The sequence below is a fragment of the Caproicibacter fermentans genome (genome assembly GCF_009746625.1).
Taxonomy (GTDB): domain Bacteria; phylum Bacillota; class Clostridia; order Oscillospirales; family Acutalibacteraceae; genus Caproicibacter; species Caproicibacter fermentans.
In genome coordinates this window covers 1-114977 of record NZ_VWXL01000047.1, presented here as the reverse complement: position 1 = coordinate 114977, position 114977 = coordinate 1, and the positions used below count along the sequence as shown (strand labels likewise).

Here is a 114977-nt window from a genome sequence, read left to right as displayed (position 1 = left end):
TTCCTCGGTTTGACACGGCGCTGCTGTACCCGGGGACCTGTCTGTTTGAGGGTACCTGCCTGTCGGAGGGGCGGGGGACCGCTCTGCCGTTTGAAGCGGTCGGCGCTCCCTTTCTCCGCGCGGAAGAGCTTGCCGGGCGGATGAACCGGAAAGGGCTGCCCGGCGTGTGGTTCCGGCCGGTTCACTTTATCCCGTGCGCGTCAAAATACAGCGGCCGCATGTGCGGCGGCGTTCAGATCCATGTGACGGACAGGAAGAGTGCGCGCCCCGTCGACGTCGGAATACATCTTTTGAGTGATCTGCGGGCGGAATACGAGGAGTTTACGTTTCTTCCGCCGGAAAAGGTGGGCGGAAGGCGCTTTATCGACCTGCTGAGCGGGGATTCCGCGCTTGCGTCGTCGGTTCGCTCGCCGGAGGATATTTTGGAAGAATACCGGCTGGAAAGCCTCCGGTTCAGGGAACAAACGGAGCAATACAGGCTTTATGGATAACCAACCGTGAAAGGAAGCGTTTCTGTGATTGATCTTTTGGTCAGGCTTTATGAGATAGAGGAAAATCTCGAAGAGGAGCTTCGGCTGCAAAAAGAGGGGATCCGGGTATTCAGACTGCTTGCCACGGATATCGGCAAAGCGGTCGAGTTTGCACGTTCGTTCGGCGAGGGCTGGGCAAACGAGTGCATGGCGGCCTGTACGAATCATCCGCCCACCTGCTTTGTAGCGGTGAGGGAAAAGCAAATCGTAGGCTTTGCCTGCTACGACGCAACCGCAAAGGACTTTTTCGGTCCAACCGGCGTTTTAAAGTCGGAGCGCGGAAAGGGCGTCGGAGCGATTCTGCTGAAAAAATGCCTTTGTGCAATGCGCGCTCAGGGGTATGCTTACGCGGTAATCGGCGGAGTCGGCGACGCGTTGCCTTTTTATGAAAAAACGGTCGGCGCGACTTCTATCGAACGCTCCTCGCCGGGAGTTTATTCCACGCTTATAGGATTTTCCTCCTGACCGACGGAGGGATAATGGCTGAGATATGTTGTTATAACGACTAGGAGGGAAGAAAATGAAATCTGCACGAATACGTTCGTCCGCAGCCGCGCTGAAGCAGGCGCCGGATGAAAAAAGCGAAACGGCGGATGAAGCCCTTTGCGGCATGCGGGTCGATGTCCTTGAGGACGGCGGAGAGTGGCTTCGCGTCCGGACCGATTATCTTTACGAGGGCTGGGTGAGCGGGCATGATCTCTGTGTGGGCGACGAGGTTTTGCAGCGGTGGAGCAGCATGCCTCAAAAGCTCGTATGGCAGGCGTGCGCCGATGTGTTGGACGTCCCCAAAGTGCAGGGCCGCATTGTTGCGGGCCTGTACCGCGGGTCGCTGCTTGGCGTCACGGAAGAGTCCCAAAACGGCTACAGAAAAGTAAATCTCTGTGACGGACGCATGGGCTGGATCTGGGAAGGTTTCCTAACCGATCCGCCGTCGGACTGGAAAAGGAAAGAGCCGAAAGAACTGCGCGGAGCGCTGGTTCAGACCGCTTGCCTTTATCTGGGCGTACAGTACCGCTGGGGCGGGAAGACCCCGCTCGGCATCGACTGCAGCGGACTCTGCTCCATGGCCTATCTGCTGAACGGAATCAAGATCTGCCGGGATTCCCATATCCTTTCCGAATTTCCCATGCGGAAAATCAGCCTAGACCGGATTGAAGCCGGCGACCTTCTGTTTTTCCCGGGCCATGTGGCAATGTACATGGGGAACGGGCGTTACATTCATTCAACAGCGGGAGATAACTGCCACGGCGTCGTGGTGAACAGTCTTGACCCGGGCGCGCCGGATTACCGTGGAGATCTGCCGAAAAAGCTGCTTTGCTGCGGCAGCATTTTTGTCTGAAAAGGGCGGAGGACGGCATGGAGCAATATGTAGTTGGAATGGACGGCGGCGGAACCAAGACAGCCGTTTCCGTCTGTGACCTGTCCGCCACAGAGCGGGAGCGTTTTTCTTCCGGAGGCATCAATTACAACGGGACCGACGAGCGGAATGTTGAAAAAAGCATGCGTGAGATTTTCCTGCGGCTTGAGCAGTCCCGCGGGCTGAGTAATTGCCGCGCGGTTTGCCTTGGCGCGGCGGGAATCGGCAATCCGGAGGTTGGGGGCAGGCTGGAAAAGCTGATTCAAAGCTGCGGGTATCACGGCCCGCTCTGCATTACGGGCGATCAGCAGACCGCGCTGTTCGGGGCGATGGGAGAACTTTGCGGCGTGATTCTGATCGCCGGCACGGGCTCTGTCTGCTATGGAAGAAACCTGGAAGGCCGGGGACACCGGACGGGCGGGTGCGGCCATGTGATTGACGACGGCGGCAGCGGGTACGCAATTGGACGGGATATCCTTTCCGCCGTGGTCAGGGCCGGGGACGGGCGGGAAAAACCGACGGTTTTGTCCGGTATGCTCGCTTCCCGGAACGGACTGAAAACATCGGACGAAATCGTGCGGTTTGTCTATGATAAAAATACAGGGAAACGGGAGATTGCCGCGCTTGCCAAATTGCTGCCGGAAGCCTGCGCGCAGGGTGACGGGACGGCTCTGGCCATTGCGGACCGGTGTGTGACGGAACTGTTTCTTCTGGCTGTTCCGGTTTTAGAGCAGCTGGGATTTCAGAAGGGTTCCCTCGCGTTTTCAGGAAGTATTCTGCAGAAAAATCTTTTCATCCGTGAAGGACTTCTGAAAAAGCTGACGGAAGAGTATCCGGGGTTGGAATGCGTAATTCCGGCCAGGGACGCGGCTTACGGCGCCGCGATGATGGCACTGCAAAACAGCGGAGCCTGACGGCCCCGCAAAAAAGAGATCATTGCAGAGGAAGAGCCGCGTATGCAGCCGTGTGAAGGACCCTACGCAGCCTGAGCTGCGCATTGTTGTCGCGGGTGGGGTGTACGCGGTTGGTGAGCAAAATTACATAAAGCCCGGTTTGGGGAGAGACAAGCAGGTGCGTACCGGTAAAACCGGTGTGTCCGAACGCGGTCTGGTCGAAAAAAGCGCCGGAATAGCTTTGAAATCCGTTTGCTAAATGGAAGGCAAGCCCCCGGTTTTCATCCTGTCCGGGCGTGTAATTTCTGATGGCCGCCCTGAGCGTGGACTGCGACAGGTACCTGCCGGTTGGCGTTTCGCCTCCGCACGCGAGCATCCGGGCGAAATGAATGCAGTCGTTGATGCTGGAGAAAACTCCGGCGTTCCCGGAGACTCCCTCCAAAAATCTCGCGTTTTCATCATGGACAATTCCGCACAGCCATTCGCCGGTCTTGGGATCTTTTTCCGTAAACGCCGTGTTTTCCCGCAGGGCAGGGTCGGATAGTCTTCCACATTTCAGCCTGTGATAAGAGGTTGAGGACATTTTGAGCGGGCGAAACACGATTTCTTCCGCCAGTCGATCGAGCCGACCGGATAGAATCCGCTCCAGAATTTTTCCAAGAAGAATAAATCCGGTACAGCTGTAAATCACGGTGCTTCCACAGACAGCGGCCGGAGGAGTGCTTAAAATCAGGCTTACGCAGTCCTCCGGGTCGGAAATCGAATCCTCCAGCAGAATATGGGCGGGAAGGCCGCTGGTGTGTGTCAGCAGATGAAAAATCGTGATCTGTTTCTTGTCTTCCGGGACCCGGTCGCCAAGATATTTTGCGATCGGATCCGCAAGATCGAGTTCTCCGGATTCCAGAAGTTTCAGCGCGATCATGCCGGTGGACATGATTTTTGTCATGGACGCCATATCGTAACGTGTCTGCTCGTTGACGGGCCGCCCCTCCGGAGTAAACGAGGTGACGCCGTAGGATTCCCTGACAAAAAGACGGTCTTTCATTCCAATGGCAAGTTCCGCAGACGGAATAGAACGGTTCCGGACGGCTGCTTCAACCAATTCAGCAGCTCTTTTAAAATGAGGGTCCAACATTCTTTTTCCTTCTTCTTTGATTTTTTCTCATCATAATCGCTCAAATCAAAAAATTCAAGACAAAATAAAAAATAAAATTTCAAAATTTTCAATCAATTTGAAATAAAACTATATTGACAATGCTGTGTAATGTTGCTATGATGTTACCTAAAGATGAGCGATGAGGTTCTGGAATCGTTCATCTTTTTTGATTTTTTACCCTAAAGCCCCGAAAATCTATGCAGTTTAACAAAGATATAGGAAATATCCTGATTGGATTAAAATTACAAGGAGGCATGTGTTATGAAGTCAAAAAGAAAGGGCGCTGCATTTTTACTTGCCTGTGTTATGGTTATTTCCGCCTTGGCGGGATGTTCGGGCGGGGCCGACAAAGCCAAAGATACGTCCGGGGATCAAGTTACGCAGGGTCCCCACGGGATTGAGTATGCGGCCGATCAGACCCTTCGCACGGTTTACAGCAGCGAGGCAACGTCACTGAACCCGTTTGCCGACGGTTCCGCAAACGACTGGGAGGCGCTCTCCAACTGCATCGACGGACTGGTGGAGGTGGACCAGTACAAGAATACAGTGCCCTCTCTGGCGGAAAGCTGGACGGTCAGCGACGACGGAACCGTGTATACGTTTAAAATCCGCAAGGGGCTTCAGTGGGTTGACACGGAAGGCAACCAGATGGGCGAACTGACCGCCAAAGACTTTGTAACCGTTGCAAACTGGATTTGCGACCCGGCAAACGCGTCCGGCTCCACCCTGTATTTCAGCGGGATCGTAAAAGGCGCCAAGGATTTTATCGCCGGTAAAACCAAAGACTTCAGCACCGTTGGTTTTAAAGCCGTGGATGACAATACCCTGCAGATCACTTTGGAAGGTCCGCTCCCGTATTTCCTTTCTTACTGCGGCAGCTACATGCCGGCCTATGCCCCCCTGTTTGAAAAGCTGGGCAGCAAGTACGGCGCGGATAACAACTCCATGTATTACATCGGCGCGTACCGCATGACGACATTTGCGCCGCAGTCGAAACGGGTCTATGAGAAAAACGACAGCTACTGGGATTCGAAAAACGTACATATCAAGAAAATCATCAGCACCTATAACGCCGAGGCAACCACGCTTGCGCCGGAGATGTTCCTGCGCGGCGAGGTTGACAAGGCGCCAATCAGCACGGATATTCTGGACCAGTGGATGAAGGATTCGAAAACGAAGGATATCGTCATCCCAAGCCTGCCGGACACCACCTATATGTTCTATTACGCGTTCAACTATATGCCGAAATTCGACCAGAAGTACGAGCCGGACAACTGGAATAAGGCGATCAGCAACGAGAACTTTCGCCAGTCGCTGTACTGGGGGCTTGACCGTTACAAAGCGCTGCTGACAAAGGACCCGTACAATGCTCAGATGCTTCAGTCAAACAGCGTTACGCCGAAAGACTGGTGCAGTGTGGACGGCAAGGATTACACGGAAATCGGCGACATGGCCGCGATTACCTCAAGGGCAAATTATAGCTTCGATTCTAAGAAAGCATTGGATTATAAGGAAAAGGCCAAGAAAGAACTTGAGGCGGAGGGGGTCACTTTCCCGATTAAAATGCTGATGCCCTATAACCCCACAACCACCTACTGGGCCAAAGAGGTTCAGGTCGTCAAACAGCAGCTCACCGGTTTGCTTGGCTCCGATTATATTGAGCCGATTCTAGAAGCAGGCCCCTCCACCGGATTCCTTTCCTCCGTTCGCCGCACCGGCGATTACGCGTTCATGAAGTGCAACAACGGCGCTACGATCGCGGACCCGGCCGCGTGGCTGCCGGCTTTCGCGAAGGAGAACAACTGGACCTTCCTTGACCAGGCGACGGACCCCGCGGTAAAATCTCTGGCGGATCAGTATTATGCGATGGTGGACGACGCAAACTCCGTCTACACAAAATCGACGGAACGCTATGAGAAATTCGCAAAAGCGGAAGCGTTCCTGCTGAACCACGCGCTTGTTATCCCATACTCCACGGATAACAAGGATTATATGGTAGAGCGCCTGAATCCGTTTGAAGCGGAAGATAGCACGTCCGTACGCTTTAAATATCAGCGCGTGCTGAGCAAGGCGCTGACGAAAGACCAGTGGACGGAACTTTACAGGGATTGGCAGACTGCCAAGGAAAAATCGATTCAAAAGTAGTCACAAGCCGACTTTAAAATATGACTGACAAAATTCCTTGCTGTGGAAGAAAGCGGTGCCCGGCATGGAATTTTGCCATACATTCCGGCAGGAAATATTCTGAATCAAGGGGGGCTGTCGCGCTTATGCTGTGGTATTGTGTCAAACGGTTGCTGCGCTCCCTGGGCAGTCTTTGCATTATAATTGTGATTGTCTTTTGCCTCTTAAGGCTGATGCCGATTGAAGGCTATTTTCCAAATTACGATAAAATGAGTGCCCAGGAAATTCAAAACGGATTGCAGAAAATGGGATTGACCGCTCCGCTGTATCAGCAGCTGTTTCATTTTTTCGGAGAATTGCTTCATGGGGATTTAGGAGTGTCGAATATCTACCGCGTCGATTATCCGATTGTCAGGATTATCGCGCAGAAAGCGCCCGTTTCCATTGAGTTCGGACTGATCGCAATGGCCATCAGTCTGCCGCTTGGTCTGGTCCTCGGCGTGCTGATGGCGAAGAAGAAAGGCGGATTCTGGGACCAGTTCGGCACGGCCTATATCGTATTTATCGAGGCGGTCCCTATTATGCTGATCTATCTGTTTCTTCAGTTGTACGGCACCGGTGTGTTCCATCTTGGAATCCTGTATGATTCCGACAAGCCTGCCACCGCTATTTTGCCCGTTCTTTCGCTTGCTCTGCCCTCTGTTTCCGGGTATGCCATGTGGCTGCGCCGCTTTATGGTCGACGAATCCAACATGGAGTACATTAAATTTGCAAAAGCCAAAGGCGTGCCGAACAACGCCATCTGGTTCAGGCATGTATTCCGGAACGCGATGGTGCCCCTTGTCCAGTTGATTCCGGGTTCTCTGCTGCTGACTATCGCCGGTTCCATCTATGTCGAATCGCTGTATTCCATTCCCGGAATGGGGGGACTGCTGGTAGATGTGATTAAACGGCAGGACAACACCATGGTACAGGCGCTGGTCATCGTTTTTGCCGCGTTAAGTATCTTTGGGCTTTTGCTGGGCGATATCTTAATGGCGATTGTAGATCCGCGCATCAGTCTAACGAAAAAGGCGGTATCCAGATAATGTCGAAGTTTTCAATTACGGAACAATACACCGAAAAGCTGGAAAAGCCTCTGCTGGAAGAGCTGAAACAAAAGGCAAAAAATTTGAAAGACGATCTGACGCCGGAGGAGATTTCCAAGCTGGAGCCAAGGCTGTTCAGCCGGGTGGAATATAATCAGGGCGAGGCCGAAAAGGTCGGATATTCGGATTATTCCTATTGGAGGGGAACCCTTCGGATGTTCCTGAAAGACAAGGTCGCCATTGTTACGCTCTGCATATTGGTGGTCGTCATTCTGTTTACACTGCTTCAGCCGCTGATGCCGGGGCAGATGGATCCCAACCTGATTAACAACGACCCGACGACCGGGATGCAGATCAGCAATCAGAAACCAAATGCTACCTTCTGGTTCGGTACAAACTCCATCGGGCAGGATCTTTGGAGCAGGCTGTGGGCGGGCACCCGGACTTCCCTGTTTATCGGTCTTTCGGTCGCGCTGATTCAGACCGTGGTCGGCATCGGCATGGGGGTCCTGTGGGGTTACATCAGAATGCTCGACTTTTTCTTTACGGAGCTTTATAACGTGGTCAGCAATATCCCGACGACCATTATCCTGATTCTTGCGTCTTACATTATGAGACCGAGCGTCAGCACCATCATTATTGCCATGTGCATTACCGGTTGGCTCGGCATGGCGCGGTTTATAAGAAACCAGGTGCTCATCATCCGCGACCGGGATTTTAATCTGGCGTCACGGTGCCTGGGAACTCCCACCTGGAGGCTGATTCTTAAAAATCTTCTGCCTCAGATGGTGTCGATCATTACGCTGCGCATGTCGCTGGCCATTCCGGGCGCGATCGGCTCCGAAGTGTTTCTGACCTATATCGGCTGGGCCTGCCGGTGGAAACGCCATCCCTCGGCAACCTGGTCGATCAGGGGCGCGTGCTGATGATGTCCCCGGCGCTGCGGTATCAGCTGATTTTCCCCGCCGTTGTTGTTTCAGTGATCACCGTATGCTTTTATTTGTGCGGGAATGCTTTTGCGGACGCGGCGGACCCCAAGAATCATACATAAGGAGAAAATCATGGAACGAGAGGTTGTCTTGTCGGTGCGGGATCTGAACGTAAAATTCCGGATGCGCAAAAAAGCCCTGCATGCGATCCGCGGTATTTCACTGGATCTGTATCAGGGCGAAAGTCTGGCGATCGTTGGGGAATCCGGTTCGGGAAAATCCGTCCTCTCGAAGAACTTCATCGGCCTTTTGGACAAAAACGGTTATGTGGAATCCGGTACGATCCAGTTCGGGGGGAAAGATATTACACACCTGAAGGAGAAAGAGTGGGAGCAAATCCGGGGCGGGCAGATCGCCATGATTATGCAGGACCCGATGACAAGCCTGAATCCGCTGAAAAGCATCGGGTGGCAGATCTGCGAGGCGCTGAAATATCACCGGAAAATTGTCGGGCAGGCGGCTCAGAAAAAAGCGGTCGAGCTTCTGACGGATGTCGGAATCACAGAGCCGGAAACAAGGCTGAAGCAATATCCGCATGAATTTTCGGGAGGAATGAGACAAAGGGTTGCAATCGCAATCGCCGTCGCCTGTAACCCGCAGGTGCTTATTTGTGACGAACCGACTACAGCGTTGGACGTTACGATTCAGGCACAGATTCTGAACCTGCTGAAATCGCTGAAAGACCGCTACGGGCTGACTCTGGTCTTTATTACCCACGACTTGGGCGTCGTGGCAAATATTGCGGACCGCATCGCCGTCATGTACGCGGGCGATATTGTGGAAATCGGTACCTGCGATGAAATTTTCTACGACCCGAAGCACCCCTACACCTGGGCGCTGCTTTCGTCTCTACCGCAGCTTGGCACAAAGGGTGAAAAGCTGTATTCCATTCAGGGAACGCCGCCAAATCTCTATCTGCCCATCCGGGGCGACGCGTTTGCGCCCCGAAACCCGAACGCGCTTGCAATCGATTACCTGCACCGCCCGCCTTATTTTCAGGTCAGTGAAACCCATAAGGCAAAAACCTGGCTTTTAGACAGCCGGGCGCCCAAAATCGCTCCCCCGGAACAAATTCAGTCCATTCGCAGCATTTGTTTTTTGGGAGGAGAAACCGATGGTAGAGAATAAAGAAGTCCTTTTGAGCGTCAAAGACCTGAAAGTTGCGTTTGGTGCGAAAAAACACAGCTTCGAGGCTGTCCGGGGGATCAGTTTTGATATCTACAAAGGGGAGACTTTCGGACTGGTCGGTGAATCCGGGTCCGGAAAAACCACGGTCGGAAGGGCGATTATCAGACTGATTCCCGTCAGCGGCGGGGAGATTATCTTTAACGGGGAGCGCATCAGCGGGAAAATCCCGCGCGCGCTCGACAAAAAGGTGATCCGGAACATCCAGATGATTTTTCAGGACCCTATGGCCTCTCTGAACGAGCGTGCCAAAGTGGATTATATTGTGAAGGAGGGCCTTTTAAATACGGAAAAAGGGCTCTCCGCGCAGGAATATGAAAACCGGGTTCAGAAAGCTCTGATGGATGTGGGCCTGCTGCCGGAGTTTGCGGGGCGGTTTCCCCACGAATTTTCCGGCGGTCAGCGCCAGAGAATCGGAATTGCCAGGGCTCTGATTATGAAGCCGTCGTTTATTATTGCGGACGAACCGATTTCCGCGCTGGATGTTTCCATCCGCGCGCAGGTTTTAAATCTGCTGAGCAATTTGCAGAAAGAACGCGGCCTGACGTATCTTTTTATCGCGCACGACCTGTCCGTCATGCGCTTCATCTCGGACCGCATTGCCGTGATTCATAAAGGGCGGCTTGTGGAGATGGCCGAGACGGAGAAGCTCTTTCAGCATCCGCTGCATCCCTACACGCAGGCGCTGCTTTCCGCCATTCCTTTGCCGAATCCCGAAGCGGAAAAGCAGAAAAAACTAAAGATTTACGACCCCGCCTGCCAGGATTACTCCACCGACCCACCGGTGTGGGCAGAAGCGGCAGAAGGCCATTTTATTCTGGCGAATCAGGCGGAACTGAAGAAATACCGCGAAGTTTTGCAGCATGCGAGGTAAAAGGAAAATGAAAGCATGAGAAGATATCGTTGCGAGCATTGCAGAAATATGAGGGACCTTGGCGGTTACCCCTCTGCTAGGGGCGGCATCACGGCGTGGCGACGGTTTATCAGGAGTGATGCTCCGGTTCTGCTGACGCAGAACGAAACAGCCATGCTGCGAGAGCGGAATATCATGACCGTAATTGACCTGAGATATCCAGATGAAGCCGAAAGAAAGCCCTGTTTCCTTGCCGGGGAAAAGGACTTTTCCTATTACAATTTCAGCATCGGTTCTGGGTTCGTCCCCGCCGAAGAAGAAGAAATCAAACATTCTTATATGACTTTTGTACATCATCAATCCGCGATGAAACAGGTTTTTCAAACCATGGCCAAAGCAGACAACGGCGTCCTCTTCCACTGTTCCGCGGGGAAAGACCGCACCGGCGTTGTGTCCGCCCTGCTGCTTTCTCTTGCTGGCGTGGAAGACTGCGATATTCTGGCGGATTACGAGGTGTCCTATCCTTATATCCGGCCGATTCTGCGGAAACTGAGGGAAAACGACCCCAGCCTTCCGGCTTTTGCCGGCAGATCCAAAACAGAGTATCTGGAGGATTTCCTGAAACTGTTTCGAGCCGAATATGGCTGTACCGAGGACTACCTCATGAGCATCGGATTGGATCGGACGATTCTTCATCGGCTGAAATCCAGACTGCTGGATGAAAGCAGCTTGCCGCAGGAGTAGGGTGCCGGCGGGCTGACGGAGCGGAATGTGCTTTTCGGCGGAAATGATTTGGGAAAGGCCTTTGAGTGAGAGGATGGAATTTTGTATGTACTCGGATTTGGAATATTTGGAGGTACCGCTTCCGGAAGATATTCAAAAGATGAAATGTCACGGGGACTTTGAGACCGTGCGGAGAGTCATCGGCCGCAGGCTTCGCTCGGAGCTTCCCTCTGCCTTGCGGAAACGTCTGGAACTGGAACAGGAAGTCCTTTTGAGGATTCCCGAGCAGTATCCTTATTCCTGGGAGCAGGCCTGCGCAATCCTGAAAGAAAATATTGCCGATTTCAGGGATGAGGAGCTGACCGCTTTCTGGGAAGACAATATGGTCGAGTGGGTTTACGTCGAGGGGAAAGTCCGTTTTCACCGAAAGTTTCTGGATAATCTGATGAAGACAAGGCCGCAGCTTGCGGCGCGGAACCTGCACCCGGAAAATCAGAAGGAACGAAACGCAAATTACGAGCTTTTAGATGCATCCATTGCGGAGATGAAACAAAAGGGAGAACTGAACTACTACTTTCACATCCGCAGCACGATGCAAATTCAGAAAAGTGCCCGAAGAATCGGCGAGACCATTCAGGTGCATCTGCCGATTCCGCTTGAGTACGCGCAGGTCCGCAATTTTAAACTGCTGTCCGTTTCCATGGAACCGATTCGCGTTGCGCCGCCCGACTATCCCCAGCGGACCGTCTGTTTTGAAACCACGTTAGAGGAAAACCAGAAGTTTGCGGTCGAATATGAGTTTGAAAACCATCTGGAATATCAGAACATGGAGCCGTCGCGGGTTCTGGACGCGCAGCCTGCTTTTTACACGGAAGAGCTTCCTCCGCAGATTCATTTCACGCCATATCTTCGTATGCTGGCTGCTGAAATAATCGGCGATGAAAAAAATCCTCTGCTGAAAGCAGAGAAAATTTACGAGTATATTACGACGCACGTTATGTATTCTTTCGTCAGGAGTTACAGCACCATTACAGACCTTACCTCTTATGTTGCTTGCGGGTGGAAAGGCGACTGCGGAATTCAGGCGCTTTTCTTCATCACGCTTTGCCGGATCGCAGGCATTCCGGCAAGATGGCAGGCGGGACTCTATGCGACGCCGTATGAAGTCGGCGAGCATGACTGGGCGCAGTTTTATATCGCCCCGTATGGATGGCTTTTTGCCGACTGTTCTTTCGGCGGCACGGCCAAACGCAACGGTGCGGCGGAACGGTGGGAATACTATTTCGGCCATCTCGACCCGTTCCGGATTCCCCTGAGTTCCGAGTTTCAGCACGAGTTTGCCGTCCCGACCGGGCATTTCCGGAACGACCCCTATGATAACCAGGACGGCGAAGCAGCCTATGCGGACAGAAACCTCACGTCGGCGGAGTTTAAGACAGTGCATGAAGCGCTGGAGCTCAGACAGATCGAGTGAATCGTGCAAAATTTCTTCTCAGCCGCTCTTTTGCCCGGTGAACGAAGCGTCCTGATTCAAAAAGGCTGCGGAAAAGCCCTGCGAAACATGCCCGAATGAAGTTTCCGGATTCTTTTTCAGTGGAATACCGCTCAAAAATGGAATTCGGAAACTCTTTATCTTCCCGCTTTTCATATACCTCAAATTCGGTTAATCCGGGATTGTCTCCCGAAAAATCCGTGATCTGAAACGAAAAGGCTCGGATTCCGGTTTGAGTTTCAAATTCCACGATTGTTCTTTTCCCGGAATTGTCCAAAGGGCCGGTTTCCAGGCAGAAACCGTTGTCGAATCGGATGATTCCGTTTTTGACATGGTCATCCGGGGCGAAATTTTCATAGAGGCAAAAGCAGGAAATGTTTACCGGCTCAGGAAAGGTAAATTCAACTGATTTTACGGGGTCATTCCGGCCAGGCGACCAGACGCAGTTCCCGAATATCCCGATCCCGTCTCGTCCTCCAGCAAGATCCGGGCAGTCAATCAGTTTAAAATCGTTTAGATATTCCGGGTTTCCGGAAGACGCTTTGATTTTCGCCCGATAGGACAGACTCTTCGTACTGCGGAACCAATAGACGAGGTCGGCGCTGCAGATTCGGTCGAACCTCCATTTTGCCGCCTGCGAACGGTGTTCCCGCAAGGCCTGGTAAATCACATTTTGCCACGGAATCAGCGTTCGCGTTTTCGAAGGGACGGAAAGCCGGATTCTTTCGTTCCACGAGTAGGCAGGGACGTCCAGTTCAAAACGGCTGTCGTTCAAAAGCGCTCTGCGCGGGGGCAGGGTCGGCTGCTCCGGCAAATGAAAATAGTCTTTTGGTCCGTTCCACACCCCGGCATAGGCAAACTTTTTCAGGACGAGGGGATGATAGCTGTTCCCGGATTTTAAAATTTCACCCAATACCTCTTCAAGCATCAGGGAGGTACAGCGGTGGTCCGGGTGCCAGTCGAAATCGACCGCGATCAGGACCTGTGCGCGCAGGTCCAGCAGAATATCGCGCAGGTCCTTTTTGTAGTGGTCACGTGTGTAGGTATGGTGAAATCCGGATTTCTGAAACCGGTAATCAGGGTGGTTTTCTAATCCGTAGGTTTTCAGGTGCCCGCCGGCTGATTCCAGCGGCACGCCCCCGTCCGCGTTATAGAGATGCCTGCTCCCTTTCCAGTCGTCCCCGTACCCCATAAACAGGATGTCCTTCTCGTCAACGCCCAGAATTTTCAAAGCACGGATTGCTTCTTTTAATCTTTCCGGGCCCTGACCGGGAAGATAATCGCCGTTTGTGGTGTACAGGACGGTAACGCTGCTTCCATCGTGCGTCAGGCGGTAAATCAGCTGTCCTGCCACATTGATTTCGTCGTCCGGATGCGGAACGATGACCAAATATTTTCTGTATTCCGTCTGCATAATTCCTCTCTTTTCACTCCGGATCGGCTTTTGATTACTCCTGCGCCCCGCGCAGGATTTTTTTGATTCCGGATAAAAAGGTTCGCGGATGAAAGCCGTGAAATTTTGAGGGAGAGGCGTATTGTTCCGCAAGCTCGTAAAACGGGCGCCGGTCGATTTCCTCAAAAAACTTACGGCGGTTTCGTCCGGCCTTCGCAGCGCGTTCCATACACAAATTTTCGGTCCGGATTTCATCCGTCCCGCAATTTGCCCAGACCAGGCGCGGCTTGATTCGTTCAAAGGCCGCCCGGCCCTTTGAAGTGTTGAGAATTACCGCCGAGGTGCCTTTGTCGGTGTCCAGCTCCGGATGGATTTTTTCAATTCCCCAGAAATCCCCCAGAGTAATGTCTCCTTCCTGAAGACAGTGAAAAGGGCATTGATGGCAAGAGGGACGAAGGAAAAGGTTGCGCTCCAGGTACCCGGTCATGAAGGGGTCCTGAAAACGGCCGCCGTAATAAACCCCGCCGTTTTGAAAGGTGATCCGGGTACCGAAGCGGTGCCAGCCCGCGTCCTTGTTTTTAAACTGAACGGATTGGACGGGCGCGCGGTAATCGGATTCGAGCATATCCAGATATTTTCTGAAAACTTTGGGGGAAGCGACTCCGCGGCAGATGAAATCACAGCGAATCAGGTTGTCATATTCTTTTCTTAGGAAACAGCGCAGCGCGGCGTTTTGGCAGGGTGTGCCACAGAAAAGGACCGGAAGCCCTTTCTTCAGCCATTCCTGTACTTGAGCGTAAATACGTTGCGTATCGCTCTGCAAGTACTTGGACTGCCGGAGCAGGGGAATGTCCTCCTCCGAAAATATGGCTGCGTGCTCCACCGCGAAGTTTTCCGTGTACCGGGCGCCGACCGCCGCTCCGCCGTCCGACAGAACCGCTATGGCTAGTTCGGTAAACACTCCGCCGGATGTGCTGTTGAGCTGCGTTTCCCGGTCTCTGCTGTAGCAGGCGAAGGCTTCCGGCTCGGTTCGGTTTTCCGGCTTCGCCTTAGAAAGCGGGCATTTTAACAGGCAAAGGCCGCAGTCGGTGCATTTTTCCCGGTCAATGACAGGGTACAAAAATCCTTCTTGATCCGGTTCCATAGAAATCGCCCGGTGGACGCAGACGCAAACGCACGCGCCGCAGCCGGTGCACTTTTCCTTTTGAATCGCATTTACCGTCATTATGAAACCTACTTCCAGTTAATATTTTCCCGAATCACACGGGCAGGAATGCCCGCGGCGAGGCAGTGCGCCGGAATCTCTCCGGTTACCACGGCGTTTGCGGCGATGACGGAGTGGTCGCCGATCACCGCTCCCTTCAGAATGGTGGCATGAGTGCCGATGAGGACATGGCTTCCGATCCTAATGGGTTTTGTCATATCACTCCCGATTCCGCAAAGCTCATGCGAATCGGAGTCCAGAATGGTGACGTTGTGGGAAATAAAAGTGCGGTCTCCGATTTCAATCAGGCGGGTACATCTGATTTTTACATCCGAATTGCATCCGCAGTCTTTTCCGAAAAACAGTTTTGCATTTTCAAATACAATGATGTCTCCGCCGTAATACAGCGTAAACTCACCGCCGGTTTCCAGTACGGCGTCCCGGTCCACGCGAACGATGGTTGAGCGTCCGTTCCTCTTGATGCAGTTGACGTTGGTTCTAAAATTCCCCCGAATGATCAGCCTTCCGTTTGGCCCGAAGATAAAGACGGAACGGGAGTAGGGAATGATTTTTCCTCCGCTTTTCTGAACGTGTCCGCAGAAAAAATTGTAGCGGATCGCGGAAGAAAGCGACAGTTCGTGAGCCAGGCGCATACGGCATCCTCCTTTTATGATTTGTCCTTTCCCGGCAGGGGAGTTTTTTGCGGTCGCGCAGGATTTTTTACGAATTTTTGAAACGGCTGTAAAATAAGTCCCTTTTCATAGGCGTTCAGGCCGAATTCCCAAACAGAAAAAAAGAACAGCACGGAGTAGAGCAGCCCAACCCCCGAAAACCGAGCAGCGCTGTCAACCGGGAAAAAGCGTGTAACGCAGAATCCAAAAGCTGCCGGTAAAATCAGCGCGGGGAAAGTTTTCAGAATCTGTTTCCAGAAAAAAAGAATGTCCAGTCCGACTCTTGACTGATAATACCAGTTCATCATGAAGCCGGAACCCAACGTGATAGAGGCCGCGGTGGCTGCGGCACAGCCGACGCCGCCGAGGGACGGGCATAGAAGAATGCTGGCGGTGAGATTGACGGCGGCGATGAGCGCGTAAACGACCGAGCGGAATTTGTGCATGTTTTTGGCGATCTGTATTTCAATTCCAAGATTTTGAATTAAAGGAATTGTAACCGGAACCATCAGCAGCAGGGCAATGTGATAAGCCGTCAGGTACGTCCCCGCGTATTCCCGGCCCGCCCATACTTTGATAAAATAGCCGCCGAAAAAAGCAAACCCTGTTAAAATGAAAGATAAAACAAAAAACTGGAATCTTCCGACTTTGGTAAACAGATTTGTTAAAGATTTGATGTCGCCGTGTTCCGCAACCATCCGGTTTACCTTTGGAACAAACACGGACGAAATCGCGGTCGAAAAAGAAAGGTATATGGTGTTGAACTGGGAGCCGATGGAGTAAACTGCCACCTCGGAGCTGCCCTTCATTTTCCCAAGTATGATTTTATCGACGCTCCAGTTTGCCTGCTCCGTTACCATGTTCAAAAAGATATAAGCGGAAAAAATCCAGATTTCCCGAAGCAGCGCAAGATGAAACCGGCTGAAAATAAACTGAGTTTTCAGCTTGCTCAGACAAAACCAGATGTTAATCAGCAGACCCGCCACATTCAAAGCGGTCGTGACGACAACCAGACTGATGGACCGGTACCCCATCAGAAGAAGCGGCAGCGCCAGAAACGGGTTTAAAACAGTTCGCAGCAAATTTACCGTTTTTTGAAAAATATACTGCTCGTGAATCATCACGATGGAATCGAAAACGCTGGTCGGAAATGTAATGGCAATATTAAAAACCATTAGCTTCATCAAAACCGCGGCGATTTTAATCTCTCTGTCCGTCAGCCCGCCGGAAAGAAGAGAGCCCGCGTTTTTAACCAGGACGGAACCGGCCGACAGCGCAAGAATTGAGATCAGGGTGAACAGGGTCAGAAACATCCCGTTCAGGCGAGCCATTCCCGTAACGTCCTTTTTCGCCTGAAGGCGGGAATAGAATCGGATATAGGCACTGTCGAACCCGAAGCTCAATACCCCGAGATAGCTGACCATGGAGTAGACCAGATTATAAACTCCGTATTCGCTTTTTCCCAGAAGGCGCAGCATCACGGGCGTATACGCGATGGCGATGACGCTCTGCGCCGCCATCGTCGCGTAGGAAAGAATGACTCCCGCTTTTCTCTGGCTGACCCTCGCGTTCAATTCCGTTCACCCGCCAGCTTTTCAATTTCTTTTGCCGCGTCCAGAGCCCTGGCGCAATAGTCCGGCATGACATTTTGAAGGCGGGCGCGAATGGAGTTTTCTTTGCTCATCAGCCATTTGAAGGCATGCACAAGGTCGTTGCTTTTGCGCAGCGACTGTACCGGTACGACGTAATGCTCGTCGGTCCCAAAAATATCTTTCGCGATTCCCGAAGATTTGACGGAATATCCGACGACGAGGGTCGGCACGCAGGAAGAATATGCCGCGATGGACGCATGGGTTCGGGCACACAGCATCATGCGGCTGCGGGCGATGCAGCTTTTCAGTTCCATACAGTTATGGTCCTGAACCAGAGCCACACGGCCGGTGTCCCGAAAGGGCTCGTACAGATTTCCCATGACCTTAAGGTCAGCCTCCACTACATGAGGGATAAGGGCAATCTGAAAATCGGTTGAAGTAAGAATGAAACGAATCAGCGAAAGGTAATTCCGAAGCGTGATTCCTTTGCTGCTTTCATATTCCAGAATCAGAGGACTAACGTTAATCCCAATCATATGTGTTTCATCAAATCCGGGGGGAAGGGGATGCTTTCGCGCTTGCAGAAGAAACGCCGGGTCCGGGCAGAGCTTTGTGTTTTTGCAGATCTTTGCGTTCAGCAGCGCGCGGTACGTGATGGATTCACGCGCCGTAATCAATGAATACCGGTTCAGGTCCCTGAGAATGTCAGGGTCCTCCAGCAGCTTTGGTTCAATGGAACAACCCCACAGGACGGTTTGAACGCCCTTCTGATTCAGCCTGCGGTTCAGGGTCCTCAGAATCAATGGGTACCGGTAGCGGGGATAACAGTAATTATCTCCGCCAACGGAGATTGCAATTTTAAAATCCGGTTTTCGAAGCAGGTTTCCGTATACTTTGGCGCATTTCATCCCCGCATTTCCTAGGACTTTCATCAGAATCCCGGCAGGCAGCCGAGCGGGATCGTATTGACAAAACGGTTTTCCTGCGGCGCGGACACGCAGGATGCGGTCGATTCCGTAAGACCGGTCGTCCTCCGGATGATCGGAGAAAAGAATGAAACTGAAATCGGTCAGCATTTGTGCGGTTGAGCGGATGATTGCCTCGCAGCCGTGATTTTTGCTGCTTGCGTGAAAATAAAGAGCTGCCGTTTTTCCAAAGTTATCGACCGATTCCTTTTTGGCAGACCTGTTTAAAAGCGTGCGGTGCTTGATGGAATGGTACAGAATCAGGAGCCAGTCAGCGTTTAGCTTGACGCATAAAATCTGCGGCCGGACATTTCTTCGAAAACTGCTTCGTTTTTTCCAGGCGCTGTGAAGCGCTTCCCGAACAATGGGCAGTTGCTTTAGCTCCCTGCAGTACCGGATGCGCCGGAACAGCCCCAGGGGAGTTCCCTTTTTGCACGTATTCGTGGCCGCAAGAATCAGCGCGTTCGCGGTGCTGGCTCTGATTCCCTCGTCCACACAGGCCCGGCCGTATTTTGCGGAAAGGTTTTTTCGTGACCACTCTAAAACGGCCATCATGTCCGGCCACATGTTTTGTATGTAATTGCGGGTAACGGAGCCGGGGTTATCCCGGTAGAAATAGAGGAATTCACGGTTAACACTGATTCGCTCCGCCGCGTCCACACACTGAAGGACAAAGAGCATATCTTCCGACATTTTGATGGTTTCGCTGAACTGAATCCCGTGTTTTATGAAAAGCTCCCTTGAAATCAGAACCGTGCAGCTGCTTCCCATGATGTTGCGCTCGGAGGGAGACAGAATTCCGGACAGAAGCTTCATCTTGATTTGAGGGTCCTGCTCTTTCATGCCGCGGAACTGGTCGCGGCGGGTTTGGCGGTTCTCTTTCACCATTGCAAAATTACAGAAAACAAGCTGCGACCGGCTGGAAACGGCGTCCTGAGTTAATCTGCGGAATATATCTTTAGAGACCCAGTCGTCCGCGTCCGCAAACGCGATGAATTCTCCCCGCGACGCTTTTATGCCCGCGTTTCTTGCGGCGCCGACTCCCGCGTTTTTCTGCCGGATGAAACGGATTCTCCGGTCCCTTTTCGCATATCGGCGGCAGATTTCCGGACTGCCGTCAGTGGAACCGTCGTCGATCAGAATAATCTCCATTTGATGATAGGTTTGACCGATCAGGGATTCCAGGCATTCTTGCAGTGTTTTTTCCGCGTTATAAACAGGAACGCATACGCTGACGAGACCTTGTTGGAATTCTTCTGATATTTGTATCATCCGTGCATTCTCCCGTCTTGATTTTTATTCGGATTCTGATTTCAGTGAAAAATGGATTGATAGGGCACCGTTTGGCAGCTTCCCATTACAAAATAGTCGTAAATCCACAAAAAAAAGACAAAAGCAAATACTGCAATGCCAATCCATGTTTTTTTTCGCTCTTTTAATTGCCGGCAGTAGGTGGGAACGAGAACAATTTGAGGAATCAGAAAATAGTAAGCGATTCTTTCCGTAAAATAAATGGTCGTATAGGCCATCAGCCGGAAGATGCAGCCCATGATCAAAAGGTTAAACAGCAGAAACATGCGGGAATCCCGTTTCAGTTCCCGTCGGAGCAGAAAACCGGGAAGTAAAAAAGGAACGGTGCGTGCAAAAACGCCGATGCTGAACGAAAAACTCTTGGTTGCCCGCAGATAATCGGAGTAATAGCGCAGGGAACCGATTCCGCCGAGAATCGGATACAGAATCCGATTGTAGTTCAGGACCAGAAAAATCAGGGCGGCATAGGAGATCATGGCCAGCACTTGATATTTCGGCTTTCCGTACAAAAAATGGGCAAAGTAAACGGGGAACAGAATGAGTGCAGAAAGGTGAAAACAACAGGCAAAAGCGGTCAGCGCGGAAAATCGAAACAGCTTTCTGGAAGTAACATATTTTAAAGCGTAAAACTCGATCGACATGGCCGCCGCCTGACGCATGATATCAAACGAAAGCTGGTAATACAGCAGCATGAAAACAAGCATGCCCAACCCCACGCTGAGCTTTTTTCGGTATTGCTTCAAACCGAGGAAAACAAAAAGAATTGTAAGGAATGAAACAAGAAAAAGAAGAACCGGGAAACCGCAGCCCAGCGCGATGACAAATCGGTTCAGCAGTACGAACCCGAGTTCCATGCGGCTGTGATAATGAATATGATTCTGAAGATTCTGAAATTCGGGATAATAAACCAGCAGATAATCCGTACCGATGCCGTACCGAAATCCGGCGGTCAGAGAAGGAATCAAAACCGCGTTGCAGGCAAAAAATCCCTGTGCCCGGATATCCCTGGACCGGACGGAGCATTCGGCATTGAGAGCGGTCAGCAAACTGATGATGCCGTAAAAGATCATGGAGCTGTAAAAATCCATAAGCGCCCCCAAACCGCATTTTTAATCTTTCTTTTTTTCATCCTGTGTCTTTACCCTCAGCTTTAACGTTCCGGTACGCGGACCGCGCGGTTTCGCGTGCGACAAGGTCCCAGTCGTAGTGCTTCAGGACATATTTTCGCGCCTGAACCGCCTTATCGGCGGACGGCCCCTCCTTTAAAATGGAGCAAATTTTCTGCCGGAGATCTTCCGGGTCGCCTTTTCGAAACGTGTATCCGAAGGGTCCCAGCACTTCCGTGTTTTCCGGAATATCGCTTACAAGGCAGGGGCAGCCGCAGCTCATGGCTTCCAGCAGACTGATGGGCATGCCTTCTATATCGCTGGGGAGCAGATAAAGGAACGCGTTGCTGAAGAGTTCGTCCAATTCCGGTCCCCGGACAAATCCCGCCATGACAACTCGTTTATCTTTGGCCGCCATTTTGCGGATAAAGTCCGTGTAGCCGTCGGAATGGCTGCTCATCCCGGCCACGACCAGCTTTTTTTCCGTATCGATCTCCGCAAAGGCGCGCAGCAGATAATGCAGCCCCTTTTCGGGAACGATACGGGCCAGAAACAGCAGATAGCAGCCATGGCGCAAGCCGTACTTTTGGGTAATAAGGTTGGCTTTTCGAATTTCCGGACGGTTCACTCCATTCGGAATCAACAGGGTTTCCCTGCCGTAGGTATCTTTAAAGTACTGCCGGACATTCTGAGAGAGGACAATGAGTTCATCCGCGTATTTGACCGCGCATTTTTCTCCCAGCAGCAGGAAATTTGACGCAAAGTTGCCCCACTTTGAGCGCTGCCAGTCCAGGCCGTGAATGCTCGCAACCGTACGGATTCCAAAGAGATGAGGCAGCCAAAGCATGGCGCAGGGGCCTTCTGCGTGAAAGTGAATCACGTCATATCGCCCGAACAGCGCGTGGACGGCGGCGAAAAAGGAATAGACGGGTGCGTCAAGGCTTTTTCGGTTGATGGTCGGCACGGTAACAATCCGGATTCCGTGATATTCCCGGTTGTGCGGAAAGCCCTTTTTGCCTCGGTTGTAAACGGTTACCTCATGCCCCATTTCAACCAGCCGCAAAGAAAGTTCCTCTACATGAATTTCGACGCCGCCTTCACGGCTGGGGATCCTTTTCTGCCCGATCATTGCAATTTTCATAGCGCCCTCTCGAAGCTTATTCCCGCAGAAGTCCGGCGGTGTCGCTCTGAATCCCGTTTTCATCATCGGGATTTTCCCGAATAAAACCGTTTTCCTTCAGGCTGTACCCGCGCTTCAGCAGTTTGTGCCGGGCGACCCACCCGGCGGGTACGGAAAAATGCTGTTTCATGGCGGGGGAAACGCTGCCGATCATCCAGCAGTTTTTGGGGCAGCATCTCACCGCCCTGCGCACTTTTTCCGCTTCGGCGGAATTCCAGATCTCTTCCCACGATTGGTTCTTCAGGTTGCCCATCGGCATTTTGCAATCCATTCCGTTGCAGGGCAGAACATCGCCGAACGGGTCGAGAAAAAAGCCGTTGCTTCCCATTTCGCAGGGCAAAAGCCGGGGGTTTCCGTAAATGTAATTGATCAGCCCGTGGTTAAAGTAGGCGCGAAACCACTTTTTTGGCGAATTGCTTTTCAACAGCTCGTTGATCAGTTTTTCAAATTGCAGCGCCGTGTGGTATTTGTCAGCGATAGCGTTGTCCGTTTTGCGAAAATAGAAAGAGTTGTGAAGCGCGGCGGTTGCGAATTCCATTTTCATATCACAGGCCAGTTCATAAAGCAGGAGCAGATCGTCCGCGTTGCCGTCCTGAACCGTCATTCCGAATCCCACATCCCTGTGTCCGGCGGCGATAAGCTCCAGCAGACAGCGCAGGCCATGGTCAAAGCCGTCCCGAATGCCGCGAATGGCGTCGTTTGTTTTGGGCATTCCCTCTATGCTGATCCGGATTCCCAGCCGGGGGTATTTGCGGCAGAGAGCTAAAATTTTCTGATGGAAATATCCGTTGGTGGAAATGACGATCCGGTCGGCCTTTCGATCCAGCTCGGAAACGATTTCGTCCAAATCGTCGCGGAGAAACGGTTCTCCCCCGGTAATGTTTGCGAATTTCATCCGGGGAAGTTTCCGGATGAGATCAGGACTGATCTCATCACTTTTTTTGGTCGGGTCGGCATAGCAGCCGCACATGCTGCAGTGGGCGTTGCAGCGGTAAGTGACGATAATCGATCCGTGCAGATGATTCATGATGGTTACCTCCGTGCTGACTCAGACTTTTGTATTCCTGAAAAAATTTTTCAAGATAGCGTTCGGCGCTGAATTCCTTTTTGGCCCGTTCCAGGGCGTTTTTACACATTTCAGCGTATTCCTGATCATCCAGCCGATACAGCTTTGCAATCGCTTCACGAAGCGAGCCGGCGCTGCCGGCTTTAAAAATGTAGCCGGTAACGCCGTCCTCCACCAATTCCGGAAGTCCCCCAAGATTGCTGACAATGCAGGGGCGGCCCTTCGCCATTGCTTCCAGAATGGAATAGGGACAGTTTTCATACCATTCGGACGGCAAAACCACGCATTTGCACTGCTCCAACAGCTTTTGAAGCGCTTGGCCGCTTTGAAAACCGACGAAGCGAACAGATTCCGTCAGTCCGTTCTCCGCCGTGAAGCGCTCAAGCTCCGGGCGCTGCGGCCCGTCCCCCGCAACGGTCAATCCCATAGATGCTCGCGGGTCGGCTTCTTTCAACGCTTTTAATAAGGTCAGGATTCCTTTTTCCGGCGACAGCCGGCCGAAGTAAAGCAAAGAATCGCCGCAGTGTTCGGGCATCCGGTAAATCGTGCCGATCGGCAGAGGGTTTCTCAAAAAGCAGATTGGTTTCCGGGTGAATCCCGCTTCAGTCATCTTGTCCTGCAAAAAAAAGGATGGAGACAGATAGAGGTCAACCCGGTCGTAGAGCTTTTTCCATCTTAGAAAACAGGCCTCCATGGCGGCAAGAACGCTTTTGATCCGGGAATTTTTCACGCACTTTTTCAGGATACACGGCAGGAAGCATCCCCCGGAGCATCTTTCACAGACTGCTCCATGAGAGAGCATGGTGCAGTTCGGGCAGAGAAAAACCAGATCGTGCGCGACAAAAACAACGGGAATTCCGTGCCGCTTGAGCGGTTCAAGAATGGAAAGCGTAATTTGCCTGTGTACCAGATTTAAAACCGCTAAATCGGGCTTTTCCTGTTGAATCAGGCGCTCCATCTTCTTTTTTGCTTCCAATGAATACACAAGGCGGAAGCCGAACCTGATTTTTTGAATTGCGCGCACGTTCTTTTCGTTGTAGTCCACGTTCGAAACAAAGAAAGGTGATTGCCGGCAAGGGATGTTTTTGGGGTTCAGCATGGAAAAATAGACGACCTCATGTCCGCTGTTTTTCAGTGCGTCGGCAAGAGTGAAATAGTAGGTCTCGGCTCCGCCCTTCGGATAATGGAATTTGTTGACCAGCAGTATTTTCATAATTCCTTCTCTTTCCGTGAGCCGCGGTATTTCATTACTTTGGCGGGCACGCCTCCCGCCACCGCCCGGCCGGGCACGTCACGGTTTACCACAGCGCCTGCGGCGATTACCGCGCCGTCTCCGATTCTAACCCCGTCCAGAATGGTTGCCTTTGCGCCGATCCAGCAGTCGGAACCGATCTCTATTCCTTTTCGAACCACGCCCTGAAGGCGGATTGGAACCGCAAGATCTTCATAAACATGGTTTTCCGCGTGAAGGCTGACCATTGGGCCAAAGATGGTATTGTCCCCGATTCGTACGGACCCTCTCACGCCGATAAAACAGCCGGGGGAAAAGCCCACGCAATTCCCGACACTCAGGCTTTCTCCCAGCTGCCGCAGAACGCCGGTGCAGTCAATGACCGTATTTCGCCCGATGGAGACGTTCCTTCCGAAGATAACCCCCTGCCGGCAGAGAGCGTTGATGCATGCGCCGTCTTCAATCAGCAGATTTTTACCGCAGGAAATATTCCCCGCGCATTTGATTTTTACATGCTTTCCGATCAGAACAGCCCCATCCCTGCGGTGAAACGCAAACCCTCGAAGCCATCCTCTTGTAAGTTGGCGGAACCTTTCCCCAAAAACACCGCAAAGGTCTTTCAGCTGAATGCAATCCTGCAGAATGTAAGGCTCGCCTTTCAGCTTCGACAGGAATCTTGAAACCGCTTTTCTCATGTACTTCCGTCCTTTAATAGGCTCCCATTCCGAACAGAACCGCAGGCACTGTTTTCAGAATGGTTTTAAAATCGATCCATAAGCACCGTTCCCGGATATACTGTAAATCCAGGCTGACCCAGCGTTCAAAGCTGACATTGCTTCTTCCGCTGATCTGCCAGTAACAGGTTAAGCCGGGAGTCACCCGCAGACGCTGCATCTGATAGGGCGTGTACTGTTCCACCTCCCTGAATAACGGAGGCCGCGGACCGACGATGCTCATTTCGCCTTTTAGAATGTTGATCAGCTGCGGCAGCTCGTCGATGCTTCCTTTCCGGATAAAACGGCCGACGCGCGTCACCCGTGGGTCGTTTGAAATTTTAAATACGGGTCCGTCCGCTTCATTCAGGTACCGAATGTTTTTCAGCTGTTCTTCGGCGTCCGGACACATGCTGCGGAATTTATAGAGTTTAAAAGGTTTTCCGTTTCTCCCGGCACGCATTTGGGTATAAATAACGGGCCCTCTGGAATCCAGCTTGATGGCGCATGCGGTCAGGAAAAAAAGCGGCAATAAAAAAACAATTCCCATTATGGAAAGAGTGATATCAAAAAACCGTTTGAAAAACTCATAGGCCTGCGTCCGATTTTCAGAAAGCAGGGGATACGCTTGTGCGGGAACCTCGCAGGCTGCGGTTGCCGCCTGAAAAGTCACGTCTCGGTTCATTTTTCACTCCTCCCAAATCAGACACGAGTTTTCCCGGCCGGATCAGCCGGAGATTTGTTTCTGTATTTCTGCGACGTTTTTGGATAAATCGATTTTCAGAACGGACATTCCCCGAACATTCTGGCAGGAAAAGGTTCCGTTGATTGGAATATGACACGATTCCACCTTGTAGTTGGGATAAGAAGGCAGAAGCAGGAGCAGCGAGAGCAATTCTCCCTTGCTTAAATTGGTGGTAATATCCGGTAAAAACGTGTTCAGCAGGCTTGCTGATTCTAAAAGACTTTGTGTTTTCAGCTTTTCCAGTGCTTTTCTCAGAATCGCGCGCTGCCGGTCGGTCCGGTCAAAATCTCCGCTCCCGATGGAGCGGATGCGCGCGTAGCTCAGCGCCTGTTTTCCATTCAGAAGCTGTTTTCCGGCGGAACACAGAACTCCGTCGTTTTCAGCGATTGAGTCCCAGAGGTTTATATTCCGGATATACTCATTGGCCGCTGCGATTTCGTCGTCGGTGACATCGATTTCAACGCCCCCGATCCGGTCGATGAATTTCATAAAAGAGGAGAAATCCACGGAGATGTAATGATCCACCTGTACCTGAAAATTGCGTCGGATGGTCTCAAGAAGAAGGGAAGGCCCGCCGAATGCGTTTGCGGCGTTCAGGCGGTTCTCCTGCCAGATTCCGGGAATCCGCAGGTAAATGTCGCGCAGAAAAGATGTAAAGGTCACTCGCCTGGTCCGGCGGTTGATGGAGACCAGTATCATGGTGTCCGAGCGCCCTTTTTGGCCCGGAACTCTGCTGTCGCTGCCGATCAGAAGAAGGTTGAAAACATTTTGATTCTCCGGAAGAGAGGCAGCGTCCTCGAGAAGCTGCTTTTCCACGAGGCTTTCCGGGGCGCCGGATTGATTCTGGGAAGACTCCGGCGCCGTCCGGCTGTCGGAGTCGGTCCGAATGAAGGGAACAGGGCTTTTTGTTTCCGGGTCATAATGAATCCTGTTCAGAGAATAATTAATGAGGAAGATTCCGGAAAGGAAAAAGAGGAGAAGAACTGCGGCAATCACGGCAGCGGCGGAAAAGGCCGCTTTCTTTCCGGTTACCTTTCTTGTTCCAGGTCTCTTGAAGATGGTCGTCTTTTTCATGGGCAGGGTTCACAGGTTTTGCCGTATCTGTCGTATCGGTATCTGCAATCCCTGGGTTTCGGCTTCATTCCGTTCAAGATGATTCCAAGGATTTTCGCTTCCGCCATTTTCAGCGTTTCAACGGTTTTGGTCAGCTCAGGATAGGTGGAAATTCCGTCCCGGACAACGATGATCACCCCGTCGGATATCTTTGCAAGGGGCAGGGCGTCCACGACGATATTGACGGGCGACGTGTCCATGATGATATAGTCATAGTAAGGCTCCAGGCATGCGAGCAGATTTTTCATCGCGGAACTTGCCAGAAGCTCCGACGGATTGGGTACGGCTACGCCGCTGCAGATTACGGACAGATTGGGCTCTTCCGTAGGCCGGGTTACATCTTTCACCCCGCACATGTTTCCAAGATAATTTGTCAGCCCGACCGTGTTTTCCAAACCGAAGTATTCGTGAATTTTTGGTCTGCGCAGGTCGGAATCGATCAGAAGAACTTTTATATCCACCTGCTGCGCCAGTGATTTTGCAAGATTGACGGAAGTTGTTGATTTTCCTTCCGCATCGAGCGAACTGGTGACGATGACTTTTTTGCATCCCTTTTTCAGCAGAGAAAAAGCAAGGCTTGTTCTTGCCACTTTATACGCTTCGGTAACCTGAAACGTAAGGCTTGGGTCCATGAAAGGTCTTTTCGGGGGGCCTTTTTTAAAGTGTTGGTTTTTCATATTGGATCCACCTTTTTCCCTTTTTAAAGTTTTTCATGAAAAGCAGGAATCGCGGCAAGGATCGGGAGATCTAGGTTTCCGGCAAGGTTGTCGCTTCTGATTTTTATATTGAAAAACGAATGCAAAAACAGGAAAAAAACACAGCCCGCAGCGCCCAGCACAAAACCCAGGGCACTGAGCAGCACGCTGTTTGGAAAAGACGGCTTTTCTGGAATTACCGCCGGGTCGACAACCTCCAGCGTGGAGTTTTTCTTCAGGCTTCCGATGGTGGACGGGGCAAGCGCGGTGATGGAATCGGCGATCTTTTTGGCGTCGCCCGGCGTGTGTGCGGAGACTTTTGCCTGAAAAACTTCCGTTTGGTTCATCGGGGAGAACTCGATCGTTTTTTCAAAATGATCTACAGTATCTTTGATGCCGGACCTTTCCATGACCTTTTGGTAAAAACTTCTGGTCTGCAGCATTTCGATATAGGTGTTTACAATTTTCTGGGCGTAGTCCAGGGCGTTGATGTTCATGGTTGGATCGGGATTGCTTTCCGGAGTATAAACATACAGCTTAACGGTCGAAACATATGTTTTCGGAACAACATATTTTGATATTCCATAGGCGGCGGCCGCGCAGAGTAAGGCGCTGAGAAGAATCGGCAGAAATTTTTTTCGGAAAAGCTTCAACATCTGTACCATTGATATTTCCATAATTCCTCCGTGCATTTTAAAAACAGTACAGCCTCGAACAGGCTTGTTTCATTTTTCTCATTTCATTTATATGTCGCTTTCTTACAGAAATGACCTTCTCTCGGATAAAAATGGAACCGCTGTGAAAGATCGGCCGGAGCCGTGCCAAAAACGCGGGAGCGGCATAAAATGATTAAAAAAGGATATTGACAAAATTTCAATACGCCTTTATAATAAGTCCAATTTCATATGAAAAATCCTGCGAGCAAAAGTAAGTAGCAGACACGGCGGTGTCACAGAGAGCGCGGTAACGGTGAGAGCCGGCACATACGATGGCTGTGAATGGATTTGTGAGGAGCACAGAGAAAGGCTTTGACCCAGTATCTGCCGCCGCGTCCGCGCGTTACAGCGGAAGGGTATTCATGCGTTTTGCGGCGTACCAGTTTGTAAGCGGCGCAGCAATGCAGTGTACCTGTTTTAAGGGGAACAATTTTTGTTCCCGAATAAGGGTGGCACCACGAGTCCATCGTCCCTGGTATATCAGGGACGATGGACTTTTTTTATTTGCTGAAACCCTAAAAACAAAAGGAGAATGGGCCATGTTGTATCCGCCGATTGAAACCGTAACAACCCTGCTGCAAAATTTTCGCACGGTACCCGTCTTTTCCGCGGAACTGATGGACTGCCGCACACCTGTCGGGATTTTCGCCGCGCTGAAGGAAAATTCGGAAAACTGCTTTCTTTTGGAAAGCGTGGAGCAGTCCGAGCGATGGGGACGTTATTCCTTTATCGGCGTGAATCCGAAAGAGGAGCTCGTTCTCCGCGACGGAACCGTAACAATTCGGTCGACGGAAGAGGCTTATGAGGAGCCGGTTACGGATCCGGCGGAATTTTTGGCCGGGTATCTTGAAAAGTACAGATCTCCGCATTTTTCCGGGCTTCCCCGATTTGCGGGCGGCCTTGCGGGATATTTTGGCTATGATCTCCTCCGTTATCTGGAGCCGAAGCTTGGCCGGCCCCCGCGGAATGATCTTGAGATGCCGGACAGTGTTCTTCACCGGTATGACGAGGTGGTAGCGATCGATCATCTGAGCGGAAAAGCCTATGTGATTCTTCATATCGACGGAAACGCGGAGATAAAGCGGCAGTATGACGCCTGTGAAGAACGGGCGAAGGAGCTTTTCCGGCAGATGGGCGGCGAGCCTTGTTTAAACGCCCGGAAAACCTCGAAAGAGCCGCTGATTCGATGCAATATTTCAAAACAGGATTTCATCAGCCGTATTGAGACGGCGAAGCGTTTTATCCGTGCCGGGGATATTTTTCAGGTGGTTCCGTCCCGGCGGTTTGAAGCCGAAAATCCGCCGGACGCGTTTTCGGTCTACCGGATGCTCCGCGCGACGAATCCCTCGCCTTACCTTTACTATTTTCAGGCCCCGGATTATCAGATCGCGGGCGCGTCGCCGGAGATGCTCGTCCGCGTCGAGGACGGAGTCGTCATGAACAAGCCGATTGCGGGGACATCGCCGCGGGGAAGAGATAAAACGGAGGACAGACGGCTGGAACGCGAACTGCTGCGGGATGAAAAGGAATGTGCCGAGCACGCCATGCTGGTCGACCTTGGACGAAACGACGTCGGCCGTGTTTCCAAATTCGGCACGGTGAAGGTTTGTGATTTCATGCATGTGGAGAGGGCCTCCAGAGTCATGCATCTGGTCAGTGAGGTTCAGGGAGAGCTGAGAGAGGATAAAACCGCGGTGGATGCGCTTTTTTCCGTTCTTCCGGCAGGAACGCTTTCCGGGGCGCCGAAAATCCGCGCGATGCAGATCATTGACGAGCTGGAGCCCGTCAAGCGCGGCGTGTACGGCGGGGCGATCGGGTACCTCGGCTTCGACGGAAACGCGGATACCTGCATTGCCATCCGCACGGCGCTGTTTCACAAAGGAAAGGCTTATGTTCAGGCGGGCATGGGCATTGTGGCCGACAGCGACTCGGAAAAAGAATACGAGGAATCCGCGGACAAGGCTCAGGCGGTGCTGGAGGCAATTCGGAGGGCGGCGGAATTATGATCCTTCTTCTCGACAATTACGATAGCTTTACCTACAACCTGCGCGACCGTATCGGCGTATTTTACCCGGATGTCCGTGTCGTGAGAAGCGATACGATCACTCCGGACGAAATCGATGCAATGCAACCTGCGGCAATCCTGATTTCCCCCGGGCCGGGCTACCCGAAGGACGCCGGAGTTTCCGTCGAAGCAGTCCGCAGGTTCAGCGGAAAAATACCCATTCTCGGCGTGTGCCTTGGGCACCAGTCCGTCGGCGAGGCGTTCGACGGCAAAACCGTTCCCGCAGAGCGGCTGATGCACGGAAAGGCGAGCGCTATTTCGATTGACGGCGGCTGCCCGCTGTTTTTCGGCCTGCCGGATGAAATCAGGGCCGCGCGGTATCACTCGTTGATTTTGGAACGCGATTCCCTGCCGGATTGTCTGCAGATCACCGCGGTGGACGCGGACGGCCAGATTATGGGAGTTCGGCACAAGACGGACCCCACGTTTGGAGTACAGTTTCACCCGGAGTCCGTGATGACTCCGGCGGGGGACAGGATTCTGTATAATTTTTTGAAAGAGGTGTGCAACTTGGAAATGAAAACAGCCGCGCCGTCGATCCCGGCGGAAAAGAGAGTCGCGCTCAAGCCGTTCCTTGCAAAGGTGGTTGACGGAGAAAACCTGACGGAAAGGGAAGCCCGCGACGCCATGGACTGCATCATGAGCGATCAAGCGACGGATTCCCAGATTGCGGCGTTTATCACCGCGCTGCGCATGAAGGGCGAAACCATCGATGAAATCACCGGGTTTGCCAGAATTATGCGCCAAAAGGCAAAGCCCGTCCCAATGTCCCCCGCCGCGGTGGACATTGTCGGGACGGGAGGCGATCTTTCGAACAGCTTCAACATTTCCACAACCTCCGCGTTCGTGGCGGCGGGCGCGGGACTCAGGGTGGCAAAGCACGGCAACCGCAGTGTTTCCAGCAAGAGCGGCGCCGCCGATGTGCTGGAAGCGCTTGGCGTCAGGATTTCCATCACGCCGGAGCAGGCCGCCGAATGTATGGAGCGATGCGGCATGACATTTCTCTTTGCGCAGAGGTTCCACGGCTCCATGCGTTTTGCTGCGGGGCCGCGCCGGGAAACGGGAATCCGGACGGTGTTCAACATTCTCGGCCCTCTCTCCAATCCCGCGCACGCGGAGGGAATGCTTCTTGGCGTATACGACGAAGCCCTGCTGGAGCCGCTCGCCGAAGTGCTGCGAAATCTTGGCGTAAAGAGCGCGATGCTGGTACACGGCAACGACGGCCTGGATGAGGTCAGCGTTTCGGACCGGACCGCGGTGTGCGAGATTCGGGACGAAAAGCCGCTGCGCTACGAGCTGAACCCGTGCGACTACGGCATTGGCCTCACGAAGAAAGAACAGATCGTGGGAGGCACGGCGCAGGAAAACGCGAGAATCACACTGGATGTTTTAAGCGGTCAAAAAGGCCCGGCAAGGGACATTGTAATTTTGAACGCGGGATGCGCCCTGTACGTCGGTAAACTGGCGGAAACCATTCAGCGCGGCGTGAATCTTGCGGAGCATTCCATCGACAGCGGCGCGGCCTTGCAGAAGCTGAGGGAACTAAAGGAACTGACCAACCGCTTTCCGGGTGACGCCTCATGATTCTGGATGAAATCGCGGAAAAGAGAAAAGAACAACTGAGACGGGAAAAAAGCGCCGTTCCCTATGAGGAAATTCGAAAAACCGCGGAGCAGGCCGGACCGGCAAGGGACTTTAAAGCAGCTCTGAGAAAGAAAAAGCTTTCGGTGATTGCGGAAGTAAAAAGAGCGTCACCGTCAAAAGGGCTGATCTGCGCCGAGTTTCATCCGGCGGAGATTGCGAACCGTTACGAGGCCGCGGGCGCGGACGCTCTCTCCGTCCTGACGGAGGAGGCCTATTTTCAGGGCTCCTCCCAGGTTCTGCGGGAAGTGAGACGGGAAACTTCCCTTCCGATCCTGCGAAAGGATTTTGTGATTTCTCCGTATCAGATTTACGAGGCGAGAGCGATCGGAGCGGACGCGGTACTGCTGATTGCCGCTTTGTTGGACGCGTCAAGGCTCAGCGAGTATAAAGCGATGGCGGATTCCGTCGGCCTTGCCTGTCTGATGGAGGCCCATAACGAGGAGGAACTGGAAAAAGTCCTGAACGCGGGGGCGAAAATCGTGGGGATTAATAACCGCGACCTGAAAACCTTCCGGGTTGATCTAAGCACGACCGCGCGCCTTTCAAAGCTGGTTCCGGCAGAATGCGTCCTGGTCTCTGAAAGCGGGATTGCCTCCCGTGCGGACATGGAGGCGGCAAAACAGGCGCACGCGGACGCCGTTCTGATCGGGGAGACGCTGATGCGCAGCGCGAACCCTGCCGCCCTGCTGCGCGAATGGAGGGGTGATTCGGGTTGAAAATCAAATTCTGCGGAATCAGGCGGCCGGAAGACGTCGCTTACATGAATGAATTCCGTCCGGATTACGTCGGTTTTGTCTTTGCCGGGACAAAACGCCGCGTTACGCCGGAAAAAGCCGCCGCTTTGGCAAGATTGCTGGACGCCGGCATCCGGAAGGTCGGCGTCTTTGTCGACGAGCCGCCGGAAAACATTGCCCGCGCCGTAAAACTCGCGGGATTGAATGTGGTTCAGCTTCACGGATCGGAAACGGCGCAGGGGATTGAAAGGTTACGAACCCTGCTGCCGGAGGCAGAGATCTGGAAAGCGGTGCGGGTCGAAAACAGCGGAAGTATTCCGCACGCGCTGGGGCTGGGGGCGGATCTGCTGCTTCTGGACAGCTTTTCGGTTACGGAGCAGGGCGGAACCGGAAAAACGGCTGATTTGAATCTGATCCGGAAAGCAAATCTTTCGTCGCCCTTTTTCCTCGCGGGCGGGCTGAACAGCGGTAACATCGGTCCGATCGTGAGGGAATTCTCTCCCTATGGGGTGGATATTTCCAGCGGGATTGAAACCGGCGGCGTGAAAGACCGCCGGAAGATCGAACAAATCATGAGGATTCTACGAAAAGAATCCGGAAAGGCGGTAGGCTGAGATGCAAAAAGTCGGAAGATACGGCGAATTCGGCGGACAATATGTGCCGGAAACGCTGATGAGCGCGGTTCATGAGCTTGAAAGAGCTTACGAATCTTACAGCAAAGACCCTGAATTTGTCTCCGAACTGGAAAGACTGTACCGCGATTATGCCAATCGCCCGTCTCCGCTTTACTACGCGAAGCGGATGACAGGAGACCTTGGCGGGGCGAAAATTTACCTCAAGCGCGAAGATTTGAATCATACCGGAGCCCATAAGATCAACAATGTGCTCGGGCAGATTCTTCTGGCGCAGCGCATGGGCAAAAAAAGAATCATCGCCGAAACCGGCGCGGGCCAGCACGGGGTGGCGACCGCGACGGCGGCGGCGATGTTCGGGATGAAATGCGAAGTGTTTATGGGTGTGAAAGATATGGAGCGCCAGTCTTTGAATGTATACCGCATGGAGCTGCTCGGCGCAAAAGTGACGGGAGTGGAGTCGGGCACCGGCACACTGAAGGACGCGGTGAACGAAGCAATGCGAGACTGGGCGACCCATGTGGAGGATACCTATTATCTGATCGGTTCGACGATGGGGCCTCATCCTTACCCGATGATGGTGCGGGATTTTCAAAAGGTCATCGGAAAGGAAATCAGAGGGCAGCTTTCCGAATGTGAGGGCAGGTTGCCGGACTGCGTGGTTGCATGCGTCGGCGGCGGTTCCAACGCAATGGGCGCGTTTTATGAGTTTATTCCCGAGCGGGGTGTTCGTCTGGTAGGCGCGGAGGCGGCGGGAAGGGGGGTCGATACGGCGCTTCACGCGGCGACGGTTACCAAGGGGTCCGCCGGCATCTTCCATGGGATGAAATCGCTGTTCCTTCAAAACGACGAGGGGCAGATCATGCCGGTCTACTCCATTTCCGCCGGGCTGGATTACCCCGGAATCGGCCCGGAGCACGCCGAGCTTGCCGCAAGCGGGCGCGCGCAATATGTTCCGGTTACGGACGAGGAGGCGGTATGTGCGTTTGAGTATCTTTCCAAAACGGAGGGAATTATCCCGGCGATAGAATCCGCGCATGCTGTCGCAGCCGCAATGCGGATCGCGCCTGAAATGGGGAGGGATCAAATTCTGGTGATCAATCTTTCCGGCCGCGGGGATAAGGATGTTGCCTCAATTGCAAAGTACAGGGGGGTGAAGCTTAATGAACAGGATTGACCGAAAGTTCGCACAGCTAAAAGAAAAAGGGGAAAAAGCGCTGATCCCGTTTGTGACGGCGGGAGACCCAAATTTGGAAACGACCGAAAAACTGGTTCTTGCCATGTTTTCGGCGGGGGCGGATCTTATGGAGATCGGCGTGCCGTTTTCGGACCCTGTGGCGGAAGGGCCGGTGATTCAAAGAGCCAGCAGCAGGGCCCTCAATTCGGGTACGACTTTGATAAAAATTTTTGCGCTTGTGAAAAAACTGCGCAAAAAAACCGACGAGCCGATTCTATTAATGCTGTATCTGAACAGTATTTTTCGGTTTGGAAAAGAGCGATTTTTCGGGCTTTGTTCAGCGAACGGCGTGGACGGCGTCATTGTGCCCGATATGCCGTTTGAAGAGCGGGACGAAATTTTGGGTACGGCGGAAAAATACGGCGTGATTTCCATCAGCATGGTGGCCCCGACTTCCCACGAGCGCATTGCGATGATCGCGTCTTCCGCAAAAGGATTCCTTTACTGCGTCTCATCCACGGGAGTGACCGGGACCCGGAATCGGTTCACGACTGATTTCGACGCCTTTTTCGGAGCGATCCATCGGGCCGCAAAGGTTCCCTGCGCCGTGGGATTCGGAATTTCCGACCCGGAACAGGCAGAGCGGATGGCCTCTTACTGCGACGGCGTGATCGTGGGCAGCGCCCTTGTGAAAATCGTGGAACGCGAGGGGGCAAATTCCGTCATCCCGGCTGCGGATTTTGTAAAGTCCCTTTGCGGGGCGGTCAAGGGCGTAAAGTCGGAATCATAAGAGACGCTGTCTGAAAAACGGAGCCGGCATTGAAAGAAAATGAATTTTCTATCAGACATCCGATGCGACCAGTCCGCTCAAAAACACGCAAATAATCAAAAAACATCCGGATGCGGGTTGCTTTTGCCGCATCCGGATGTTTTGCCGTATAGCAATACGATGGAAGGAAGATTAAAGAAATTGATAACAGATGAATCCGATAAGGCCGGAGCCGAGCATTACGGTAATCGGATTCGCTTTAAACTTTCTGAGTATGATAAATGCCGCGATGAAAAGGATTCCCGCCACGACGTCAAACTGCGACAGATTTGCGCTCAGCCAGGAGGAGGCTTTTCCGTTAAATAAAGCCATCAGCAGGATGGATAATCCGGCCGACGCGATCAGCGATACCACGGACGGCCTCAGGCCCTTCAAGGCGCCCTTGATCACCCAAAGATCCTGGTATTTATAGTAGAAATAAGCGATGGTCAGCACGATGATACAGGAGGGGGCGACGCATCCGATGGTAGCGACGACGGCCCCGGCGACTCCTGCGATCCGCATCCCGACAAAGGTTGAGGAGTTGATGGCGATGGGACCCGGCGTCATCTGGGAGATCGTGATGATGTCGACAAACTCCTTCATGGACATCCAATGGTTTAAGTCGACCACCTGAGCCTGAATAATCGGCATGGCCGCGTAGCCGCCGCCTATGCTGAACAGTCCGATCTGAAAAAAGCTCCAGAATAATTTCAGATAAACCAATCAGCTCATCTCCTTTTTGCTCAGCTTGTGGAAAAGGCCGTTTGCCAGACCAAGCAGGCCGCACACCAGAATAATCAGCTTGACGTCCACGTCAAAAATCGTAACCGCCAAAAAGGAGACAATCATAATCGAAGCGGTGAAAATGCTTTTTTCACGGAAAATATCTTTTCCCATTTTGACCGTCACGTCGGCGATCACCGCCGCCACGCCCGCGCTCATGCCGCGCAGAACATATTTAACGACCGTGCTTTTCTGAAATGAAACATAAAAAAACGATATGACGGAAAGAATGATCAGCGGCGGCAGAACGGTTCCCAAAATGGTAACAAAGGTGCCGGGAAGTCCCGCCAGACGGTAGCCGATCAGAATAGAGGCGTTTACCGCAATGGCCCCCGGTGTGGACTGGGCGATGGCAACCAGATCGAGCATTTCCTTTTCTTCAATCCATTTGTATTCGTCCACAAATTTTTTCTGCATCAGCGGGACAATGACATAGCCTCCGCCGAAGGTGAAGGCGCTTAAATAGAATGTTGAGGAAAATAATTTCCAGTAAAATTTCCATCCTTTGTTCATTCAAAAATCCTTCCATCTATCAATATTAATTTTATTATACAACTTGATAATTTATAAGTAAAATAATATAATATTATCAAAATCATATCTTTTTTCATATTCAGGAGGAAGAACGTTGACCTTACGGCACATGAAGATATTTGCCGCCGTCTGCGACTGCGGCAGCGTTACGGCTGCCGCGCGGAACCTTGGCCTTGCGCAGCCGGCGGTCAGCCTCGCAATCAAAGAGCTGGAAAACTATTATGGAATCAAGCTTTTTGACAGAATCTCCAGAAAACTCTTTGTTACGGAAAAGGGAAAGGCGTTTTTGCAGTATGCCAGACAGATTGTCTCGCTGTTTGATGAAATGGAAAACGGGGTGAAGGACTGGGATTCTTTCGGGATGCTTCGGGTCGGTTCCAGCGTTACAATCGGCACCTGCCTGCTTTCACAATATATCGCGCGGTTCTCTCCCCAATACCCCAACGTCAAGGTTCGCGTCACGATTGACAATTCAAGCGTAATTGAAGATAAAATCCTGCTGGCCCAACTGGATTTTGCGCTGATTGAAGGGCAGATACACTCGGAAAATATTGTTTCCAAAAGTTTTATGGAGGACGAGCTCGTTCTGGTCTGCGGCGCGCATCATCCGCTGGCCGCAGCTCAGGAAATATCTTTGGAGGAACTGATCGGGCAAACCCTGATTCTGCGCGAAAAAGGAAGCGGAACCCGCGAATTGTTCGACAGCACGCTTCTGACGCACGGGCTGACGGCAGCCCCCGCGTGGGAAAGCATCAGTACGGAAGCCATTATCGGCGCGGTGTCCTGCGGAATGGGGGTATCTGTTCTTCCGCACAAGCTGGTAAAGCGGGAGCTGGAGGAGCGCCGGCTGGTTAGAATTTTCATTCCGCATACCAAGTTTCAACGTAGCTTTACCGTAATTCGTCATAAGGATAAGCACCTTTCCCAATCGGCGCAGGCTTTTATCCGTTTGGTAACCGGTTAAAGCGCGGCAATGCGAGCGGCTCCCGGACCCTTCGCTCAATGAAACAGGGGACGTGAGCCGCGTCCCCTGTGTGTGCCGTGCGTCAGTTTTTTTCGTCCTTCGTGGTTTTCATCCGCGTGGCTTTCTCCATCGGCAGACCCGTATCGTAATCCAGCTGCCGTGGCTCGTATTCTTCATTTTCCCGCTGACGGGTAAATCCCGAATTGGCCCAGGCGGCCTTCTTTTCGGGGCGCCAGGAGCGGCACGCCCATTGATAACCGCGGAAGAGATCCCGGGTTTGGTTCATGTGGTCCAGCAGCAAATCGTGCATTTTGCTGCGGATCGCCTGATATGCCGGGTCGTTAATGCGGTTTTCCACCTCCCAGGGGTCCTGCTCCAAATCGTAGAACTCGTCGCTGTCGAGAAGATTGATGACCAGCTTGTATTTTTCATTTACAATGGCGCGTGTCATCTGCAGCCCGCCAAATCCATCGTGATCGACTTCGTAACGGGTAAATTCCGTAAATACATTGTCGTTAATCTTTTTTCCGGAATTTTTTATTTGCGGAAGCATACTTTTTCCCTCCAATAAATGGGGGAGGGGGAGTCCCATATAGTCCATGATTGTGGGGACCAGATCAATGTGAGAAGCCGGGAACCGGATGGTTTTGCCGCGTTCTCCCCCTTTTATGATCAGGGGAATATTGGCGATTTCCTTGTAAGGCGCCGCGTTCTTCATCTGGAGACGGTGAGCCCCGAGCATGTCGCCGTGATCAGAAGTGAAAATGACGAGAGCGTCCGGAATCAGATCCTCGATTTTGTCAAGAAGTTTTCCGATTTCGTAATCGACAAAACTGTTGCAGCCCAGAAACAGAGAAAGCGCGCGGGATGGGTGATTGATCTCCTCTTTTGGCTGGTGGATCGCATCGCCGGCCCAAAGCTGCTGAAAAAACGGCTTTTTTGATAAATCATCCTGAAAGTTTGGGTTATCGTCAAACTGAAAGCCGTCGTACATGGTGTTCCACGGCGCCGGACAGATGCAGGGCCCGTGGGGTTCGTCGAAGGAAACCGTCAGAAAAAAGTTTTCATCCCAATACCGTTCCAGAAAATCCAGGGCCCTGCTCGTACAGCGGCCGGCATAGGTCATTCCTTCGGTCCAATCAGGGTCAAAAGCCGTTTCCATGCGGCGGGAACGGCTTTTGTCCTGATCGGAAAGCTCGTTCAGGTAGCATTTCATGTCGTACCAGTAATCCGGATCCCAACCTTCCGGGCAGGAACCCAGGCCAAAATAGTCCCCCCCGTCCAGATGCCATTTTCCAACATAACCGCAGTGAATTCCATGATCCGTCAGGCGGTGGCCGATTGTTTTCACATTCGCTCCAAACGGAACGCAGTTTGTGACGACGCCGTTGCTGTGAGGGAATGTCCCGGTAAAAATCGCGGAGCGTGCCGGGCCGCATACGGGCTGGCAGGTGTAAGCGTTTTCATATTTTATTCCCTGTTTTGCCATGCGGTCCAGATTTGGGGTTTTCATTTTTTGATTTCCGTAGCAGCCAAGCATATCTTTTCGCGTTGTATCCGTCATAATCAGTACAACTTGTCTTTTTTTCATTGAATTCTTACTCCCTCTTCCGCTTCTTCATTTTTTTGAGACCTTTCTTCCAGAAAGACTTTGTTGTGACGTTTCCGAATATAGACAAACCCGGCGGCGGACAGAACGAGATAAATGAGTGTTATGACCGTGAAGCGCCCGCCGTAATTTTCGCCGTGGAACACGATTCCAAAGCGAGAAAACAGGAAATAGACATAAAGGGTTGTCGTGAGGACCATGAACGAAATCGGTTTTGCATATTTCCAGGAGGTCAGGTCTACCTGGCCGACATCCTTTTGATGGTATTCTTTTTTCATCGGCGCGATCTTACCGGCAATCAGCATGATCGCGATGCAGCACAGGAACAGAATCGCGTAGACATAGAGAAAATGGATCGGGATTGGGAACACAAATTTATATAACGCGTAAGCGGCAATAAAGAACGCGATGGAAATTTTAGCGCCGATGGGCGGAACCTTCTTTGTCGCAAAGCCCATTAACACGACAACCAGCGTCGGAATATTGAAGAAGCCCATCACGCTCTTCATAAACGTGTACAGACCGTTCGGCGCCTTGGCGATTTGCGGCGCCACGAGAATCGAGAAGATTGCAAGAATAATACCAAATACTTTGCCGATGAAAACCAGCTTTTTGTCGGACACGTTTTTGTTGAAAATCGGTTTGTAAACATTAATGCAAAACATGGTGGCGGCTGAGTTCAGCGCGGAATTGAAGCTGCTCAGCACCGCGCCGAACATGACGGCGCCGAAGAAGCCGATGAGCGGCACGGGCAATACATGGTTGACCAGAACGGAATAGGCGGAGTCGATGTTTTTAATTTCGGATCCGTACAGCTGATAGGCGATCACTCCCGGAATGACCAGAATAATGGGGGTGAATATTTTAATGAACCCGGCAAGCAGGACGCCTTTTTGCCCCTCAACCAAATCTTTGGCGGCAAATGTGCGCTGAACAATCTGCTGATTGGTACACCAGTAGAACGTGTTGACCAGAATCATCCCGGTGAATAGAGTGCCAAGAGGAGCGGTGCCGGGGAGTTTTGCCGAACCCAGGGAATCCATCCGCTCCGGACTGTTGACAATCAGACTGCTGAAGCCTGCAATCAAATTGCCGTTCCCAAGAGCCAGCAGCCCCAGGATCGGAATGAGCAAACCGCCGATCAGCAGCCCGATCCCGTTGATCGTGTCCGATACCGCGACGGCCTTCAGCCCCCCGAAAATCGCGTAAATTCCGCCAACGATACCGATCAGCGCGATGACGAAACAGAGCGAGCTTGCAGAATCCATATGTAACAATTCCCCCACGTTAAAAAGGGAATTCAGGGCAATTCCGCCGGCATAGAGCACGATGGGCAGCGTGACGAGCGCAAGGCTCATCAAAAACAATGCCGTCACCAGATTTCTGGTTCCTTCGTCAAAACGTTCCTCCAGAAAATCGGGGACGGTGGTAAAGCCTCCCTTTAAATAACGCGGCAGGAAAATCAGCGCCATAAATACCAAAGTAACGCCGGACGTTGCTTCCCACGACATGCTGGAAAGGCCGGATTGAAAACCGAGGCCGTTTGTTCCGACCAGCTGTTCTGCGGACAGGTTTGTTAAAATAAGGGAACCTGCGATTACAACACCCGTTAAACTGCGGCCTGCCAGAAAATATCCTGTGTTGGTCGATAAGTTGTCGTTGCGTGTCATCCACCAGGAAATCACTGCTACCAAAGCGGTAAAAAAGACGAAAGAACCAAGAGCCCATGCTGTCATTACAACTGCCTCCTTAAATATATAGTTTACCAAGTAAATTATATTACCATTATAATACTTTAATTGATTCACTATGTCAAGTAAATAAAGTTGAAAATTTTTGGCTTTTTTGCTAATATTACTTTGAGGTGAAAATGTATGGCGCATAGCTACGAGATCAAGCAGAAAAATAAAAGGGATATTTTAACCTTGCTGTATCGCAAAAAAGACTTATCCAAAAAGCGTATTGCGCAGGAACTTCACTTGTCCGCGTCGGTCATCACGAAGCTTTGCGGGGAATTGGAGCAGGATCGGCTGATTCAGGAGACAAAAGCGATTGTAACCGGAAAAGCCGGCCGCAGAGAAATCAAGATAGCGATCAATCAGAATGCCGCGTATTGCATCGGCGTCACCATCAACCATCATACGACAGCGATTGTATTGACGGATATGGCGTTAAACCCGATGAAAACCAGCCGCCTTTCGATTGACCCCGACGGGAATCGGCATATCTTAAAGATAATTAATTGCGTTAGTGAACTAATTGCTTCGGCCGGAATTTCTCCTTCTCAACTGATCGGCGTCGGCGTTAGTATCAAGGGGTTGACGGACGGTGAAAAAAGCATTCACGGAATCTGGAACGTTCCGGTGGCAGTCAGAAAGCCTATGGAAGAAGCGCTGCATATTCCCGTGGTCATGGATAACGGAATCCGCTGCAGCGCATTGCTGGAACAGATGACGTCCGACGAAGATAATTTTATTTTTATTAAATACATGCAGCCGGGTATTGGGGCCACCTTTTTGAAAGACGGAGAAATTTACCGCGGAGAATCCTATTTTTCCATGGAAATCGGCCATACGATCATCGACCCGGAGGGTGACTATTGTCCGTTGTGCCGACGCCGCGGCTGTTTGGAAAGCGTCATTTCCATCGACAGGATGACAAAAGAAATCACGGAACAATTCTCGCCCGAATGGTGCCCGGAATTGTATGGCCTTTGTGAAGGCAGCGCAGAAAATATTTCTCTGGAACTGATTCTGAAAGCGGCTGACAACGGTTCCATCGAAATCAACCGATTGCTGAAACGGAATGCCAGATATTTTGCGATTGCCGTCATTAACGCCCATACGCTGATCGACATTCATAAGATCATGATTGTCGGGACTTTGTTTTCTTCCGTCCGCTTTTCCGAATACTTTAAAACATTTATTTATGAGTATCAGTTAACTCCGATTTATGATATGATCCAAATACTTCCGCTCAAAAATATGGAATTATCCCCGGCGGCTTTATGCGTCCATTCGTTTCTGGAGCATATTTGAGTACGGCGGAACGATTCCGCATAAAAAAATCCGAACCCCTGCAAGGCTCGGATTGAAACAGATGAAACGATTCGGGAAATTACTGAAACGGTGCGTTCAGGTTTGCTCCGCCGGATTTTTTAACTCCCGGTTTCTAATGATCAGCAGAAGAAGAGACACCGGAATCAAAAAGATCACCGTTGCGGAAATGCCAAAACCAACCGAAAACTTTTCCGCAAGCAGCCCGATCAAAGGTCCCCCCAGAATTTCTCCCAGCGAGTTGACCTGCTCGTTTGTCGAAAGAACGGTTGCCCGGACGCTTCTGTCAATCTGGTTGGTGAGCAGCGCACTGAGAATCGGCCGGTTCAAGGCCTTTAAGGTATTAATTGTGAGATAAGAGAGAAGCATCAGACTGAAATTTCTTGTAATGCCGAAAAGCAGCATACTCAGAAGATAGAAAAAATTAATCAGCGACAACTGTTCCACAGACCCAAGGGACGACGAAGCTTTCTTTCTTTTTACTGCGAACTGCATGACAAGAGTACTGAGAAGCATGACCAGTATTCCGAAGATCCCGAACCAGGTCACAGGCTTCAAATTTCCCAGGCGGGGGAGAGTGGTATCATTCAGAAAATGATCGGTGTTCAGACGGTCGTAGCCTTCGCTTGCAAGGCCGGTGAACAGAGCCATGCACAGGAGAAGCAGCAGTACTGTTTTTGTCCTTATGATTTTTATTCCCGACCGCAGGGTGAACCCTATTTTTTGAAAGGAATTCAGTTCCTCCGGGGCGGCGGGGTGGAAATGGACCTCCGGCATGGAAAGAGCTAAGAACAGGCACAGTGTCAGCATCAGCCCCCCGCCCATAAGGATGGGAAGAACGAGCGATAGATTGCCGAGAACGGTGCTCAGCAGAATCCCCGCCAGCGCGCCGATTTGTCCAAACTGCGCGCCCCTCAGATAGACCGTATTCAGTCCTTTTGCGCGGTCCTCATCGGCAATCCAGGCCTCAAGAGCTCCATCGATAAAGGTGGAACCGATTCCAAGAAAAACCTGGGAGGCCATGACGGCCGGGTAACTTGGAATGCTTCCCTGAATGAGGAATCCGAGCCCGGTCAGACCGACTCCAAGAATCACGGAGAGTTTTCGGCTGTAAAGGTCCGCCACAATCCCGGTGGGAACCTGGGAAAGAAAACAGGAGGCTTCAAAAGCCGTGCCGGTTAAAACCAGCTGCAACGGACTTAAGTGAAGAATTTCTACCTGATACACCATCGTAACCGTCGAATTTAACGAGTAGAACAGTGCGTACAAGCAGGAGAAGATCAGATACATACGGTATGCTTCAAACTGTTTTCTCAATTTTGCTCCTTGTCTTTTACTCGGGGCGCGCGTTCCGCGTAAAATAGGTATTTGTAATGATCATTACATAATAATATTGTAACGATCATTACAAAAAAGTCAAGGGAAAAGTTATTAAAAAAAAAGAACCCCCGCCGCGAAGATGCGGCGGCGGGGATAAGCGGCTCATTACTTTAAGCGGCGTCAAGTGGCGTCCCGTTTAAAGACCTCCTCCGAATACGTTTGAAGCTCCTTTTTTGCCTCCTTTAAGACGTCCGCCGCCGAAGCTTTCAACTGGGATTGAAAGTAGTTTTTTCTTCCGATTTTTTCGTACCAGCGCTGAAATTTCTTGTATTCTTCTTCGTTCTCGGTAACCTCTGAAAAATTGTAATCCCCGCAGGAATTTTCATGCTTCAGCTCATCGATCAGCGCCTGACAATTTTTGATAAACTCCCGATATTCCTCGTCGATTTGCCCGGTAAATTCGGAAACGATCTCTGCTTCGTCGTCCTCTTCCAAAAACTGAAGCTTTCCCAGAGTTGAGATTCCCCCAAAAGAGATCACCTTTTTTCGAAGGGCTGAAAGGGAGGTGTGCAAATCATCGCGATAGGGGAGCAGCACAACCCCCTGCTGAAGGAATACCGCTCCGAATTCCTTGATCGCCCTCCATACATAGACCCGGCTGTTGGACCGGCTGCCGGGCAGTTTATAAGAAAAAACCAGAAATTCCCTGCTCATGCTTTCCCACCTTTGATACTTTTTCAATTCCGCCTTTTTAACGCAGCAGGCTGGTCCGCTCCGCAGGCCGAAGAGTTGATAAAATTATTATAGCATAATTCCGGAGGATAACATATTAAAATTCATAAAACCGGAACGGGAAAGGCGGGAGAAAATGAAAAGCGCCCGCATTCAGGAAAGCTCAGGAATGCGGGCGCGGGAGTAAGATTAAGATTTCTTTATTTGCTGAGCGGAGCCTCGGGATGCAGGACGGACTCTTTCAGCGGAACCGTCTGATCGCGGCCAAGGTACATACGGTAATACGGCGGATAGGAATTGAGCAGGGCAATCGCCATTTGCCGCAGCTGTTCACCGTCAAGATTTTTTAAAGCCGGGACGTCGTCCTCCGACAGCTTTTCGGCGGCGGTTTTTCCGGCAAACTTTTTCAGGCGCTCGACGGTGTAACGAATGTCGTATTTCGACGGGTAAACTTCCAGCATATCCTTTTCGATGCCTGTGAGCTGATAGACAGCTCCCAATCCGGTGCGGACCGACATTTCAACCGTAAAAACAACATCCTCGGGTACTTCGACATACTGTCCCAGAAAACCGATGTTTGTGCAGCCGTCCGGAACATTCTTCGGGCGGTCCGAAACCTTTCTTGGCATGAACTGGCTGGTGATATACGGCATCATACAGGTGGAGATATAGGAATGGGACAGTACTTCGTCCTTGATGTCGAGCATATTCAAATGATAGAGAAGCTCTGTCATGATTTCCTCGCCGGTGCATTCGCACATGGGCTTTTTCACATAGTTGCCCACGTTTTCACCGTAGCAGCCGTATCCCCACATGACCTGTTCGTCATCCTTCTGGTCAAGGAAGAACGGATTGTGGTGCAGCTCGAAGGACATATCCCAGTTGGAATCCAAAATTGTGATTGCGCCGCCGGTTCCGGCCTTGCTGCCGGTCATTTTCTCGATTCTGCTGACAAGCTCCGGGTAGCCCTTGATGGTGGGCATGAACGAAACCCATTTTGTCTTGTCGATCTGGCCGATGAATTTTTCCGGATGCCCGAATTTCTCATTCTTTTTGGCAAGATTCTGCCAGAGCGTAAAGGCTCCGAGGTCGGCGGTATCGCGGTTGATTGGAGCGACTGTTTTGTTGTCGCCAAAGGCGCTGTTGGTTGTCATTGAGCCGTTTGTGATCAGAACCAGATCCCGATCGTCAAGACGGATGACGGACTCCTCTCCGTTTTGGCGGAGCAATAGGGCTTTTGCAGTGTTGCAGGCGTCGTCCATCTCAAGGTCGTACACCCAGCAGCCGTAAGCCGTTTTCACGCCCTTGTCGCAGAGCCAGGTCATCAGGGGGCGGATCATGGCGTCATATTCGCAGTACTTCGTGTGAATAATTCCCTCAAGGTATTCGTGGCGGACTTCCAGGGCAAAACGCTGAAAATACCGCTGGCATTCCAGCGCGCTGTGGTAGGTCTTAAACGCAAGGCAGCTGTGAAAGTTGATCCAGCAGCTGCTGTGAAAGAAAGATTCGTCAAAGAAGTCTGCAATCTTCTTGTCTTCCAGAGCCGACTCGGGCAGGCTGAGAAAACGCTGCATGTCGGCCATGTCCTTGGGGGAGAAGCGGTAATCATGAACCTTGCTGTACCGTTCGCCCCGGTTCAGAATCACACGGCATTCGGAGTGAATCGGCTCGTCACGGTTGAAATCCACAATGTCGTCCAGCACCGTGCGTCCCTTGTTTTCCAGAGAGGGGATTTTACTGTACAGATACCAGAGGCATTCCATGTACGGTTCCATCTCACGCTCGCCGCGGCACAGGTAACCGAATTCGTTTCGCATGCCGTCCATGCTGCCGCCCACATCGTCGCGTTTTTCCAAGATCGTGATGTTTTCTCCGGGCATGCCGGCGTCGTCAATCAGGAATGCCGCCGCCGCCAGTCCGGCCAGGCCTCCGCCGACGATGTAGGCCTTTTGCTTTTCAATGCCTTCCGGTTTTTTCGGCCGATACATGGTTGAGTAAATGTTCATACATGACAGCTCCTTTTCGTGTAAATTCTGAGGGGTGAACCCTCATTACGATCAAAGTATAACACTGGGACCGCCGGAGAGGAATTGACAGACGGTTTCATGTGTCAAGAGATTTTTACAGATCCTTTCGTCTGTAAAAGGAAAAATTTTTTGTTCATATCAATGTAAAAAAAGTATTATATGGTAAATAAGTTCCTACTCCAACAATCAAAGGCAGATGATAACATGCTGAAAAATGCGAAGGAAGTTTTTGCGGATTCCCTGAAAAAGATGCTTGAAAAAAAGACGCTCGACCATATTACCGTGAAGGATATTGTGGAGGACTGCGGCGTAACCCGCCAAGCGTTTTACTATCATTTTTCGGATATTTACGCCCTTGTGGAATGGATTTTTATTGAAGAAGCTTCCGCGGCTCTTGCCAATAACCGGGATATCGACACCTGGCAGCAGGGTTATTGCAGGGTCCTGCAAAGAATGAAGGAGAACAAAAACCTTGTTTTGAATACCTACCGTTCCATCAGCCGCGAATATCTGGAGACATTTATGTACAAGGTTCTGTATCAGGTGATCTTTCCGGTTGTCGAGGAACAGGCGAAAGGCTTGAATGTTGAAAAGAGACATAAGGAGTTTATCGCGCATTTTTACAGCCTTGCCGTTGTTGCAATGGGAATCGACTGGGTCCGTACGGGAATGAAAGAGGATCCTGAGGAAATAGCCGAGCAGGTTGCCGTCCTGGTAAAAGGGGATTTTCAAAAGGTGCTGAAGCAATACGCCACCTGACGTCTGTCGGCTAGCTTCGGCGGAGGCGGTTTATTTGCGGACGGAACAGGCGCCGATCAAGCATCAGACCTCAAAATTTCGGTCCGATGCATGCGTGTGCCTGCTGCTGCCGAAAATGCCTCTTCAAGTGGCATCGCATACCGGAAGGAACCGAGTGGAACGAAAGCCGGCAGGGAAATTTTAAGGAAAAACAGAATCCCTGCCGTTTGATTCATTAGAATATAGGAGAGAAAAATATGACATACGCGGGAGTTATATACCGGCCGCCAAGCGAGGCGCGAAGCCTGATTGTGCAGGTTACGACCGGCTGTTCCCACAACCGCTGCCGTTTTTGCACGATGTATCGGGACAAGGAATTCAAAATCCGAAGCATGGAAGACATCAGGCGGGACTTTTGCGAAGCCCGTGAGCAATACGGAGATCAAATCGAAAAAGTGTTTTTGGCCGACGGGGACGCTTTGGTGCTGTCCGGCCAAAGGCTGATGGAATTGCTTGCTTTTAGTCGGGGACTGTTTCCCCGACTGAGGTCCGTTACATCCTATGGAACTCCGAAGGATATTCTGAGGCATTCGCCTGCGGAACTGAAAATGCTCCGGCAGGAGGGCCTGTCGATGGTTTATCTTGGGGCGGAGTCGGGGGACGCCCGGGTCCTGCGCCAAATGGAAAAGGGCGCAACCAGAGAGGAAATCATTGAAGCCGGGCAAAGGCTGAAATCCGCGGGAATTCAGTCTTCCGTCACGCTGATTTCAGGTCTGGGAGGGAAGGAGAGGCTGAGCGAACACGCCATAGGATCGGCAGACTTAATCAGCCGGATGAACCCCGACTATGTTGGGTTCCTGACGTTGATGCTGGAGAAGGGCGCGCCGGTTCTGCGGGATATCGAAGAGGGGAAACTGGAACTGTTAACTCCCGAAGAGGTTGTAACCGAAATGGAATTGTTCTTACGGAATGTGAACTCGGAGGGTACTGTTTTCCGGGCAAATCATGCGTCGAATTATGTGATGCTGAAGGGAACGTTAAATCGCGATATTCCCATGATGCTGAACGAGCTTGATGAGGTAAGAAGAGAAAAATTGTTTCGCAGGGAAAACCGGCGCCGACTTTAAGATTGAAAAGGACGGGAATTTCCCAAAGTCCTGTCTGGAGGAAGAAGAGAAAATGGAATTTCTGGACATTGTGGATGAAGACGGGAACCCAACGGGCGAGACGGTATCACGCGAAGCCGCTCACCGGCTTGGCGTTCGCCATCGTACCTCTCACGTGTGGATCCTGAGGATGCGGGAGGGAAAAAGGCAGGTTCTTCTTCAGAAAAGAAGCATTAATAAGGACTCGTATCCCGGGTGCTACGACATTTCGAGCGCAGGGCATATTCCCGCCGGAGACGGTTTTTTGCAGTCGGCGTTGAGAGAATTAAAGGAAGAGCTTGGAGTAAACGCCGATGAAAAGGAACTGATTTATTGCGGATGCCGCCGGTTCGAGTACCGCGGGCTGTTTCACGGCCGTGAATTCCGGGACAATCAGGTCAGTAATGTATATGCGCTCTGGAAAAATCCGGGGGACGGAGAGCTTGTTTTACAGAAATCTGAAGTTGATTCGGTGGTGTGGATGAACTGGGGCGCCTGTGTTGATCTGGTGAAAAACAACAAGGCTCCTCATTGCATTCGGATGGAGGAATTGGAAATGATTCAAAAAGTCTGTTGCACGGAGCCCGGAAAAGAACGCTGAACCCCCTCTTCCCGGCCGCCTGTGCCGAGGGACAGCTGGAAAACCCGGGAGGCAGCCTCTGCTTTTAAGGAGCAGGGCGATGCCAAAGGTACGAAAACCGGAATTTCTCATATGTTTTTATAAAAAGATAACCCATGCGCAAACGGTGCTGTCTGCGCATGGGTTATTGCTTTATTTCAGGGCGGCTCTGTCTGGGGTTGGTCAGACGCGCCCGAGAAGTTCCTTCGGAATTTCACCGTGAGCCTGACCGACAAACTTGTAGATTTCCACGGTCTGCTTGATCTGCGCGTCGGTCAGATGACGAATCGGGCCGACTGCGCGTGCGGCAAGATAGCCTTTGGCGCACTCTTCCAGATAAACCGCGGCGTTGAGCGCCTGCTTCATGGAATCTCCGGTCGTCATGACTCCGTGGTGCGCCAAAATAACCGCGTGGCCGTCGCCCAAAAATTGGACGGTGTCGATGCCCATCTGCTCGCTGCCGGGGGAGCTGTAAGGGGCCACCGAGACGTTGCCGCCGCAGGCGTTGCCCAAAGTTGTAAGGTCGGCGTGGAATTCGTCCTGAATCAGGCCGATTGCCGTAGCGTAAGGCTGATGCGTGTGGATGACCGCGTTCACATCCGGCCTGTGATTAAAAATGTACAGAATGGCGGCTGTGTCCGATGACGGCTTGCGGCCGCCCTCGATGACTGTTCCGTCCGGGTTCATCACGATCACGTCTTCCGCCTTCATGTCCTCATAGATCATTCCGGACGGCGTAACCAGGATTTCGCCGGATGGCTGGCGGAGACTTAAATTGCCTCCCGCGAGAGAAATCAGCCCGTAGCGGTCCAGACTCATGCCGGCCTTGATAATTTCCATTTTTTCTGATTCAAACATAGTAAACCTCCTCAATCTTTTATAAAAAGGGGCAACAGTTCCTCAGGAGAGCGCACAATCCAGTCAGGCTCATACGCGGAAAGGGAGCGCGGGTCCTGGTAACCCCAGGCAACGGCAGCCAAGGGCACGCCCGCAGCCCGCGCTGTCCTCATATCCACGTCGGTGTCGCCGACGAACAGGCACTCCTCCCGACTCAGGCCGAGGAATTGAATCAAATGCAGCAGCGAACGCGGGTCCGGCTTAGAAATCGTGTCGGGTGTCTGGCCCGCGACCGAATTCAGAAGTCCGGGGAAAAAGGAAGAGATGACCTGTTCGGCCAGCGGCGCCGGTTTGTTGGTGAGCACGGCCGTTGCCGTTCCGCGGCGCCGGAGCTCATGGAGCAGCTTCGGAATGCCGGGAAACGGGCGCGTCAGCGCGCAGGGGTCTTTCAGGTAAGTCTGCAAATCATATCGGCGAATCGGCTCCAGCAGTTCCGCAGCCCGGTCGGACGGGCAGCCGCCCAGCAGCAGCAGGCGGGGATAAAATTCCGCGATTGGCAGGCGGCACAGGCCGCGGCACTGTTCGGCGGAAACCGGACTCAGGCCGAAGTGCGCGAGCGAAGCGTTGCAGCAGCGGCACAGGGTCGGGAGAGTGTCCAGCAGGGTTCCGTCAAGGTCGAAAATACAGGCCCTGAACATTCCTTATACCGCGGAGAAATCCTCGAAGCGAATTTCCTCAAGGCCTTTTTCGCTGATTTCGAAGGATTTTCCCATCAGGTTTTCGACCGCGCCGATTAGCGTCATGGCATCCATCTGGTATTTTTTGAGCAGGTACATTTTTGAAGCGCCGTGCGCGTAGGTGTCCTGCAGGCCGACCTTCACCAGCTTTTTGCCGATTCCGTGCTCGGCCATCACGTCTGCGACCGCAGAGCCCAGACCGCCGATCACGGTTCCGTTTTCAATGGTGACGACGCCGTATTTTGCCTTTTGGCACGCTTCCACTACTTGCGGGTCCGTGAAGGGCTTCAGCGTGGAGACATGCAGGTGCCGGATGGAAACTCCTTTTTCCCGGAGCGCGGCGGTCGCGCGCAGAGCTTCCTCCGTGCAGACAGAAGAAGAGAGCAGTGTAATGTCTGTTCCCTCTGAAAGAATGCGGGCGTGGTTGAAGCGGATCGGCTCGTCCGCCGGGAAGAAACGGGGGACTTCCTTGCGGAGCATCCGGATAAACACGGGACCGTTGTAGCTGTAGGCGAGGTCGAGAACCCCCTCGATCTCCGTCGCGTCCCCAATGTCGAAGATGGCGAGGTTTGGAACCGTGCGCAGCACGCCCACATCATTTGTGGACTGATGCGTCACGCCGCCCGGCGTGGTGATTCCCGGGACAAAGCCGACAAAAACCACGGGAAGATTCGGGTAGGCCACGCTCATTTCCAGCTGGTCGAGGATGCGGCGGTACAGAAAGACCGAAAACGTGTGCAGGAACGGACGGAAACCTTCGCGCGCCATACCGGCGGCCCAGGAGCACATGTTCTGCTCCGCGATGCCCATGGAAAAATAGCGGTCTGGGAAAACCTCGTGGAATTCCTTGATTTCACAGGAGGTTCCCAGGTCCGCAGACATCACGACGACCTCCGGGTGCTCTTTGGCAAGACGAATCATGTTTTTGGAATGCGTATTCACTTCAATTTTCATTGCTTTTCACCTCACCCTTTCGTTACATCTGCTCGCAGAAAGAGATGAACTCTTCCCGGCGGTCTTTCGGAATTCTGACAAAATGCTTCGGGACAAGGGATTTCAGCGGAGGAATCCCCTGCGCGGGGTCGGTGTCGCAGAGAACCATCAGCGGCTTTCCCGGATGCGGGGTCTGCGCCGCTTGTTCCAAAGCTTCAATATCGTGGCCGTTAATCTGCACCGCTTCCCAGCCGAACGCCTTCATGCGGTCGGTCAGCGGCTCCGTGTTCATCACGTCCTTGGTCCAGCCTTCCACCTGCTGATGGTTGATGTCCGCGTAAACGATGAAATTGTCCAGATGATAATAGGCGGCGGCCTGGAAGCATTCCCAGTCCTGTCCTTCTTCCAGTTCTCCGTCGGAGAGCATGCAGTAGATTTTTCCGGCGTTTCCCTTCAACTTGTACGCGTGGGCTGTGCCCGCTGCAATGGAAACCGTCTGCCCCAGGGACCCCGCCGTGTTTTCAAAACCCGGGGAGTGTTCCGCTCCGATCATTTCCATATTCCAGCCGTCCGCGTTGAATTTGTCGATGGCGGCTTGTGAAATGCGTCCGCATTCCGCCAGTGCGCAGTAGATGACGGAGGCGTAATGGCAGCAGGAAACGAACAGGCGGTCCCGATCCGGCGTTTGTTCTCCATTGTAGAGAGAACCCTTCGGGTAGTCCATGTTTTGCGCCGAAGGAACTCCCGGAAACGGCTGGGCGTCCGGATTCCCGAGGCTTGGCCCGATGTTCAGGATGTTCATGTAGAGAGTGGTGACGATTTCTGCGGAAGAGCAGGCCTGTGTGAGGTAGCAGCCCCCGCGCTCGATCGCCAGGCTGAGAATGTGCTTGCGCACGTTGGTGGCTGCGCGGGCAATCTCCTCGTTGGAAAATTTTTTGTCCGGCATAATACAGATCTCCTTTCGACTCTAACTCCGTAGGAATGTTTAGACGGAAAAAGCTGGGCAGGGCTTTCTAAGCAAGCCGCTTGTTGCCGTGCTGGCCTGACCGGGTAACGGGACATGACCCAGACGGTATAATAATTATTTCATATAAATGAACATATGTCAATACATAATATTTGATAAATCCCTAAAATATATTTAAATAAAACGATTAAAATGTGCAGAATATCAAAAAACAGTTGACATTTTATCAAAAATTGAGTAAAGTAGAATTGTAAAAAGATTCATTGGTATGAACATAATTTAATTCTTGAGCACGAATGGCGGAAAAAACAGGAGGAATTTCAAGCATGAAAGCAGTTGTAAAAAGCTCGACTGGCTACGATAACATGATTTATGAGGAAATCCCGGAACCGGAGGCGACCGGTGATCTGGTGAAAATCAAGGTTGCCTATTCCGGAATCTGCGGGACGGACCTTCACGCGTTCAAAGGAACTTACTCCAGCACAAAGCCGCCGGTGGTCCTGGGACACGAGTTTTCAGGAATCGTCACCGCGGTGGGGCCGGAGGTGAAAAAAATCAAAGTCGGGAATCGTGTGACAAGCGAGACGACGTTTTCCACCTGCGGCCACTGCTCCTACTGCCTTTCCGGGGATTACAACCTCTGTTCTCACCGCAGGGGCATCGGCACCCAGATCAACGGCAGCATGGCGGAGTATGTGGTCAGCCGCGAAGAGAGCATCCACATCGTGCCGGAAGGTGTCTCCCTGCTTTCGGCGGCGCTGACCGAGCCGCTGGCCTGCGGTGTTCATGCCGGCATTGAAAAGGGAGATGTGCAAAAGGGCGACGTCGTCTGCATTTTCGGTGTCGGCGCCATCGGCCAGATGGTGGCGCAGGTTTGCAAGGCAAGGGGAGCGACGGTTGTCGTGGCCGGGTTGAGCTCGGACCGGGAGCGCTTCCAGATCGCGCTGGACAACGGCGCGGACCGCGCGGTCGACCAGATGAAGGAGGACCTGGCGCAGGTCATCGGCCAGATGACCGGAGGCGAAGGGGCGGATATTTCCTTTGAATGTTCCGGAGCGGTGCCGGCAGCCAACAAGGCGCTGGAAATTACGCGCCGAAAGGGCAAAGTGATTCAGATGGGTGTTTTTCCGCAGTCAAAGGAGCAGATCTGGACGGATTTGATTCTGCACAAGGAGATCAACTATGTCGGTTCCCGCAGTCAGAAGCCGAGTTCCTGGAGAACTTCCATTCAGCTGCTTGCGGCCCACACGGTTGTCCCGGAAAAAATCGTGACGAAAATCGTCACCCTGGAGAATTGGAGGGAGGGGTTCGAGACGTCGATGCGCGGAGAGGGAGTGAAGGCCGTAATTTCCTGCAACGCCGACCTGGAGGACAAATAAAAAGGCAGAGGCAAAAGCCTCTGCGCAACATTTTCTGTTTTGTTTTGGGAACGGCTAATTTCCGCGGGCAAGCTCCAGCATGCGAACGGCAAGCGCTTCGTCTGCGACAAGGACGTTGATGTATTTTCCCCGGATGGCCCCAAGCACCGCCTCCGCCTTAAACGCAGCCGCGCTGATGCCGACGGACCACTCGGCGGCATGCATGGCGTCCAGCGGCGCCCCGATGGTGTAACGGCCCTCCGGCTCCATATCGATCGGGCTTCCGTTCCGGTCATAAGGGCGCGCCAGCAGGTGCCCCACGGCCCCTTTCCCGATGATGTTCATGCGGTCCTGATCGGTGAAATAGCCGGACTGCTGCAGCGTGGTGCCGGAGTCGAACGATCCGATTCCGGTCAGGATGATGTCGACATGGTTGGCCTGGTTCAGGGTTGCCTCGATCTGAGGCTCTTTGATCAAATAGGAGTGTACGGTTTTGCTGCCGACGTAAATCGGGGCGTAAATGTTGGAATAAGTGCCTCCAAGCCGCTTGGAAATCCGGAGAGCCAGCTCGATCCCGTCGATGTTGGGATTCCCGGTGCCGAGGCAGCCGACCATTTGGACCACGTGAACGTTGTAGTAGTCCTTCCGTTCGATCAGATCGCAGAGGTACTGCGGCGCGGCGCCCCAGGAAATGCCGATGACCTTGTTGTTCTCCATAATGGTGTTAAAAAAATGGCTGGCCGCCTCGCAGCACCTGCGCAGTGCCTTGTGGTATTCGTAGGAGCCGTTAACCACAATCGCTTCCCGCAGACCGAACGTGTTCCGCAGGTCGAACGAGAGCTTCGCGTTTTTTCGCACCGGGCTGTGAACAATAATTTCCACGATTCCGGCATCCTTCGCTTCCTCCAGAAGGCGGGATACCGTTGGCCGGGAAGTATTCAAAATTTTCGCAATATCAATTTGATTCAGTTTCTGTTCATAATAAAGTTCGGCGGCACGCACCAGAAGGTCGGTTTTATCTTCCATTGGGAAGAATACACTCCTTTGTTAAAATCGGTAAAGATATTCTGATAGCAGTATACCATAATCTTGACGATCTCAAAAGGACTATTCAATAAATCATTTCGGAATGGAGACGAGAGACATGTATCGGTATGAAACAGCCGTAAAAAATCCAACGGGTCTGCACGCAAGGCCGGCTTCACAAATGACGCAGCTCTGCAAAAAGTTTTCCGATAATATCGCGCTGGTCTGCGGAACGAACCGCGTGAATCCCAAAAGCATCATTTCCATCCTGTCCGCCGGAATCAAACAGGGGACCGCGGTCACCGTTGAAGTGGAGGGGGAAAACGAAGAGGCCGTGTGTATGCAAATCGTTTCGCTGATCGAAAATCTTACTGATTAAGGAGATGACCTGGACATGCGGGCAATTTACGAAGATCTGGTTGTCTGCGGCGTTGATGCCGCGGACGCGGAGGACGCGATCCGTCAGGTTGGGCGTTTTCTTTTCCGGAAGGGATTTGTCAAAGACACCTACGTTGACGCGGTGGCCGCACGTGAAAAGGAGTTTCCGACGGGCTTGCAGCTGAAAAATCTTGCCGTGGCAATGCCGCATACCGCGGGCGTTCACGTCAACACGCCAGCGGTATGCGTGGCCAAGCTGGCACATCCGGTTCAGTTCGCGCACATGGGCGATCCGGAAACGGAAGTTCAGGCGGAGCTTTTGTTCATGATGGCGATTCAAAATCCGGATGCCCAGCTGGAAACCCTGCAAAAGGTGATGAAGGTTTTTACCGACGAAGCGGCCGTCGCCGAATTTAAGGCGGCCGGCGACAGGGAATCCCTTTATCAGGCGGCGAAACGCCATATCGGGTAAAACGAAGAGATGAAATTCAAGGAGGTAAATGCAATGGCAAAACATGTAAAGATTCTTTGCGTCTGCGGTTCGGGGACTGTCAGCTCCGCGATGGTCGCGAACAAGCTGAAGGAAAAGCTTGCCGACTACGGCTATGCTGTTGAGGCGACGGAATGCAGCCCAAACTCCGCCGAAACGGCTTTGGCCTCGGGAGGATTTTCCCTGATGGCCTGTGTCAGCCCCGTCTATCAGGAGTTCGGGGTCCCAAAGGTAAACGCGGTCGGCATGCTGACCGGCCTTTCGGAAGATCAGGTGCTGCAGGACTGCTTGAAAATTTTAGAGAAGGAATAAGCAATCCTTCTGCGCGGAGAGTATGAATTTATAAAGAAATCCAAAGGGATTAAAAAAATACGGAAAGCCGTTGGACGGCGTGACAAAATCAAGGGGGATGTTTGTATTGGATAATTTCTTTAAAGGCATGAGCGACGTTTTTTCTACGTTCGGGGCGGGTGTCTTTGTTCCTGTCATTTTGTTTGTCATTGCGATCGGCATGGGAGTAAAAGGGAAAAAAGCCTTTAACTCGGCTCTTCTCTGCGCGGTTGGACTGACCGGGTTCAATCTGGTCATCAGCAGTTATGGGAACATCATTACTCCTGTCGTCAATTCCATGGTAAAAAACTCGCATGTAAACCTTCCCGCGCTGGACACCGGGTGGCAGTCCACCTCTGTGATTGCTTATTCCACCAGCGTCGGCCTGATCTTCATCGGAATCGCCATTGTAATCCAGCTTGTGCTCTTTTTCAGTAAATGGACGGACATATTCATGGCTTCCGACTTATGGAACAACTATTCGTTCATGGTATGGGGCTCCATGCTTTATGCCCTGACGAAAAACATGTGGCTTGCGCTGACCTGCATGGTCGTGCAGCTGCTGTACATTCTGCTTTTCAGCGAAGTGGTCGCCAAGCGCTGGTCGAATCACTATCAGTACCCGAACTGCTGTATGACTGCTCCGCACCATATGGAAGCGGTGCCGTTTGCCCTTTTCATGAACTGGTTTCTCGGGAAGCTCGGTTTTAACAAAATCAAGCTCAACGCGGCTTCCATTCAAAGACGGTTCGGCCTCCTGGGCGAGCCGATGTTCATCGGCCTGGTGATCGGCGCACTCATCGGCGTATTGGGGAATCTCAGCGCTTTGAATCAGCTGGCCTCATGGGGCGTCATCACCTCCTCCGCGGTTTCAACTGCGGCGGTTATGGCGGTTTTCCCGAAAGTCGGCGGGATTTTCGCTTCCGCGTTCACCTCGCTGACAGACGCCTATAAGTCCAAGGCTGCGAAGAGCGGGCAGGGACGCGTCTGGTATCTTTCCGTCAACGACGCCGCCGGCTACGGCGAGCCGAACACGCTGGTGACCGGCATTCTGCTGATGCCCATTATGCTGCTGCTGGCGTTTGTCCTGCCGGGCAACACCATCCTGCCGATGCTTGATCTGGTCGCGCTGCCTTACATGGTTGAGGTGTTTGTCTGCGTTTCTCACGGCAACATCGCCAAAAGCCTGCTTTCCGGCGCCATTTGGTTCAGCCTCGGCCTGATTGTTGCCTCGCAGCTGGCTCCCACCTTTACGCAGGTTGCGATTGCAGCGGGCTTTGAGCTGCCGCAGGCCGGCGTGTACATCATGAGCTTCGGAATCATGTGCCATCCCCTGATCGCGGGTCTGTTTTACGCGTTCCTGTCCCGGAACCCGGTGATCATCGGCGGCGTGATTATCCTGTACTTTGTTCTTTACTATCTGTTCCGTAAGAATAAGGACCGTGTGGTGGACTGGCTGGAAAATTACGGAGCCATTCCGGAAGTTTCCCAGACCTGAGCACGATTTGCTGAAACAGAAGGCCCTGCAGCAATCGCAAGTTCCAAAACAGATCCGCGGCCGCTGTTGCAGGAAAGGACAGCGGCCCTTTTTTAAGGAGAGGGAAATGCTTGATTTTTTGAAAAGCGAACCACAGAACATAGTTGTCGTCGGCGATGCTTTTGTCCGGCCGGAGACGATGGAGCGCGCTGTCCGCGCCTCGCGGGTTAACGCGGCGGAGGTATCGCGCGTTTTCTGGGGAAATGAGGATAAAGACGACTTTGCCGCCCGCCAGATGAATCTTGAGAAAAACGGACCGGAAGCGGAACCCTGGGCGGAGGGCCTTGCTCCCCTGCTGAAGGACTGCACCGTGCTGATGACTCATTTCAGCCCTGTGCCGCGCGGGCTGATTGACCGGGCACCGAAGCTTCGGGCCGTACTGACCTGCCGGGGCGGAATGGAACACATCGACGTAAAGGCGGCCGGCGAGCGGAAAATCCCGGTGATCAACGTAATCCGGAACGCGGTGCCCGTCGCGGAATTCGCACTCGGCTTGATGCTTGCAATGACGCGCAACATCGCGTCTTCCCATCATCGGCTGATGGAGGGAGAGTGGCTTAAGGAATTTCCGAACTCCGGGTTTGTCTCCACGCTCGGCAGCCTGACCGTCGGTCTGGTCGGACTGGGAAATGTGGGGATGGAGCTTGCAATCCGTTTAAAAGCGCTGGAAGTTCCATTGATCGTACAGGACGATTATCTGGACCGGGACCGCATGAAGCGCAATGGTTTGGGAGATGTTACAATCGTAGAGACGAAAGAGGATGTGTTTCGGCTTGCCGATCTGGTGAGCCTGCATCTGCGCCTGACGCCGGAGACGCGAGGCATAATTGATCAAAGCTGCTTTTCACTGATGAAGCCGAGCTCCTATCTGATCAACACGGCCCGGGGAGGAATAGTCAACCAGGCCGACCTGATCGACGCTCTGCGCCGCCATGCCATTGCGGGCGCGGCCCTTGACGTGTTTGACCGGGAGCCGCTGACCCCGGAGGATGGATTTGCCGGATTGGACAATGTGGTGATTACCCCCCACATTGCCGGCGCTACCGTTGACGCGATTCCAAATTCCCCATTTCTTCTCATGCGAACGGTCGATAAAATCCTGACGCAGGGACTGAAAGACAGAATTGTAAATTACAAAGAAATTTTTTCGGACTGATTAGGAGGATTTTGACATGATTTTAAAAGAGGAACGCGAGCAGGTTGTGGAGTTTGGAAAGAAGCTGGTGGAGCTGGGCCTTACCGTAGGCACGTTTGGAAACGTCAGCGTATATAGTCCGAAGGAAAAGCTGATGGCGATCAGCCCGTCCGGAATGGACTATTTTCAGATCGACCCGGAGGATGTGGTTGTGCTGACGCCCGACGGAGAAAAGGTAGACGGCGAAGCGAAGCCTTCGAGCGAATACGACATGCACCGAATTTTCTACCAGAAGAGGCCGGGCGTCAATGCCGTGATTCATACGCACTCCGTTTACGCGACCACGCTGGCCTGCCTGCACTGGAAAATCGAGCCGATTCACTATGAGGTTGCCTATGCGGGGCCGGATGTCCCGTGCATCCCGTATGTACAGTTCGGAACCTACGAGCTGGCCGTGGCGGCTCTGCAGGCCATGGGGAACGATCATTATGCGTGCCTGCTCGGCAACCACGGCCTTCTCGCCGTGGGAAGCAGCCTCACTTACGCGCTGGATGTTGCGCAGCAGACGGAATTTGTCGCTCAGCTGTATTACAACACCAGAGTTGCGGGCGGCGGCGTCAACCTGACCGACAAGGATATGAAGAATGTTTTGGGAGCGTTTCAGTCATACCGTCAGAGATAACAAGGGAGATAATTTTATGAAAGTCATCAAGGGCCTGGCCGGTGCTTCCGGATATGCGGCCGGACATGCCGTGGTTTTTTCGCGGACGGTAATTCCGACCGATAAAAAGAAGATTGAAGATCCCGAAGCGGAAATAACCGCGCTTGAATCCGCGCGTTCGCGTTACGTCCGCTCTTTGGGGCTTTTGGCGGAACGCGCCCGCCGGGAGCACGGCGAACAGGAGGCCGCTATTTTTGAGGCTTACCGGGAAATAGCGTCGGACGACGTGTTTTTTGATGAGATCAAGGAAAAAATTCGCACGGAGCGCGTCGACGCCTCCTGGGCGATCGAACAGAAGCGTTCGGAAACGGAATCTGTTTTGGACGGTTTGGACGATCCCTATTTGAAAACCAGAAAGGACGACATCAACAACGTCTGCAGGGAGGTTACGGCGGAGCTGCAGGGCGCCGGCGCCGCGGACCCGATTGCCGAAGCCGGCGGGGACGACTTGATCGTGTTTGCCGAAGATCTGACTCCTGCCGATACCGTCCGCCTGGACCGCGCGCGTCTGAAAGGCATGGTGACAGAAAAGGGCGGCGTGACGTCCCATACCGTGATTCTGGCCAAGCTGCTTGGAATTCCGGCGATTGTGGGAACGGGCCCCATGCTTTCGGAGGTTCAAAACGGAGACGAAGTGCTGGCCGACGGCGGCTCCGGCACGGTGGTCCTTTCGCCGGACGCAGCCGGCAGGCAGGGTTTTCTCGCAAAACAAAAAAAGGCGGGGCTTCGGGAATCTTTATACGCGGAATGCCGTGCGAAACCCGCTCGTACCCGCGACGGCTTTTCCGTGCGCGTGGATGTTAATTCCGGCGATAAAGAGAGCATAGAGACGTTCAACGCCGATGAGTGCGACGGCGTAGGGCTGTTCCGCACGGAGTTCCTCTATATGGGGCAAAAGGATTACCCGTCCGAAGAATTCCAGTTTGAAGTCTACCGCGGCATGGCGGAAAAGGCGGGCGGAAAGGAACTGATTATCCGCACGCTGGATATCGGCGGCGACAAGCAGCTGGATTATATGGACCTTCCCAAAGAAAGCAACCCGTTTCTGGGGTTCCGCGCCATTCGGATCTGCCTTTCCAGGCCGGAGCTTTTTCAAACGCAGCTGCGCGCCATTCTGCGGGCCGGCGTGTATGGAAACGTGAAAATCATGTTCCCAATGATTGTGAACCTGGAGGAGCTGCTTCAGGCGAAATCACAGCTGGAGGCCGCCAAGAGAGAACTGGACGGACGCCAAATTGCCTATCGAAGAGACATCCCGGTCGGCATCATGGTGGAAACGCCGGCCGCGGTACTGCTCTCGGATATTCTTGCGAAGCATGTGTCGTTTTTTTCCATTGGCTCAAACGATCTGATTCAGTATACCACGGCGACGGACCGGATGAACGAAAAAGTTCAGTATCTGTATGACAGCTGCAACCTGTCCGTGCTGCGGTCGATCCGGATGGTCTGCCGGAACGCGCACGCGAACGGCGTGCAAGTCGGAATCTGCGGAGAGACGGCTTCGGAGCCCCGCCTGATTCCGCTTTGGTGCGCCTTGGGCGTGGATGAGCTTTCGGTGGCTCCGCCGCTGGTCGGGCGGACCAAATATATCGTCGGGCAGGTGTCCAAAAAGGAAATGGAAGAGAGGACGGAAAAGCTTCTCGCTTCCGGAAGCATTCCGGAAGCCAAACAGGAGCTTTCGGGAATTCTCGGGGAGCTTGGACTATGAGTGGAAAACGGGCAGGGAAAAAGCGGGCGGCGGCAGTCCAAAGTAAAAAAATCGAATCCGTGCGGGGCGAACGCTGCGTCTACTGCGGGAAGCCCCTCGAAGCGGGCGGCGAACCGTTTGAAGCGACAGTTAAAAGCCGCAGATTCCATACGTGCTGTGCCTCCTGCAAAGAGGCAACCGAGCGTTATGTCCTGCTGGATAAGCGGAAAAAAGTCTGGTTGTATCTGACTCTTCTTCTCTGTGCGGCCGGGATTATCATCAGCGCCATGGGGGCATCGAATCTCTTTATGTACGGCAGCATCCTTCTTGCCGGAATTGGATTTTTGGCCTTTCCGTACCCGATTACGACGTTTGAGACATTTTTGAGCTGCCCGATTCAACGGGTGACTGTGATCACCCGCGCGGTGGGGGCCTTGCTGAGTGTTTTGGGTCTTCTTTTCCTGCTCCTGGCCCACTGAAAGAAGCGGGGGCTTTTACCGTCTTTTGACCGCGTTCCGCCCGCAGCGAGCGCGGATTCAGCCGGAAGTCAGCATGCCGGTTTCTGAAACGTCGTATCCGCCGATCGCCTGAAGCTCGGCGCGGAACTCCGGGGAGCGAACCGTTTCCAAAGTCTGCCGAAACAACGGCTTTGAAAGGTTTTCCTTCTTGAAAACAAGGTCGTACCGTTCCTTCTGCAGAGGAACGAATTCAATCGAATCAACCTGCATCGCCGTTTTTTCAATGCCGACCGCGGCGTCCGCTCCGCCGCGGGCAACCGCGCCGGCAGCCGCAAGATGTGTGAGGCAGGCACGGTTGTAGCCCTTGATCTGCGTTCCCTCAAGACCGAGCAGGCGCAGATGCTCATCCAGAAGGATTCTGGTTCCGCTTCCTTTTTCGCGGTTTGCAATGGTGATGTCGGAGCGTTTCAGGTCTTCCCAGGAGCACAGGTTTTTCGGATTCCCTTTTTGCACGTAGAAGCCCTGCATCCGGTAGGCCAGATTAACCGAGACAACCGCAGTTCCGGGGAGCAGGCTCCGGAGGTATGTCGTGTTGTACGTTCCGGTTTTCCCGTCCCAAAGATGAGCCGTCGCAAGCTGCACTTCATTGTTATAGAGGCCGTAAAGACCGTTGTAGCTGCCGATATACGAACGAAGAATCCGCTGGCCTTCGCGAAATTCTTCCAGCCTGCGGGAGAGCAGGTCGAGCGCAAGGTCCTGCCCGCACAGGACAAATCCGTTTTCGACAGGCTCCCGCTCTGAAAGAAGAGGATTTCGGCCTGCGTTTTTGTCCGCTTTGCCCGGGCCGGTCTTGGCGGACTCAAGATACGCGCGAATGTCGCTGTAATCAAAGCGGATTTTATTGCCGATGCGGTAGCCGTTCAGCTCTTTCCGCTTAATCAGCTCGTAGACCAGATTTTTGCTGATTTTCAGCAGATCCGCGACTTCCTGGGGAGTCAGTGCAGTAAGCTCTTTTGCCGGTTGGTTCATTTCACAAGTCCCTTTCCGCTTTATTTCGTTACTAATTATACCAAATTGTCATTCGTTTGCAAGAAAAGGATGGTGTCTTTTTGCACTGACTTTATTTATTTTAGTTCATGATGGAATTAATTGGGATTTTTTCTACACTTCACTAATAAATTATGTTTAAAATCGAATAAAACCTTTTATCTAACGGATTATTTTCGAAGTATTGCAATATAAAACAAAACGATTTAAAATGAAACGGTACAAAAACAAACAGAATGCGGACGGAAGCAAAGAAGCTTAACGGCTTTACTTCCGTCTGTTTTTTTATTTGCTGGTACCGGAATACCCGGCTGCGGCAGACAGGAGGAAAGAGAGGATGGAAATAGGTCAGGTAAAGTGGAAAAATGTACGATTATACAGGGTCGCCGTCGGCCTATCCCTGACGATTCTGGCGGTCGGTCTTTTTTTGGGATGTTCTCAGGGGAGCGCGAGCCCGCCGAATTCACAGGCCGCCTCCATTCTTTCCTCCGACATCTCATCCGAGGCGACTTCCAGTCATCGGAAGGCCGCAGACGGGACAAGGACGATCACGGACATGATGGGAAACCGCATCACTGTGCCTGACGAGATCCGCCGGGTGTATTGCTCCAGTCCCATTGGAACCGACTTCCTTTACACGCTCGCGCCCGAAACGCTCCTCGGGTGGAGCTGGGCTATGTCGGACGAGGAGAAAAAATATATTCTCTCTCCGTACAAGGATCTGCCGGTTCTCGGAGGGAACATGGCGGGACAGAATTCCATCAATACGGAAACCGTTATTAAACTGAAGCCGGATATCATTCTGGACTTTGCGCACGAGGGACAGGTCGGCGAAGCGGTGAAAAAGCTGAGCGAACAGACAGGAATTCCGATTGTGGAGGCGCCCTCCGATCTGGACCGGACCGAAGAATGCTATCGATTTTTCGGGAATCTCATCAATCGAAAGGATCGCGGTGATCAACTGGCGGATTATGTAAGGGACTCTCTCGCAAAGACGAAAGCCGCCTGCGAAAAGGTCCCGGCCGGCCGGCGGATGAAGCTGTATTATTCGGAAAGCGCCGACGGGCTAAAAACGGACGGGACGGATTCCATGCATACGGAGGTGATCGACTTTGTCAGGGCAATCAACGTGGTGGATATGAAAACCACCGCGATGGCGAATGGAACGGCTGTGTCGATGGAACAGGTCCTTGCCTGGAATCCGGAGGTAATTCTGGTGAATAGGAAGATGGGGGGCGATGAATTTTTAAAATCCGTTTACTCCGACCCTAAATGGGCCGCCGTTTCCGCCGTGCGGAACAAACGAATTTACACGCCGGTTTCCGTCCCGTTCAACTGGTTTGACCGCCCGCCCTCCGTGGCGCGCGTGCTGGGGGTACAGTGGCTTGCGAGTGTTTTGTACCCCGATACGGTAAAAATAGACCTGAAAAATGAAATACAAAAATTTTATCAGCTTTTTTATCAGGCCGAAGTATCCGGTGAGCAGGCCGAAGCGCTGCTGAAAGCCTCGGGAGTCGGTCCATGAACGCCCCGTCGGTCAGGCTTGTAAAGATCGGGCCAAGGGCCGGACGCGTGAGTGTGAGCCAAAAAAGAGTGAAAATCGCGGCGGTATTGCCCATTCTGCCGATTGCCGCTTTTCTGTTTTCCCTCACGGTCGGGCGGTATGGAATCCCGCTTCCCGAGTTTTTCAGGCTGCTCCGGATGCGGGCGCTGGGAATCGCCTTGGAAGGAAACTTTTCCACAATGGCGACGGTCCTGTTCGGCGTGCGCCTTCCCTGGATCCTGAGCGCCTTGCTGGTCGGCGCGGCTCTTTCCGCCTCCGGCGCGACGAATCAGGGAATATTCAAGAACCCGATGGTGTCGCCGGATATTCTCGGCGCCTCGGCCGGCGCCGGTTTCGGCGCGGCGCTGGCGATTCTGAACTCGTTCGGAATCCCGGGGATTGAACTCTCTTCTTTTTTAGGCGGAATCACCGCCGTTTTAATGACTTCGCTTTTCACCCGCGCGGTTGGGCGGCACGGAGAAACGGTTTTGCTTTTGATTCTGACCGGAATGGTGGTGCAGAATCTGTTTAGCGCATTCACCTCCATCACGAAGTATGTTGCGGACCCGAATGACAAGCTCCCGGAGATCACGTTCTGGCTGATGGGAGGACTTTCCTCCATCACCTGGCGGGAGGTTTGGATGCTTCTGATTCCCTGTGCGGCCGGCATGATCCCGCTTTTTTTAAGCCGCTGGCAGATCAACGCGCTGACCTTCGGGGACGAGGAAGCACAGTCGCTCGGCGTGGATACGCGGAAAATCCGCATTTTGCTGATTTTCTCGTCCACTCTGCTGACCTCGGCTTCCATCGCGGTCTCCGGAATGATCGGCTGGGTCGGGTTGATTATTCCGCATCTGACGAGACTTGTGGTCGGCCCCAATTACAAAACGCTTCTGCCGGCGTCCGTTCTGATCGGGAGCGCCTTCCTCCTTTTGGTTGACAATGCCGCCCGCTGCATTTTCCCGACGGAAATTCCGCTTGGAATTCTGACCTCAATCATCGGCGCTCCGTTTTTTCTCTATCTGCTGCTGAAAAGAAGGGGGGCGGCGGAATGAAACTGGAGCTTTCGTCCGTCGCGTGCGGGTACGGCGGAAAGAACGTCCTCAGCGGAATTTCGTTCAGCGTTTCCTCCGGCGAAATTCTCTGCATTCTGGGACCGAACGGCGTGGGAAAAACCACGCTGTTCAAATCGGTGCTCGGATTTCTGAACCTGAGGGGCGGGGAAATCCGGGCCGATGGGGAGAATGTGAGCGGCTGGTCGCGAAGACGGTTTGCACGTTCCATCGGCTACGTCCCCCAGGCGCACAACACCCCCTTTCCATTCACGGTCTTCGATGTGGTCCTGATGGGCCGCACCGCCTATTTCGGCACGTTTTCCACGCCGGGCGAACAGGATCGTAAAATCGTTGAACGGGTGCTCGAGGCGCTGGAGATTGATTGCTTGAGGAACCGCCGGTTTACGGAGCTCAGCGGCGGCGAACGGCAGATGGTTCTCATTGCCCGGGCGCTGGCGCAGAAACCGAAAATTCTTGTAATGGACGAACCAACCAGCAATCTTGATTTCGGGAATCAGATTCGCGTTCTGAGGCGGATTAAGAAGCTGTCGCAGAGCGGCCTGGGAGTCGTGATGACGTCCCATTTTCCCGATCATGCGTTTCTGTGTTCTTCCCGCGTGGCCCTGCTGCGGCGGGGTGGGTTGCAGATCGGCGCGCCGGATACAATCGTTACGGAAAAAAATTTACAGGATATTTATGGGGTTTCCGTGAAAATTGCTGAAGTTTCCATCGGAAACGGCATTGGTGTCAAGACCTGCGTCCCCCTGATTAACTGAAAAAGCGTGAAGAACAAGGAGATGAAGAAGATGAATCATGCGGAAGATTTTGACTGCATCGCGGAAAATATCTTTTTCCCGATCTATGAGGTGATTGCAAAGGACATCCTCGCTTATTCCAAAATCACCTCCGGAAGGATTCTTGACCTGGGCTGCGGGGGCGGGCATCTGGGGCTTTCCGTATTAAAACAGGAAAAAGGGCTTTCAGCTGTTTTACTGGATCGGAACCCGGACGCGGCGGCGATCGCGGAACATCGGGCGGCGCAGTGGGGCCTCAGACAGCGCGCAACGCCGATCGTTGCCGACGTTTCACGGATTCCGCTTCCTGACGGCAGCGTCGACCTCGCCGTGAGCCGCGGTTCTTTCGGTTTCTGGCCGGATGAGGGCCTCGCCTTTTCTGAAATTCTGCGGGTTTTGAGCCCGGGCGGCAAAGCCTATATCGGCGGCGGATTCGGGAACCTGGACCTGAAGCGGAAAATCGTGGAAAAGATGAAGACGGTTTCCCCCGACTGGCCGGAGTGCGTTCACCGGAAGACCAACGGATTTACCGCAGAGGATTACGGCAAAATTTTAAGCGGGCTCGGCGCGGAATTTGAGTTCATTGACAATGAGGAGAAGGGCTTCTGGATTTTGCTGCAGAAGCCACGCAGAATGGAGGCCGTGTCATGAAGCTGATTACAGTTTCGGGCCCGCCGTCCTCCGGGAAAACTTCCGCCGTTCTTCAGGCAGTTCGGTTTTTCCCGCAGAATGTCAGATTCGGCGTTGTTAAATTCGACTGCCTTTCCACCTGTGACGACGGGATATATCAAAAATCGGGGATTCCGGTGCGGGTCGGCATCTCCGGAAATCTGTGCCCCGATCACTATTACATCACAAATATCAGCGAGGCGGTTCAGTGGGGGCTGAATAACCGCTTCGATTATCTGATTTCCGAAAGCGCGGGGCTGTGTAACCGTTGTTCTCCCCATATCCGGGACGTCCTCGCCGTCTGTGTGATCGACAATCTTTCCGGAATCAACACGCCCCAGAAAATCGGCCCGATGCTCCGCAACGCGGACCTCGTGGTCGTAACGAAGGGCGACATTGTTTCGCAGGCGGAGCGGGAGGTGTTTTCCTTTCACATCCGAAAAACAAACCCGAGGGCCGCCGTCGTTTCCGTCAACGGTCTCACAGGGCAGGGGGCGCTGGCTCTAAGCAAGTGGTTTGAGCGTGCAAAAGAAATTGACAGCTTGGAGCACATGCGTCTCCGCTTTACCATGCCGGCGGCCGTATGCTCCTACTGCCTCGGACAGACGCTGATCGGGAAGGAATTCCAGATGGGATTTACCAGAAAAATGGAGTTTTGAGGAATCAATATGGAACACAGTCAGATTTTAAAAATGATTCACACGCAGAAGCTGGGGCGGCTTTTCGAGCTTTGCCCTGCCATTCGGCTCTTTTTCAGCGGAATTCGGCTGGAACGGCTGGACACGGAGGAGACTCTGGAGGAGGCGCTTCAGGGGATCGCCGACGAATATCTGGAGGATTTCGGCCTGACGCGCGGAGAAATTTCGGACTCCCTCGTTCGCCTGATGGAAAAGGACCGGGACGAGAAATCCGGGGAGCAGGTCGCCGTCAGGGAACTGACCGTCCTTCCCGGACTTGATAAATCCGGGAATGCGGAGCAGTCGGGCTTTACGGTGCGCCGCGGGGAAATCGTCGCCGTCGTCGGGCCGACCGGTTCCGGGAAAAGCCGCCTTCTGGGAGACATCGAATGCCTTGCCCAGAGCGACACGCCGACGGAAAGGAGCATTCTGATCAACGGTGAAATTCCGGACGACGCCTGTCGCTTTTCGCTTGGCGGACGCTTAATTTCCCAGCTTTCACAGAACATGAATTTTGTCATCGACCTGTCGATCCGCGACTTTTTAACCATGCACGCGCAAAGCCGCATGGTTGAACGGGTGGATGACAGAATCGAGGAGGTCTTTCTTTGCGCAAACCGGCTGTCCGGGGAACCGTTCCAAATGGATTCCGGCGTCACACAGTTGAGCGGGGGCCAGTCCCGGGCGCTGATGATCGCCGACGCCGCAATCCTCAGCAATTCCCCGATCGTGCTGATCGACGAGATTGAGAACGCGGGAATCGACCGGGAACAGGCCGTCAGGCTTCTTGCCGAGCGAGAAAAAATTGTGTTTCTTTCAACGCACGATCCGCTTTTGGCCCTTTCGGCCGACCGCAGGGTGGTAATCCGGAACGGGGGCGTTTACCGGGTGCTGGAAACGTCCCGGCGGGAAAGAAGCAACCTTGCGGTGATCGAACGGGAAGACCGGAAGCTAATGGAGCTCCGCCGGTCCATCCGTCTTGGCGGCCGGCTGGATTTCGACATGGAAGCTTTTTTTCACGGAGTTCAGGGTTCGGCGTAAAGAACCTGAAACAAGAAGGAGGATACGTGTATGAGTCAAATGGTCAAAACCGGCGAGGCCTGTTCCAGCGTCATCGCGGACAGCCGACTGGACTTTATCGGTCAGGTCCTGTGCCCGATGAAAGCCAATTTTAAACAGGGCTACGACGAAGTGGCGGAACAGTATAAGAAGGAAACAGGATGTGCTTTTTACAGCTATGTTCCAACCATCTGCGGGAGCAAGGGAGACCGGACCGAAGCGACGGCCGGAGACATCCTGAAATACCTGACCATCGACGATCTTCCGGGTATGATCGCCTCGTTCGGACTGGGGGATTACTTTTCCTCACAGTTCCGCGAGCGTTTTCTGAAACAGGGTTATTTTGAGTCCATCAAAAGGAACGGTTTGAGCCCGGCCTTTGAAGAAGCGGGAATTGACGACCCATCCGGCGAGTTTTACATTTATTCCGGGTATCCCGCCGTATTTCTGGTGGACCGGAAAAAGCTCGGCGATCTGCCGGTTCCCCGCAAATGGGAGGATCTGCTCAGCCCCGTTTACCGCAATAACATCACCATCGGGGGAGCGCACGGCATGGTTTCCAAAACGCTTCTGCTTTACCTGTACAAGATGTTTGGGGATGAGGGGCTTAAAATGCTGGAACCGAATGTCCGTCAGGCGATGCACCCCTCGGAAATGGCCAAACTTGCGGGCACATCTGCCAAAGCGGGTACCGCCATCTACGTCATGATGCTGTTTTTTGGAAAAGCCTGCGGCAAGACAGACCGCACGGAGCTTGTCTGGCCGGAGGACGGCGCAATTTTCGATCCCGCTTTTATTTTGGTCAAAAAAGGCATGACCGAAAAGTATCAGGTGCTGATCGATTATATCACCGGAGAGCGGTACGGGAAGATTTCCGCCGCAAACAGTTTTCCGGTGACGACTCCTCTGGTGAAAAATCCCCTGCCCGAAGGAGCAAAGCTGCAATGGCTGGGGTGGGATTTCATTAATTCTCACCGTATGGAAGAGGTTGTCGACCATGTGACGGAACCGTTTCAAAAGTTTTTAATTTAAGAGGCTAAGCTGGGCTTCGGCACATAGGTTCTCGGGGCGTCTGAGAATCGGGATTATATGCGCCGCGTTTGACTCTGGGAGCTTGCAGCGAGCGCGTCAATTTTTTAGCTCTAAATATTTGACAGAAATTACCTTGCCGGATATACTTATATTTGGAAATAGAGGCGAGATTCAGACGGATGGATCTCCCATCATTTTTAAATTGGTTCCCCTGATTTTTCAAGGAATTTAGTTGCGGGCAAATGGAATGATACTATTGAAGGCGCATAAAACAGTGTGTTCCATCGCTGAATCCGGAAGGGAGAGTATCACATTGAAAACCGGTCGGAAATTGATCAAGCGGCCTTTATCGTTGTTTCTTGTTCTGGTTTTAGTTTTTTCTATTCCGTTCGTTCCAGGGGCGGATGCCGCCGTCAATGAGAATACGGTCCTTCTTGCAAGTGAAAATCTGGCGGAAGGCATCCGCTATACGGAAGAAGATGTACAAAATTATGCGGGCAAGGCGGGAGACCGGGTGCGTTTCAACCATCTGGCCGTAAGCTCCGGCGCGCGGAACATCCGGATCACAGCCGGGAAAGCAAAGGAAACGGTCAATGCGGTGGAAACCATCGGCGATCAGGCCCAACGTGAAATTTCAAGAGGAAATCAGGTTGTCGCAGGGATCAACGCCGATTCTTTTGATATGGATTACGGCAGCAACCGGGGCATTCTGGTACAAAACGGGGATATCGTCACCAGCCAGCCGTACAATTCGTACACGGAAACGCAGCCCGCCTTTTGGGTCGATTCCTCCGGATCGGCGCATATCGGCGCTCTCCGGGCAGGCGGCACGATCCGGATCGGCGGCAGCTATCAGGCCGAGGCCGATTTCATTAACCGGAATCATTTCATGGGCCCGGCCGGTTATCTTTCCCCTGCAAATTCTACGCGAATTTTCACCAGTGACCTCACAGCGGACCACGTCATGAGGAACGGCGCGGGTAAAGCGCCGGCCGATCAGGCGTATGCCTTGATTCAGATCAGCGGCTTTTCCGGCTTCCTGCATGCGGGAACGGAATATACCGGAAAAGTGACCGCCCTGTATTCCTCGGCGGGCTTTCCGATCCCCGCCGACTGCATCGTCTACGCCGGATACGGGACGAAGGCCGCGGAGGTGCGCGGGCTTGCAGCGGGCATGGACGTTTCCTACGTCTGCCATCTTTATTCGGGCTCCTATACTGAAAACCCGGACGGGACGCTGAACAACCGCGGCATATTGCAGGACGACGCCGTGACCGCCGTCAACAGCTTTCAGCTTTTGGCACAGAACGGGGAATTGAACCATGCGGTCGTGGATGCGACAGGGACCGATCAGAACGCGCGGACCGTGATTGGCCTGACCAAGGACGGAACGATCCACGTGCTCACCGTCGCCAAGGCCGGGGCCTATTTCAGCGCAAGCCAAGGCTCGACCATGAAAGACGTCGCCGAATATATGCTTCAAACTCTGCAGTGCACGGGCGTAATCAATATGGACGGGGGCGGTTCCACCGAGATGATCGCACGGCGCGCCGGCAGCGGCAAGCCGACCACGGTCAGCTATCCGAGCGACGGCAGCTCCCGAATCGTTTCGAACTCCCTGTTGTTTGTCAGCGACGCGCAGCCGACCGGCGTGGTCGGCCAGGTGCTGGTGGACGGAAACACCAGCCTTTACAAAGATTCCCACACGAGCTTTTCCGTCCGGCTGACGGACCAATACGGCAATCCGATCTCCGCGCAGGGACATTCCATCGTTTGGAAAGCGGAAAAAGGCGCGATCGATCAAAGCGGAGCTTACACAGCGCCCGGCAGCGCCTGTCAGGATACGGTCACCGCAACGGTAGATGGAGTTTCGGGCACGGCGAATGTCCGGGCCTTGGATCTGAGCGGGATGAACTCGATCGGTCTCAGGGAAACCGGTGCGATCGCGGTTCAGAAAGGGGCGAAAAAGCAGTTTGCTCTTCAGGCGTATGACGCGGAAAATCAGACGGTCCTCATCGATCCCTCCGCTGCAAAATGGTCCCTGTCGAACGCAAAAACAGGGTCGATGAAAAACGGCCTGCTGTCCGTCACGGCGGCCAGCGGCACGGCCACTGTTTCCGCAAATTTCGGCGGAAAGACCTATTCAATTCCGGTGGTCGTAGGTCCGAAAGGGCAGACCGTCGACAACTTCGAGCAATTCCCGATTGAAGGATATTATGCCGGCAGCGTGCTGTATGGAAATCAAAATCAATACGGCGGAAAAAGCAGCATGCTGGGGCTAGAGACAAAAAGCACGCCGAACAGCCGGGTCCGGGACGGCAGCCGCAGTTTCCGTCTGACCTATGACACGTCGCTGTGGGCGTGGGACGACAGCAATCAGAAGCGGACGGCGAACGGGACTGCAAATTTGGTCCCGCTCTGGGATACCGGCAAGGATTATGCAGGCCATGGCAAATGGAACGAAAAGGAGCGGGCTGCGATGGAATCCAGCTTCACTGCGAAAGCCATGCCGAAAAATTTCGGCGTGTGGGTGTACAGCGGGGATGAGAACCATGACGGCGTCAGCGACAACAAAAGCTGCATGTTGAGTGTGAGTCTTTATGCGGACTGCGAGGGCGGCTATCGGAACGAAACCAAGGCGAAGCCGAAAATCCTTTTGCTGACAGACAGCATGGACTGGATCGGCTGGAAATATCTGCAGGCGGATATTCCGCAGGACTGGAAGATGCCGATTGTGTTCAATTACCTTTCCTTTTCCAACACGGAAAGGATTTTAAAGCAGTCTCAGAACTACAAGACCGACGTGCTTTTCGACGACCTTCAATTCAATTATTAATCACGAAATGAGGAGCAATTCCCTTAGAAGCTGATTCTTGAAAGTTATGAGAAATCGCGGAAGACCGGTCCGTTTCCAAGCTTATCTTCCCCGAATCCGTTCAGTACTTCTCTTAAAACCTGCTTGATTCATTTTCTGAAGCCCTAAATTGCGAACTTCTTTTGACACTGCCTTGGGTGTAAAAAAGAGCTATGTTCTCCTATTGAAAAACATAGCTCTCCTCTGTTGTTATCAAAACATGCTGCATAGATAAAACAAAAGCATCGAGGATCCCCCAATGTTTCTGGATAAGGACAATATATTACTGATTCGGATTTTGTTTGAAGCTATTTCCCGCTACAGTGATTGCCGGGGTTCGTCTTCGAATCCATTTGACATACCGCTGCTCTGAATAAACTGTGATATCTGATGATCCGCGCTGAGGATGAAGTTGCATAGGAAATCGCGGTCGACCTTGACCGGGATCTTGTCACAGCAGGAAAGGATGAGATTTCGGTCGAGCTTCGGGATGATTTGTTTCGTAAAGTATCGAAGCGCCTTTGGACGCTTCAACAGCAGTTCCTGAAAGAGCTCGATCAGCTTATCGTTTTTGCGGTATTCGTTTTTGGGGTAACCCCTTGACAGAAGAGCAATGTTGTTATCAAAATTTGGTGCCAAGGACAGCACCGCCCCGGTCTGCACATCGCGCAGAATCCCGTAATTTTCCGTATGCCTGTCCATATTGAAGCATAGAGTGTCCAGATAAATCAGGGTGACATACTGCTTGGCGGTATCTGGGAATAACGTTTCAAAGGCATCAAAATTAAAAATATAGTCGTCGTTGTCACCGACAAGACCGTTCGCCGCCTCATAGTTGACACTGGCTCCGTCCGTGAAATCACGGCTGCGGATGTACTTGCCGTCCAGTTCATATTCCGCCATGGAGAAGCCCAGAGCTTTCCCCAGCTCATAAATAAACATTTCTGAGAACCGTTCCAGGTCGTTGCCCTGCTTATAAAGCCACCAGTGCCCGTCGATCAGCCTCCAGCATTTTTCGTAGCTCCCGATATTGGTCAGCTCCGGAGTGGGGCTGTATTTTAAATTAAAGCTGTCTGGGTCACCGTACAAAGCCAGCTTGTCGAACAAATTCTCTTTAAACACAATGTCACGATAGGTGAGTGTGCTTTCCTCGTCGCCCTTAAACCAGTAGGTATCGGTGATGGTGGCGGCGCTGACTTTCAGGACCATGGAAACATCATCGTAATTGCTGAGCCGCAGCGCCTTTTTCAGAAGCCTTGAGTTCGTGCGGTGCCGGTCGATTGCCCTGCTTTCAAGCCAGCCTTCCAAATAGCCGGTTCGTTTTAAATACAGAGGAAGAAGAGCCTCGTTTATCACTTCCAGATTGCCGTCTTTTACCTGAGCAACCTGTGTGTCGCGGGACATTAAGGTTCCGTTGAGCCGCAGCAACTGACACCGCCTCCCATCCATGATGCTATGAATTTATCGTAAAGTATTTTCGTAATGGAAACACTTCCACCTGCCCCGATTTTTCTATCAAGTGTCCGGTCGCTGTCAGATAAAAGATAAACCACAGGGCTTTTGGCCTTGTGGTTTCCTGTTTTTGGTGGAGCATAGCGGGATCGAACCGCTGACCTCCACACTGCCAGTGTGGCGCTCTCCCAGCTGAGCTAATGCCCCTCATGTCAGAAAACCTAGCATTCATGCGGTTTTCCGGATCTTCCAATTTTTCGTTTGTCTTTTTCTTGTGGGGGAGTACAGGTGGTAGCTTGCGCTTCCATCTGAGCAATACCCCAAATGTCTTGCCTTTCAAACAGCTTTGTTATAATATCATATTCGTCATTTTTTTGCAAGAGCTATTCGGAAATTTTTAAAAAAATCCGATGATAGGAATGAAATTGAAAAAATATGGAAATCGTGATAAAATAAAAAGTAAAAAATAAACAATAAAATTCAAAAGGGGATCTGCATGACATACCAAATCTTATTGATTTTAGCGTTCACGCTGATGTCGGCTTTTTTTTCTGCCAGCGAAACAGCGTTTACAACTCTGAATAAAGTGAGAATTAAAAGTTTGGCGAATAACGGGAACGCGCGTGCCGCCGCAGCTTTTCATCTGGCGGAGAATTACGACAGCCTGCTTTCCACGATTCTGATCGGCAACAATATTGTCAATATTGCGGGCGCTTCCATTGCGACGATTGTCTTTACAAACTTATACGGGAGCGCAGGCATTACAATTTCCACCGCCGCCATGACGGTGATCGTATTGATTTTGGGGGAGATATCCCCAAAGTTCCTTGCTAAGGAAAGTCCCGAAAGTTTTGCGCTTTCGGCTACTCCGGCGCTGACTTTTTTCGTTTTTCTCTTCACGCCCCTGAATTATCTTTCCTCATGGTGGAAGAAGCTGCTGGGGCATCTTTTTAAGCGCAAGGATGAAAAAAAAGTTACGCAGGAGGAGCTGATGACTTTCGTCGACGAAGCTCAGAACGACGGCGGCATCGATGAGCGCAACGGGGAGCTGATTCGCTCCGCGATCGAGTTTAACGACCTTGATGCGAACGACATTTTAACTCCAAGAGTAAATATCGTAGCGGTTGATCAAAAAATGCCTATGGAAAAAATCACCGAGCTGTTTTTAAATACAAATTATTCGCGCCTGCCGGTTTACGAGGAATCCATTGACAATATTGTGGGTATGATTCATGAGAAAGACTATTTCCGGGCTTTGCACCGGGGAGAACCCAGTGTTTCACAGATCGTAAAAAAGGTTTCTTATGTCGGCACGGGCATGAAGATATCGGATCTTCTGCGGCTTTTGCAGCAGGTAAAAACACATATGGCCGTTGTTGTCGACGAATTCGGCGGCACGGAAGGCATCGTGACAATGGAAGATATTCTGGAAGAGCTTGTAGGAGACATTTGGGACGAACATGATGAAGTGATCGATTATTTTAAGAAGATAGACGATTTGACTTATGAAGTCAACTGCGCGGCAAACCTGGATGATATGTTTGATTTTTTCGACCTGAAGAAATCGGATGATGAATTCGATTCCGTGACGGTCAGCGGCTGGGTGATGGAACAGCTTGGAAAAATACCCGCCGCGGGGGATAATTTTGAATTCCAGAAAATAAAAATCACGGTATTAAAGGCTGCCGCCAGACACGCGACAATGGTAACGTTTCTGCTGCCGTGTCCGATCAATGAGGAACAGGACCGGAGAAGCAGCGAATGATTCGTCGGGAAAGCAGGGGGTGTTTATGTCCGAGTCGCTCATCACCAAAAAGGCGATTGCACAATCCGTCAAGGAACTCATGAAAAAAGAGGATCTCAGAAAAATATCGGTCGCAGACATTGTGCAGCACTGCGGAATCAACCGCCAGACGTTTTATTATCATTTTAAAGATAAGTATGATCTTGTAAACTGGATTTACTACAACGAGGTTGTTTCCGCCGTCTCCTCCCGCAAGACCTTTCAGGACTGGAGCGATGTTCTGCTTGAAATCCTTAGCATCATGAAACGAGAAAAATTTTTTTACAGAAACGCGTTGAATGTGACAGGGCAGAACGCTTTTCAGGATTATTTTTTCACTCTGACGAAAAGCCTGCTGGTAGAGATTGTCAACGCGGTGGAGGACGGGAAAGAAATTCAGGAAGCGGATAAGAATTTTATCGCCGAGTTCTATACATACGGTCTGGTCGGGATCGTAATACAGTGGGCTCGCAGCGGAATGAAAGAACAGCCGCAGGAATTGGTGGACAGGTTGAAGTATTTCATCGACGACAGCAAAAAGGTTGCGGCCGCGAGATATTTGGGCGGGATTGCCGACCAATCCAAAGGGCCGGACCGGCGTTAACACCAACGCGTCTTTGGGGTTTGGCAGTGGCGCTTTACCGCTTTGTCTGAAAAAATCAAATAACACCGTCCTCCAGTTACAAACCGGTTCAGGATCATTCGGTCGTTATCCGAACTGAGAAGAAGCAGCGGCTTGCTTCGGGAAGTTAAGGAATATTTCATCAGCCTGTTTACAGCCAGACGGCAGGCGCTGTTTTGGCCTCCCTGCTCCGCAGCGTAATACCAGCCGAACAGACAGCCATATTTTGCCATACAGTTGATGAAGCCGTCGCTGCAGCATGATTTAGCCGAGGAGGATCCTATTTCAGCGATATAGCCGAACAGGCATTTCTGTTTTTTTAAAATTTGAAAGAAACGGCTGCATTCAGCAACCATTTTTTCAGGCTCGATCCGGGTGTTGATTCTAACGGATAAAATAATGTTTCCGGCCTTCGCGATCTCCCCGGCGAGATTTTCATTGATATCGTTCCCATCAGCGGCAATATAAAAGACACAGTCCCTGTTTTTTCGGCATATGTCGAGAATCCTTTCACGAAAACGGAGAGGACGATAACCGCAGAGGACGAAGAAATAGATTCCTGCTTCTTTTGCCGACTTTACCTTTTCGGAAAGCCGACCGGGTGAAAACGGGAGGGACCCTTTCGGCTGCTTTTCCACGGCAACCCGCTCCGGTTCAGAAAGAATGGCGATACGGTTATAGCACATATTAGTACCGACAGTTTTTAAAATGAAATGGTCCACATTCTGAACCATCGAGGTTATCATGCGGTAGAAACAGCTTCTTGGATTTTCCGCCTCACGGCGTATCTTTGACATCGTGCTTTCACCGAACAGGTCCTCGGTCATGTAGCTGAACAAATCCACCGCGTTTTTCATGCTTCGGCGGGGGTCGTCCACGATTTTCCGAAGAGCAAGGTCCACGGTTGCCCCGATTGCGGCTCTTTTCATAACGGAATCAAATTTCATGCTGATCACCCCCTTTTTTTAAAATACCTTTTTGCCGAAAGGCATAAAATAGACAATTTTATAAAAGTGTCATATTTTTTTACAATTTTGTCGGATTAATATGACAGGCAGGGAAACTAAACAAGAAATCGGTAATTTATATCCGCGATCTGTTAAAAATAAGGCTTTCCTCCCGCCGGCAATATGATATACTTTTATTGCAGGACTGAAAAAGTTGAGGTGTATGTCACTGTGAAGGCTACGGAACTTTCCCTTATATTGCCGGTCAAAAATGTTGAAGAAGAAATTGTGGGTGTTCTCGATTTTATTCAGAAGCAGACCGAGAGCGTGAGCTCGGAATTAATTGTCGTCGACATGGGTTCCACTGACCGCACGGTTTTGCAGGCGGTTCGCCGGATGAAGGATATGGGACTTCACGGTTATGTGATTCAGAATGGAAATTCAACGGCTTCCGCAGCGCTGAATACGGGTATCCAAAAGGCGGACGGCAGTTACGTTTCCTTTGTATTTGCCCGCAGATTATATGAAAATTTTATTTCTGTTTATCTGGAAACGGCGAAGCGGACAAAAGCTGATTTCGTATTCGGCTGTACGGGCCGGGAGGAAGCCCGCGCAGCCGAGCGCCGTTCGCTGAGCAGCGCGATTCTTCACCGCGGCGGGGGTCAGTATTTGAAGAACTGGGTTCTCCACGGCTCCGCCATTGACATTTCCGCCGTTTTAATCCGGCGCGGATTCCTGCTGGACCGGCAGATTGAATTTGAAGAATCCTGCCGTTACGGTTATTCGGAGGAGTTTATCGCGCGATGCCTGCTGCTTTCGGACTCTGTCGTGCAGGCGCCCGTGGTGCTGAAACGAAACGAAATTAGCGAACTGAAGCGCGGAAAACAGAAACCGGCGGGCACGGATATTTTTCAGCGCGTGGAGTCGGTCCTTCGCGTTGCGGACGCGGTCAGAACCAACTGCCCGGGGGATACGGAACTGCTTCGGCTGATCGAACGGGTCCGAGCGCCGCAGGCCGTCATGAACGCGGTCGACGTCCTGCTTCGCGAAGGGAACGATATTCGCTCCGTACGGGGGTGCCTCCAGGCTTTTGGCTATAATCACTTACTGACGGTTGACCGCAGAATGGACCCGGGATTGAGAAAAAGCATTCTCCTGTGGCGCTTTTCGCCCGGACTGTACCGTCCAAAATAAATAATTTTTCTGGGGCTGTTGCAAAATGAATTTGCGATAGCAAATTGCACAAAGGAATAGCTCCAAAAGCAAGAAAGTGCGTCTTGAAGCGGCTGCCGAAGCCCAATCAAGGCGCATTTTTTGTGCAATATTTTTCGTCGAGGCTATTTTGCAACAGTCCCTTTTTTTCAAGGAAATCGCAGCCGATGCGAAAAAATACTCGAAGTTTTCAATAAAAACAACCCGCTCGTGAATCTAACAGATGAGCGCGAAATGAGGAAATGAGGTGCGGCAGTGGACGACACATCCTTCTTTGAAAGGACGGACCAATTGAAACGAAGATTGTACCGGATTGCTTTCGGCTATCTCGGGAATGAAAACAGCGCGCTGGAAGCCGTGGACGAAGCAATCTTCCGAGGGTACGGTGCGAGGAAAAAATTGAGGAGGAAAGAGTTTTTTGAAACCTGGATGACCCGCATTCTGATCAATGTCTGTAAAAAGGAGTTAAAGCGCGGCAAACGGGAAACTTCGGTGGAGACGATTCCGGAACAGGCGCGGGAACAGTATGACGCACTGCCGCTCAAAGAGGCGGTCCGCCGCTTGCCGGAGGAATTGCGCAGCGTGGTTGTGCTGCGGTATTATGCCGGGCTGACCGTCGCCGAGACCGCGCAGCGGCTTGGAATTCCGCAGGGGACGGCGGCAACCAGACAGCGCAGGGCGTTGGAACTGTTGAGACTGGAGCTGAAGGAGGATTTGGAATGAACCGTATGGAAGAATTTATGACACTGCAAAGAGAATTGGAAAATGAACCTGCGGCGCTTCAAAGCACGACGCTGCGCTGTCTGGAAAGGGTCGGCAGGGCCAGAAAAAGAGCGCGCTTTTGGAAGATACCGGTTTCCGCAGTCGCGGCGGCTTTGGCCTGCTTTGTCATATTGGCAAACACCTCCGTCGCATTTGCACGCTCCGTGGGAGGAATCCCTCTGCTCAGCGATCTTGCAAAAGCGGTTACGTATGAGCCGGGGCTGAAAGCTGCGATTGACAATGAGTATGTGCAGCCCGTCGGACTGTCGCAGACAAAGAACGGAGTGACCCTGTCCATTCCGTATTTGATTGCCGACAAAAGTCAGCTGGTTCTGTTTTATTCGCTCCATTCCGCCGACGGACAAAGTCTTGAACTGCGGGGCGCGGGCCTCGATGGGCTGACCGATGAATTTGGGAAAAAAGTCGAATATGCTTCTGACTGCGAGGAACCGGAAAACGGCGCGGAGGCGCTGCAAAAAATCCATTACCAGTTTACAAACGGCTCTGAAACGCCTGAAAAGATTCACCTTGAGTTGATTGCGGCGGACAGGTCCGCGGTTGCGCCGGACGCGCCAGCGGCGGCGAATTTTACCATGGATGTTTCGATCGACCATTCCCTGTTTCAGGAGCCGGAAAAATTCGGAATTCAAAAAGAGTATTCCGTTTTAGGGCAGAAGCTCATCGTTCAGTCGGCGGAAATTGCTCCGACTATGACGAAAATCACGCTGGACACGCCGAAAACCAATACCGCGTTGCTCCGTAATATCGCGTTCAGCCTGTCGGATGAACAGGGAAATGTGTGGAGCGGCAGAAAAAACGGGATAACCGCGACCTTTGATCCCTCCGGCGACAATGTTCGCGACGTTTATCTGGAAAGCAATTATTTCTCTCATTCCAAGCATTTGTATCTTAAACTGGAAAGTATCGGCTGGCTGCCGAAATCGATGAGAACCGTTGAAGTTGATGTGAAAAATAAAACGGCTTCGCCGCTTTCGGATTCCATCCGGATGACGCAGCTGGAACAGAACGGCAGCCGCCTGAATCTGACGTTCGAAAAACCCATTGACGGAATGAATCTTTCGCAAATTTTCAGCAGCGTTTATTCCGATTCCGCCGGAAACTGGGATGTGAAGTCGTTCAGCGATCGCAGCAGCGAAAATCGAATGGAAGAAATCGTTTCTGTCAATCATTGGAAGGGCGGAATCATTTATCTGACGCGCGACTGGACGCCGCCCGCCGTTCCCAACGAACCGGTTGTCATAACGCTGAAATAAGGTGCGAATCCTCTTGACAGGGAATACTATGCTATGTATAATATATCCTAATCGGAGGTATTGCCTTGGACACACAGCTGAAAAAAGGAGTTTTGGATATCTGCGTGCTGGCGGCGGTCAGCCGAAAGGATTCTTACGGCTACCAGATTATTCGCGACGTTTCGTCCTGCGTAACGATTTCCGAGTCAACGTTGTATCCGATTCTGCGGCGACTGGAATCCGGCGGATTTTTAGCGGTATATTCGGTGGCGCACAATGGAAGGCTGCGAAAATACTATCGGATTACGGATACGGGGCGGCGGAAAATCAAAGATTTTTTTGAAGAGTGGCAGGATCTGGTTCGGATTCATGATTTTATTTGTCAGGAGGCAGAAACCGATGAATAAGAAACAGTATTTTCGTCGGCTGAAATTTCTATTAAGGTCTCTTCCGCGCGGCGAGAGGGAAAAAATTCTTCAGTTTTACCGTGAAATTCTGGAGGATAAAATAGAAAACGGGATTCCGGAAGAAAATGCGGTAAACGAGCTGGGCGATGTTCATGTACTCGCACAGAAAATACTGGCGGAAAATCCGGTGAGGAGACAAATGTCACCGGGAAAAATCGTTGCGATCGTCCTCGTGTCATTTTTTGGTGTCGTCCTGGTCGCCGCCCTGACTGCCGCCGCTCTGGGCTTCGCTGCATACACACAGGTGAAAACGAGCGCAACGGCCTCCTCGTCAAGCACCCGGGACGGCGGTGAGAAGGAATCAAGAACTTATGCCGCGGCAGCCGACGGTGTTTTGACGGTTCAGGTGAACGCGGAAAACAAAAAGATTGAACTTGTTTCAACCGACGGCGACCAGATCACGGCTCAATACTGTACGGCACAGGACCAGGTTTACAAGCTGTCAAATCAAAACGGCGTTTTTTCCGTAGCCAACAAGGACTTAAGCCACGGCAGCAGATTTCCGGATTCATGGATTAACGGGTCCGTGATCGATCCGGCGGATCTGATTACGGTGAAGATTCCGAAAGATTTCGCGGGCGATATCACGGTGGAAACATCGAACAGCGCCATCGCCGCTTCGGACTTTTCTAAGCTGGGCGGCTTCCGCTGTGAGACCAGCAATTCCGCCATCTGCTTGTCCGGAATTTCCGCGCGGGATGTCAAACTGGAATCTTCAAACGCGCTCATTTCGATGGAAAACATCTCAACCGCCGGGCAGCTTTCGGCGCGAACGGACAATGCCGCGATTTCTCTGGAAAGGATCGCGTCGCCGGATATCAAGCTGGAAACCACCAACGGAATGATCCGCGGGACGATTCAGGGTCGGGAAAACGATTATACGATTGACGCGGACACCACCAACGCGGTCAGCAATCTGCAAAGCCGTTCCGGCGGGGAAAAGAAGCTGTCGGTTCATACGTCGAACGGATTGATTCACATTGATTTCGACGAATAAAAGCACGGCCCCGCTGCGGTACGAAACAGCGGGGCCGTGTTTCGTTGATACGAAGCTACCGAATATTGTTTCCCTTAATACAATCCACAAATGTGGCCCCGGTCCAGACGGCAATCCCGTAGGCAAAGAGGGTTTGCATGGACAGGGGAAACAGGATACAAGACCCAAAAAATAATGACCAAATTGGCTGCAAGAGGATTAAAATGCCGGGGACAACCAGCACGAGAAAGCGGGCCAGGTTGAACCGCCCGCCATCATGCCATCGCGAAATCAGGCTCGGAATTCGGGTCAATCCGCCGAAAACCATCGGCGTTACGGTTCGGTAAACGACAACCCAAGTCATAGTATAGTATCGTTCACCTTGAAGCTTTAAATACTGCTCTCCTTTTGTGATCAGGTACAAGAAGCCGAAAACACACAGCAACTCCAGGACACAATCAATCAGTTCGTGCTTTTCAACGGATTCCCTCCTCTTTATGATTTGGCTTTCCTTTCATACAGTCCAGAAAAACAATGCAGGTCCAAAAGCCCAGAGGCCCCAACACGTTAACTTTCAGAACAAAGGGGAACGAAAGACCCACGGCGGCAAGTGGCTGCAATAAAACCAGAAAGCCGGGCACAGCCAGAATAAAAAAACGAAGCCGGTCGAACCGGTTGTCTCCATGCAGACGATTAATCAGGCCCGGGAACCTGATTGCCACGCCGGCCGCGCCACAGAGCAGCGTAGCCGCATAAATGGAAAGAGGAGCAGTCTTTTCGGCAGGCTCAAAGAAATTACCCGGATTGAAATTGCTATGAATGAAAACCAGTAAAAACAAGACTGCAAAAAGCGTTGCATCATTCCAAATGCTGTTGCGCTTCAGAACGTTTCTTTTTGAGCTCTGAAAACTTTTCTTTGATTTTATTTTCAGCTCGGTAAAAATCTCCGCGTACACGGTACATAAACGATGAAGAAGATTTTTCACTTTAATTACCATCCCCCAGCTTAATTGTATGGGGATGGATTAAAACTGTCAAGTTCTGTGACCGTACCGATTGAGACCTCGCGGACGGAATGCTTTTTCCTGTTTTTTCTTGAAGCATTTCCGGCGCTATGCTATAATGATCTGTAATCCAAAGCATGGGAGGAAATTTAATTTGGCAGCAGAAACCCCGCTTTTTTCTCAGGCCCAGACTCTTGAGAATGATGAAGCCGTCAGGGAAGTCCGCGGAATCATGGCGCTGCGGGCGCGCGGAAGCGCTCCGACGGCGCTGGTTCGCACCTACGGGTGCCAGCAGAATGTTTCCGACAGCGAAAAAATCAAAGGCTTCCTCGCTCAGATGGGCTTTTCGTTTACGGAGAATGAGGAAGATGCGGATTTTATCTTATTTAATACCTGCGCAGTCCGGGAGCACGCGGAAGACCGGGTCTTCGGCAATGTAGGAGCTCTGAAAAACGTCAAGCGCCGCCATCCGTCCACTTTGATCGCCGTATGCGGCTGTATGATGGAAGAGGAAAAGGCGGCGGAGCGGATTCGCTCCGTGTTCCCGTTTGTCGGCCTTGTGTTCGGCACGCATGTGATTCATCGTTTTCCTCAGCTGCTGCTGCGCGCGCTGACGGAAGAAAAGCGCGTGTTCGAACGCGGCGACGACAGCGAGGACCGTGAAATTGCGGAAGGGCTTCCGGTTCGGCGGGACGGCGCCGTCAAGGCGTGGCTGACCGTGATGTACGGCTGCAACAATTTCTGCTCCTACTGCATCGTGCCGTATGTGCGCGGCCGGGAACGCAGCCGCGAGCCCCAGGCGATTCTGGAGGAGTTTCGCGGCCTGGTTCGCGACGGATACAAGGACATTACCCTGCTGGGCCAGAATGTAAATTCCTACGGAAAAACGCTTAAGACTCCGGTCAGTTTTGCGCGGCTTCTGCGCATGCTGGATGAAATCGACGGGGATTACCGGATCCGTTTTATGACCTCTCATCCCAAAGACCTGACCAAAGAGCTGATCGATACCATCGCGGGGGGCAGACATATCAGCCATCATCTTCACCTGCCGTTCCAATCCGGGAACAACCGCGTTTTGAAAGAGATGAACCGCGGCTATACCCGGGAGCAATATCTGGACCTGATTCAATACGCGAAAGAAAAAATTACAGACCTTTCGCTGACTTCCGATGTGATTGTGGGATTTCCCGGGGAAAGCTATGAAGAGTTCCTCGACACGGTTGACCTGATCCGCAGGGTGGAATTTACTTCGCTGTTTACGTTTATCTATTCTCCCCGGACGGGAACAAGAGCGGCGGGGCTGCCGGACCCGATTCCCGCAGAAGAAAAGTCAAAATGGCTGCGGGAGCTGTGCGCCGAGCAGGAAAAAATCGCCGCCGTTCGGTGCGCTTCCTCCGTCGGGACGGTGCAGCGGGTCCTTGTTGAGGAAAAGAACCCCAAAACCGGTCTGTTAACCGGGCGCACGGATGGAAATATTATTGTTGATTTCGCCGGGGATCCGGCTTTCATCGGCAGTTTTGCCGAGGTTCGCATCACCAGCGCGCGCAACTGGATCTTGGGCGGGGAGCTGGCTTAATTATTTATTAGAAATTAGGAGGAGAACTGATCATGGATATTATTCAAATGACAAGAGAACTGGGCAAAGAGATTCAGAAGGACGAGCGGTACCTGAAAATGCAGCTTGCGGTGCAGAATACCGACAATGACGGGCAGCTTCAGGATCTGATCGGCCAGTACAATCTGAAACGGATGGCGCTGGAATCGGAGGCGCAGAAGCAGGACCGAGATCAGGAGAAAATACAGGCTTACAACCAGGAGCTGGGGGGCCTTTATGAAACGATCATGAAAATTCCGAACATGATCGCCTATAACGAAGCGAAGGCGGAGATTGACACCCTGCTGCGCCGGGTTAACGCGATCATTGAACAGAGCGCCTCCGGCGCCGACCCGGAAACGGCCGACTATGTCGAACACTCCTGCGGCGGAGAATGCGGTTCCTGCAGCGGCTGCCACTGAGTGGTTTCTTCCCCGATTCAAGCGAATGCCGGATTGAATGATTAACGGAGGCGGTCAACTAATATGGCGGAATTATCTCCCATGATGAAGCAGTATTTTGAAATCAAGAAACAGTACCCGGATACGATCCTTTTTTTCCGCCTCGGCGATTTTTACGAGATGTTTTACGACGACGCGAAGCTCGCTTCGCGCGAACTGGAGCTGACGCTGACGGGGCGCGACTGCGGGCAGGCGGAGCGGGCCCCGATGTGCGGCGTCCCGTTCCACAGCTATGAAACCTATGTCGCGCGGCTGATTTCAAAGGGCTATAAAGTCGCCATCTGCGAGCAGATGGAGGACCCGGCGCTGGCGAAAGGGCTGGTGAAGAGGGACATCATCCGTGTCGTGACACCGGGAACCGTACTGGAAAACAGCATGCTGGACGAGTCAAAGAACAACTATATCTGTTCTCTGTGCATTTCCGGCACGCAGGCCGGCGTTTGTTTTGCGGATGTTTCCACCGGGGAGCTGCACGCGACCACGCTGTACGGAAAGAACGCGGAGGAGCTGACCCAAAGGCTGATCAACGAGCTGAGCCGGTTCTCCCCGCGTGAAATTCTGATCGGTCAGGAAGCGCTTGACTTAAGCACGCTTCCCGATTTTATCAAAAAACGTATGAGCGTCAGTCTGGAACTGCTTTCCGGAGACGACTTTGCCGCAGAAACCTGCGCCCCGCTGGTGCTGGAGCAGTTCCATAAGGACGATCTGGATGAGCTGGAGCTTTCCGAAAAGCCGGAAATCACACGCGCGGTCGGCGCGCTGCTGAAATACCTGAAACGGACCGAACGCGCCGGGCTGGAGCGTATGGAGGACCTGGACCTGTACAGCGGAACCCAGTACATGCGGCTGAACCTGAATACGCGGCGGAATCTGGAGCTGCTGGAAACCATGCGGAGCAAGGAAAAGCGCGGTTCGCTTTTATGGGTTCTGGACCGGACGAGGACCGCGATGGGGAAACGGCTGATCCGCAGCTGGATCGAAAATCCACTTTTAAGCCCGGCGCAGATCGGCCGCCGCCTGAACGCGGTGGAAGAGCTTCTTGACGACAGCATCCTTCGCGACGGCCTGTCGAACCGCCTTTCGGGAATTCACGATCTGGAACGGCTGATGTCCCGCATCGTTTACGGGAATTCGAACGGCAGGGAGCTTCGGAGCCTTTCCTTCGCGTGCGAATCGCTTCCCATGCTTAAGTCGCTGCTCAAGGATTCCCGCTCCGAAATGCTCCGCGGCATCTGGGGGGAGATTGACGAGCTTCAGGATCTCCGCGGGCTGATTGAACGCGCGATTGTGGACGAGCCCCCGTTTTCCGTGCGGGAAGGCGGCGTGATTCGCCCCGGATTCAGCGAAGAGCTGGACCATCTCAAAGGCGACATGAGCGACGGGCGCGGAGTGATTGCCCGGATTGAGGCGCAGGAGCGCGAACGCACGGGAATCCCGAAGCTGAAAGTCGGGTACAACCGCGTGTTCGGCTATTACATAGAAATCAGCAACGCCTACAAGGACCAGGCGCCGACCGAATATATCCGCAAGCAGACCCTGACAAACTGCGAGCGGTTTATCACCCCGGAGCTGAAAGAGCTGGAGGGCCGCATCCTTGGCGCGCACGACAAATCCGTTCAGCTCGAGTATCAGCTTTTTGATTCCGTCAGGAAGCGGGTGGCGGCGCAGATGAGCCGCGTGCAGAAAACGGCCGCCGCCGTCGCGCGTCTGGATGTTCTGCTCTCGTTCGCTCAGGTTTCGGCCGACCGGAAATATATCCGGCCCACCGTAAATCTGAATGGAAAAATCATTTTGAAGGAAAGCAGGCATCCCGTTGTCGAGGCGCTTTCCGAGGAACCGTTTGTTCCGAACGACGCGGACCTGGACCGCGAGGAAAACCGGGTTGCGATTATCACCGGGCCGAATATGGCGGGAAAATCCACTTTCATGAGGCAGATCGCCCTGATCGTCATCATGGCGCAGATCGGTTGCTTCGTTCCGGCGGCGAGCGCGGAAATCGGCATCGTGGATGCGATTTTCACCCGGGTCGGCGCGTCGGACGACCTGGCCTCGGGCCAGTCCACCTTTATGGTGGAAATGGCGGAGGTGGCGGAAATCGTGAAGGAAGCGACAAGCGACAGCCTTTTGATTCTGGATGAAATCGGCCGCGGCACCTCGACGTTCGACGGCATGAGCATTGCGCGGGCGGTGCTGGAATATGTGGCGGACCGCAGGCAGCTTGGCGCAAAGACCCTGTTCGCGACCCACTACCATGAGCTGACCGAACTGGAGGAACTGATTCCGGGGGTCAAGAATTACAACATCGCGGTTAAGAAGCGCGGGGACGACATCACCTTTCTGCGCCGTATCATCCGCGGCGGAGCGGACGACAGCTACGGGATTGAAGTAGCCAAGCTGGCAGGTGTTCCAAACCGGATCATCACGCGCGCGAAACAGATTCTGGCGGAGCTGGACAGCGGAAACGCGGTGCCGCAGCAGAAGGGGAACGTGAAAAAGTCAGAGGACCCCGAAGACGATATGCAGCTTGCGCTGATCCCGCCGAACCAGACGGAGATTCTCGACAAGCTCGGCGGGCTGGACGTCAATACCCTGACTCCGATCGAGTGCATGAACACGCTGTTTGAACTGACGAAGCTTGCAAAGTAAACGGGTTTTTAGAGGAGGGTATGGATTGGCTAAGGGTCTTCTAAAAGACGGGCGAGAGCTTTTGATTCGGCCGGCGGAGGAGAACGACGCGGAGCGGCTGGTGGAATACATGAACCTTGTCGGAGGGGAAAGCAATTTCCTCACCTACGGGGAAAACGAATGCCGGTTTACGGTCGAAGGAGAAAAGCGGTTTCTCCGGGATCAGAGTGAAAATCCGGCCAATCTTTTTCTGGTGGGTTTTGTCGGCGGCGAGCTGGCCTGTTCCGCGAACCTTGCGGCGGAAAGCAAGAAAAGAATCGCCCACAACTGCGAACTGGGCATTACCGTACGAAAGAAATACTGGCGGCAGGGCGCGGCGAGCGCCCTATTGACCGAACTCATCCGTTTTGCAAAGGAAAACGGAACGCTGAAAACGATTCACCTCGACGTCTACGCAAATAATGCGAATGCGATCCGCCTGTATGAAAAATTCGGGTTTCAGGCAGTCGGGCGAATCAGAGATTATTTTCGGGTCGGCGACAGATATTACGATGACCTGATCATGGATTTGTATCTATAAAAGAAAAATGGGAAGAAGGGCGCGCTGTGGGAAAAATCAATGTGCTGGACAAACACGTCGCGGAGCTGATCGCCGCGGGCGAAGTTGTGGAGCGCCCGGCCTCCGTCGCCAAAGAACTGGTGGAAAACGCGGTCGACGCGGGTGCGACAGGCGTTACGGTCGAAATCCGAAACGGGGGGACTACTTTTCTGCGTGTCGCCGATGACGGCTGCGGCATTGCACGGGAAGACGTACCGCTGGCTTTCCTGTCTCACGCAACCAGTAAAATTTCCGGCCGCGAGGATCTGGACTCGATTGCCACGCTCGGCTTTCGGGGCGAGGCTCTGGCTTCCGTCGCCGCCGTGGCGCGTGTGGAGCTTCTGACCCGCACGGCGGAAGAGCTTGCGGGGACTCATTACGTGATCGACGGAGAAGGGGAACATATCTGCGAAGACGCAGGCTGCCCCAAGGGCACGACCTTTGTGGTGCGCGATCTGTTTTACAATACGCCGGCCAGAATGAAATTTCTCAAAAAGGACGTAACCGAGGGCAACGCGGTCGCCGCCGTTGTGGACAAAGCGGCGCTGTCCCATCCGGAGGTTTCGTTCCGCTTTTTGAGGGATGGGAGGGAAACGCTCCACACGCCGGGGGACGGCCGGGTGAAATCCGCCGTTTACGCGGTTTATGGGAAGGAGTTTACCTCCGGAATGATCCCCGTTGAATACGAGCTGAACGGAATCAGGCTGAGCGGCTTTGTCTGCAAACCCTCCGCGGCAAGACCGAACCGGAGCATGCAGAACTTTTTTATCAACGGCCGCTTTGTCCGCACGCGGACCGCTTCCGTCGCGCTGGAAGAGGCGTTTAAGGGGTCTCTGATGGTGGGGAAGATTCCGTCGTGCGTACTTCATCTTCGGATTCCGCTCGGCACGGTGGACGTCAACGTCCACCCGACGAAGCTCGAAGTGCGGTTTATTAATGAAAAGCCTGTTTTCGACGCCGTTTATCACGGCGTGAAAACCGCTCTCAACCGCGGGGATACCCCAACGGTGCTTTCACTTCACGGGGAAAGCAGGACGCCGCTTGCCTCCGTTCCAAACGCGGTTCAGATTCGTTTCCCCGCAGAGCCGGAGCAAAAACCGGTGGATGCCCGCTTTCCGCAGGTTCCACCGCCGGCACGGGAAAAAAGCTACGCCGTGAACGATTCGGCGTGCGACATCGAGGCGGATGATCTTCCGGAAGTTTCAGCGCCGGTGCCGCGCGCGGTACCGGCTTCCGGTTTTGGGGCGATGACAGTTCCGAGGAGGCCGGAGGAGGAAGCCGGCAGTTCCCCGGCAGCAGCCCTGTCGCGCGTGGAAAAAAATCCAGAACCGGTCGCGCCGGCTGCGGAAACGCGTGAGGAAACGCAGGAAGAGCCGGAACGGCTGATCGGGGAAGCGTTCGGCACTTACATCGTGCTGGAGCGCGGCGAGTGCCTTGTGTTTGTCGACAAGCACGCGGCGCACGAGCGGATGCTGTATGAGAAGCTGAAGAACGAGGGCGGAGATGCGTTCTGCCAGATGCTTCTGGAGCCGGTGACGGTCACACTCGAAAAAAACGAGTACTCTGCGGTGCTTGAGTCGCTCGATCTTTGCAGACAGGCCGGTTTCGAGCTGGAGGATTTCGGCGGCGGGACTGTGCTGGTGCGCAGCGCCCCGATGATTCTGAATGACGGGGACATTTCCGGGGCTGTGATGGAAATCGCCGGTTATCTCGCCGAGAATAAGAACGATCTGACAACACGGAAGGTCGACTGGCTGTACCATAATGTTGCCTGCCGCGCGGCGGTCAAGGCGGGCGACAATACTTCCCCGATGGAGCTGGCCTTGCTTGCCCGGCGGGTGGAGCGGGAGGATGTCCGGTACTGTCCGCACGGCAGACCGGTTTCTTTCCTGCTTAGAAAAAAAGATCTTGAGCGTCAGTTTGGGAGGATACAGTGATGGACCGGATTCCGGTCGCCGCGGTCGTCGGCCCGACCGCCACAGGGAAGAGCCGGCTTGCGGTGGAACTGGCCCTGCGGCATCGGGGCGAGGTCGTTTCCGCCGACTCCATGCAGATTTACCGAGGCCTGGCCATCGGTACGGCACAGCCGGCACGGGAGGAGATGAGGGGCGTTCCCCATCATCTGATCGGGTTTCAGGACCCGGAGCGGCCGTTCAGCGTCGCCGATTATGTTGCACTGGCATCGGAACGCATCCGGCAAATCTCAGAACGCGGCTGTATGCCTTTCCTGGCGGGAGGGACGGGCCTGTATGTCGCTTCCCTGCTTCGTCACCGGAGCTTCACTCCGGAGGGCCGGGACGACGTGCTGAGGGAAAGTTTGTTTCACAGGGCCGAAGCACAGGGACCGCTCGCTTTGTGGGAAGAACTGAAAGGCTTTGACCCCAGGTCGGCGGAGCGGATTCATCCGAACAATATCGCGCGTCTTGTGCGCGCCATCGAGATTTACCGCACGACGGGGACGACCATGACCGAGCAGGTCGAGCGGTCCCGGCGGGAACCGTCGCCTTACGACGCGTGCCTGATCGGTCTGGATTACCGCGACAGAAATAGGCTTTATGAAGCGATCAACCGGCGCGTCGACAGCATGGTGGAGGCAGGACTGGTGAGGGAAGCGGAACGGGTGCTCGGCCTGCCGGCCGGAACGACCGCCCGGCAGGCGATCGGCTATAAGGAGTTTCTCCCGTATTTCAACGGTGAATGCAGCCTTGAGGAAGCGGCGGAACAGGTCAAACGGGAGAGCCGCCGTTACGCGAAACGCCAGCTTACCTGGTTCCGGAGGCAGGAGCAGGTTGAATGGATTTACCTTGATGAGGAACCCGATTTTGGCTCCGTGTGCCGCAGAGCGGATGAAATTCTTCTGAAAAAGGGGTGGGTCCTGCAATGAACAGCCCCTTGCTCAGACGGCTTGCGGCGTCGGCCATTGCGCTGCTGCTGCTGCTGTACGTCGGGTATCAGGTTTACAAATCTCATTACACGGGGATTCAGACCGAAACCGCTTCTTATTTTACCGCTTCCGATTCCGTGCAGGTGAACGGAATCGCAGTCCGGGACGAAGTTCCGCTGAAAAGCAGCGGCGGCGTGATCGATTATGTTCTCTCTTCCGGCGATAAAGTCGCGAAGGGGGGCATTGTGGCCAAGGTTTATTCGAGCGCGCAGCAGGTGACCGCCCTCCATAAAATGGAAAGCGTGGATGACGAAATCAAACAGCTGGAGGAATTGCAGTCGCCGGGTGATACCTATGCGGCAAGTCCGGATTCCCTGAACGAGCAGATTCACCGCAAGTTGTCCAATCTTCTTGTACAGACGGTGTCCGGCTCCCTGTCATCGCTGAGCGAGACGCGGGAGGACTTGTTGTATCTTCTGAACGAACGACAGATCATTACGGGAAAGGTCACTGATTTCACCGCCAGGCTGAAGGAGCTGCAGGCGGAGCGCACAAAGCTGAATCAGCAGGCGGGTTCCGCCCTGAGTGAGATTGTATCGTCGGATTCGGGCTATTTTATCTCTTCTACCGACGGTTTTGAATCCGCGGTTGATTTTTCAAAGGTTAAGACCCTTACCTGCGACCAGATACAGGCGGCCCTGGACGCAAAGACGGCCTCCGATTCCTCCATCGGGAAGATCAGCAGAAGCTATGAATGGTATTTCGTGTTCACGGTTTCATCCGGGCAGGCCGCGGGGTTCAGGCAACTGGCGGACGGAGGTACCGTATCCCTTCGGTTTCCGTTTGTTTCAAACGTAACCGTTCCCGCTTCCGTCGCGGCCGTCAACCAGGCCGGCTCCGACTCTAACGCGGCCGTAATTCTTCAGTGCAGCAATATGAATTCCGAACTGGCGTCCATCCGCAAGGAGACGGCCCAGGTAGTCGAACGGGAATATACCGGAATCCGTGTCAGCCAGAGGGCGCTCCATTTTGAAACCGTAACAAAAAAAACAAAAGATGAAAAAGGGAACGTTAAAACGACTAAAAAGGAAGTTAGCGGGGTATATGTTCTTCATGGCAGCCAACTCAGCTTTCGTCAGGTCGTGCCGCTTTACAGTACGGATAATTATGTGATCTGCGATCCGAACCCGGATATGAAGACTCTGATGACGGACGAAACCATCAAACTGCATGATGAAGTTGTTGAGGAAGGGACTGATTTATATGACGGAAAAGTTGTCCAGTGATCTGGAACAGCGTTTTTTGGATGTTGAAGAGAATTTAAAAACAGTTCGTGAACGGATTGCGGAGGCCGCGGTCAAGAGCGGGAGAACGCCGCGGGACATCACTCTGCTGGCCGCGACCAAAACCGTTTCCGCGCAGGTCATCAACCACGGAATTGAGCTTGGAATCGATCATATCGGGGAGAACAGGGTTCAGGAGCTGGAGGATAAGTTTGACTCCTACGACCTTTCGCACTGCGAGCTTCAGTTTATCGGCCATTTGCAGACCAATAAAGTGAAATATCTGATCGGGCGCGTTTCCATGATTCAGTCTGTCGATCAGGAAAAACTGGCAAAAGAAATTTCTAGATTGAGTGAAAAACAGAATCTTACGACCGATATACTGATTGAAGTGAATATCGGGCATGAGCCGAATAAATCAGGCGTTTTGCCCCAGAATCTGTATGAACTGGTGGAAACGGTCTCGCTTCTTCCGGGAGTACGCATCCGCGGACTGATGGCAATTCCTCCGGCCGGAGCATCGGAAAAAGAGACGATGAATTATTTTTTGCAGATGAATCAATATTTTGTTGACATAAAGAGCAAAAAAATAGATAATGTAGCTATGGACTTTTTATCAATGGGAATGTCTGCCGACTATCCCCAGGCAATTCTTGCAGGCGCCAATCTGGTCCGGGTAGGCACGGCTTTGTTCGGACCGAGAAATTATAATAGATAGGCTTTTGGAGGTGCTCATTTTATGCCCGGATTTGTAGAAAAAATCAAGGACATGTGGAATCCGCCCGAGGACGAATACGAATACGACTATGCGGAAGAGCCGGAAGAGGTAGATTCAATGGCTGGTGACAAAAGAGAAAGCGAAGCTGAAATGCAGCAGCGTGAATCCGCAAGACGCATGCAGGCGATCAATTCGGGGAATAAGGTTGTCAATATCCATGCCACGGCTCAGCTTCAGGTGGTTCTTTTTAAGCCGGAGCGCTTTGGGGAAGAAACCTGCGCTACTGCGGACGAGCTGTTGAAAATGCACACCGTTGTTCTGAATCTTGAAAACACCAACAAGGATGTTTCGCGCAGGATCATTGATTTTCTCAGCGGAGTTGCCTACGCCAACGGCGGAAAAATCAAGCGCGTTGCAACCAGTACGTTCATTATAACGCCGTACAACGTCGACCTGACCGGGGACGATGTTCTGGATGAGCTGGAAAGTAACGGCGTTTACTTTTAATGGAACAGAAACCGGGTTCGGCGGCGCTTGAATCCAGATTCCGCGACCTCACGCGCCTTTCCTCATCCGGCGGCAGAGCCAGGTTCATGGGCTTTCTCGATGAGCGGGAGGCTTTTGCAGTTCATGGTTTCGCACAGCGGGAAAAAGAGCGGTGCACGATGCTTTGGGGCGGCTATCCCGATGCGGAACGCGTGATGTTCGGCGCGTTCCCCGACTTTATGCAGCCGGATGGGGACGCTTTTCCCATTGCGGCAGTGACTGCGGCTTTCCGAAAATGCGACAGGCTTTCCCACAGGGATTTTCTGGGGGCGCTTCTTCATGCCGGAATTGAACGAAGCGCCCTCGGGGATATCCTTGTTGAGGAGGGCCGATGCGTTTTTTTCTGCCGGGATGAAATTTCCGGATTCCTGATTTCTCAGATTTCGAAAATCGGCGGCATCGGCGTCCGCTTGTCAGAAGGATACGGCGAACCTCTGCCGCAGGCGCATCATTTTGAGGAATGGACCGCCGTAATCGCTTCCGCGCGACTGGACTGCGCGGCCGCGGCGGCGGTCTCCACAAGCCGGGAGAAAGCTTCGGAGCTGATTCGTTCCGGCTTGGTGCAGCTGAATCATGAAACCGTCGTTTCTCCTTCGGAAGAAATCCGGGAGGGCGATAAGCTTTCCGTCAGGGGAAAAGGCCGGTTTGTCCTTGACCGGGTGGGACCTGTCACCAAAAAGGGCAGACTTATCATAAGGGGCCGAAAATATTTGTAGTAGGGGTGTGTTTTCTATGCTTTCGATGAACGACATTATTAACGCCAGTTTTCGTAAATCAGGTTTTTCCGGATACAAAACCGACGATGTCGACGTCTTTATCGATCAGGTCAGGGATACTGTCGACCAAATGCAGAAAAAAGAGGTTGAACAGGAAGAGCTGATTGATAAGCTGAGGGCTGAAAATCAGCAGATGACCGAAAAAGTGAAAATTCTTGCCAATAAGGTAGAGGAGTTCCGCTCTCAGGAGGATGAAATCAAAAATGCCCTGATCAGCGCCCAGAAGGTTGGGGATGCCTCCGTGCGCGAAGCGCGCCACAGGGCGGAGATCATCCTGAAAGACGCCAATCTGAAAGCCGAGCATATCGAACAGGAAGCGCGCGAGAAAACCGAGGAACAAAGAAAGGAAATGGAACGTCTGCAGCGGGCTGTTTCGGATTTTCGCTCCCATTTGCTTGCCGCATATAAAGAACACCTTACCCTGATCGACGCCTTGCCCTCCAACAAGCCGGAGTCAAAGCAGGAAGCGGCTGTGCCCGCGTCTGTTCCGCTGCCGGAGCCGGAACCTCAAAGTGCTTCTGCCGCTCAAGCCGGCGAGGAAGCGCCCGAGATGTTCCAGGCCGATATCTCCTGCTTTGAAGCCGAGCCGGCGCAGGATTAAAAACCGCACGAATTCTAAATCTTAAGGAGAGAGTCAACCAATGGATTATAAAAGCACCCTGAACCTTCCAAAGACTGATTTCCCGATGCAGGCGGGCTTACCGAAAAGGGAGCCGGATCTGATGGGAAAGTGGCAGGAGGAAAAACTTTATCAGAAAGTTTTGAAAAAGAACGAAGGCCGTCCTCTTTATGTGCTGCACGACGGCCCTCCGTACGCAAACGGAAACATCCATCTGGGAACCGCTCTCAATAAGATTCTGAAAGATATCATTGTCCGGTACCGCAATATGGCCGGTTACAAGGCCCCTTATGTTCCCGGGTGGGATACCCATGGCCTTCCGATCGAACGGAAGGCGATCGACAGTGTCGGGCTGGACAGCAGGAACGACGATCCCGTTTACTTCCGGAACCAGTGCAGGGACTTTGCCTTGACGCACATCAGCAGCATGACCGAACAGTTTCAGCGGCTCGGCGTGATCGGCGACTGGGAGCATCCCTATGAAACGCTCAGCCCGGATTTTGAAGCGAAGCAGATCGAAGTATTCGGCGAGATGGCGTTAAGAGGTTATATTTATAAGGGCCTGAAACCGGTTTACTGGTGCGCGCATGATGAAACGGCTTTGGCCGAGGCGGAAATCGAATACAGCGAGGATCCCTGTGATTCCATTTATGTAAAATTTCGCGTGACGGACGATAAAGGTCTGCTGACGGCCAAGGGTGCGGATCTCTCAAAGACGTATTTCGTGATCTGGACGACGACGACTTGGACGATTCCGGCGAACACGGCGATCTGCCTTGGCCCGGATTTCGATTATTCCCTGGTAAAAGCGGGGGACGAGTATTATGTTCTTGCGTCCGCTTTGACGGAAGCAACCATGCGGGAAGCCGGCATTTCGGAATATGAAAAGATTGCCGAATTTAAGGGCAGCGAGCTGGAGCATATCCGCACGGTGCATCCGTTTATCGACCGCCCGTCTCCGATCATCCTCGGCGACCATGTCACGCTGGAAAGCGGAACCGGCTGCGTTCACACCGCCCCTGGACACGGAATTGAAGACTATGACGTCTGCCATAATTTTTACCCGGAAATTCCCGTAATTGTGCCGGTCGACAGCCGCGGCAGGATGACCGCCGAAGCAGGCAAACGCTTTGAAGGTCTGACCACGGAAGAAGCGAACGGCGCCATCCGCGATTATCTGAAGGAAATCGGCGCCCTGCTTGCCGTAAAGCACATCATCCACCAGTATCCGCACTGCTGGCGCTGCAAGCATCCGGTGCTGTTCCGCGCCACGGAGCAATGGTTCTGCTCCGTGGAAGCGATCAAGGACAAAACGGTGGAAGAGATCAACAAGGTACAGTGGATTCCCGAATGGGGACGCGACCGCATCACTTCCATGGTCCGCGACCGCAAGGACTGGTGCATTTCGCGCCAGCGCCTTTGGGGAGTACCGATTCCGATTTTTTACTGCAAGAACTGCGGGAAAGAGCTTGTCACCCGCGAAACGATCGAGGCGGTTGCGGCCGCTTTCCGGAAAGAAGGCTCCAACGCATGGTTCAGCCATTCGGCGGAAGAACTGCTGCCGAAGGGAACACACTGCGATTGCGGCTGTACGGAATTCACGAAGGAGACCGACGTCATGGACGTTTGGTTTGACTCCGGCTGCAGCCATGCTGCGGTTCTGACCACCCGCGACGACCTGCACTGGCCGGCAGAGCTTTATCTGGAAGGGAACGATCAGCACCGCGGGTGGTTTCAATCCTCGCTTTTAACCAGTGTTGCCTGGAGGGGACAGGCCCCCTATAAGGCGGTGCTGACGCACGGAATGGTCATCGATCTGGAAGGGCGCAAGATGTCAAAGTCCCTTGGCAACGGCATCGCACCAGGAGAAGTCGTCCAGAAGTACGGCGCCGATATTCTCCGTCTTTGGGTTGCTTCCAGCGATTATCAGGCGGACGTTCGTATTTCCAATGAAATTTTGAAGCAGCTTTCCGATGCGTACCGGAAAATCCGCAACACCGCCCGCTTCATTCTTGGAAATCTTTCCGACTTTACACCGGACAGGGATATGGTTTCCCCCGACCGTCTTCTTCCGATCGACCGCTGGGCGCTTAACCGCTTTAACGGCCTGCTTCAAGGGGTTGACAAGGCGTATCGGAACTTTGAATTCCACGCCGCCTATCACGCGATTCATAATTTCTGCGTGGTGGATATGTCGAATTTTTATCTCGACGTGCTGAAAGACAGACTTTATGTGGAAAAGGCGGAGAGTGAGGAGCGCCGCGCGGCGCAGACCGCGATGTTCCTGATTCTTTCCGGTCTTACCCGTCTGGTTGCCCCGATTCTTGCCTTTACCTCGGATGAGATCTGGCACAGTATGCCGCATCTGAGCCGCGAGAACCAGGAATTTGTCATGCTGAACGACCTCCCGAAGCCCGTGGACGTGAATGCGGACGAGGAATTCGTCGCAAAGTGGGACCGGATTCACCAGATTCGCGATGAAGTGAAAAAGGCGCTCGAAATTGCCCGTATGGACAAGACGATCGGCGCGCCGCTTGACGCGGAAGTTCAGCTTTACTGCACCGGCGAACTTTATGATTTCGTAAAGTCGGCGGAAGATGAGCTGAAGACCGTTTTGATTGTCTCCGGCGTGGAAGTTTTCAGCGATGGGTCCGGCACGTTCCAGGGCGAGGAGCTTCCGGAGCTTTCTGTTTCGGTTGCGCATGCTCACGGGGAAAAATGTGCCCGTTGCTGGTGCTACAGCGATTCGGTCGGCACCGATCCGGAGCATCCGGATATCTGTGCCCGGTGCGCGAAAGCGCTCGAGTAACACGAAACTGTATAACCGTGCCGGCAGCCGGCAAAGGCTGCTCGGTACGGCTTTTTTGTTATGGGACGGCTTTGTTGGGGTTTATGGTTCTTTTTCCTATCTTTTTGTGGACAAACTATGAACGCGCCTCTATAATAAATAGAGTGAACCGTAACGAATGAATTTTCTGATAAGGAGATGTTTTTTTGCCTTTGATCATACTGCTTCTGTCGGTTCTGGTCATTGCAGCAGACCAGGTTTTAAAGCTGCTGGTGATTCAATATTTAAAGCCGGACGGGGTAAAAACGATTTTTGACGGCCTGCTGTCTTTTGTCTATGTGGAAAACCGGGGAGCGGCGTTCAGTATTCTTCAAAATCAAAGATGGCTGTTTATTGGGATCACACTGGTGATCTGCATCCTGATTATTTACGCGCTGTTCCGCTACGGAAATCATGAGTTCTTTTCTTACGCAGCCTCCGCACTGATTGTGGGCGGCGGAATCGGAAATTTGATCGACCGCATTTTAAAGGGCTTTGTTGTGGACTACATTCATGTTTCCTTTTTTCCCGCGATCTTCAATTTCGGCGATTGCTGCGTGACGGTGGGAACCGTGTTTTTAATGATACATGTCCTGTTCTTCGCGGATGACAGTCACGGCGCGGAAAAAGTTCTTCGGACCAAATAATGATGGAATTGCAGCATAAAATGGTAGAAGCGGAGCAGGCCGGTTTGCGGCTGGACAAGTTTCTCAGCCTGAGCATGGAGAATGTGACCCGGTCCGCGGCGGAAAGATGGATTGACGACGGGCTTGTTACAAAGGACGGGCGGCCTTTGAGCAAAAGTTATCGCTGCGCAGAGGGGGATTTTCTTGAAATCCGGGTTCCGGACCCTGTCCCTCTTGAAGTCCGGCCGGAAAAAATTCCGCTTGAAATCGCCTATGAGGACGACGACCTGCTCGTGGTGAACAAACCAAAGGGCATGGTGGTTCATCCTGCGCCCGGTCATCCGGACCGAACGCTGGTCAACGCGCTGCTTGCGCATTGCGGCGCGTCTCTTTCCGGAATCAACGGAGTGTTGAGGCCTGGAATTCTGCATCGGATCGACAAGGATACCAGCGGACTGCTGATTGTCGCAAAAAACGATTTCGCCCATCAAAAATTGGCGGTTCAGATTAAAGACCACAGTTTCACGCGGATTTACGAGGCGGTTGTACACGGCAATCTGAAGGAAGACAGCGGTACGGTGGATGCGCCCATCGGGCGCCATCCGGTTGATCGGAAAAAGATGACCGTTACCAAACAGAATTCCAGAAACGCCGTGACTCATTATCAGGTCATTGCCCGGTACTGCGGGTTTACCCATATCATGCTGAAGCTTGAGACCGGGCGCACCCATCAAATTCGGGTGCATATGGCCTATTTGGGCCACCCGGTGGCGGGCGACCCCGTCTACGGACCGAAAAAGCCGGCTCCGGGCCTGGACGGTCAGTGCCTGCATGCCAGGCTCATCGGCTTTGTGCATCCCCGCGACGGAAGGTATCTGGAGTTTTCCAGCGAGCTGCCGGCTTATTTTACGGATTTTCTGAATCGGCTTACTTTGCTTTAGCTTTCTAAAGGGATGGGACCAAAATGGATGAGGAATCCCGGCAAAAAAAGCTTTTGATTTTGCTGGCGGCGGTGATCTGTTCGGTTATGATCGGCTACAACGCCTTTTATGTGCCGGACGCGACCGTCGCCTGGAGACAGGAATCTTCTTCGCGGTCGGAAACACCGGCTTTTTTCTCAAGCGGATCGGAACCGGCGTCCTCCGATTCTGCGGTTTCTGCCGGCGTGCGGAGTGCCGCTTCATCGGGCTTGTCTTCGGCGGTCCGAATCAGCGGCAAAGTGAATATCAATACGGCGACCCCGCAGGAGCTGAGCGACGGGTTAGTCGGAATCGGAAAAACACTGTCTCAGCGCATTGTTGACTACCGCGAAAAAAACGGGCCGTTCCGCTCGATTGAAGAAATTAAGAATGTATCGGGAATCGGCGATAAAATTTTTGATCAGATACGGGACTCTATCACAACTTAAAAAGAATTTTGAAACGGGCACCCAATCAAGGAGATGCGCGGCAAAGCCTGATTCTGCTCTGTTTATATTGCGTTTTTCATAGTTTTATGGTACCATATGCTATAGATGGGGATTTCATCCATCCGGGTCCTTTTAAGGGGGGTCTTATTGATTTATATTCTATATATGCCGTTTATCTGGATTGCCGTCATGGTGCTTGCCGCTGTTCTGGAAGCTTCCACGGCGCAGCTGGTTTCCATCTGGTTTGTTGTGGGCGGAATCGGGGGACTGATCGCCAGTCTTGTCGGAGCCTCGGTTTCCGTGCAGGTGCTTATTTTTGCGCTTGTATCTGCGGTTACGCTGATTGCCACAAGACCGTTTGTCAAAAAAGTTCTGGATTTTAAAACGACCGGAACAAACGCGGATCGTTATCTTGGAAAGATTGCCGTCGTGACTGTTGAAATTAACAATACGCTTGGCGTGGGTCAGGTCAATGTTCTGGGGAGCATCTGGACGGCGCGTTCGTCCGACGGCTCCGTCATCCCTGTCGGATCGCGCGTATCTGTTGAATCCATAGACGGTGTGAAACTGATCGTCCGTTTGAAGACCGATTAATTTTTATGGAGGGATTATTCATGGGTGGATTTATTGTCGGCATTGTTATTATTCTTTTGGTAATCATCCTGCTGATTTCAAACATCAAGGTGGTGCCGCAGGCTCACGCTTATGTGCTGGAGCGTCTCGGGGCCTATCATGTTACCTGGAACACCGGTTTGCATATCAAGGTTCCGTTCGTTGATAAAATTGCAAAAAGGGTTTCGCTGAAGGAGCAGGTCATTGATTTTCCCCCTCAGCCGGTGATTACGCAGGACAACGTGACGATGCAGATCGATACGGTGGTCTATTTTCAGATTACGGATCCCAAACTGTACGCGTACGGCGTGGAACGTCCACTTTCCGCAATAGAAAATCTGTCCGCCACAACGCTGCGGAATATTATCGGCGATCTTGAATTAGATAAAACCCTGACGTCCCGCGACACCATCAACACGCAAATCCGTACGATTTTGGACGAGGCGACCGACGCATGGGGCATCAAGGTCAACCGAGTGGAACTGAAGAATATAATTCCGCCGAAAGAAATTCAGGATTCCATGGAAAAGCAGATGAAGGCCGAACGTGAGCGCCGCGCCCAGATTCTTACCGCAGAGGGCGGAAAGCGCAGTGCGATCCTGATCGCGGAAGGCGACAAAGAGTCCGCTATTTTGCGCGCCGACGCCGCGAAGCAGACCAAAATCCTGGAAGCACAGGGTCAGGCGGAAGCGATTATGCTCGTGCAGAAAGCCTTGGCCGACAGTATTGTTTTACTGAATACCGCCAATCCGGCCGAGAACGTGATTGCGCTCAAGAGTCTGGAAGCGTTCCAGAAGGCCGCGGACGGAAAGGCGACCAAAATTATCATTCCGTCCCAGATTCAATCCCTGGCAGGGCTTGCCACTTCGCTGAAGGAGTTGGTTGTTGACGCTCCAATGGGCGGGCAGACGGGTAAGTCTGCACAAAGTTAATTCTCACTTGATTTGTATTCCTTGCTAAAGAGTCGAAAAAACATTCCTTAGGAAGGGAACAGTTGAATTTGTTGTTGGAATCCCCTACAATAATAGGGCGAGGATTTCGGAGGTGGATGCAATGACAGGGTTGGGAAAAAATCGGGCCCAAAAGATTTCTGTCGGTGCTGTCCTTGCCGGGTGTGTTAAAATTCTACAGTAGAACTGCAGGCTGCGCCGGAAAAAGGCGCAGCCTTTTTCCGTTTCGGAGTCCGGCAGCCGTTTTTCTTCCGCCATTCTCGTCAGCAGTGTCCGCCAGCCTTCTGTTTTTAGACAGATAAAGGAGAATAAAAATGCAGAATATGAAAAAGGTAGCCGTGATAATGGGAAGCGACAGTGATTTTCCGGTTGTCTCGGCCGCGGTCAAAAAGCTCAAGTCCCTTGAAATCCCATGTGAGGTACATGTTCTTTCCGCACACAGGACACCCGCCGAGGCGGCTGAATTTGCAAAGAATGCCAAAGCGAACGGTTTCGGCGTCATGATCGCCGCTGCCGGGATGGCTGCGCACCTGGCAGGTGTGCTTGCGGCCTACACCACTCTGCCGGTCATTGGAATTCCGATGAAATCTTCCGCTCTTGAAGGGCTGGACGCGCTGCTCGCGACCGTACAGATGCCCGGCGGAATTCCGGTCGCGACCGTAGCGGTCAACGGCGCGGAGAACGCGGCTGTCCTTGCGGCGCAGATTCTCGCCCTTGGAAATGATGAGCTGGCGGAAAAGCTGGAGCAGATGAAACGGCAGATGAGCGAAAAGGTTGCCGCGAAAGACGCGGCGATTCGTGCGCAGGCAGAACAGCTCTGAAAGGGTTAATCAAGCAGATTGATGGAGGAAAGAATGAAAAGTTACAGTGAAAGTTACAAGGCGGCCGGTGTGGACGTGACGGCGGGATACCAGGCTGTGGAACGGATGAAAAGCCATGTGGCAAGAACGAACATACCGGGAGTCCTTTCCGGCATCGGGGGATTCGGCGGCTTGTTCCAGCCGGATCTTTCCGGAATGAAAGCTCCGGTTTTTGTCAGCGGTACCGACGGGGTGGGAACCAAGCTGAAGCTTGCGTTTTTAATGGACAGGCATGATACGATCGGGATCGACTGTGTTGCCATGTGTGTGAACGACGTGGTCTGCTGCGGTGCAAAACCGCTGTTCTTTCTGGATTACTTGGCCGTGGGCAAAAATCACCCCGAAAGTATTGAGAAAATCGTATCCGGCGTCGCGGACGGCTGCGTTCAGGCCGGGTGTGCGCTGATCGGCGGAGAAACCGCGGAGATGCCCGGTTTTTACCCGGCAGACGAATATGACCTTGCCGGATTCACGGTCGGCGTTGTAGACCGCGAGAAAATACTGGACAGTACTTCTGTCCGCCCCGGGGACGCGCTGGTCGGATTGGAGTCCTCCGGACTGCATTCCAATGGGTTTTCACTGGTGCGCAAGGTGTTCAATATCGGGGATCGGAACGTGAATATGCAGATCGGCGATCTAGGCTGCACCCTGGGCGAGGAGCTGCTCAAGCCGACGAAGATTTATGTCAAACCGATGCTTGAATTAATGCGGCAGATCCCTGTCAAGGCGGTTTCCCATATTACGGGCGGCGGATTTTATGAAAATGTTCCGCGTATGCTTCCGGCGGGCGTGACGGCCCGAATCGAAAAAAACCGTCTGCCGCAAATGCCGGTCTTTGCTCTTTTGCAGCAGCAGGGAAATATCCCGGAGCGCGACATGTACAACACCTTCAACATGGGAATCGGAATGTGCGCCGCCGTAGCCCCGGAGAATGCCGACCGGGCGGTGAAATTCCTGAACGCGAACGGAATGCCGGCTCGTGTCATCGGTGAAATTGCCGAAGGCGGGGAAGGCGTCGAGCTATGCTGAACATTGCCGTTCTTGTCTCCGGAGGAGGAACCAACCTGCAGGCGCTGATCGACGCGCAGAAAGCCGGTAAAATACCGGGCGGAAGGATTACTCTGGTTGTGTCAAGCAGAGAAGACGCCTATGCCCTGACCCGCGCGGAACAGGCCGGGATCCGTACCGAGGTGCTGCGGCGGCGCAGCTTCTCCGAACAGGATGATTATGATACGGAACTGATCGGCCTGCTGGAGCGGGAACACATCGGACTCATCGTACTGGCCGGTTTCATGACAATCATCAGCCCGCGCGTGATTGAACGCTACCGGAACCGGATGATCAACATCCATCCGTCGCTGATTCCGGCTTTTTGCGGGGAGGGCTGCTACGGCTTGCGGGTGCATCAGGCCGCGCTGAAAAAAGGGGTCCGGGTGACGGGCGCTACGGTTCATTTTGTCAATGAGGTCTGCGACGGCGGCCCGATCATTTTGCAGAAGGCCGTGGAGGTTTTGCCGGGGGACACTCCTGAGACCCTGCAGCGGCGCGTCATGGAGCAGGCGGAATGGAAGCTGCTGCCGAAGGCGGTTGCTCTGTTCTGCGCGGGGTTTCTGGAAGTTGAAAACGGCGTTGTGAAGATAAAGGGGGATTTGCCATGCAGCGAATGAATTTAGCGGAATATCTGGGTTCCAATCCTTACCCGGGAAGAGGAATTCTTCTCGGAAACAGCGAAGACGGAAAGTATGCTGTTATTGCCTATTTTATCATGGGACGCAGTGAAAACAGCCGGAACCGGGTCTTCGAGGAAGAAGGGCAGGGCATTCGGACACGGGCGTTCGACGAGTCAAAGCTGAGCGACGCATCCCTGATTATTTACTCCCCGGTTCGGGTATCGGGGGCTTTTACGGTTGTGACAAACGGAGATCAGACGGACACGGTCTGCGAGTATCTGGAGGCGGGCAAATCATTTGTAGAAGCGCTGCGCACACGTACTTTTGAGCCGGATGCCCCGAACTACACACCCAGAATCTCCGGACTGGTTCAAACGGAGGGCGGGCTCCGGTTTACCCTTTCGATTTTAAAAAGCTGGGACGGGTCGCCGGACTCCGCGCACCGCCAGTTCTTTGAATACAATTCACCCGCCGCCGGGGAAGGAAGAATCATCCATACTTATTCCGGCGACGGGGATCCGCTCCCTTCCTTTGAGGGCGAACCGGTCCGGGTCGCGCTGGAAGGCGGAATAGACGAACTGACCCACGGAATCTGGAACGCTTTAAACGAAGACAATAAAATTTCGCTGTTTGTCCGTTTTATCAACCTGAAAACAGGACTGACCGAAACAAGAATCCTGAATAAGAACCGCTGAGAGGGAGGAACTGGAATGGCAAACGAACTGATGCTGAAATACGGCTGCAATCCGAATCAAAAGCCCGCCAGAATTTTTATGGAAAACGGCGGACCGCTGCCCGTTAAAATTCTGAACGGCCGTCCCGGCTATATCAACTTTATGGACGCATTCAACAGCTGGCAGCTGGTGCGGGAATTGAAAGCGGCCTGCGGTCTGCCGGCGGCTGCTTCCTTTAAGCATGTCAGCCCCGCAGGAGCGGCGCTGGGGGTGGAACTGTCCGACACGGTCAAAAAGATTTGTTTTGTCGACGACCTGGAGCTCTCTCCGCTGGCGTCGGCGTATGCCGCGGCGCGCGGCGCGGACCGGATGTCCTCCTACGGCGACTTTGCTGCTCTGTCGGACGTCTGCGACGAACAGACGGCCCTTGTGCTGAAGCGGGAGGTATCCGACGGTGTGATCGCCCCCGGATACACCGAAAAGGCGCTGGAAATTCTCAGGTCAAAGCGAAAAGGCACGTACAATATCATTCAAATTGACCCGGATTACAGGCCTGAGCCGGTCGAGCATAAGGATGTGTTCGGAGTCACATTCGAGCAGGGCCGTAACGAAGCGGTGATCGGCCCCGAGCTTCTGGTCAATATCGTCACAAAAAATCATGAAATCCCGGATGAGGCGAAGCGTGACCTCATCCTGTCACTCATCACGCTGAAATATACGCAGAGTAATTCCGTGTGCTACGTGCAGGACGGAAGAACCATCGGCGTCGGCGCCGGACAGCAGTCCAGAATTCACTGCACGCGCCTTGCGGGGAATAAAGCGGACAACTGGCTGCTGCGTCAGCACCCGAAGGTGATGGGGCTTCCGTTCGTCGCCGATATCCGCCGTCCGGACCGCGACAATACCATCGACGTTTATATCTCTGAGGATTCCGCGGATGTGCTTGCGGAAGGTGTCTGGCAGAACTTCTTTACGGTTAAGCCCGAACCGCTCACACGGGAGGAGAAGCGGGACTGGCTGAACCGGCAGACCGGCGTGTCCCTTGGCTCCGACGCGTTTTTCCCGTTCGGGGACAACATTGAGCGCGCGCACCGGTCCGGCGTTTCCTATATTGCGCAGCCGGGAGGCTCGATCCGCGACGACAACGTGATTGAGACCTGCGATCAATACGGAATCGCAATGGCGTTCACCGGCCTTCGCCTGTTTCATCACTGACCGGCTGAAAACGAAAGCGGGGAGAATCATGAAAATATTGGTGATCGGCGGCGGCGGCCGCGAGCATGTTTTAGTAAGAAAACTAAAAGAAAGCCCGAAAGCGGAAAAAATCTACTGCGCGCCGGGAAACGGCGGAATCTCCCGCGACGCCGAATGCGTCCCGATTCCCGCGATGGATGTTGCGGGCGTCGTAGCCTTTTCCAAGCGGAATCAGATCGATCTGGTTGTTGTCGCGCCGGATGATCCGCTTGCGGCAGGAATGGTGGACGCGCTGGAAAACGCGGGAATCCGGGCGTTCGGCCCAAAAGCGGATGCGGCGGAGATTGAAAGCAGCAAGGTGTTTTCCAAATACCTGATGAAAAAATACGGAATTCCAACGGCGGATTATGAAGTGTTCGACCAACCGGACAAGGCGCTTGAATCGATTCGTAATCGCGGAAAATTTCCCACCGTCATCAAGGCGGACGGACTGGCGCTTGGCAAGGGCGTAATCATCGCCTCCGATTTTTCAGAGGCGGAGGCGGGAATTAAGACGATTATGGAAGATAAGGTTTTCGGTTCCTCCGGAAACCGTGTGGTTGTTGAAGAATTTCTGATCGGCCCGGAGGTCTCCATCCTCGCTTTTACGGACGGAAATTGCGTTCGCCCGATGGTTTCCTCGAAAGATCACAAGCGCGCATTGGACGGAGACAAAGGCCCCAATACCGGCGGAATGGGGACAATCAGCCCGAATCCGTACTACACGCCGGAGCTTGCCGAACGCTGTATGAAAGAAATTTTCCTGCCGACGGTCCGTGCGATGAACGAAGAAGGCCGCCCGTTCAAGGGCTGCCTGTATTTTGGCCTGATGCTGACGCGGGACGGTCCGAAGGTGATTGAATACAATTCCAGGTTCGGCGACCCGGAGGCTCAGGTAGTGCTGCCGCGGCTGAGAACCGACCTTGTCGAGATTATGGAGGCCGTCGTGGATGAAAAGCTGGAACAGCAGCCGATCGAATGGAGCGACGAAGCCTGTGCATGTGTAGTCATGGCATCCGGAGGGTATCCGGTTCAATATCAAAAAGGCTTTGAAATCACCGGCCTCGATAAAAACGGGCAGGCGGAGGACGCGACGGTCTACCATGCCGGAACGTCGTATCGGGACGGGAAGTTTTACACCTGCGGCGGGCGCGTGCTCGGAGTAACGGCTCTTGGCACGGATTTGCCCCGGGCGCTGGAAAAAGCGTATCGGGCCGTGTCCGGAATTCATTTTGAGGGCGCGCACTATCGGAATGATATCGGAAAGTAAAATGCAGAATAAAGAGCCGCGCTGCTTCCTGATTTGAAAGGCAGCACGGCTCTTCCGGATGAAAGGCCCGCAAAACAGCTCAGTGTTTTGCGGGCCTGTGTTTGGGCTTTTAAAATTTATTTCGCCAGCGCTCTGCTGAGCCAGACATCCGCAAGATCCATGGCCAGGTACAGACCGTTTTTTTCGCTGGTCTTTACAATCTGTTTCCGGTTCCGCACAGTCTGATCCGTCAGCATCAGCTGAATGCCGACCCGATCCGCCACGTCCAAGTCCTTGACTTTCTTCTTGCTTTTTATTTCCAGCCTGACGACATAACGGTCCTTCATGCTTCCATAATAAATCACATCTCCGCAGCGTACCAACGGTTTTCCCTTATAGGTTGGAAACTGCGGTTCCCCGTCATTTTGCTTGTCTGCCATTCGCTGTCGACCTCCTCTTCTTCATTCGTTCGGGCTTTATTCGCCCAGATAGGATTTTACCAATACCTGCAAAAGCTCGTCGCGGTCAATTCTGCGAATCAGGCTCCGCGCATTGTTGTGAGTCGTAATGTAGGTGGGGTCCTCTGAAAGAATATAACCCACAATCTGATTAATGGGGTTGTATCCTTTTTCCTTCAGAGCGTCATATACGGTTGTGAGGATTTTCTTAATGCCTTCCTCCCGGTCGCTTCCAAGTGAAAAAGTCACCGTTTTATCGAGCATAGGAACACCTCCAGTATTGTTCATCATACAACAACGTGCGATGAAATGCAAGAAATAAATTGTGAACTAGGAGCGCAGGATGGCCCCGATGTTTTCAAGCTCCTTTACGGCCCGGGTCATCGCCGCCGTAATCTGTTCTTCCGTCAGCGTGCTGTCCGGGGAACGCAGCACAATCCGGAACGCGACGCTCTTTCTGCCCTTTTCAATTTGTTCTCCACGGTATACGTCAAACAGTTCGATTCGTTCAAGCAGGGAGCCGGCACCGATACGGATAGCCTTTTCGAGAGACATAACGGGAGTTTTATCCTCACAGATTAAAGCAAGGTCTCTTGCCACGGCCGGAAATTTGGGAAGCGGACGGTAGGTTTTATCCATGCCGGCGTTTTGGAACAGAGAATCCACATCGAGCGTAAAGCTGACTGCTCTGCAATCCATCCCGTAGTTTTCCATTACTTTCGGGTGGATTTCCCCGATGATGCCCAGCGGATTGCCGCCAATGGATAAAGCGGCGCACCGGCCGGGATGATAGGCGAATTCCTCCGTCGCGGCGGAAATGTCCCATTCTGTTACATTAAGCTTTTCCAGAAGGTCTTCTACCATACCTTTTGCGGTGAAGAAATCGGAGCCGTTCCCGTACATTCCGCAGATCAGCTCCAGTTTTTCCTCAGGCAGCTGCTCCGCCGAGGTCGGATGGTATTCCGTCGCAAGTTCGTAAAGGCACGCGGAGTCGTTCCGGTTGTTGTAATTGCGGGAGAGAATCTCCATCATAGAGGGCAGGGCGGTTGTGCGCATAATGCCGGTGTCCTCTCCGAGCGGATTTGAAATCACGATGGAATTCCGCAGCGGAGAATCCGCGGGCATCCGGATTTTATCGTAATATTTCGGGCTGATAAAGGAATACGTCATGATTTCGCTTGCCCCGAGCGCCAACATGGTGTCGCCGATCAGCTTTTCGAATTTCTGCCTGGCGGTGTATTTGCCTTGGGCACCGCCGCTGAGCGCGGTAGATGCAATTTTGTCGTAGCCGTAGAAACGCGCGATTTCTTCCGCAATATCGGCTTTATGAACCAGGTCGGGCCGGAAAGAAGGAACCAGAATTTCGTCGCCGTCAAATTCGCAGTCCAGCTTGGAAAGGATTGTTTTCATTTTCTCCGCGCTTAGGGATATGTCGAGAAAACGGTTGGTCCAGTCCGGCTCAAAGCGAATTCTGCGGCGCTCGGGGGAAAAATGGCGGTCTTCAAGGATGCCGTCGGTTACGTCGCCGGCATCCAGCAGTTCCACCAGCTCGCACGCGCGGTCAAGCGCAGGAATGCAGTTGTTGGGGTCCAACCCTTTTTCATACAGGGAGGAAGCATCCGTGCGCATGCCGAGGTCGCGCGCGGTTGTGCGGACCGACGGGCCCTTGAAGCAAGCTGATTCGAAGACGATCGTCGTGGTGCCGTCCACAATTTCGCTGTTTTCGCCGCCCATCACGCCCGCAACGGCAATGGCCCGGTTTTCATCCGCAATCACAAGATTCTTTTCACGCAGCGTGCGGGGGGTGCCGTCCAGCGTCATGATTTTTTCACCTTCCTTGGCCCGGCGCACGGTGATTTTATGTCCCTGAATAAACCGGTAATCAAACGAGTGCATCGGCTGGCCGTATTCCAGCATGACGTAGTTTGTAATATCGACGATGTTATTGATCGGGCGCACGCCCATCGCACGGAGACGTTCGCGCAGCCAGCGCGGTGAGGGCTTGACCCTGACGTTTTTCACAACCCGCGCGGAATACATGGGACAAAGGTCCGGCGCTTCCACCGAAACGCTTATCATCTCAGCGCCGGAACCGTGTCCGCCTTTGACGGCGGGGGTGTGAAGCTTCAGCGGCTTATGAAACGTTGCGGCGGCTTCTCGGGCAAGGCCGATGACAGAGAAACAGTCCGGCCGGTTGGAGGTGATTTCGAATTCCACGACGGTGTCGTCAAGACCGATCGCCTCCTGAATCGGCTGACCCGGACGGCAGTCCTCCCGAATGACAAAGATTCCGTCTTCAATCGCATATGGAAAATCATGTTTGGTTAACCCGAGTTCTGAAAGGGAGCAGAGCATGCCGTTGCTTTCTAGCCCGCGCAGCTTGCCTTTTTTAATCTTCTTGCCGCCCGGCAGACACGAATTGTGAAGCGCGGCAGGCACCAGATCGCCGACCTTCAGGTTCTGCGCTCCTGTAATAATCTGAAGCGGTTCACCGCTGCCGACGTCGGTCATGGTAATCCACATGTGGTCGGAATCCGGGTGACGTTCCAGAGAAAGAACCTTTCCGACAACGACGTTTTGAATTTCGTCGCCCTCTTTCCGCCAGCTTTCAACTTTGGAGCCGCTCATAGTCATCGCTTCCGTGAAAGAGCGGATCGGCATATCAGGAAGCTCTACAAACTCCTTGAGCCATTTCATTGACAAATCCATTCCAATTCCCCCTTAAAACTGATTCAGGAATCTAACGTCGTTTTCAAAAAAGAGACGCATGTCGTCCACCTTGTATTTGCGCATGACAAGGCGCTCCAGCCCCATGCCGAACGCAAAGCCGCTGTACTCTTCCGGGTCGATGCCGCAGTTTGAGAGTACCTTCGGGTGAACCATGCCGCAGCCAAGAATCTCAATCCAGCCCTCTCCCTTGCACAGGCGGCAGCCCTCGCCGTGGCAGTGAAAGCACTGCACGTCGACTTCTGCGGAAGGCTCCGTGAACGGGAAGTGGTGCGGACGGAACCGCACGACGGAATTTTCGCCGTACATCCGACGGATGAGAGTTTCCAGCGTGCCCTTCAGGTTTGCAAAGGTAATCCCTTGATCGACGACCAGTCCCTCAATTTGATGGAACAGCGGGGAATGGGTCGCGTCGACGGCATCGGAGCGATAGACGCGGCCGGGGGAGATAATCCGGATGGGCGGCTTCTGCTTTTCCATCGTGCGCACCTGAACGGGTGAAGTCTGCGTCCGCAGGACAATGTTGTCGTTGATGTAAAACGTGTCCTGCGTATCGCGCGCGGGGTGGTCTTTCGGAATATTCAGAGCTTCAAAATTATAATAGTCGAATTCCACTTCCGGACCGCTGACAATGTCGAATCCCATTCCGATAAAAATTTCCTTGATTTCATTCAGCTCCAGATTCAGCGGGTGAGGGTGGCCGAGCTTGTGGCGCCTGCCCGGCAGGGTGATGTCGATCTCCTCTGCTTTCAGCCGAAGCGCGGTTTCTGCCTCGTGAAGTTCTTTCGCACGGTCCGTAAGCTCCTTTTCAATCAGCGTGCGAAGCTCGTTCGCGAACTGCCCGATGACAGGCCGTTCCTGTTCCGAAAGATTTTTCATCTGTTTTAAAATTGCGGTCAATTCACCCTTTTTTCCAAGATATTTAATTCGCAGGCTTTCAAGGCTTTGGCGGTCCTGCGCCTGTTTCAGCTCCGTTTCCGCCTTTTTGCGCAGAAGCTCCAGCTGTTCTTTCATTTCGGCTTCATCCTTTCTTTCGGTGAAAAATAAAAAACGCTTTCCTCCCGCAAGGGACGAAAGCGCAAAGCTCCGTGGTACCACCCTGTATTTGTACTCTGACAGCCTGCTAACGGTGCCGCCCGTTGCGGCCTACTGCGAATGGTTCAGCCGCACCGCTCCAAAGGGAACTTCGCCAGTCTTATCCGCAAACGTGCTTTCAGCCGGTGACACGTTCTCTCTGCGCGGAAGAAAAGAAAGGTTACTTCCTTTATCACAGCGTTTGATTTCTGTAAGACATAATATAACACGAATGTTGTCCGAATGCAAGAAAAATATCCGCAGAAGCCGGCTTAAGCAGGAATTCGAGGAAAATGGAGGGCATTCATTGTAAAGAATTCATCCCTGTGCTAAAATAAGGGAAAAGAATTGTCAGGGGGAGAAGAATGGACATTTTTGTGGAGCAGCTGATTAAAAAGAAATTCGGGATAAAAGACTATTTGTTTATTTTCGGAATTATTGTGCTTGGAATCATCCTTGTGCTTTTATCCGTGATCATTCTGCCGCCGATCGCTATCTTGGTTCTGGCCGGGGTTTGCTACGGCGCCTATTATCTGATCACATCGCGGAGCATTGAATATGAATACAGCGTTACGAACGGAGATATCACGGTCGACAAAATCATTTATCAACGGAAACGGAAACGGGTCATTTCCGTGGATGCCCATACGGTGGAGGAAATGGGAAAATATGACGCGCAGAAGCTGCGTGAAAAGAGTTTTGCTTCCCGTATCGTCGCATCGGAACGGGAAGACGGTTCCGACGCATGGTATTTCTGCGCCCGGGATTCCAAGTTGGGGAATGTCCTGGTCGTTTTCAGCCCGGATGAAAAAACACTGACGGCAATTCGGCCTTTCTTGCCGAGACAGGTGGCGAGAGATGCTTTTGATCGGTACTGATCTGGTTGAAATCGCCAGAATCAGAAAATCCATGCGGAATCCTTTGTTCTGCGCGAGAATTCTTGGGAAATCGGAGTATGAGCAGCTCGCCCGGCGGGGTTTTCCGGCTCAAAGTGTCGCCGCCAGCTTCTGCGCGAAAGAAGCGTTTTCAAAAGCGGTCGGAACGGGCCTGAGCGGATTTTGCCTGCGGGAGGCGGAGCTTCTTCGCGGACCGAACGGCAAGCCGAGGCTTCAACTGACGGGGAAGGCGGCTCATCTGGCTGAAAATATGCGCTTCTCCGTCAGCGTGACACATACCGCTGAAACAGCCGCCGCCACGGTGGTCGGCTGGAATGAAAAATCAGAGATGCAGATTTCGGAGGAGCGGGACGTACCGGAGGGAAGAAGAATACTTCTGAATATGCTGAAGCCGCGCGGGCCGGAGAGCAATAAGGGCTGCTACGGGCGCCTTTTATGCGTCTGCGGCAGCGAAGGAATGGCGGGCGCGGCGGCGATGAGCACACTGTCCGCGCTCCGGTGCGGCACCGGAATTGTGGAAACGGCCCTGCCGCGTTCCATCTATCCGATTGTCGCTTCCCTTGCTCCGGAAGCGGTGTTTACGCTGCTTGACGCCTCGCCGGGCGGAGATTTGGCGGACCGGGACCTGGAATCACTGGATTCGGCGTTGTCCCGGGCGAGCGCGTGCCTTGTCGGCTGCGGCCTGGGGAAAAGCCCTTTTGCAAGAAGAACGGTTTCGAGAGTTCTTCAAACGGCGGATGTTCCGCTTGTCCTTGACGCAGACGGAATAAATATTGTGTCGGAGCATATAGATGAACTGAAAACAGTCCGCGCTCCGCTCGTGCTGACACCGCACCCCGGCGAAATGGCGCGTCTTCTGAGGACTACCCCGGAAGAGGTTCAGAAAAACCGGGAACTGTTCGCCCGTTCGTTTGCACGGGATTTGGGGGTTATTCTGGTCTTGAAAGGCTTTGAAACCCTGGTCGTTTCCCCTCAGGGAAAGCTGTATCGGAATACGACAGGAAATCCCGGGATGGCCAAGGGCGGAAGCGGCGATGTGCTGGCGGGTATGATCGCGTCCTTTGCGGCGCAAGGGGTCGACCTGTTTTCCGCGGCTGCCGGCGCGGTGTATCTGCACGGCCTTGCCGGGGACCGCTGCGCGGGGACTTTGTCCCAATGCGCCATGCTGCCGACCGACCTGATCGGAAAGCTGCCGGAGTTGTTTTTGGAATTAGGGCGGTAGCTGCGTTCCGCCCGCTTTTTGGGGGGGTGCCTTTGCGCCGGAATATGATCGCAGCAGCCGCCGCGCTGTGCCTGCTGCTGGGCGGCTGCGCAAAGTCCAGAATCGGTGTCGAGGATCTGGACTTTCAACTTGATTGTAAAGCGAACGTGCATTATTCGGGGGGCAGCGTCACATGCTCTTTTCAGCGCTTGGGTCCGGAAAACGCGGCGCTGGAGATTCTTTCGGGCGGGCCGGAGGGACTTTGCTGGAACTGGAACGGCGACGGATTCACGGCAACGTTTCAGGGGCTTGCCGCGGGCGGCAAGGATTGCGTGCTTCCGCAGGATTCTTTCGCGGCCGTGATGGTACATACGCTTGATCAGGCGGAAAAGCCGGGCTCCCTGATTCCGACCCATGACAATGAGTTTTCCGGAAACGCGGGGTATGATTACACGCTGACGGCTGACCCTGAGACCGGAAAAATAAAGACGCTCAGCGTGCCGGACTGCAATGTTACGGTGGATTTTTACGATTACGCGGAAAAAACGATTGAAGTGGACTTGAATCTTGCCCCTGAACCTGATTGATAAAATTAAATCACAAAAAACCGTTGAAATTTTCGACGGTTTTATTTTTTGGGGTTTGACCTGATGAGTACGGCGACCGCTACTGTCAACAAAGGTACTCCGTTAATATTATATAACAGGCTCCGCAGAACGAATAAATCTTTCAAAGAATGTCAATACTATTCGCGGAAATCCAAAATCTGCTATATCATTTATTTTCGGAGTGTGAAAAAATGAATATTCGAAGAGGCGATATCTATTATGCCGATCTCAGTCCGGTGGTAGGGTCCGAGCAGGGCGGAGTGCGGCCGGTACTGATCATACAGAATAATATCGGGAACAGGTTCAGCCCGACCGTGATTGCCGCCGCAATCACCAGTCAGCGCTCAAAAGCGAATCTGCCTACGCACATCATGCTCAATGCCAGTACGACCGGACTTGCAAAGGATTCAATCGTGCTGCTCGAGCAGGTGCGGACAATCGATAAGCACAGACTGAAAGAACGTATGGGACGTCTTGACAACAAGGCGATGTTAATGGTGGATCAGGCCTTGTCTATCAGCTTCGGCCTCAACGAACAGGAACCGGTGCGGCAGGCTACATAGACCGCCTGATTTACGAAAGACAACGTCCGGCAACGTATAAAATATTGATTCTGCCGGATACTAAAAACACAATTTTTAAAAAGGAGTGTGTTTTTAGATGATCTCTGAAAAAGAGCTTTCGGCAATTGAAGATCAGCTCGCTCACGAGCATGTCTTGATTACAAAGTACAACGCGTACTCACAGATGTGCTCCGACCAGGAGCTAAAGCAGAAATGCAGTTCGATTGCGCAGAAGCACCAGTGCCATTTCGACAAGCTAATGGGATTTTTAAATTCTTAAAAAGGGAGGAACATTCAGGATGAATTTCAATCAGAATCCGGGCCAGGTCAGCGGTACTCAGGTCAGCAGCCCCATGGGGGAAAGAGAACTCATGGATGATGCGCTGGCTTCTCAGAAATATATGACGGACACCTACAACACTTACACGAATGAATGTGTTACGCAAAATGTCAGGGACGAATTTATGAATATTCTTTCCGAAGAACATCAGATTCAGTCCGAGGTTTTTGACACCATGAAAAAGCGCGGCTGGTACAATGTTCCCGACGCCCAGCAGCAGAAAATTCAACAGGCAAAACAGAAATTCCAGAGTCAGAGTTCTCAGGGCTGACCTGGTTGAATCGGGGGGGGGTGTTGCAAAATGAAAATTTTGCAACACCCCCGTTTATGTTGAAAAGTGATCTAAATACGAAGCTTTTGTTGAAAACTTTGCGAGACAAATCGTCGAAATAGGAATAGCAATGCTAAGCTCCG

Annotated in this window: 111 protein-coding genes, 1 tRNA gene and 1 other annotated feature (1 of these 113 running past the window's edge); of the genes, 76 read left to right on the top strand and 36 right to left on the bottom strand. The window is 52.8% G+C overall.

Features of this window, described 5'->3' with window-relative positions:
* The 4 genes in view from CAFE_RS07310 to CAFE_RS07295 are tightly spaced (at most 55 nt apart) and all read left to right on the top strand, a layout consistent with a single transcriptional unit that may run on beyond the window.
* On the top strand, positions 1-491 hold the 3' portion of the coding sequence (locus CAFE_RS07310) for an exo-beta-N-acetylmuramidase NamZ family protein (RefSeq protein WP_156990221.1). The gene continues 649 nt to the left of window position 1, outside the view; the window shows 491 of its 1140 coding nt (coding positions 650-1140); its start codon lies off the left edge, out of view; its stop codon occupies positions 489-491.
* A 24-nt stretch (positions 492-515) separates the two neighbouring features.
* On the top strand, positions 516-995 hold the full coding sequence (locus CAFE_RS07305) for a GNAT family N-acetyltransferase (protein ID WP_330593879.1): 480 nt from the start codon (positions 516-518) through the stop codon (positions 993-995).
* A gap of 55 nt (positions 996-1050) precedes the next feature.
* The gene (locus CAFE_RS07300; protein ID WP_156990220.1) at positions 1051-1869 is read left to right on the top strand and encodes an NlpC/P60 family protein; all 819 of its coding nucleotides are present in this window, start codon (positions 1051-1053) and stop codon (positions 1867-1869) included.
* 17 nt (positions 1870-1886) lie between these two features.
* Positions 1887-2801: an N-acetylglucosamine kinase gene (locus tag CAFE_RS07295; protein ID WP_156990219.1), complete on the top strand. Its 915-nt coding sequence runs from the start codon at positions 1887-1889 to the stop codon at positions 2799-2801.
* Positions 2802-2820: 19 nt separating this feature from the next.
* Here the strand turns inward: CAFE_RS07295 and CAFE_RS07290 are convergent, their stop codons facing one another.
* A complete protein-coding gene (locus CAFE_RS07290) occupies positions 2821-3915 on the bottom strand; it encodes a serine hydrolase domain-containing protein (protein ID WP_156990218.1) in 1095 nt (364 codons plus the stop codon).
* A 282-nt stretch (positions 3916-4197) separates the two neighbouring features.
* On the opposite strand from CAFE_RS07290, the gene CAFE_RS07285 reads away from it, so the two are divergent.
* The 7 genes from CAFE_RS07285 (at position 4198) to CAFE_RS07255 (ending at position 12372) form a co-directional block, all read left to right on the top strand.
* A complete protein-coding gene (locus CAFE_RS07285; protein WP_156990217.1) occupies positions 4198-6081 on the top strand; it encodes a peptide ABC transporter substrate-binding protein in 1884 nt (627 codons plus the stop codon).
* Between the two features lie 125 nt (positions 6082-6206).
* On the top strand, positions 6207-7148 hold the full coding sequence (locus CAFE_RS07280; protein WP_156990216.1) for an ABC transporter permease: 942 nt from the start codon (positions 6207-6209) through the stop codon (positions 7146-7148).
* Positions 7148-8074 (top strand): ABC transporter permease, encoded by a 927-nt coding sequence (locus tag CAFE_RS07275; protein WP_330593878.1) that lies wholly within the window; start codon positions 7148-7150, stop codon positions 8072-8074. The genes CAFE_RS07280 and CAFE_RS07275 overlap by 1 nt, the downstream gene beginning before the upstream one ends.
* A gap of 135 nt (positions 8075-8209) precedes the next feature.
* Positions 8210-9265 carry an ABC transporter ATP-binding protein gene (locus CAFE_RS07270; protein WP_156990215.1) on the top strand — a complete coding sequence of 352 codons (1056 nt, stop codon included), beginning with the start codon at positions 8210-8212 and terminating at the stop codon, positions 9263-9265.
* Entirely contained in the window at positions 9252-10196 is a 945-nt protein-coding gene (locus CAFE_RS07265; RefSeq protein WP_066648925.1) for an ATP-binding cassette domain-containing protein, read from the top strand. The genes CAFE_RS07270 and CAFE_RS07265 overlap by 14 nt, the downstream gene beginning before the upstream one ends.
* A gap of 15 nt (positions 10197-10211) precedes the next feature.
* On the top strand, positions 10212-10919 hold the full coding sequence (locus CAFE_RS07260; RefSeq protein WP_156990214.1) for a tyrosine-protein phosphatase: 708 nt from the start codon (positions 10212-10214) through the stop codon (positions 10917-10919).
* An 85-nt stretch (positions 10920-11004) separates the two neighbouring features.
* A complete protein-coding gene (locus tag CAFE_RS07255; RefSeq protein WP_156990213.1) occupies positions 11005-12372 on the top strand; it encodes a transglutaminase-like domain-containing protein in 1368 nt (455 codons plus the stop codon).
* Here CAFE_RS07255 and CAFE_RS07250 read toward each other — a convergent pair.
* Genes CAFE_RS07250 through CAFE_RS07185 form a run of 14 tightly spaced genes read right to left on the bottom strand, consistent with a single transcriptional unit; the run spans position 12356 to position 28052 of the window.
* Positions 12356-13804: a PIG-L family deacetylase gene (locus tag CAFE_RS07250; protein ID WP_166525090.1), complete on the bottom strand. Its 1449-nt coding sequence runs from the start codon at positions 13802-13804 to the stop codon at positions 12356-12358. The two genes, CAFE_RS07255 and CAFE_RS07250, sit on opposite strands and share 17 nt — an antisense overlap.
* Before the next feature lie 34 nt (positions 13805-13838).
* Positions 13839-15008 (bottom strand): Coenzyme F420 hydrogenase/dehydrogenase, beta subunit C-terminal domain, encoded by a 1170-nt coding sequence (locus CAFE_RS07245; RefSeq protein WP_156990211.1) that lies wholly within the window; start codon positions 15006-15008, stop codon positions 13839-13841.
* Between the two features lie 8 nt (positions 15009-15016).
* Positions 15017-15640 (bottom strand): acyltransferase, encoded by a 624-nt coding sequence (locus tag CAFE_RS19770; protein ID WP_207708871.1) that lies wholly within the window; start codon positions 15638-15640, stop codon positions 15017-15019.
* Positions 15641-15654: 14 nt separating this feature from the next.
* Entirely contained in the window at positions 15655-17232 is a 1578-nt protein-coding gene (locus tag CAFE_RS07235) for an oligosaccharide flippase family protein (protein ID WP_156990210.1), read from the bottom strand.
* The gene (locus CAFE_RS07230) at positions 17229-19487 is read right to left on the bottom strand and encodes a glycosyltransferase (protein WP_083210232.1); all 2259 of its coding nucleotides are present in this window, start codon (positions 19485-19487) and stop codon (positions 17229-17231) included. Before CAFE_RS07230 ends, CAFE_RS07235 begins: the two co-directional genes overlap by 4 nt.
* A gap of 41 nt (positions 19488-19528) precedes the next feature.
* Positions 19529-20614: an EpsG family protein gene (locus CAFE_RS07225; RefSeq protein ID WP_156990209.1), complete on the bottom strand. Its 1086-nt coding sequence runs from the start codon at positions 20612-20614 to the stop codon at positions 19529-19531.
* A 37-nt stretch (positions 20615-20651) separates the two neighbouring features.
* Entirely contained in the window at positions 20652-21773 is a 1122-nt protein-coding gene (locus CAFE_RS07220; protein ID WP_233452741.1) for a glycosyltransferase family 4 protein, read from the bottom strand.
* A gap of 16 nt (positions 21774-21789) precedes the next feature.
* The gene (locus CAFE_RS07215; RefSeq protein WP_156990208.1) at positions 21790-22839 is read right to left on the bottom strand and encodes a radical SAM protein; all 1050 of its coding nucleotides are present in this window, start codon (positions 22837-22839) and stop codon (positions 21790-21792) included.
* Positions 22745-24091 carry a glycosyltransferase gene (locus CAFE_RS07210; protein WP_156990207.1) on the bottom strand — a complete coding sequence of 449 codons (1347 nt, stop codon included), beginning with the start codon at positions 24089-24091 and terminating at the stop codon, positions 22745-22747. Before CAFE_RS07210 ends, CAFE_RS07215 begins: the two co-directional genes overlap by 95 nt.
* Positions 24088-24804, bottom strand: coding sequence for an acyltransferase (locus tag CAFE_RS20005; RefSeq protein WP_156990206.1), 717 nt, complete (start codon positions 24802-24804; stop codon positions 24088-24090). The genes CAFE_RS07210 and CAFE_RS20005 overlap by 4 nt, the downstream gene beginning before the upstream one ends.
* A 13-nt stretch (positions 24805-24817) precedes the next feature.
* Complete coding sequence (locus CAFE_RS07200; RefSeq protein ID WP_156990205.1) at positions 24818-25507, bottom strand: sugar transferase; 690 nt, start codon at positions 25505-25507, stop codon at positions 24818-24820.
* A 42-nt stretch (positions 25508-25549) separates the two neighbouring features.
* Positions 25550-26641 carry an LCP family protein gene (locus CAFE_RS07195; protein ID WP_156990204.1) on the bottom strand — a complete coding sequence of 364 codons (1092 nt, stop codon included), beginning with the start codon at positions 26639-26641 and terminating at the stop codon, positions 25550-25552.
* Positions 26638-27357 carry a CpsD/CapB family tyrosine-protein kinase gene (locus tag CAFE_RS07190; RefSeq protein WP_156990203.1) on the bottom strand — a complete coding sequence of 240 codons (720 nt, stop codon included), beginning with the start codon at positions 27355-27357 and terminating at the stop codon, positions 26638-26640. The genes CAFE_RS07195 and CAFE_RS07190 overlap by 4 nt, the downstream gene beginning before the upstream one ends.
* 23 nt (positions 27358-27380) lie before the next feature.
* Positions 27381-28052: a YveK family protein gene (locus tag CAFE_RS07185; protein ID WP_166525089.1), complete on the bottom strand. Its 672-nt coding sequence runs from the start codon at positions 28050-28052 to the stop codon at positions 27381-27383.
* Positions 28053-28630: 578 nt separating this feature from the next.
* On the opposite strand from CAFE_RS07185, the gene trpE reads away from it, so the two are divergent.
* From trpE to trpA, 6 genes are read left to right on the top strand one after another with little or no spacing between them, the layout of a single operon-like run.
* Positions 28631-30097, top strand: coding sequence for an anthranilate synthase component I (gene trpE, locus CAFE_RS07180; RefSeq protein WP_156990201.1), 1467 nt, complete (start codon positions 28631-28633; stop codon positions 30095-30097).
* Positions 30094-31740, top strand: coding sequence for a bifunctional anthranilate synthase component II/anthranilate phosphoribosyltransferase (locus CAFE_RS07175; RefSeq protein ID WP_156990200.1), 1647 nt, complete (start codon positions 30094-30096; stop codon positions 31738-31740). Before trpE ends, CAFE_RS07175 begins: the two co-directional genes overlap by 4 nt.
* Entirely contained in the window at positions 31737-32516 is a 780-nt protein-coding gene (gene trpC / locus CAFE_RS07170) for an indole-3-glycerol phosphate synthase TrpC (protein WP_066648875.1), read from the top strand. Before CAFE_RS07175 ends, trpC begins: the two co-directional genes overlap by 4 nt.
* Positions 32513-33148 (top strand): phosphoribosylanthranilate isomerase, encoded by a 636-nt coding sequence (locus tag CAFE_RS07165; protein WP_083210228.1) that lies wholly within the window; start codon positions 32513-32515, stop codon positions 33146-33148. Before trpC ends, CAFE_RS07165 begins: the two co-directional genes overlap by 4 nt.
* 1 nt (position 33149) lies before the next feature.
* Positions 33150-34343, top strand: coding sequence for a tryptophan synthase subunit beta (trpB, locus tag CAFE_RS07160; RefSeq protein ID WP_066648868.1), 1194 nt, complete (start codon positions 33150-33152; stop codon positions 34341-34343).
* Positions 34330-35133, top strand: coding sequence for a tryptophan synthase subunit alpha (trpA, locus tag CAFE_RS07155; protein WP_066648862.1), 804 nt, complete (start codon positions 34330-34332; stop codon positions 35131-35133). The genes trpB and trpA overlap by 14 nt, the downstream gene beginning before the upstream one ends.
* Positions 35134-35304: 171 nt before the next feature.
* Here trpA and CAFE_RS07150 read toward each other — a convergent pair whose 3' ends face one another.
* Both CAFE_RS07150 and CAFE_RS07145 read right to left on the bottom strand, forming a co-directional pair.
* Entirely contained in the window at positions 35305-35877 is a 573-nt protein-coding gene (locus tag CAFE_RS07150) for a chromate transporter (RefSeq protein ID WP_066648861.1), read from the bottom strand.
* The gene (locus CAFE_RS07145) at positions 35878-36450 is read right to left on the bottom strand and encodes a chromate transporter (protein WP_066648859.1); all 573 of its coding nucleotides are present in this window, start codon (positions 36448-36450) and stop codon (positions 35878-35880) included. It abuts the gene before it with no gap.
* A 115-nt stretch (positions 36451-36565) separates the two neighbouring features.
* On the opposite strand from CAFE_RS07145, the gene CAFE_RS07140 reads away from it, so the two are divergent.
* Positions 36566-37435: a LysR family transcriptional regulator gene (locus tag CAFE_RS07140; protein WP_066648855.1), complete on the top strand. Its 870-nt coding sequence runs from the start codon at positions 36566-36568 to the stop codon at positions 37433-37435.
* Between the two features lie 82 nt (positions 37436-37517).
* Here the strand turns inward: CAFE_RS07140 and CAFE_RS07135 are convergent, their stop codons facing one another.
* Entirely contained in the window at positions 37518-39026 is a 1509-nt protein-coding gene (locus tag CAFE_RS07135) for a sulfatase-like hydrolase/transferase (protein WP_066648852.1), read from the bottom strand.
* Complete coding sequence (locus CAFE_RS07130; protein WP_066648849.1) at positions 39023-40780, bottom strand: solute:sodium symporter family transporter; 1758 nt, start codon at positions 40778-40780, stop codon at positions 39023-39025. The genes CAFE_RS07135 and CAFE_RS07130 overlap by 4 nt, the downstream gene beginning before the upstream one ends.
* A gap of 138 nt (positions 40781-40918) precedes the next feature.
* On the opposite strand from CAFE_RS07130, the gene CAFE_RS07120 reads away from it, so the two are divergent.
* On the top strand, positions 40919-42082 hold the full coding sequence (locus CAFE_RS07120; RefSeq protein ID WP_066648846.1) for an ROK family transcriptional regulator: 1164 nt from the start codon (positions 40919-40921) through the stop codon (positions 42080-42082).
* A 96-nt stretch (positions 42083-42178) separates the two neighbouring features.
* On the opposite strand, the gene CAFE_RS07115 is transcribed toward CAFE_RS07120, so the two are convergent.
* From CAFE_RS07115 to CAFE_RS07105, 3 genes are all read right to left on the bottom strand, one after another.
* Positions 42179-43417: an MFS transporter gene (locus tag CAFE_RS07115; protein ID WP_233452740.1), complete on the bottom strand. Its 1239-nt coding sequence runs from the start codon at positions 43415-43417 to the stop codon at positions 42179-42181.
* 183 nt (positions 43418-43600) lie between these two features.
* The gene (locus CAFE_RS07110) at positions 43601-44134 is read right to left on the bottom strand and encodes a Chromate resistance protein ChrB (RefSeq protein WP_066648845.1); all 534 of its coding nucleotides are present in this window, start codon (positions 44132-44134) and stop codon (positions 43601-43603) included.
* Positions 44135-44352: 218 nt separating this feature from the next.
* The gene (locus CAFE_RS07105; protein WP_066648844.1) at positions 44353-46158 is read right to left on the bottom strand and encodes an oleate hydratase; all 1806 of its coding nucleotides are present in this window, start codon (positions 46156-46158) and stop codon (positions 44353-44355) included.
* 225 nt (positions 46159-46383) lie between these two features.
* On the opposite strand from CAFE_RS07105, the gene CAFE_RS07100 reads away from it, so the two are divergent.
* From CAFE_RS07100 to CAFE_RS07085, 4 genes are all read left to right on the top strand, one after another.
* Complete coding sequence (locus CAFE_RS07100; RefSeq protein ID WP_066648842.1) at positions 46384-46938, top strand: TetR/AcrR family transcriptional regulator; 555 nt, start codon at positions 46384-46386, stop codon at positions 46936-46938.
* 86 nt (positions 46939-47024) lie between these two features.
* Complete coding sequence (locus CAFE_RS20645) at positions 47025-47156, top strand: DUF4186 family protein (RefSeq protein ID WP_139104139.1); 132 nt, start codon at positions 47025-47027, stop codon at positions 47154-47156.
* A gap of 18 nt (positions 47157-47174) precedes the next feature.
* Positions 47175-48044: a radical SAM protein gene (locus tag CAFE_RS07090; RefSeq protein ID WP_156990199.1), complete on the top strand. Its 870-nt coding sequence runs from the start codon at positions 47175-47177 to the stop codon at positions 48042-48044.
* 52 nt (positions 48045-48096) lie between these two features.
* On the top strand, positions 48097-48663 hold the full coding sequence (locus CAFE_RS07085; protein ID WP_156990198.1) for an NUDIX hydrolase: 567 nt from the start codon (positions 48097-48099) through the stop codon (positions 48661-48663).
* A 201-nt stretch (positions 48664-48864) separates the two neighbouring features.
* On the opposite strand, the gene CAFE_RS07080 is transcribed toward CAFE_RS07085, so the two are convergent.
* From CAFE_RS07080 to CAFE_RS07065, 4 genes are read right to left on the bottom strand one after another with little or no spacing between them, the layout of a single operon-like run.
* Positions 48865-49539, bottom strand: a complete 675-nt coding sequence (locus CAFE_RS07080; protein ID WP_156990197.1) for a class II aldolase/adducin family protein — start codon at positions 49537-49539, stop codon at positions 48865-48867.
* 11 nt (positions 49540-49550) lie between these two features.
* Entirely contained in the window at positions 49551-50216 is a 666-nt protein-coding gene (locus CAFE_RS07075; RefSeq protein WP_156990196.1) for an HAD family hydrolase, read from the bottom strand.
* A 3-nt stretch (positions 50217-50219) separates the two neighbouring features.
* A complete protein-coding gene (locus CAFE_RS07070) occupies positions 50220-51209 on the bottom strand; it encodes a transketolase family protein (protein ID WP_156990195.1) in 990 nt (329 codons plus the stop codon).
* Between the two features lie 22 nt (positions 51210-51231).
* On the bottom strand, positions 51232-52134 hold the full coding sequence (locus tag CAFE_RS07065) for a transketolase (protein WP_066648825.1): 903 nt from the start codon (positions 52132-52134) through the stop codon (positions 51232-51234).
* 347 nt (positions 52135-52481) lie between these two features.
* Here CAFE_RS07065 and CAFE_RS07060 point away from each other — a divergent pair, with 347 nt between their 5' ends.
* Positions 52482-53534 (top strand): zinc-binding dehydrogenase, encoded by a 1053-nt coding sequence (locus tag CAFE_RS07060; protein ID WP_156990194.1) that lies wholly within the window; start codon positions 52482-52484, stop codon positions 53532-53534.
* 54 nt (positions 53535-53588) lie between these two features.
* On the opposite strand, the gene CAFE_RS07055 is transcribed toward CAFE_RS07060, so the two are convergent.
* Positions 53589-54539: a sugar-binding transcriptional regulator gene (locus CAFE_RS07055; RefSeq protein ID WP_066648813.1), complete on the bottom strand. Its 951-nt coding sequence runs from the start codon at positions 54537-54539 to the stop codon at positions 53589-53591.
* 118 nt (positions 54540-54657) lie between these two features.
* Here CAFE_RS07055 and CAFE_RS07050 point away from each other — a divergent pair, with 118 nt between their 5' ends.
* From CAFE_RS07050 to CAFE_RS07015, 8 genes are all read left to right on the top strand, one after another.
* Positions 54658-54918 carry an HPr family phosphocarrier protein gene (locus tag CAFE_RS07050; RefSeq protein ID WP_066648811.1) on the top strand — a complete coding sequence of 87 codons (261 nt, stop codon included), beginning with the start codon at positions 54658-54660 and terminating at the stop codon, positions 54916-54918.
* A 15-nt stretch (positions 54919-54933) separates the two neighbouring features.
* Positions 54934-55389: a PTS sugar transporter subunit IIA gene (locus tag CAFE_RS07045; protein ID WP_066648804.1), complete on the top strand. Its 456-nt coding sequence runs from the start codon at positions 54934-54936 to the stop codon at positions 55387-55389.
* A 33-nt stretch (positions 55390-55422) separates the two neighbouring features.
* A complete protein-coding gene (locus CAFE_RS07040) occupies positions 55423-55719 on the top strand; it encodes a PTS sugar transporter subunit IIB (RefSeq protein ID WP_066648796.1) in 297 nt (98 codons plus the stop codon).
* Between the two features lie 97 nt (positions 55720-55816).
* Complete coding sequence (locus tag CAFE_RS07035) at positions 55817-57235, top strand: PTS galactitol transporter subunit IIC (RefSeq protein ID WP_066648793.1); 1419 nt, start codon at positions 55817-55819, stop codon at positions 57233-57235.
* Between the two features lie 106 nt (positions 57236-57341).
* Positions 57342-58430, top strand: a complete 1089-nt coding sequence (locus CAFE_RS07030; protein WP_066649139.1) for a 2-hydroxyacid dehydrogenase — start codon at positions 57342-57344, stop codon at positions 58428-58430.
* Between the two features lie 16 nt (positions 58431-58446).
* On the top strand, positions 58447-59091 hold the full coding sequence (locus CAFE_RS07025) for an L-fuculose-phosphate aldolase (RefSeq protein ID WP_066648787.1): 645 nt from the start codon (positions 58447-58449) through the stop codon (positions 59089-59091).
* 16 nt (positions 59092-59107) lie between these two features.
* A complete protein-coding gene (gene ptsP / locus CAFE_RS07020; RefSeq protein WP_166525088.1) occupies positions 59108-60838 on the top strand; it encodes a phosphoenolpyruvate--protein phosphotransferase in 1731 nt (576 codons plus the stop codon).
* Positions 60835-61296, top strand: a complete 462-nt coding sequence (locus CAFE_RS07015) for an eL24 family ribosomal protein (protein ID WP_066648783.1) — start codon at positions 60835-60837, stop codon at positions 61294-61296. The genes ptsP and CAFE_RS07015 overlap by 4 nt, the downstream gene beginning before the upstream one ends.
* A gap of 57 nt (positions 61297-61353) precedes the next feature.
* Here the strand turns inward: CAFE_RS07015 and CAFE_RS07010 are convergent, their stop codons facing one another.
* On the bottom strand, positions 61354-62304 hold the full coding sequence (locus tag CAFE_RS07010) for a helix-turn-helix transcriptional regulator (RefSeq protein ID WP_156990192.1): 951 nt from the start codon (positions 62302-62304) through the stop codon (positions 61354-61356).
* A gap of 355 nt (positions 62305-62659) precedes the next feature.
* Between CAFE_RS07010 and CAFE_RS07005 the strand changes: the two genes are divergently transcribed.
* From CAFE_RS07005 to CAFE_RS06970, 8 genes are all read left to right on the top strand, one after another.
* Positions 62660-63847, top strand: coding sequence for an ABC transporter substrate-binding protein (locus CAFE_RS07005; RefSeq protein WP_156990191.1), 1188 nt, complete (start codon positions 62660-62662; stop codon positions 63845-63847).
* Positions 63844-64920, top strand: a complete 1077-nt coding sequence (locus CAFE_RS07000; RefSeq protein WP_156990190.1) for a FecCD family ABC transporter permease — start codon at positions 63844-63846, stop codon at positions 64918-64920. Before CAFE_RS07005 ends, CAFE_RS07000 begins: the two co-directional genes overlap by 4 nt.
* Positions 64917-65696 (top strand): ABC transporter ATP-binding protein, encoded by a 780-nt coding sequence (locus tag CAFE_RS06995; protein WP_066648775.1) that lies wholly within the window; start codon positions 64917-64919, stop codon positions 65694-65696. Before CAFE_RS07000 ends, CAFE_RS06995 begins: the two co-directional genes overlap by 4 nt.
* 30 nt (positions 65697-65726) lie before the next feature.
* Entirely contained in the window at positions 65727-66365 is a 639-nt protein-coding gene (locus tag CAFE_RS06990) for a class I SAM-dependent methyltransferase (protein WP_166525087.1), read from the top strand.
* Entirely contained in the window at positions 66362-67042 is a 681-nt protein-coding gene (locus CAFE_RS06985) for a GTP-binding protein (protein ID WP_156990188.1), read from the top strand. Before CAFE_RS06990 ends, CAFE_RS06985 begins: the two co-directional genes overlap by 4 nt.
* A gap of 9 nt (positions 67043-67051) precedes the next feature.
* Positions 67052-68101, top strand: coding sequence for an ATP-binding cassette domain-containing protein (locus tag CAFE_RS06980; protein ID WP_156990187.1), 1050 nt, complete (start codon positions 67052-67054; stop codon positions 68099-68101).
* 30 nt (positions 68102-68131) lie between these two features.
* Positions 68132-69151 (top strand): ABC transporter substrate-binding protein, encoded by a 1020-nt coding sequence (locus tag CAFE_RS06975; RefSeq protein ID WP_156990186.1) that lies wholly within the window; start codon positions 68132-68134, stop codon positions 69149-69151.
* Positions 69152-69464: 313 nt separating this feature from the next.
* On the top strand, positions 69465-71987 hold the full coding sequence (locus tag CAFE_RS06970; RefSeq protein WP_166525086.1) for a phosphodiester glycosidase family protein: 2523 nt from the start codon (positions 69465-69467) through the stop codon (positions 71985-71987).
* A gap of 336 nt (positions 71988-72323) precedes the next feature.
* On the opposite strand, the gene CAFE_RS06965 is transcribed toward CAFE_RS06970, so the two are convergent.
* Positions 72324-73433 carry a HipA domain-containing protein gene (locus CAFE_RS06965; RefSeq protein ID WP_156990184.1) on the bottom strand — a complete coding sequence of 370 codons (1110 nt, stop codon included), beginning with the start codon at positions 73431-73433 and terminating at the stop codon, positions 72324-72326.
* Between the two features lie 155 nt (positions 73434-73588).
* Positions 73589-73664 (bottom strand) — tRNA-Ala (locus CAFE_RS06960).
* Positions 73665-73953: 289 nt separating this feature from the next.
* On the opposite strand from CAFE_RS06960, the gene CAFE_RS06955 reads away from it, so the two are divergent.
* Together CAFE_RS06955 and dhaS are read left to right on the top strand one after the other, a co-directional pair.
* Complete coding sequence (locus CAFE_RS06955; protein ID WP_156990183.1) at positions 73954-75222, top strand: HlyC/CorC family transporter; 1269 nt, start codon at positions 73954-73956, stop codon at positions 75220-75222.
* 25 nt (positions 75223-75247) lie between these two features.
* Positions 75248-75844, top strand: a complete 597-nt coding sequence (gene dhaS / locus CAFE_RS06950) for a dihydroxyacetone kinase transcriptional activator DhaS (protein WP_066642529.1) — start codon at positions 75248-75250, stop codon at positions 75842-75844.
* On the opposite strand, the gene CAFE_RS06945 is transcribed toward dhaS, so the two are convergent.
* Positions 75841-76809: a hypothetical protein gene (locus CAFE_RS06945; RefSeq protein WP_156990182.1), complete on the bottom strand. Its 969-nt coding sequence runs from the start codon at positions 76807-76809 to the stop codon at positions 75841-75843. The two genes, dhaS and CAFE_RS06945, sit on opposite strands and share 4 nt — an antisense overlap.
* A gap of 231 nt (positions 76810-77040) precedes the next feature.
* On the opposite strand from CAFE_RS06945, the gene CAFE_RS06940 reads away from it, so the two are divergent.
* The 5 genes from CAFE_RS06940 to CAFE_RS06920 all read left to right on the top strand — a co-directional run bounded on the left by CAFE_RS06940 (position 77041) and on the right by CAFE_RS06920 (position 81500).
* Positions 77041-78003 carry a glycosyltransferase family 2 protein gene (locus CAFE_RS06940; RefSeq protein ID WP_166525085.1) on the top strand — a complete coding sequence of 321 codons (963 nt, stop codon included), beginning with the start codon at positions 77041-77043 and terminating at the stop codon, positions 78001-78003.
* A 309-nt stretch (positions 78004-78312) separates the two neighbouring features.
* A complete protein-coding gene (locus CAFE_RS06935; protein ID WP_156990180.1) occupies positions 78313-78744 on the top strand; it encodes a sigma-70 family RNA polymerase sigma factor in 432 nt (143 codons plus the stop codon).
* Positions 78741-80057: a DUF4179 domain-containing protein gene (locus CAFE_RS06930; RefSeq protein ID WP_156990179.1), complete on the top strand. Its 1317-nt coding sequence runs from the start codon at positions 78741-78743 to the stop codon at positions 80055-80057. Before CAFE_RS06935 ends, CAFE_RS06930 begins: the two co-directional genes overlap by 4 nt.
* Before the next feature lie 65 nt (positions 80058-80122).
* Complete coding sequence (locus tag CAFE_RS06925) at positions 80123-80443, top strand: PadR family transcriptional regulator (RefSeq protein WP_066642516.1); 321 nt, start codon at positions 80123-80125, stop codon at positions 80441-80443.
* Complete coding sequence (locus tag CAFE_RS06920) at positions 80436-81500, top strand: DUF4097 family beta strand repeat-containing protein (RefSeq protein ID WP_166525084.1); 1065 nt, start codon at positions 80436-80438, stop codon at positions 81498-81500. The genes CAFE_RS06925 and CAFE_RS06920 overlap by 8 nt, the downstream gene beginning before the upstream one ends.
* 455 nt (positions 81501-81955) lie before the next feature.
* Here the strand turns inward: CAFE_RS06920 and CAFE_RS06915 are convergent, their stop codons facing one another.
* Entirely contained in the window at positions 81956-82465 is a 510-nt protein-coding gene (locus CAFE_RS06915) for a hypothetical protein (RefSeq protein ID WP_156990177.1), read from the bottom strand.
* A gap of 172 nt (positions 82466-82637) precedes the next feature.
* Here CAFE_RS06915 and miaB point away from each other — a divergent pair, with 172 nt between their 5' ends.
* From miaB to purD, 23 genes are all read left to right on the top strand, one after another.
* Positions 82638-84059, top strand: coding sequence for a tRNA (N6-isopentenyl adenosine(37)-C2)-methylthiotransferase MiaB (gene miaB, locus CAFE_RS06910; protein ID WP_233452739.1), 1422 nt, complete (start codon positions 82638-82640; stop codon positions 84057-84059).
* A gap of 32 nt (positions 84060-84091) precedes the next feature.
* Positions 84092-84499, top strand: coding sequence for a YlbF/YmcA family competence regulator (locus tag CAFE_RS06905; protein ID WP_156990175.1), 408 nt, complete (start codon positions 84092-84094; stop codon positions 84497-84499).
* A gap of 63 nt (positions 84500-84562) precedes the next feature.
* The gene (gene mutS / locus CAFE_RS06900) at positions 84563-87184 is read left to right on the top strand and encodes a DNA mismatch repair protein MutS (RefSeq protein WP_156990174.1); all 2622 of its coding nucleotides are present in this window, start codon (positions 84563-84565) and stop codon (positions 87182-87184) included.
* 25 nt (positions 87185-87209) lie between these two features.
* Entirely contained in the window at positions 87210-87743 is a 534-nt protein-coding gene (locus tag CAFE_RS06895; protein WP_066642502.1) for a GNAT family N-acetyltransferase, read from the top strand.
* A 26-nt stretch (positions 87744-87769) separates the two neighbouring features.
* Positions 87770-89698: a DNA mismatch repair endonuclease MutL gene (mutL, locus tag CAFE_RS06890; protein WP_330593873.1), complete on the top strand. Its 1929-nt coding sequence runs from the start codon at positions 87770-87772 to the stop codon at positions 89696-89698.
* Entirely contained in the window at positions 89698-90645 is a 948-nt protein-coding gene (gene miaA / locus CAFE_RS06885; protein WP_156990173.1) for a tRNA (adenosine(37)-N6)-dimethylallyltransferase MiaA, read from the top strand. Before mutL ends, miaA begins: the two co-directional genes overlap by 1 nt.
* Complete coding sequence (locus CAFE_RS06880) at positions 90642-91931, top strand: HlyD family efflux transporter periplasmic adaptor subunit (RefSeq protein ID WP_066642495.1); 1290 nt, start codon at positions 90642-90644, stop codon at positions 91929-91931. The genes miaA and CAFE_RS06880 overlap by 4 nt, the downstream gene beginning before the upstream one ends.
* Positions 91909-92646, top strand: coding sequence for a YggS family pyridoxal phosphate-dependent enzyme (locus CAFE_RS06875; protein ID WP_066642493.1), 738 nt, complete (start codon positions 91909-91911; stop codon positions 92644-92646). The genes CAFE_RS06880 and CAFE_RS06875 overlap by 23 nt, the downstream gene beginning before the upstream one ends.
* Before the next feature lie 21 nt (positions 92647-92667).
* Positions 92668-93153 carry a cell division protein SepF gene (locus tag CAFE_RS06870; protein ID WP_066642491.1) on the top strand — a complete coding sequence of 162 codons (486 nt, stop codon included), beginning with the start codon at positions 92668-92670 and terminating at the stop codon, positions 93151-93153.
* Positions 93153-93908 carry a YlmH/Sll1252 family protein gene (locus tag CAFE_RS06865; RefSeq protein WP_066642489.1) on the top strand — a complete coding sequence of 252 codons (756 nt, stop codon included), beginning with the start codon at positions 93153-93155 and terminating at the stop codon, positions 93906-93908. The genes CAFE_RS06870 and CAFE_RS06865 overlap by 1 nt, the downstream gene beginning before the upstream one ends.
* Positions 93909-93924: 16 nt before the next feature.
* The gene (locus CAFE_RS06860) at positions 93925-94569 is read left to right on the top strand and encodes a DivIVA domain-containing protein (protein WP_066642486.1); all 645 of its coding nucleotides are present in this window, start codon (positions 93925-93927) and stop codon (positions 94567-94569) included.
* A gap of 40 nt (positions 94570-94609) precedes the next feature.
* Positions 94610-97396 (top strand): isoleucine--tRNA ligase, encoded by a 2787-nt coding sequence (gene ileS / locus CAFE_RS06855; protein ID WP_156990172.1) that lies wholly within the window; start codon positions 94610-94612, stop codon positions 97394-97396.
* A 185-nt stretch (positions 97397-97581) separates the two neighbouring features.
* On the top strand, positions 97582-98061 hold the full coding sequence (gene lspA / locus CAFE_RS06850) for a signal peptidase II (protein WP_066642480.1): 480 nt from the start codon (positions 97582-97584) through the stop codon (positions 98059-98061).
* Positions 98061-98981, top strand: a complete 921-nt coding sequence (locus CAFE_RS06845; RefSeq protein ID WP_233452738.1) for an RluA family pseudouridine synthase — start codon at positions 98061-98063, stop codon at positions 98979-98981. The genes lspA and CAFE_RS06845 overlap by 1 nt, the downstream gene beginning before the upstream one ends.
* Before the next feature lie 23 nt (positions 98982-99004).
* Positions 99005-99448, top strand: a complete 444-nt coding sequence (locus CAFE_RS06840; protein ID WP_066642474.1) for a ComEA family DNA-binding protein — start codon at positions 99005-99007, stop codon at positions 99446-99448.
* A 147-nt stretch (positions 99449-99595) separates the two neighbouring features.
* Entirely contained in the window at positions 99596-100042 is a 447-nt protein-coding gene (locus tag CAFE_RS06835; RefSeq protein WP_228725047.1) for an NfeD family protein, read from the top strand.
* A gap of 20 nt (positions 100043-100062) precedes the next feature.
* Positions 100063-100992 (top strand): SPFH domain-containing protein, encoded by a 930-nt coding sequence (locus CAFE_RS06830; protein ID WP_066642472.1) that lies wholly within the window; start codon positions 100063-100065, stop codon positions 100990-100992.
* Positions 100993-101333: 341 nt separating this feature from the next.
* Positions 101334-101831 (top strand): 5-(carboxyamino)imidazole ribonucleotide mutase, encoded by a 498-nt coding sequence (purE, locus tag CAFE_RS06825; RefSeq protein ID WP_066642627.1) that lies wholly within the window; start codon positions 101334-101336, stop codon positions 101829-101831.
* 33 nt (positions 101832-101864) lie between these two features.
* The gene (gene purM / locus CAFE_RS06820) at positions 101865-102899 is read left to right on the top strand and encodes a phosphoribosylformylglycinamidine cyclo-ligase (RefSeq protein ID WP_066642466.1); all 1035 of its coding nucleotides are present in this window, start codon (positions 101865-101867) and stop codon (positions 102897-102899) included.
* Complete coding sequence (gene purN / locus CAFE_RS06815; protein WP_066642463.1) at positions 102893-103537, top strand: phosphoribosylglycinamide formyltransferase; 645 nt, start codon at positions 102893-102895, stop codon at positions 103535-103537. The genes purM and purN overlap by 7 nt, the downstream gene beginning before the upstream one ends.
* Positions 103525-104235: an IMP cyclohydrolase gene (locus CAFE_RS06810; protein WP_066642460.1), complete on the top strand. Its 711-nt coding sequence runs from the start codon at positions 103525-103527 to the stop codon at positions 104233-104235. Before purN ends, CAFE_RS06810 begins: the two co-directional genes overlap by 13 nt.
* 15 nt (positions 104236-104250) lie before the next feature.
* Entirely contained in the window at positions 104251-105429 is a 1179-nt protein-coding gene (locus CAFE_RS06805; RefSeq protein ID WP_066642458.1) for a phosphoribosylaminoimidazolecarboxamide formyltransferase, read from the top strand.
* A 28-nt stretch (positions 105430-105457) separates the two neighbouring features.
* On the top strand, positions 105458-106717 hold the full coding sequence (gene purD, locus CAFE_RS06800) for a phosphoribosylamine--glycine ligase (RefSeq protein ID WP_156990171.1): 1260 nt from the start codon (positions 105458-105460) through the stop codon (positions 106715-106717).
* Between the two features lie 116 nt (positions 106718-106833).
* Here purD and CAFE_RS06795 read toward each other — a convergent pair whose 3' ends face one another.
* The 4 genes from CAFE_RS06795 to pheS all read right to left on the bottom strand — a co-directional run bounded on the left by CAFE_RS06795 (position 106834) and on the right by pheS (position 110895).
* Positions 106834-107136, bottom strand: coding sequence for a hypothetical protein (locus CAFE_RS06795; RefSeq protein ID WP_066642454.1), 303 nt, complete (start codon positions 107134-107136; stop codon positions 106834-106836).
* 36 nt (positions 107137-107172) lie between these two features.
* Positions 107173-107418: an IreB family regulatory phosphoprotein gene (locus CAFE_RS06790; RefSeq protein ID WP_066642453.1), complete on the bottom strand. Its 246-nt coding sequence runs from the start codon at positions 107416-107418 to the stop codon at positions 107173-107175.
* Positions 107419-107484: 66 nt separating this feature from the next.
* Positions 107485-109863, bottom strand: coding sequence for a phenylalanine--tRNA ligase subunit beta (gene pheT, locus CAFE_RS06785; protein ID WP_156990170.1), 2379 nt, complete (start codon positions 109861-109863; stop codon positions 107485-107487).
* Positions 109864-109875: 12 nt separating this feature from the next.
* Positions 109876-110895 carry a phenylalanine--tRNA ligase subunit alpha gene (gene pheS / locus CAFE_RS06780; RefSeq protein WP_066642450.1) on the bottom strand — a complete coding sequence of 340 codons (1020 nt, stop codon included), beginning with the start codon at positions 110893-110895 and terminating at the stop codon, positions 109876-109878.
* Between the two features lie 49 nt (positions 110896-110944).
* Positions 110945-111161: a binding site (T-box leader), on the bottom strand.
* A gap of 159 nt (positions 111162-111320) precedes the next feature.
* Between pheS and CAFE_RS06775 the strand changes: the two genes are divergently transcribed.
* The 6 genes from CAFE_RS06775 (at position 111321) to CAFE_RS06750 (ending at position 114834) form a co-directional block, all read left to right on the top strand.
* The gene (locus tag CAFE_RS06775; protein ID WP_066642445.1) at positions 111321-111833 is read left to right on the top strand and encodes a DUF6106 family protein; all 513 of its coding nucleotides are present in this window, start codon (positions 111321-111323) and stop codon (positions 111831-111833) included.
* A complete protein-coding gene (locus tag CAFE_RS06770; protein WP_066642442.1) occupies positions 111814-113073 on the top strand; it encodes an NAD(P)H-hydrate dehydratase in 1260 nt (419 codons plus the stop codon). Before CAFE_RS06775 ends, CAFE_RS06770 begins: the two co-directional genes overlap by 20 nt.
* Positions 113074-113105: 32 nt before the next feature.
* Positions 113106-113639, top strand: coding sequence for a hypothetical protein (locus CAFE_RS06765; RefSeq protein ID WP_066642440.1), 534 nt, complete (start codon positions 113106-113108; stop codon positions 113637-113639).
* 212 nt (positions 113640-113851) lie between these two features.
* A complete protein-coding gene (locus CAFE_RS06760; protein WP_066642437.1) occupies positions 113852-114223 on the top strand; it encodes a type II toxin-antitoxin system PemK/MazF family toxin in 372 nt (123 codons plus the stop codon).
* Between the two features lie 97 nt (positions 114224-114320).
* Positions 114321-114503, top strand: a complete 183-nt coding sequence (locus tag CAFE_RS06755; protein WP_066642434.1) for a ferritin-like domain-containing protein — start codon at positions 114321-114323, stop codon at positions 114501-114503.
* A gap of 19 nt (positions 114504-114522) precedes the next feature.
* Complete coding sequence (locus CAFE_RS06750) at positions 114523-114834, top strand: spore coat protein (protein ID WP_066642431.1); 312 nt, start codon at positions 114523-114525, stop codon at positions 114832-114834.
* Positions 114835-114977 lie beyond the last annotated feature (143 nt).

Bases quoted from the DNA above. Each gene is read 5' to 3' on its own strand.
- CAFE_RS07030 (WP_066649139.1), top strand. From the start codon at position 57,342: ATGCTTGATTTTTTGAAAAGCGAACCACAGAACATAGTTGTCGTCGGC.
- CAFE_RS06845 (WP_233452738.1), top strand. From the start codon at position 98,061: ATGATGGAATTGCAGCATAAAATGGTAGAAGCGGAGCAGGCCGGTTTG.
- CAFE_RS06985 (WP_156990188.1), top strand. From the start codon at position 66,362: ATGAAGCTGATTACAGTTTCGGGCCCGCCGTCCTCCGGGAAAACTTCC.
- pheS (WP_066642450.1), bottom strand. From the start codon at position 110,895: ATGAAAGAACAGCTGGAGCTTCTGCGCAAAAAGGCGGAAACGGAGCTG.
- trpB (WP_066648868.1), top strand. From the start codon at position 33,150: ATGCAAAAAGTCGGAAGATACGGCGAATTCGGCGGACAATATGTGCCG.
- CAFE_RS06930 (WP_156990179.1), top strand. From the start codon at position 78,741: ATGAACCGTATGGAAGAATTTATGACACTGCAAAGAGAATTGGAAAAT.
- CAFE_RS06905 (WP_156990175.1), top strand. From the start codon at position 84,092: ATGGATATTATTCAAATGACAAGAGAACTGGGCAAAGAGATTCAGAAG.
- pheT (WP_156990170.1), bottom strand. From the start codon at position 109,863: ATGGATTTGTCAATGAAATGGCTCAAGGAGTTTGTAGAGCTTCCTGAT.
- CAFE_RS07210 (WP_156990207.1), bottom strand. From the start codon at position 24,091: ATGAAAATACTGCTGGTCAACAAATTCCATTATCCGAAGGGCGGAGCC.
- CAFE_RS07040 (WP_066648796.1), top strand. From the start codon at position 55,423: ATGGCAAAACATGTAAAGATTCTTTGCGTCTGCGGTTCGGGGACTGTC.
- CAFE_RS06865 (WP_066642489.1), top strand. From the start codon at position 93,153: ATGGAACAGAAACCGGGTTCGGCGGCGCTTGAATCCAGATTCCGCGAC.
- CAFE_RS06755 (WP_066642434.1), top strand. From the start codon at position 114,321: ATGATCTCTGAAAAAGAGCTTTCGGCAATTGAAGATCAGCTCGCTCAC.
- CAFE_RS07055 (WP_066648813.1), bottom strand. From the start codon at position 54,539: ATGGAAGATAAAACCGACCTTCTGGTGCGTGCCGCCGAACTTTATTAT.
- trpA (WP_066648862.1), top strand. From the start codon at position 34,330: ATGAACAGGATTGACCGAAAGTTCGCACAGCTAAAAGAAAAAGGGGAA.
- CAFE_RS07085 (WP_156990198.1), top strand. From the start codon at position 48,097: ATGGAATTTCTGGACATTGTGGATGAAGACGGGAACCCAACGGGCGAG.
- CAFE_RS06795 (WP_066642454.1), bottom strand. From the start codon at position 107,136: ATGGCAGACAAGCAAAATGACGGGGAACCGCAGTTTCCAACCTATAAG.
- CAFE_RS06945 (WP_156990182.1), bottom strand. From the start codon at position 76,809: ATGAAATTTGATTCCGTTATGAAAAGAGCCGCAATCGGGGCAACCGTG.
- CAFE_RS06980 (WP_156990187.1), top strand. From the start codon at position 67,052: ATGGAACACAGTCAGATTTTAAAAATGATTCACACGCAGAAGCTGGGG.
- CAFE_RS07000 (WP_156990190.1), top strand. From the start codon at position 63,844: ATGAACGCCCCGTCGGTCAGGCTTGTAAAGATCGGGCCAAGGGCCGGA.
- CAFE_RS07295 (WP_156990219.1), top strand. From the start codon at position 1,887: ATGGAGCAATATGTAGTTGGAATGGACGGCGGCGGAACCAAGACAGCC.
- purD (WP_156990171.1), top strand. From the start codon at position 105,458: ATGAAAATATTGGTGATCGGCGGCGGCGGCCGCGAGCATGTTTTAGTA.
- CAFE_RS06760 (WP_066642437.1), top strand. From the start codon at position 113,852: ATGAATATTCGAAGAGGCGATATCTATTATGCCGATCTCAGTCCGGTG.
- CAFE_RS07100 (WP_066648842.1), top strand. From the start codon at position 46,384: ATGCTGAAAAATGCGAAGGAAGTTTTTGCGGATTCCCTGAAAAAGATG.
- CAFE_RS07190 (WP_156990203.1), bottom strand. From the start codon at position 27,357: ATGAAAAACCAACACTTTAAAAAAGGCCCCCCGAAAAGACCTTTCATG.
- CAFE_RS07220 (WP_233452741.1), bottom strand. From the start codon at position 21,773: ATGAAAATTGCAATGATCGGGCAGAAAAGGATCCCCAGCCGTGAAGGC.
- CAFE_RS07010 (WP_156990192.1), bottom strand. From the start codon at position 62,304: ATGAACCAACCGGCAAAAGAGCTTACTGCACTGACTCCCCAGGAAGTC.
- CAFE_RS07005 (WP_156990191.1), top strand. From the start codon at position 62,660: ATGGAAATAGGTCAGGTAAAGTGGAAAAATGTACGATTATACAGGGTC.
- ptsP (WP_166525088.1), top strand. From the start codon at position 59,108: ATGAAAGTCATCAAGGGCCTGGCCGGTGCTTCCGGATATGCGGCCGGA.
- CAFE_RS06990 (WP_166525087.1), top strand. From the start codon at position 65,727: ATGAATCATGCGGAAGATTTTGACTGCATCGCGGAAAATATCTTTTTC.
- CAFE_RS07075 (WP_156990196.1), bottom strand. From the start codon at position 50,216: ATGTTCAGGGCCTGTATTTTCGACCTTGACGGAACCCTGCTGGACACT.
- CAFE_RS07200 (WP_156990205.1), bottom strand. From the start codon at position 25,507: ATGAACCGAGACGTGACTTTTCAGGCGGCAACCGCAGCCTGCGAGGTT.
- CAFE_RS07130 (WP_066648849.1), bottom strand. From the start codon at position 40,780: ATGACAGCATGGGCTCTTGGTTCTTTCGTCTTTTTTACCGCTTTGGTA.
- CAFE_RS06810 (WP_066642460.1), top strand. From the start codon at position 103,525: ATGCAGCGAATGAATTTAGCGGAATATCTGGGTTCCAATCCTTACCCG.
- CAFE_RS07060 (WP_156990194.1), top strand. From the start codon at position 52,482: ATGAAAGCAGTTGTAAAAAGCTCGACTGGCTACGATAACATGATTTAT.
- CAFE_RS06870 (WP_066642491.1), top strand. From the start codon at position 92,668: ATGCCCGGATTTGTAGAAAAAATCAAGGACATGTGGAATCCGCCCGAG.
- CAFE_RS06830 (WP_066642472.1), top strand. From the start codon at position 100,063: ATGGGTGGATTTATTGTCGGCATTGTTATTATTCTTTTGGTAATCATC.
- purM (WP_066642466.1), top strand. From the start codon at position 101,865: ATGAAAAGTTACAGTGAAAGTTACAAGGCGGCCGGTGTGGACGTGACG.
- CAFE_RS07070 (WP_156990195.1), bottom strand. From the start codon at position 51,209: ATGAAAATTGAAGTGAATACGCATTCCAAAAACATGATTCGTCTTGCC.
- CAFE_RS06955 (WP_156990183.1), top strand. From the start codon at position 73,954: ATGACATACCAAATCTTATTGATTTTAGCGTTCACGCTGATGTCGGCT.
- purN (WP_066642463.1), top strand. From the start codon at position 102,893: ATGCTGAACATTGCCGTTCTTGTCTCCGGAGGAGGAACCAACCTGCAG.
- CAFE_RS07045 (WP_066648804.1), top strand. From the start codon at position 54,934: ATGCGGGCAATTTACGAAGATCTGGTTGTCTGCGGCGTTGATGCCGCG.
- mutS (WP_156990174.1), top strand. From the start codon at position 84,563: ATGGCGGAATTATCTCCCATGATGAAGCAGTATTTTGAAATCAAGAAA.
- CAFE_RS07250 (WP_166525090.1), bottom strand. From the start codon at position 13,804: ATGCAGACGGAATACAGAAAATATTTGGTCATCGTTCCGCATCCGGAC.
- purE (WP_066642627.1), top strand. From the start codon at position 101,334: ATGAAAAAGGTAGCCGTGATAATGGGAAGCGACAGTGATTTTCCGGTT.
- CAFE_RS19770 (WP_207708871.1), bottom strand. From the start codon at position 15,640: ATGCGCCTGGCTCACGAACTGTCGCTTTCTTCCGCGATCCGCTACAAT.
- trpC (WP_066648875.1), top strand. From the start codon at position 31,737: ATGATTCTGGATGAAATCGCGGAAAAGAGAAAAGAACAACTGAGACGG.
- CAFE_RS07270 (WP_156990215.1), top strand. From the start codon at position 8,210: ATGGAACGAGAGGTTGTCTTGTCGGTGCGGGATCTGAACGTAAAATTC.
- CAFE_RS07255 (WP_156990213.1), top strand. From the start codon at position 11,005: ATGTACTCGGATTTGGAATATTTGGAGGTACCGCTTCCGGAAGATATT.
- CAFE_RS06775 (WP_066642445.1), top strand. From the start codon at position 111,321: ATGGACATTTTTGTGGAGCAGCTGATTAAAAAGAAATTCGGGATAAAA.
- CAFE_RS07230 (WP_083210232.1), bottom strand. From the start codon at position 19,487: ATGATACAAATATCAGAAGAATTCCAACAAGGTCTCGTCAGCGTATGC.
- CAFE_RS07035 (WP_066648793.1), top strand. From the start codon at position 55,817: ATGTTTGTATTGGATAATTTCTTTAAAGGCATGAGCGACGTTTTTTCT.
- CAFE_RS06790 (WP_066642453.1), bottom strand. From the start codon at position 107,418: ATGCTCGATAAAACGGTGACTTTTTCACTTGGAAGCGACCGGGAGGAA.
- CAFE_RS07145 (WP_066648859.1), bottom strand. From the start codon at position 36,450: ATGAACAAAGGATGGAAATTTTACTGGAAATTATTTTCCTCAACATTC.
- CAFE_RS07135 (WP_066648852.1), bottom strand. From the start codon at position 39,026: ATGAAAAAAAGACAAGTTGTACTGATTATGACGGATACAACGCGAAAA.
- CAFE_RS07015 (WP_066648783.1), top strand. From the start codon at position 60,835: ATGAGTGGAAAACGGGCAGGGAAAAAGCGGGCGGCGGCAGTCCAAAGT.
- CAFE_RS07260 (WP_156990214.1), top strand. From the start codon at position 10,212: ATGAGAAGATATCGTTGCGAGCATTGCAGAAATATGAGGGACCTTGGC.
- CAFE_RS07090 (WP_156990199.1), top strand. From the start codon at position 47,175: ATGACATACGCGGGAGTTATATACCGGCCGCCAAGCGAGGCGCGAAGC.
- CAFE_RS20645 (WP_139104139.1), top strand. From the start codon at position 47,025: ATGCATGCGTGTGCCTGCTGCTGCCGAAAATGCCTCTTCAAGTGGCAT.
- CAFE_RS06995 (WP_066648775.1), top strand. From the start codon at position 64,917: ATGAAACTGGAGCTTTCGTCCGTCGCGTGCGGGTACGGCGGAAAGAAC.
- miaA (WP_156990173.1), top strand. From the start codon at position 89,698: ATGGACCGGATTCCGGTCGCCGCGGTCGTCGGCCCGACCGCCACAGGG.
- CAFE_RS07080 (WP_156990197.1), bottom strand. From the start codon at position 49,539: ATGTTTGAATCAGAAAAAATGGAAATTATCAAGGCCGGCATGAGTCTG.
- ileS (WP_156990172.1), top strand. From the start codon at position 94,610: ATGGATTATAAAAGCACCCTGAACCTTCCAAAGACTGATTTCCCGATG.
- CAFE_RS07065 (WP_066648825.1), bottom strand. From the start codon at position 52,134: ATGCCGGACAAAAAATTTTCCAACGAGGAGATTGCCCGCGCAGCCACC.
- CAFE_RS07245 (WP_156990211.1), bottom strand. From the start codon at position 15,008: ATGACGGTAAATGCGATTCAAAAGGAAAAGTGCACCGGCTGCGGCGCG.
- CAFE_RS07225 (WP_156990209.1), bottom strand. From the start codon at position 20,614: ATGGATTTTTACAGCTCCATGATCTTTTACGGCATCATCAGTTTGCTG.
- CAFE_RS07195 (WP_156990204.1), bottom strand. From the start codon at position 26,641: ATGAAAAAGACGACCATCTTCAAGAGACCTGGAACAAGAAAGGTAACC.
- CAFE_RS06875 (WP_066642493.1), top strand. From the start codon at position 91,909: ATGACGGAAAAGTTGTCCAGTGATCTGGAACAGCGTTTTTTGGATGTT.
- CAFE_RS06880 (WP_066642495.1), top strand. From the start codon at position 90,642: ATGAACAGCCCCTTGCTCAGACGGCTTGCGGCGTCGGCCATTGCGCTG.
- CAFE_RS07185 (WP_166525089.1), bottom strand. From the start codon at position 28,052: ATGGAAATATCAATGGTACAGATGTTGAAGCTTTTCCGAAAAAAATTT.
- CAFE_RS06805 (WP_066642458.1), top strand. From the start codon at position 104,251: ATGGCAAACGAACTGATGCTGAAATACGGCTGCAATCCGAATCAAAAG.
- CAFE_RS07050 (WP_066648811.1), top strand. From the start codon at position 54,658: ATGTATCGGTATGAAACAGCCGTAAAAAATCCAACGGGTCTGCACGCA.
- CAFE_RS07300 (WP_156990220.1), top strand. From the start codon at position 1,051: ATGAAATCTGCACGAATACGTTCGTCCGCAGCCGCGCTGAAGCAGGCG.
- CAFE_RS06860 (WP_066642486.1), top strand. From the start codon at position 93,925: ATGCTTTCGATGAACGACATTATTAACGCCAGTTTTCGTAAATCAGGT.
- CAFE_RS06750 (WP_066642431.1), top strand. From the start codon at position 114,523: ATGAATTTCAATCAGAATCCGGGCCAGGTCAGCGGTACTCAGGTCAGC.
- trpE (WP_156990201.1), top strand. From the start codon at position 28,631: ATGTTGTATCCGCCGATTGAAACCGTAACAACCCTGCTGCAAAATTTT.
- CAFE_RS07105 (WP_066648844.1), bottom strand. From the start codon at position 46,158: ATGAACATTTACTCAACCATGTATCGGCCGAAAAAACCGGAAGGCATT.
- CAFE_RS07120 (WP_066648846.1), top strand. From the start codon at position 40,919: ATGGCGCATAGCTACGAGATCAAGCAGAAAAATAAAAGGGATATTTTA.
- CAFE_RS07280 (WP_156990216.1), top strand. From the start codon at position 6,207: ATGCTGTGGTATTGTGTCAAACGGTTGCTGCGCTCCCTGGGCAGTCTT.
- CAFE_RS06840 (WP_066642474.1), top strand. From the start codon at position 99,005: ATGGATGAGGAATCCCGGCAAAAAAAGCTTTTGATTTTGCTGGCGGCG.
- CAFE_RS06920 (WP_166525084.1), top strand. From the start codon at position 80,436: ATGAATAAGAAACAGTATTTTCGTCGGCTGAAATTTCTATTAAGGTCT.
- CAFE_RS07290 (WP_156990218.1), bottom strand. From the start codon at position 3,915: ATGTTGGACCCTCATTTTAAAAGAGCTGCTGAATTGGTTGAAGCAGCC.
- CAFE_RS07265 (WP_066648925.1), top strand. From the start codon at position 9,252: ATGGTAGAGAATAAAGAAGTCCTTTTGAGCGTCAAAGACCTGAAAGTT.
- CAFE_RS07215 (WP_156990208.1), bottom strand. From the start codon at position 22,839: ATGAATCATCTGCACGGATCGATTATCGTCACTTACCGCTGCAACGCC.
- CAFE_RS07025 (WP_066648787.1), top strand. From the start codon at position 58,447: ATGATTTTAAAAGAGGAACGCGAGCAGGTTGTGGAGTTTGGAAAGAAG.
- CAFE_RS06770 (WP_066642442.1), top strand. From the start codon at position 111,814: ATGCTTTTGATCGGTACTGATCTGGTTGAAATCGCCAGAATCAGAAAA.
- CAFE_RS07285 (WP_156990217.1), top strand. From the start codon at position 4,198: ATGAAGTCAAAAAGAAAGGGCGCTGCATTTTTACTTGCCTGTGTTATG.
- CAFE_RS20005 (WP_156990206.1), bottom strand. From the start codon at position 24,804: ATGAGAAAAGCGGTTTCAAGATTCCTGTCGAAGCTGAAAGGCGAGCCT.
- CAFE_RS07110 (WP_066648845.1), bottom strand. From the start codon at position 44,134: ATGAGCAGGGAATTTCTGGTTTTTTCTTATAAACTGCCCGGCAGCCGG.
- dhaS (WP_066642529.1), top strand. From the start codon at position 75,248: ATGTCCGAGTCGCTCATCACCAAAAAGGCGATTGCACAATCCGTCAAG.
- CAFE_RS07275 (WP_330593878.1), top strand. From the start codon at position 7,148: ATGTCGAAGTTTTCAATTACGGAACAATACACCGAAAAGCTGGAAAAG.
- CAFE_RS06975 (WP_156990186.1), top strand. From the start codon at position 68,132: ATGAGTCAAATGGTCAAAACCGGCGAGGCCTGTTCCAGCGTCATCGCG.
- CAFE_RS07175 (WP_156990200.1), top strand. From the start codon at position 30,094: ATGATCCTTCTTCTCGACAATTACGATAGCTTTACCTACAACCTGCGC.